This is a genomic window from Rhodoferax sp. WC2427 (assembly GCF_040822085.1).
Classification (GTDB): Bacteria; Pseudomonadota; Gammaproteobacteria; order Burkholderiales; family Burkholderiaceae_C; genus Rhodoferax_B.
In genome coordinates, this window is record NZ_CP162006.1 from 2760261 (window position 1) to 2874157 (window position 113897).

General features: G+C 63.0%; 107 protein-coding genes, 1 tRNA gene and 1 riboswitch (2 of these 109 cut by a window edge). Of the genes, 60 read left to right on the forward strand and 48 right to left on the reverse strand.

What is annotated here, in order from left to right:
* The 4 genes in view from AB3G31_RS13070 to AB3G31_RS13085 are tightly spaced (at most 15 nt apart) and all read left to right on the forward strand, a layout consistent with a single transcriptional unit that may run on beyond the window.
* Window positions 1–352, forward strand: partial view of a DUF3619 family protein gene (locus AB3G31_RS13070; RefSeq protein WP_367846515.1) — the 3' portion only. The gene continues 104 nt to the left of window position 1, outside the view; only the last 352 of its 456 coding nucleotides appear in the window; its start codon lies off the left edge, out of view; the stop codon is at window positions 350–352.
* Window positions 353–367: 15 nt separating this feature from the next.
* Entirely contained in the window at window positions 368–1048 is a 681-nt protein-coding gene (locus AB3G31_RS13075) for a DUF3106 domain-containing protein (RefSeq protein WP_367846516.1), read from the forward strand.
* Window positions 1045–1566, forward strand: a complete 522-nt coding sequence (locus tag AB3G31_RS13080) for an RDD family protein (protein WP_367846517.1) — start codon at window positions 1045–1047, stop codon at window positions 1564–1566. Before AB3G31_RS13075 ends, AB3G31_RS13080 begins: the two co-directional genes overlap by 4 nt.
* A gap of 7 nt (window positions 1567–1573) precedes the next feature.
* On the forward strand, window positions 1574–1957 hold the full coding sequence (locus AB3G31_RS13085; RefSeq protein ID WP_367846518.1) for a diacylglycerol kinase: 384 nt from the start codon (window positions 1574–1576) through the stop codon (window positions 1955–1957).
* 5 nt (window positions 1958–1962) lie between these two features.
* Here the strand turns inward: AB3G31_RS13085 and AB3G31_RS13090 are convergent, their stop codons facing one another.
* Entirely contained in the window at window positions 1963–2301 is a 339-nt protein-coding gene (locus AB3G31_RS13090; protein ID WP_295960317.1) for a P-II family nitrogen regulator, read from the reverse strand.
* A gap of 20 nt (window positions 2302–2321) precedes the next feature.
* Complete coding sequence (locus tag AB3G31_RS13095) at window positions 2322–3986, reverse strand: NAD+ synthase (protein WP_367846519.1); 1665 nt, start codon at window positions 3984–3986, stop codon at window positions 2322–2324.
* Between the two features lie 142 nt (window positions 3987–4128).
* Between AB3G31_RS13095 and AB3G31_RS13100 the strand changes: the two genes are divergently transcribed.
* On the forward strand, window positions 4129–5319 hold the full coding sequence (locus AB3G31_RS13100; protein ID WP_367846520.1) for a GNAT family N-acetyltransferase: 1191 nt from the start codon (window positions 4129–4131) through the stop codon (window positions 5317–5319).
* Here the strand turns inward: AB3G31_RS13100 and AB3G31_RS13105 are convergent.
* The gene (locus AB3G31_RS13105) at window positions 5297–5683 is read right to left on the reverse strand and encodes a hypothetical protein (protein ID WP_367846521.1); all 387 of its coding nucleotides are present in this window, start codon (window positions 5681–5683) and stop codon (window positions 5297–5299) included. The two genes, AB3G31_RS13100 and AB3G31_RS13105, sit on opposite strands and share 23 nt — an antisense overlap.
* A 60-nt stretch (window positions 5684–5743) precedes the next feature.
* On the opposite strand from AB3G31_RS13105, the gene dapC reads away from it, so the two are divergent.
* From dapC to AB3G31_RS13175, 14 genes are all read left to right on the forward strand, one after another.
* On the forward strand, window positions 5744–6958 hold the full coding sequence (dapC, locus tag AB3G31_RS13110) for a succinyldiaminopimelate transaminase (RefSeq protein WP_367846522.1): 1215 nt from the start codon (window positions 5744–5746) through the stop codon (window positions 6956–6958).
* 9 nt (window positions 6959–6967) lie between these two features.
* Window positions 6968–7792 carry a 2,3,4,5-tetrahydropyridine-2,6-dicarboxylate N-succinyltransferase gene (gene dapD, locus AB3G31_RS13115; protein WP_367846523.1) on the forward strand — a complete coding sequence of 275 codons (825 nt, stop codon included), beginning with the start codon at window positions 6968–6970 and terminating at the stop codon, window positions 7790–7792.
* 26 nt (window positions 7793–7818) lie between these two features.
* Window positions 7819–8973, forward strand: a complete 1155-nt coding sequence (locus AB3G31_RS13120; RefSeq protein ID WP_367846524.1) for a PilT/PilU family type 4a pilus ATPase — start codon at window positions 7819–7821, stop codon at window positions 8971–8973.
* Between the two features lie 68 nt (window positions 8974–9041).
* Entirely contained in the window at window positions 9042–10235 is a 1194-nt protein-coding gene (dapE, locus tag AB3G31_RS13125) for a succinyl-diaminopimelate desuccinylase (protein WP_367846525.1), read from the forward strand.
* Window positions 10232–11098, forward strand: coding sequence for a 50S ribosomal protein L3 N(5)-glutamine methyltransferase (gene prmB / locus AB3G31_RS13130; RefSeq protein ID WP_367846526.1), 867 nt, complete (start codon window positions 10232–10234; stop codon window positions 11096–11098). Before dapE ends, prmB begins: the two co-directional genes overlap by 4 nt.
* A gap of 38 nt (window positions 11099–11136) precedes the next feature.
* Window positions 11137–13083: an ABC-F family ATP-binding cassette domain-containing protein gene (locus AB3G31_RS13135; RefSeq protein WP_367846527.1), complete on the forward strand. Its 1947-nt coding sequence runs from the start codon at window positions 11137–11139 to the stop codon at window positions 13081–13083.
* A 53-nt stretch (window positions 13084–13136) separates the two neighbouring features.
* Window positions 13137–13385: a GlsB/YeaQ/YmgE family stress response membrane protein gene (locus AB3G31_RS13140; RefSeq protein WP_367846528.1), complete on the forward strand. Its 249-nt coding sequence runs from the start codon at window positions 13137–13139 to the stop codon at window positions 13383–13385.
* A gap of 209 nt (window positions 13386–13594) precedes the next feature.
* A complete protein-coding gene (locus AB3G31_RS13145) occupies window positions 13595–14383 on the forward strand; it encodes a transporter substrate-binding domain-containing protein (RefSeq protein ID WP_367846529.1) in 789 nt (262 codons plus the stop codon).
* A 32-nt stretch (window positions 14384–14415) separates the two neighbouring features.
* Window positions 14416–15087, forward strand: a complete 672-nt coding sequence (locus AB3G31_RS13150) for an amino acid ABC transporter permease (RefSeq protein ID WP_367846530.1) — start codon at window positions 14416–14418, stop codon at window positions 15085–15087.
* A gap of 7 nt (window positions 15088–15094) precedes the next feature.
* Entirely contained in the window at window positions 15095–15829 is a 735-nt protein-coding gene (locus tag AB3G31_RS13155; protein ID WP_367846531.1) for an amino acid ABC transporter ATP-binding protein, read from the forward strand.
* A 6-nt stretch (window positions 15830–15835) separates the two neighbouring features.
* Window positions 15836–17068: a cysteine desulfurase-like protein gene (locus AB3G31_RS13160; protein WP_367846532.1), complete on the forward strand. Its 1233-nt coding sequence runs from the start codon at window positions 15836–15838 to the stop codon at window positions 17066–17068.
* Entirely contained in the window at window positions 17065–18477 is a 1413-nt protein-coding gene (gene hydA, locus AB3G31_RS13165) for a dihydropyrimidinase (protein ID WP_367846533.1), read from the forward strand. The genes AB3G31_RS13160 and hydA overlap by 4 nt, the downstream gene beginning before the upstream one ends.
* A 150-nt stretch (window positions 18478–18627) precedes the next feature.
* Window positions 18628–19524 (forward strand): MurR/RpiR family transcriptional regulator, encoded by an 897-nt coding sequence (locus AB3G31_RS13170; protein WP_367846534.1) that lies wholly within the window; start codon window positions 18628–18630, stop codon window positions 19522–19524.
* A 1-nt stretch (window position 19525) separates the two neighbouring features.
* The gene (locus AB3G31_RS13175; protein ID WP_367846535.1) at window positions 19526–20029 is read left to right on the forward strand and encodes an ureidoglycolate lyase; all 504 of its coding nucleotides are present in this window, start codon (window positions 19526–19528) and stop codon (window positions 20027–20029) included.
* On the opposite strand, the gene AB3G31_RS13180 is transcribed toward AB3G31_RS13175, so the two are convergent.
* Both AB3G31_RS13180 and AB3G31_RS13185 read right to left on the reverse strand, forming a co-directional pair.
* The gene (locus AB3G31_RS13180; RefSeq protein WP_367846536.1) at window positions 20019–20912 is read right to left on the reverse strand and encodes a polysaccharide deacetylase family protein; all 894 of its coding nucleotides are present in this window, start codon (window positions 20910–20912) and stop codon (window positions 20019–20021) included. The genes AB3G31_RS13175 and AB3G31_RS13180 overlap by 11 nt on opposite strands.
* A gap of 14 nt (window positions 20913–20926) precedes the next feature.
* Entirely contained in the window at window positions 20927–22264 is a 1338-nt protein-coding gene (locus AB3G31_RS13185) for an MFS transporter (protein WP_367846537.1), read from the reverse strand.
* 157 nt (window positions 22265–22421) lie between these two features.
* Here AB3G31_RS13185 and cyoA point away from each other — a divergent pair, with 157 nt between their 5' ends.
* From cyoA to radC, 15 genes are all read left to right on the forward strand, one after another.
* Window positions 22422–23492: a ubiquinol oxidase subunit II gene (cyoA, locus tag AB3G31_RS13190; RefSeq protein WP_367846538.1), complete on the forward strand. Its 1071-nt coding sequence runs from the start codon at window positions 22422–22424 to the stop codon at window positions 23490–23492.
* A gap of 87 nt (window positions 23493–23579) precedes the next feature.
* A complete protein-coding gene (gene cyoB, locus AB3G31_RS13195) occupies window positions 23580–25583 on the forward strand; it encodes a cytochrome o ubiquinol oxidase subunit I (protein ID WP_367846539.1) in 2004 nt (667 codons plus the stop codon).
* Window positions 25576–26214, forward strand: coding sequence for a cytochrome o ubiquinol oxidase subunit III (gene cyoC / locus AB3G31_RS13200; RefSeq protein ID WP_367846540.1), 639 nt, complete (start codon window positions 25576–25578; stop codon window positions 26212–26214). The genes cyoB and cyoC overlap by 8 nt, the downstream gene beginning before the upstream one ends.
* Complete coding sequence (gene cyoD, locus AB3G31_RS13205; RefSeq protein WP_367846541.1) at window positions 26214–26618, forward strand: cytochrome o ubiquinol oxidase subunit IV; 405 nt, start codon at window positions 26214–26216, stop codon at window positions 26616–26618. Before cyoC ends, cyoD begins: the two co-directional genes overlap by 1 nt.
* Window positions 26615–27433 (forward strand): SURF1 family protein, encoded by an 819-nt coding sequence (locus AB3G31_RS13210; RefSeq protein WP_367846542.1) that lies wholly within the window; start codon window positions 26615–26617, stop codon window positions 27431–27433. Before cyoD ends, AB3G31_RS13210 begins: the two co-directional genes overlap by 4 nt.
* Window positions 27417–28748, forward strand: coding sequence for an ATP-binding protein (locus AB3G31_RS13215; RefSeq protein ID WP_367846543.1), 1332 nt, complete (start codon window positions 27417–27419; stop codon window positions 28746–28748). Before AB3G31_RS13210 ends, AB3G31_RS13215 begins: the two co-directional genes overlap by 17 nt.
* The gene (locus tag AB3G31_RS13220) at window positions 28738–29283 is read left to right on the forward strand and encodes a response regulator transcription factor (protein ID WP_367846544.1); all 546 of its coding nucleotides are present in this window, start codon (window positions 28738–28740) and stop codon (window positions 29281–29283) included. Before AB3G31_RS13215 ends, AB3G31_RS13220 begins: the two co-directional genes overlap by 11 nt.
* A 485-nt stretch (window positions 29284–29768) precedes the next feature.
* Window positions 29769–31043, forward strand: coding sequence for an integrase (locus AB3G31_RS13225; protein ID WP_367846545.1), 1275 nt, complete (start codon window positions 29769–29771; stop codon window positions 31041–31043).
* A gap of 818 nt (window positions 31044–31861) precedes the next feature.
* Window positions 31862–32809, forward strand: a complete 948-nt coding sequence (locus AB3G31_RS13230) for a hypothetical protein (protein ID WP_367846546.1) — start codon at window positions 31862–31864, stop codon at window positions 32807–32809.
* Between the two features lie 55 nt (window positions 32810–32864).
* Entirely contained in the window at window positions 32865–33566 is a 702-nt protein-coding gene (locus tag AB3G31_RS13235) for an Abi-alpha family protein (RefSeq protein WP_367846547.1), read from the forward strand.
* 633 nt (window positions 33567–34199) lie between these two features.
* On the forward strand, window positions 34200–34955 hold the full coding sequence (locus AB3G31_RS13240; protein WP_367846548.1) for a hypothetical protein: 756 nt from the start codon (window positions 34200–34202) through the stop codon (window positions 34953–34955).
* Window positions 34956–35286: 331 nt separating this feature from the next.
* Complete coding sequence (locus tag AB3G31_RS13245; protein ID WP_367846549.1) at window positions 35287–35469, forward strand: hypothetical protein; 183 nt, start codon at window positions 35287–35289, stop codon at window positions 35467–35469.
* A gap of 2 nt (window positions 35470–35471) precedes the next feature.
* Window positions 35472–36077 carry a DUF4124 domain-containing protein gene (locus AB3G31_RS13250; protein ID WP_367846550.1) on the forward strand — a complete coding sequence of 202 codons (606 nt, stop codon included), beginning with the start codon at window positions 35472–35474 and terminating at the stop codon, window positions 36075–36077.
* Between the two features lie 493 nt (window positions 36078–36570).
* On the forward strand, window positions 36571–37563 hold the full coding sequence (locus AB3G31_RS13255) for a site-specific integrase (protein ID WP_367846551.1): 993 nt from the start codon (window positions 36571–36573) through the stop codon (window positions 37561–37563).
* 108 nt (window positions 37564–37671) lie between these two features.
* Complete coding sequence (gene radC / locus AB3G31_RS13260) at window positions 37672–38295, forward strand: DNA repair protein RadC (protein ID WP_367846552.1); 624 nt, start codon at window positions 37672–37674, stop codon at window positions 38293–38295.
* 687 nt (window positions 38296–38982) lie between these two features.
* Here the strand turns inward: radC and AB3G31_RS13265 are convergent.
* On the reverse strand, window positions 38983–39360 hold the full coding sequence (locus tag AB3G31_RS13265) for a helix-turn-helix domain-containing protein (protein WP_367846553.1): 378 nt from the start codon (window positions 39358–39360) through the stop codon (window positions 38983–38985).
* Between the two features lie 43 nt (window positions 39361–39403).
* Here AB3G31_RS13265 and AB3G31_RS13270 point away from each other — a divergent pair, with 43 nt between their 5' ends.
* Entirely contained in the window at window positions 39404–40102 is a 699-nt protein-coding gene (locus AB3G31_RS13270) for a hypothetical protein (RefSeq protein WP_367846554.1), read from the forward strand.
* Between the two features lie 26 nt (window positions 40103–40128).
* Window positions 40129–40587 (forward strand): hypothetical protein, encoded by a 459-nt coding sequence (locus AB3G31_RS13275; protein ID WP_367846555.1) that lies wholly within the window; start codon window positions 40129–40131, stop codon window positions 40585–40587.
* A 144-nt stretch (window positions 40588–40731) separates the two neighbouring features.
* Here the strand turns inward: AB3G31_RS13275 and AB3G31_RS13280 are convergent.
* The 6 genes from AB3G31_RS13280 to AB3G31_RS13305 all read right to left on the reverse strand — a co-directional run bounded on the left by AB3G31_RS13280 (window position 40732) and on the right by AB3G31_RS13305 (window position 45280).
* Window positions 40732–40807, reverse strand: a tRNA-Lys gene (locus AB3G31_RS13280).
* Window positions 40808–40843: 36 nt separating this feature from the next.
* Window positions 40844–41668 (reverse strand): ThiF family adenylyltransferase, encoded by an 825-nt coding sequence (locus AB3G31_RS13285; RefSeq protein ID WP_367846556.1) that lies wholly within the window; start codon window positions 41666–41668, stop codon window positions 40844–40846.
* Window positions 41669–41748: 80 nt separating this feature from the next.
* Window positions 41749–42495: a tol-pal system protein YbgF gene (gene ybgF, locus AB3G31_RS13290; protein WP_367850347.1), complete on the reverse strand. Its 747-nt coding sequence runs from the start codon at window positions 42493–42495 to the stop codon at window positions 41749–41751.
* Between the two features lie 53 nt (window positions 42496–42548).
* On the reverse strand, window positions 42549–43094 hold the full coding sequence (pal, locus tag AB3G31_RS13295) for a peptidoglycan-associated lipoprotein Pal (protein WP_367846557.1): 546 nt from the start codon (window positions 43092–43094) through the stop codon (window positions 42549–42551).
* Window positions 43095–43143: 49 nt separating this feature from the next.
* Window positions 43144–44376: a Tol-Pal system beta propeller repeat protein TolB gene (tolB, locus tag AB3G31_RS13300; protein ID WP_367846558.1), complete on the reverse strand. Its 1233-nt coding sequence runs from the start codon at window positions 44374–44376 to the stop codon at window positions 43144–43146.
* 118 nt (window positions 44377–44494) lie between these two features.
* Window positions 44495–45280, reverse strand: coding sequence for a glycosyltransferase family 2 protein (locus tag AB3G31_RS13305; RefSeq protein ID WP_367846559.1), 786 nt, complete (start codon window positions 45278–45280; stop codon window positions 44495–44497).
* A gap of 217 nt (window positions 45281–45497) precedes the next feature.
* On the opposite strand from AB3G31_RS13305, the gene msbA reads away from it, so the two are divergent.
* Together msbA and AB3G31_RS13315 are read left to right on the forward strand one after the other, a co-directional pair.
* Window positions 45498–47270 carry a lipid A export permease/ATP-binding protein MsbA gene (gene msbA / locus AB3G31_RS13310; protein WP_367846560.1) on the forward strand — a complete coding sequence of 591 codons (1773 nt, stop codon included), beginning with the start codon at window positions 45498–45500 and terminating at the stop codon, window positions 47268–47270.
* A 28-nt stretch (window positions 47271–47298) separates the two neighbouring features.
* Entirely contained in the window at window positions 47299–48384 is a 1086-nt protein-coding gene (locus AB3G31_RS13315) for a glycosyltransferase family 9 protein (RefSeq protein WP_367846561.1), read from the forward strand.
* Here AB3G31_RS13315 and AB3G31_RS13320 read toward each other — a convergent pair.
* Window positions 48362–49375 carry a hypothetical protein gene (locus tag AB3G31_RS13320; RefSeq protein ID WP_367846562.1) on the reverse strand — a complete coding sequence of 338 codons (1014 nt, stop codon included), beginning with the start codon at window positions 49373–49375 and terminating at the stop codon, window positions 48362–48364. The genes AB3G31_RS13315 and AB3G31_RS13320 overlap by 23 nt on opposite strands.
* 46 nt (window positions 49376–49421) lie before the next feature.
* Between AB3G31_RS13320 and AB3G31_RS13325 the strand changes: the two genes are divergently transcribed.
* Window positions 49422–50714, forward strand: coding sequence for an O-antigen ligase family protein (locus AB3G31_RS13325; RefSeq protein WP_367846563.1), 1293 nt, complete (start codon window positions 49422–49424; stop codon window positions 50712–50714).
* A gap of 1 nt (window position 50715) precedes the next feature.
* Window positions 50716–51540, forward strand: a complete 825-nt coding sequence (locus tag AB3G31_RS13330) for a glycosyltransferase family 2 protein (RefSeq protein ID WP_367846564.1) — start codon at window positions 50716–50718, stop codon at window positions 51538–51540.
* A gap of 252 nt (window positions 51541–51792) precedes the next feature.
* Here AB3G31_RS13330 and AB3G31_RS13335 read toward each other — a convergent pair whose 3' ends face one another.
* The 3 genes from AB3G31_RS13335 to AB3G31_RS13345 all read right to left on the reverse strand — a co-directional run bounded on the left by AB3G31_RS13335 (window position 51793) and on the right by AB3G31_RS13345 (window position 54976).
* Entirely contained in the window at window positions 51793–52722 is a 930-nt protein-coding gene (locus AB3G31_RS13335) for an AraC family transcriptional regulator (protein WP_367846565.1), read from the reverse strand.
* Window positions 52723–52733: 11 nt separating this feature from the next.
* Window positions 52734–53774 (reverse strand): aldo/keto reductase, encoded by a 1041-nt coding sequence (locus AB3G31_RS13340; RefSeq protein WP_367846566.1) that lies wholly within the window; start codon window positions 53772–53774, stop codon window positions 52734–52736.
* A 233-nt stretch (window positions 53775–54007) separates the two neighbouring features.
* Window positions 54008–54976 carry a LysR family transcriptional regulator gene (locus tag AB3G31_RS13345; RefSeq protein WP_367846567.1) on the reverse strand — a complete coding sequence of 323 codons (969 nt, stop codon included), beginning with the start codon at window positions 54974–54976 and terminating at the stop codon, window positions 54008–54010.
* 151 nt (window positions 54977–55127) lie between these two features.
* On the opposite strand from AB3G31_RS13345, the gene AB3G31_RS13350 reads away from it, so the two are divergent.
* The 4 genes from AB3G31_RS13350 to AB3G31_RS13365 all read left to right on the forward strand — a co-directional run bounded on the left by AB3G31_RS13350 (window position 55128) and on the right by AB3G31_RS13365 (window position 61514).
* Complete coding sequence (locus tag AB3G31_RS13350) at window positions 55128–56129, forward strand: TRAP transporter substrate-binding protein (protein ID WP_367846568.1); 1002 nt, start codon at window positions 55128–55130, stop codon at window positions 56127–56129.
* 116 nt (window positions 56130–56245) lie between these two features.
* Window positions 56246–58027, forward strand: a complete 1782-nt coding sequence (locus AB3G31_RS13355; RefSeq protein ID WP_367846569.1) for an IlvD/Edd family dehydratase — start codon at window positions 56246–56248, stop codon at window positions 58025–58027.
* Between the two features lie 35 nt (window positions 58028–58062).
* The gene (locus AB3G31_RS13360) at window positions 58063–59244 is read left to right on the forward strand and encodes a fumarylacetoacetate hydrolase family protein (protein WP_367846570.1); all 1182 of its coding nucleotides are present in this window, start codon (window positions 58063–58065) and stop codon (window positions 59242–59244) included.
* A gap of 317 nt (window positions 59245–59561) precedes the next feature.
* Window positions 59562–61514, forward strand: coding sequence for a TonB family protein (locus tag AB3G31_RS13365; protein ID WP_367846571.1), 1953 nt, complete (start codon window positions 59562–59564; stop codon window positions 61512–61514).
* A gap of 12 nt (window positions 61515–61526) precedes the next feature.
* Here the strand turns inward: AB3G31_RS13365 and AB3G31_RS13370 are convergent, their stop codons facing one another.
* The 11 genes from AB3G31_RS13370 to AB3G31_RS13420 all read right to left on the reverse strand — a co-directional run bounded on the left by AB3G31_RS13370 (window position 61527) and on the right by AB3G31_RS13420 (window position 73529).
* Window positions 61527–62999 (reverse strand): aldehyde dehydrogenase, encoded by a 1473-nt coding sequence (locus AB3G31_RS13370; protein ID WP_367846572.1) that lies wholly within the window; start codon window positions 62997–62999, stop codon window positions 61527–61529.
* 24 nt (window positions 63000–63023) lie between these two features.
* Window positions 63024–63860, reverse strand: coding sequence for an ABC transporter permease subunit (locus AB3G31_RS13375; protein ID WP_367846573.1), 837 nt, complete (start codon window positions 63858–63860; stop codon window positions 63024–63026).
* A 1-nt stretch (window position 63861) separates the two neighbouring features.
* On the reverse strand, window positions 63862–64803 hold the full coding sequence (locus AB3G31_RS13380; protein WP_367846574.1) for an ABC transporter permease: 942 nt from the start codon (window positions 64801–64803) through the stop codon (window positions 63862–63864).
* 12 nt (window positions 64804–64815) lie between these two features.
* Entirely contained in the window at window positions 64816–65922 is a 1107-nt protein-coding gene (locus tag AB3G31_RS13385) for an ABC transporter ATP-binding protein (RefSeq protein ID WP_367846575.1), read from the reverse strand.
* 153 nt (window positions 65923–66075) lie between these two features.
* Complete coding sequence (locus AB3G31_RS13390) at window positions 66076–67245, reverse strand: extracellular solute-binding protein (RefSeq protein WP_367846576.1); 1170 nt, start codon at window positions 67243–67245, stop codon at window positions 66076–66078.
* A 58-nt stretch (window positions 67246–67303) separates the two neighbouring features.
* Window positions 67304–68701, reverse strand: a complete 1398-nt coding sequence (locus AB3G31_RS13395; RefSeq protein WP_367846577.1) for an aspartate aminotransferase family protein — start codon at window positions 68699–68701, stop codon at window positions 67304–67306.
* 22 nt (window positions 68702–68723) lie between these two features.
* The gene (locus tag AB3G31_RS13400) at window positions 68724–70097 is read right to left on the reverse strand and encodes a glutamine synthetase family protein (RefSeq protein ID WP_367846578.1); all 1374 of its coding nucleotides are present in this window, start codon (window positions 70095–70097) and stop codon (window positions 68724–68726) included.
* Between the two features lie 82 nt (window positions 70098–70179).
* Window positions 70180–71037: a gamma-glutamyl-gamma-aminobutyrate hydrolase family protein gene (locus tag AB3G31_RS13405; protein ID WP_367846579.1), complete on the reverse strand. Its 858-nt coding sequence runs from the start codon at window positions 71035–71037 to the stop codon at window positions 70180–70182.
* A gap of 158 nt (window positions 71038–71195) precedes the next feature.
* Window positions 71196–72200: a S1/P1 nuclease gene (locus AB3G31_RS13410; RefSeq protein ID WP_367846580.1), complete on the reverse strand. Its 1005-nt coding sequence runs from the start codon at window positions 72198–72200 to the stop codon at window positions 71196–71198.
* Between the two features lie 36 nt (window positions 72201–72236).
* The gene (locus AB3G31_RS13415) at window positions 72237–73001 is read right to left on the reverse strand and encodes a class I SAM-dependent methyltransferase (protein WP_367846581.1); all 765 of its coding nucleotides are present in this window, start codon (window positions 72999–73001) and stop codon (window positions 72237–72239) included.
* A gap of 183 nt (window positions 73002–73184) precedes the next feature.
* Window positions 73185–73529, reverse strand: a complete 345-nt coding sequence (locus tag AB3G31_RS13420) for a hypothetical protein (RefSeq protein ID WP_367846582.1) — start codon at window positions 73527–73529, stop codon at window positions 73185–73187.
* Window positions 73530–73668: 139 nt separating this feature from the next.
* On the opposite strand from AB3G31_RS13420, the gene AB3G31_RS13425 reads away from it, so the two are divergent.
* Both AB3G31_RS13425 and AB3G31_RS13430 read left to right on the forward strand, forming a co-directional pair.
* Window positions 73669–74553: a DUF6502 family protein gene (locus tag AB3G31_RS13425; protein WP_367846583.1), complete on the forward strand. Its 885-nt coding sequence runs from the start codon at window positions 73669–73671 to the stop codon at window positions 74551–74553.
* Entirely contained in the window at window positions 74550–75980 is a 1431-nt protein-coding gene (locus AB3G31_RS13430) for a DUF5666 domain-containing protein (protein WP_367846584.1), read from the forward strand. Before AB3G31_RS13425 ends, AB3G31_RS13430 begins: the two co-directional genes overlap by 4 nt.
* A gap of 32 nt (window positions 75981–76012) precedes the next feature.
* Here AB3G31_RS13430 and AB3G31_RS13435 read toward each other — a convergent pair whose 3' ends face one another.
* Window positions 76013–77296 carry a DUF445 domain-containing protein gene (locus AB3G31_RS13435; protein WP_367846585.1) on the reverse strand — a complete coding sequence of 428 codons (1284 nt, stop codon included), beginning with the start codon at window positions 77294–77296 and terminating at the stop codon, window positions 76013–76015.
* 180 nt (window positions 77297–77476) lie between these two features.
* Between AB3G31_RS13435 and AB3G31_RS13440 the strand changes: the two genes are divergently transcribed.
* The 4 genes from AB3G31_RS13440 to AB3G31_RS13455 all read left to right on the forward strand — a co-directional run bounded on the left by AB3G31_RS13440 (window position 77477) and on the right by AB3G31_RS13455 (window position 82094).
* A complete protein-coding gene (locus AB3G31_RS13440) occupies window positions 77477–78403 on the forward strand; it encodes a LysR substrate-binding domain-containing protein (RefSeq protein ID WP_367846586.1) in 927 nt (308 codons plus the stop codon).
* Between the two features lie 142 nt (window positions 78404–78545).
* Window positions 78546–79904, forward strand: coding sequence for an FAD-dependent tricarballylate dehydrogenase TcuA (gene tcuA, locus AB3G31_RS13445; RefSeq protein WP_367850348.1), 1359 nt, complete (start codon window positions 78546–78548; stop codon window positions 79902–79904).
* On the forward strand, window positions 79891–81087 hold the full coding sequence (tcuB, locus tag AB3G31_RS13450; protein ID WP_367846587.1) for a tricarballylate utilization 4Fe-4S protein TcuB: 1197 nt from the start codon (window positions 79891–79893) through the stop codon (window positions 81085–81087). Before tcuA ends, tcuB begins: the two co-directional genes overlap by 14 nt.
* A gap of 29 nt (window positions 81088–81116) precedes the next feature.
* A complete protein-coding gene (locus AB3G31_RS13455) occupies window positions 81117–82094 on the forward strand; it encodes a Bug family tripartite tricarboxylate transporter substrate binding protein (RefSeq protein WP_367846588.1) in 978 nt (325 codons plus the stop codon).
* A gap of 30 nt (window positions 82095–82124) precedes the next feature.
* Here the strand turns inward: AB3G31_RS13455 and atzF are convergent, their stop codons facing one another.
* The 7 genes from atzF to AB3G31_RS13490 all read right to left on the reverse strand — a co-directional run bounded on the left by atzF (window position 82125) and on the right by AB3G31_RS13490 (window position 91968).
* Window positions 82125–83948 carry an allophanate hydrolase gene (atzF, locus tag AB3G31_RS13460; RefSeq protein WP_367846589.1) on the reverse strand — a complete coding sequence of 608 codons (1824 nt, stop codon included), beginning with the start codon at window positions 83946–83948 and terminating at the stop codon, window positions 82125–82127.
* A complete protein-coding gene (gene uca / locus AB3G31_RS13465; protein WP_367846590.1) occupies window positions 83945–87556 on the reverse strand; it encodes an urea carboxylase in 3612 nt (1203 codons plus the stop codon). The genes atzF and uca overlap by 4 nt, the downstream gene beginning before the upstream one ends.
* Window positions 87557–87698: 142 nt before the next feature.
* The gene (locus tag AB3G31_RS13470) at window positions 87699–88352 is read right to left on the reverse strand and encodes an urea amidolyase associated protein UAAP2 (RefSeq protein WP_367846591.1); all 654 of its coding nucleotides are present in this window, start codon (window positions 88350–88352) and stop codon (window positions 87699–87701) included.
* Window positions 88353–88565: 213 nt separating this feature from the next.
* On the reverse strand, window positions 88566–89321 hold the full coding sequence (locus tag AB3G31_RS13475) for an urea amidolyase associated protein UAAP1 (RefSeq protein WP_367846592.1): 756 nt from the start codon (window positions 89319–89321) through the stop codon (window positions 88566–88568).
* On the reverse strand, window positions 89318–90148 hold the full coding sequence (locus AB3G31_RS13480) for an ABC transporter ATP-binding protein (protein ID WP_367846593.1): 831 nt from the start codon (window positions 90146–90148) through the stop codon (window positions 89318–89320). The genes AB3G31_RS13475 and AB3G31_RS13480 overlap by 4 nt, the downstream gene beginning before the upstream one ends.
* A gap of 4 nt (window positions 90149–90152) precedes the next feature.
* Window positions 90153–90944, reverse strand: coding sequence for an ABC transporter permease (locus tag AB3G31_RS13485; protein WP_367846594.1), 792 nt, complete (start codon window positions 90942–90944; stop codon window positions 90153–90155).
* 10 nt (window positions 90945–90954) lie between these two features.
* On the reverse strand, window positions 90955–91968 hold the full coding sequence (locus AB3G31_RS13490) for an ABC transporter substrate-binding protein (RefSeq protein ID WP_367846595.1): 1014 nt from the start codon (window positions 91966–91968) through the stop codon (window positions 90955–90957).
* A gap of 55 nt (window positions 91969–92023) precedes the next feature.
* A riboswitch (guanidine-I (ykkC/yxkD leader) is annotated at window positions 92024–92142 on the reverse strand.
* A gap of 121 nt (window positions 92143–92263) precedes the next feature.
* Here AB3G31_RS13490 and AB3G31_RS13495 point away from each other — a divergent pair.
* On the forward strand, window positions 92264–92452 hold the full coding sequence (locus tag AB3G31_RS13495; protein WP_367846596.1) for a hypothetical protein: 189 nt from the start codon (window positions 92264–92266) through the stop codon (window positions 92450–92452).
* Here AB3G31_RS13495 and AB3G31_RS13500 read toward each other — a convergent pair.
* Window positions 92440–95151 carry a response regulator gene (locus AB3G31_RS13500; protein ID WP_367846597.1) on the reverse strand — a complete coding sequence of 904 codons (2712 nt, stop codon included), beginning with the start codon at window positions 95149–95151 and terminating at the stop codon, window positions 92440–92442. The genes AB3G31_RS13495 and AB3G31_RS13500 overlap by 13 nt on opposite strands.
* Before the next feature lie 163 nt (window positions 95152–95314).
* Here AB3G31_RS13500 and AB3G31_RS13505 point away from each other — a divergent pair, with 163 nt between their 5' ends.
* Entirely contained in the window at window positions 95315–95569 is a 255-nt protein-coding gene (locus tag AB3G31_RS13505; RefSeq protein WP_367846598.1) for a hypothetical protein, read from the forward strand.
* Window positions 95570–95579: 10 nt separating this feature from the next.
* Here the strand turns inward: AB3G31_RS13505 and AB3G31_RS13510 are convergent, their stop codons facing one another.
* From AB3G31_RS13510 to AB3G31_RS13525, 4 genes are all read right to left on the reverse strand, one after another.
* Window positions 95580–95729, reverse strand: coding sequence for a hypothetical protein (locus AB3G31_RS13510; RefSeq protein WP_367846599.1), 150 nt, complete (start codon window positions 95727–95729; stop codon window positions 95580–95582).
* Between the two features lie 67 nt (window positions 95730–95796).
* Complete coding sequence (locus AB3G31_RS13515; protein WP_367846600.1) at window positions 95797–96699, reverse strand: RimK family alpha-L-glutamate ligase; 903 nt, start codon at window positions 96697–96699, stop codon at window positions 95797–95799.
* Window positions 96696–97478, reverse strand: coding sequence for a hypothetical protein (locus AB3G31_RS13520; RefSeq protein WP_367846601.1), 783 nt, complete (start codon window positions 97476–97478; stop codon window positions 96696–96698). Before AB3G31_RS13520 ends, AB3G31_RS13515 begins: the two co-directional genes overlap by 4 nt.
* On the reverse strand, window positions 97475–99382 hold the full coding sequence (locus tag AB3G31_RS13525; protein ID WP_367846602.1) for a M6 family metalloprotease domain-containing protein: 1908 nt from the start codon (window positions 99380–99382) through the stop codon (window positions 97475–97477). The genes AB3G31_RS13520 and AB3G31_RS13525 overlap by 4 nt, the downstream gene beginning before the upstream one ends.
* Window positions 99383–99542: 160 nt before the next feature.
* Here AB3G31_RS13525 and AB3G31_RS13530 point away from each other — a divergent pair, with 160 nt between their 5' ends.
* The 3 genes from AB3G31_RS13530 to AB3G31_RS13540 all read left to right on the forward strand — a co-directional run bounded on the left by AB3G31_RS13530 (window position 99543) and on the right by AB3G31_RS13540 (window position 102804).
* The gene (locus AB3G31_RS13530) at window positions 99543–100904 is read left to right on the forward strand and encodes a transaminase (protein WP_367846603.1); all 1362 of its coding nucleotides are present in this window, start codon (window positions 99543–99545) and stop codon (window positions 100902–100904) included.
* A gap of 66 nt (window positions 100905–100970) precedes the next feature.
* Complete coding sequence (locus AB3G31_RS13535) at window positions 100971–101885, forward strand: DMT family transporter (protein WP_367846604.1); 915 nt, start codon at window positions 100971–100973, stop codon at window positions 101883–101885.
* Window positions 101886–101901: 16 nt separating this feature from the next.
* Complete coding sequence (locus AB3G31_RS13540; protein WP_367846605.1) at window positions 101902–102804, forward strand: LysR family transcriptional regulator; 903 nt, start codon at window positions 101902–101904, stop codon at window positions 102802–102804.
* Here the strand turns inward: AB3G31_RS13540 and AB3G31_RS13545 are convergent.
* Window positions 102710–104023: a D-amino acid dehydrogenase gene (locus AB3G31_RS13545; protein ID WP_367850349.1), complete on the reverse strand. Its 1314-nt coding sequence runs from the start codon at window positions 104021–104023 to the stop codon at window positions 102710–102712. The two genes, AB3G31_RS13540 and AB3G31_RS13545, sit on opposite strands and share 95 nt — an antisense overlap.
* Before the next feature lie 213 nt (window positions 104024–104236).
* On the opposite strand from AB3G31_RS13545, the gene AB3G31_RS13550 reads away from it, so the two are divergent.
* Both AB3G31_RS13550 and AB3G31_RS13555 read left to right on the forward strand, forming a co-directional pair.
* Entirely contained in the window at window positions 104237–105127 is an 891-nt protein-coding gene (locus AB3G31_RS13550; protein WP_367846606.1) for an amino acid ABC transporter substrate-binding protein, read from the forward strand.
* Window positions 105128–105129: 2 nt separating this feature from the next.
* A complete protein-coding gene (locus AB3G31_RS13555) occupies window positions 105130–105861 on the forward strand; it encodes an aspartate/glutamate racemase family protein (protein ID WP_367846607.1) in 732 nt (243 codons plus the stop codon).
* On the opposite strand, the gene AB3G31_RS13560 is transcribed toward AB3G31_RS13555, so the two are convergent.
* Together AB3G31_RS13560 and AB3G31_RS13565 are read right to left on the reverse strand one after the other, a co-directional pair.
* Window positions 105846–106814: a pyridoxamine 5'-phosphate oxidase family protein gene (locus tag AB3G31_RS13560; RefSeq protein ID WP_367846608.1), complete on the reverse strand. Its 969-nt coding sequence runs from the start codon at window positions 106812–106814 to the stop codon at window positions 105846–105848. The genes AB3G31_RS13555 and AB3G31_RS13560 overlap by 16 nt on opposite strands.
* On the reverse strand, window positions 106811–107431 hold the full coding sequence (locus tag AB3G31_RS13565; RefSeq protein ID WP_367846609.1) for a glutathione S-transferase family protein: 621 nt from the start codon (window positions 107429–107431) through the stop codon (window positions 106811–106813). Before AB3G31_RS13565 ends, AB3G31_RS13560 begins: the two co-directional genes overlap by 4 nt.
* 112 nt (window positions 107432–107543) lie before the next feature.
* Here AB3G31_RS13565 and AB3G31_RS13570 point away from each other — a divergent pair, with 112 nt between their 5' ends.
* Complete coding sequence (locus AB3G31_RS13570) at window positions 107544–108437, forward strand: LysR family transcriptional regulator (RefSeq protein ID WP_367846610.1); 894 nt, start codon at window positions 107544–107546, stop codon at window positions 108435–108437.
* Between the two features lie 71 nt (window positions 108438–108508).
* On the opposite strand, the gene rraA is transcribed toward AB3G31_RS13570, so the two are convergent.
* Together rraA and AB3G31_RS13580 are read right to left on the reverse strand one after the other, a co-directional pair.
* Complete coding sequence (gene rraA, locus AB3G31_RS13575; protein ID WP_367846611.1) at window positions 108509–109006, reverse strand: ribonuclease E activity regulator RraA; 498 nt, start codon at window positions 109004–109006, stop codon at window positions 108509–108511.
* The gene (locus tag AB3G31_RS13580) at window positions 109003–109506 is read right to left on the reverse strand and encodes an Lrp/AsnC family transcriptional regulator (protein WP_367846612.1); all 504 of its coding nucleotides are present in this window, start codon (window positions 109504–109506) and stop codon (window positions 109003–109005) included. Before AB3G31_RS13580 ends, rraA begins: the two co-directional genes overlap by 4 nt.
* A gap of 90 nt (window positions 109507–109596) precedes the next feature.
* On the opposite strand from AB3G31_RS13580, the gene yedA reads away from it, so the two are divergent.
* Both yedA and AB3G31_RS13590 read left to right on the forward strand, forming a co-directional pair.
* Window positions 109597–110496, forward strand: a complete 900-nt coding sequence (yedA, locus tag AB3G31_RS13585) for a drug/metabolite exporter YedA (RefSeq protein ID WP_367846613.1) — start codon at window positions 109597–109599, stop codon at window positions 110494–110496.
* 166 nt (window positions 110497–110662) lie between these two features.
* Entirely contained in the window at window positions 110663–111058 is a 396-nt protein-coding gene (locus AB3G31_RS13590; RefSeq protein WP_367846614.1) for an SWIB/MDM2 domain-containing protein, read from the forward strand.
* 125 nt (window positions 111059–111183) lie between these two features.
* Here AB3G31_RS13590 and AB3G31_RS13595 read toward each other — a convergent pair whose 3' ends face one another.
* The 3 genes in view from AB3G31_RS13595 to AB3G31_RS13605 are tightly spaced (at most 14 nt apart) and all read right to left on the reverse strand, a layout consistent with a single transcriptional unit that may run on beyond the window.
* Window positions 111184–112680 carry a tripartite tricarboxylate transporter permease gene (locus tag AB3G31_RS13595; protein ID WP_367846615.1) on the reverse strand — a complete coding sequence of 499 codons (1497 nt, stop codon included), beginning with the start codon at window positions 112678–112680 and terminating at the stop codon, window positions 111184–111186.
* On the reverse strand, window positions 112680–113186 hold the full coding sequence (locus tag AB3G31_RS13600) for a tripartite tricarboxylate transporter TctB family protein (protein WP_367846616.1): 507 nt from the start codon (window positions 113184–113186) through the stop codon (window positions 112680–112682). The genes AB3G31_RS13595 and AB3G31_RS13600 overlap by 1 nt, the downstream gene beginning before the upstream one ends.
* Before the next feature lie 14 nt (window positions 113187–113200).
* Window positions 113201–113897: the 3' portion of a Bug family tripartite tricarboxylate transporter substrate binding protein gene (locus AB3G31_RS13605; protein ID WP_367846617.1), read on the reverse strand. It continues 263 nt past the right edge of the window; 697 of the gene's 960 nt are visible here — the last part of the coding sequence; its start codon lies off the right edge, out of view; the stop codon is at window positions 113201–113203.

A 113897-nucleotide genomic window follows, 5' to 3' on the forward strand; every position in this document is an offset into this window, starting at 1 on the left:
TTCCGAGCGCCTGCGCATTGCCCGCATGCAGGCCCTGGCCCACCGCAAGCAAGTCGTCATGCGCAGCGCCACCGTGGTGGCCAGCCAGGGCGGCGGCACGGCAGCGCTTACATTTGGTGGCCAAGGTGGCAACGACAGCCCCAATTGGTGGACCCGCTTTGCCGCCGCCTTGCCACTGGTGGCGCTGGTGGCCGGGCTGCTGACAATTTACGTGGTGCAAAACGACCTGCGTGCCGACGAACTGGCCGAAGTCGATACCGCCCTGCTGACCGACGACCTGCCCACCGCGGCCTACACCGATCCTGGTTTTGTGGAATTCCTCAAGGCCAACCGGGACACTAGCAACCCTTAATTGGAACGGATACGGATGCTGATATCGCCTTGGAACCTGTGTTCTGCCTCCTGTGTGGGGGTGGTGTTGTCCCTGGGCGTGCTAACCAGCGTGTGGGCGGAGATCGCCCCGGATTTCGGCCCGGCCTCCATCCCCTTGGCGTCTGCCAGCAAGCCCGAGCAAAAGCCGCTGTGGAACGAGCTCACCCCAGCGCAGCAACAGGCCCTCAAGCCCCTGGCATCGCACTGGAACAACATCAGCGAGCAGCAAAAGCGCAAATGGCTGGCCTTGTCGGTCAACTTTGAAAAAATGTCGCCCACCACCCAGGCCGTGCTGCAGGAGCGCATGCTGGACTGGGGCGCCCTCAGCGGCGTACAGCGCAGCCAGGCGCGGCTGAACTTTGCCGAGGCCAAGCGCCTGTCCCCCGCTGAAAAACAGGCCAAATGGGAGGCCTACCAAACCCTGGACCCGGAAGAAAAAGCCAAACTGGCCAAGCAGGTGCAAAAGAAGCTGCCCGGCGCTGCCACCGGTGTGAAGCTGATCCCGGCCCAAAAGCTGGCCACCGTGCCGCCCGAGCGCAAAAACGAGCCCAAAGGCCCGTCAATTGCCACGGGTGCGCACCAGATTGACCCCCATACCCTGCTGCCGCTGCCCGCCTACCGGTTCAGCACCGGCAATTCGGTCGTGGCACACCCGGCCCAGCCCGCCGGACAATGACGGTCTCGGCGGCACCAGCCCTCTCCGCTGCGCCCTTGACTGCGCCCAGCCTGCGCCGCCGGTTGGCCTGCTGGCTGTACGAGGGCATGTTGATGTTCGGCGTGGTGTTCATCTCGGGCTACCTGTTCGGCACCTTGAGCCAAACGCGCAACGCCATGGACAACCGGCCCGGTTTGCAGGCCTTTTTGTTCGTCATTTTCGGCATCTACTTCACCTGGTTCTGGTCCAAGGGCCAGACCCTGGCCATGAAGACCTGGAACATCCGCGTGGTGGGCCGCGATGGCCAGGCCATCAGCCAGCCGCGGGCCCTGCTGCGCTACGTGTGGAGCTGGATCTGGTTTCTGCCGCCTCTGGCCGCCATGGCCCCGTTTGGCCTGCCCGTGGGTGAAACCCTGGTGATCCTGCTGGGTTGGGTGGCTTTTTGGGCGCTGCTGAGCCGCTTCCATCCAGAGCGCCAGTTCTGGCACGACGCGCTGGCGGGCACCCGGCTGGTGGGCTCGCTACCGTTGAGTCGCTAGGCTCTGGATGGAATCGCCTACTGCCCAAAAATCGCGCAAAGGACTCAGCCGCCTGTGGCACGCCGCAGGCTATTCGCTGGCAGGCCTGCGGGCGGGTTGGCAGGAGACCGCCTTTCGCCAGGAAGCCATCGCCGCCATGGTGTTGGTGCCGCTGGCCGCCTGGATGGCCCGAAACTGGGTGGAATTCGCCCTGCTGGCGGGCTCGGTGGTGCTGTTGATGGTGGTGGAGCTGCTCAATACCGGGATCGAGGCGGCCATCGACCGCATCGGCCCCGAATGGCACCCCTTGTCCAAGCAGGCCAAGGACATGGGCAGCGCTGCGGTACTGCTGACCGTGCTGGTCACGGCCACCATCTGGATACTGGCGCTGATGCAGCGTTTCAGCGTTTAAGAGGCCTAGACCGCGGCTTCGTCCTGCTCGCCGGTGCGGATGCGTACCACGCGCTCGACGCTGGTCACGAAGATCTTGCCGTCACCGATCTTGCCGGTACGGGCGGCGCGGACGATAGCCTCTACGCAGCGGTCCACCTCCTCGGTTTTCACCACCACTTCGATCTTCACCTTGGGCAGGAAGTCCACCACGTACTCGGCACCGCGGTACAGCTCGGTGTGGCCCTTCTGGCGGCCGAAACCCTTGACTTCGGTGACGGTCAGACCCGTCACGCCGCATTCGGCCAGGGCCTCGCGCACTTCTTCGACTTTGAACGGTTTGAGAATGGCGGTGATTTGTTTCATAGAACTCGTGTCTCGTTGAATTAAGCGCGGAATTTGCTCGTAATAGGATAGCGCCAATCCTTGCCAAAACTGCGGTGGGTTACCCGGATTCCGACGGGCGACTGGCGGCGTTTGTATTCGTTGATTTTAATCAGCCGGGTCACGCGCTCCACGTCGGCGGGCGCAAACCCGGCAGCGATGATGGTCTCCAGGCTTTGGTCGTTTTCCATGTAGCGCTCCAGGATCGCGTCCAGCACCTCGTAGGGCGGCAGACTGTCCTGGTCGGTCTGGTCGGCGCGCAGCTCCGCGCTGGGCGGGCGGGTGATGATGCGCTCGGGGATGGGGTTGCTGCCGGTGCCGTAGGGGTCGTTGGCATTGCGCCAGCGGGCCAGGGCAAACACCAGGGTTTTGGCCACATCCTTGATGACCGCAAAACCACCTGCCATGTCGCCATACAACGTGCAATAGCCGGTGGCCATCTCGCTTTTGTTACCTGTAGTTACCACAATGCTGCCGAATTTATTGCTCATGGCCATCAACAGTGTGCCGCGGATGCGGGCCTGGATGTTTTCTTCGGTGGTGTCTTCTTCGCGGCCAATGAAATGCACGGCCAGCGAGGTTTTGAAGGCCTCGAACTCGGGCAGGATGGAGATTTCGTCGTACTGCACGCCCATCCGGGCGGCCATGTCGCGGGCATCGATCCAGGAAATGTCGGCCGTGTAGGGCGAGGGCATCATCACGGTGCGCACGCAGTCCTTGCCCAGCGCGTCCACCGCAATCGCCAGCACCAGCGCCGAATCGATGCCGCCCGACAGGCCCAGCAGCACGCCAGGAAAGTGGTTTTTGCCCACGTAGTCGCGCAGACCCAGCACCAACGCATCCCACAGCTCGGCGTGCAGGCTGCGCTCGGGCTCGATACTCGCTACCAATTCAATAGCTGCTTGCGCCCGTGCTGCCTGCACAAAGAACAGATTTTCTTTGAAACTCGGCGCGCGGCCGCTCAGGGCGCCGTCGGCATTCACGCAGAACGAGCCGCCGTCAAACACCACCTCGTCCTGCCCGCCCACAATGTGCGCGTACACCAGCGGCAGGGCCACGCTGCGGGCGCGGTCGGCCATGCGCAGCACCCGCTCGCCGCCCTTGCCCATGTGGAAGGGCGAGGCGTTGATGACGGCCAGCAACTCGGCTCCGGCCGCCTTGGCGGCTTGTGCGGGCGCGTCGAACCAGGCATCCTCACAGATCAGCAGCCCCACCTGAACGCCCTCGACTGCAAACACACACTCGCCCTGCCCTGGCGTGAAGTAGCGGCGCTCGTCAAACACCTGGTAGTTGGGCAGCTCGCGCTTGGTGTGGATGGCTACCAACTGGCCCTCGCAGAACACGCTGGCGACGTTGAAACGGTACTGCACCGCCACCGATTTGGTGCGGTCGTCGCCACCCTGGGGGTGGCCCACCACCACGTGCAGGCCCTTTAACCCGGCGAGTTCGCGGGCCACTGTTTTCACGGCATCATCGCAAGCAGCAATAAAGGCCGGGCGCAGGAACAGATCTTCGGCCGCGTAGCCGCAAATCGACAGCTCGGGGGTCAATACCAGCCGGGCACCGTCAGCGTATGCCGTGCGGGCGGCATCGATGATTTTTTGCGCGTTACCGGCCAGGTCGCCGACGACAAAGTTAAGCTGGGCAACACAGAGTTTGAGAGTCATGGAAACAAAAAATGCGGTGGTGGCGGCAGGCCAAAACAGGATAGGACTTACGCAGCGCCCCTTGTCTCACCCTCTGGGTGAACAGGGGGACTCGCCTAAGTCCAGTGTGGAAGAAGGCAGTCCGAGTGATTATGTCATTCGGGTGCTGGACTCACCCTCGCAGCTTTCAGCCGGTGTGTGGAACTGCCTGCTGGCCCTGCAGCCGGACGCCAGCCCCTTCATGTGCCATGAATACCTGGCCGCTTTGCACTACAGCGGCAGCGCCACCCCCGCGACCGGCTGGAAGCTGCGACTGGTCACGGTGTGGCAGGGCGACGTGCTGCAAGCCGCGTGCGCGCTGTACCTCAAAGACCATTCTTATGGCGAATACGTGTTCGACTGGGCCTGGGCCAATGCCTACCAGCAGCATGGCGTGCCCTACTACCCCAAGGCCGTGGTGGCAGCCCCCTTCACCCCCGTGCCCGGTGCACGGCTGCTGGCACGGGATGCGGAGTCCAGGGCCGTGCTGGTGCAGGCGCTGGTGGCCTGGTGCGAGGCGCAGGGCTTGTCGTCGCTGCACGTGCTGTTTGCCAACCCGGTGGATGTGGCCGCCTGCGCCGACGCGGGCCTGATGCTGCGCCACACGGTGCAATTCCACTGGACGAACACATTGGAAGGCTACCGCGACTTCGATGACTTCCTGGCCTCCATGGCCCAAGACAAACGCAAAAAGATCCGCCAGGAGCGCCGCAAGGTGGCCGATGCGGGTGTGACGTTCCGCTCGGCCCAGGGCACGGCCATCACGCCGCAAGACTGGGATTTTTTCTACCGCTGCTACGAACGCACCTACCTTGAACACGGCAACGCCCCCTACCTGAGCCGCGACTTCTTCCAGCGCATGGCCGATACGATGCCCGAGCACTGGCTGCTGTTTGTGGCCGAGCGCGAGGACGATGGAGTCAAAACCCCGATTGCTAGCAGTTTGATAGCTGTTACCGCCTATGGAATGGGCGCTGGAGGCATAAATGATGCCCAACCCCAGGTCGCCTATGGCCGCTACTGGGGCGCGCTGGAGCGCGTGGACTGCCTGCACTTCGAAGCCTGCTACTACCAACCGCTGGCATGGTGCATTGCCCACGGTGTAGCCCGCTTCGAAGGCGGCGCGCAAGGCGAACACAAAATGGCCCGCGCCCTGCTCCCCGTCAAAACCACCAGCGCCCACTGGCTGGCGCACCCGGCGTTTGCCGATGCGGTAGAGCGGTTTTTGGAGCGCGAGGGGGCAGGCATTGCGGGCTACATGGACGACCTGGCCCAGCGCAGCCCGCTGAAGATCACCCGCCCCGCACAAACATAGTCACCAGCGGCACATCCCCCACCAGGCGGCTGCGGTGCCCGTGCAGCTTGTCATCAAAGGTGGCCCCGGCGGGCAGCACATCGGCCGAATAGAAATGGTCGCCGGGCTGGAACACCCGTGCCGTGCCGTCCTGCAGGCCAATTTCCATCTGCCCGGCCAGGATCACCACCCATTGCGGGTCGGTGGTGCAGTGGAAAGTGCTGGCAAAGCCTACCGGGCTGTGGCGCAGCTGAAAGCCGCCGCTGGCTTGCAGGGCGCTGAGCTGGGAGGTCGGTTTGCCCTCGGTCAGGGGAATCCGCTCGTCGCGGAATTTGGCAACGCCGTCGGTGTCGGTAAAAAGGACTACTTTGGTGAAATCGGTCATGGCAGGTTTTCTTGATAGTGTGCTGGGGATGATAAGTGGCTGCAACGATAATCCCACCCCATGAATCCCTTGCTCTCCACCCTCCAGCCCTACCCTTTCGAGCGGCTCAAGCAACTTTTCGCCAGCGTCACCCCGAACCCGGCCTACCGCGCCATCAGCCTGGGCATCGGCGAGCCCAAGCACGCCACACCGGCATTCATCGAGCAGGCGATGCTGGCAGGCATCAAAGGCCTGTCGGGCTACCCGGCTACGGGTGGCGAACCGGCCCTGCGCACGGCGATGGCGCAATGGATCCAGCGCCGCTATGGCTTGGAACTAAACCCTGCCACCCAGGTGCTGCCGGTGAATGGCTCACGCGAAGCGCTGTTTGCGTTTGCCCAGACCATCATCGACCCCACCCAGCCGGGTGCCACCGTGGTCTGCCCGAACCCGTTCTACCAAATCTACGAAGGCGCGGCCCTGCTGGCCGGGGCCACGCCCTACTACGCACCCAGCGACCCGGCGCGCAACTTCGCGGTGGACTGGGACAGCGTGCCCTTGGACGTGTGGGCCCGCACCCAGCTGCTGTTTGTCTGCTCGCCCGGCAACCCCACCGGCGCGGTCATGCCTCTGAGCGAATGGCAAAAGCTGTTCGAGTTGAGCGACACATACGGCTTTGTGATCGCCTCCGACGAGTGCTACAGCGAGATTTACTTCCGCGACGAGCCGCCGTTGGGCGGGCTGGAAGCCGCCGCCCAACTGGGCCGTACAGATTTCAAGAACCTGATCGCCTTCACCAGCCTGTCCAAGCGCAGCAATGTGCCCGGCCTGCGCAGCGGCTTTGTGGCAGGCGACGCGGCCCTCATCAAGCCGTTTTTGCTCTACCGCACCTACCACGGCAGCGCCATGGGGCCGGTGGTGCAGTCGGCCAGCCTGGCCGCCTGGAACGACGAAGCCCACGTGGTCGAGAACCGCGCCCTGTACCGCAGCAAATTCGCCCAGGTCACGCCCATCCTGGCCGAGGTGATGGATGTGGCCCTGCCCGACGCGGGTTTTTACCTGTGGGCGCAGGTGCCCGGCCCGGCGGTGGTGGACGGCCTGGACAGCGATGTGGCCTTCGCCCGCGACCTGCTGGCTGCCTACAATGTCACGGTGCTGCCCGGCAGCTACCTGGCGCGCGAGGCCCATGGCCACAACCCCGGCCGCCAGCGCATCCGCATGGCCCTGGTGGCCGAGACCGCCGAATGTGCCGAAGCCGCAGACCGAATCCGCCAATTTGTCCAATCCCGTAACTGAAGAACCACCATGACACAACAACTCCAAGCCACCATCGAAGCCGCCTGGGAAGACCGCGCCAACCTGTCGCCCACCGCGTCCACCGCCGAAGTGCGCGATGCCGTCGATCATGTGCTCAATGAACTCAACAACGGCCACCTGCGCGTGGCCACCCGCGAAGCCGTGGGCCAGTGGACGGTGCACCAGTGGATCAAGAAGGCCGTGCTGCTGTCGTTCCGCCTGAAAGACAACGAAGTCATGCAAGCCGGTTCGCTGGGCTTCTACGACAAGGTGCCCACCAAGTTCGCCCACCTGAGCGCCGAAGAAATGAAGGCCACCGGCGTGCGCGTGGTGCCGCCCGCCGTGGCCCGCCGCGGCAGCTTCATCGCCAAGGGCGCGGTGCTGATGCCGTCCTACGTGAACATCGGTGCCTATGTGGGTGAAAACACCATGGTCGACACCTGGGCCACCGTGGGTTCGTGCGCACAGATCGGCAAGAACGTGCATTTGAGCGGCGGCGTGGGCATCGGCGGCGTGCTGGAACCCCTGCAGGCAGGCCCCACCATCATCGAAGACAACTGCTTTGTGGGCGCGCGCTCGGAAGTGGTCGAAGGCGTGATCGTCGAAGAAAACTCGGTCATCTCCATGGGCGTGTACATCGGCCAGAGCACCCCGATCTACGACCGTGCCACCGACACCGTGACCTACGGCCGCATCCCCTCCGGCTCGGTGGTCATCAGCGGCACCCTGCCCAAGGATGGCGGCAAGTACAGCCTGTACGCGGCCATCATCGTCAAACGCGTGGATGCCCAGACCCGTTCCAAGACCAGCCTGAACGACCTCCTGCGCGACTGATTCCAGCACCCCATCGGAGGTAAGCCATGAGCACAATGGAACGCATCCTGCGCCTGATGCAGGAGAAAAAGGCCTCCGATGTCTACCTGTCGGCCAACGCGCCCGCGCTGATCCGCATCAACGGCCAGTGCGTGCCGGTGAACAGCCAGCTGCTGCAACATGACGCGCCGCGCAGCCTGCTGGCCGAAATTGTGCCGCCCGAGAAGATCACCGAACTGCAGGCCTCGGGCGAGCTGAACATGGCCGTGTCCGTGCCCGGCGTGGGGCGCTTTCGCGTCAGCGCCATGCGCCAGCGCGGCAGCTATTCGGTGGTGGTGCGCTACATCAACGTGGAAGTGCCCCTGCTCAGCAGCCTCAAGGTGCCCGCCATCCTGGGCGACCTGGTGATGCAAAAGCGCGGCCTGCTGCTGATGGTGGGCTCTACCGGAGCCGGTAAAACCACCACCCAGGCGGCCATGATCGACCACCGCAACCAGCGCGCGGGCGGCCACATCCTGACCATCGAAGACCCGATCGAATACCTGTACAAAAACAAGCGCTCCATCGTCAACCAGCGCGAGATCGGCACCGACACCGCCTCGCTCGAAGTGGCCCTGAAGAACGCCCTGCGCCAGGCACCGGACGTGATCCTGATCGGCGAAATCCGCGACCGCGAAACCATGTCGGCGGCCATCGCCTACGCCCAGACCGGCCATTTGTGCATGGCCACGCTGCACGCCAACAACTCCTACCAGGCGCTGAACCGCATCGTCAACTTCTACCCCGTGGAAGTGCGCGCCACCATGCAGGCCGACCTGGCCGTGGCGCTGAACGCCATCGTCTCGCAGCGGCTGGTGCGCACGCCCTCGGGCGAACGCGTGCCTGCGGTAGAGATCATGCTCAACACCTTGCTGGTGGCCGACATGATCGAAAAAGGCGACATCGGCGGCGTGAAAGAGGCCATGGAGAAGTCGCTGGCCGAGGGCTCGCAGACCTTCGAGAGCGACCTGGCCCGCCTGATCACCGAAGGCACCATCGACCGCAAGGAAGGCCTGGCCAACGCCGATTCGGCCACCAACCTGATGTGGCGGCTGCAAAACGACTTTGCCCGCGCCAGCCAGAAGACCGAGGTGGCCGTGCAGCAGGCCGAGGCCGACGACGAACCCAGCTTTACCGACTTCACCTTGGACGTGCGGCCCTGACGTGTGCGGACCCAGGTGCAGAGCACCCTGGGCCGTGCAAGTTGTTGCAGTTAACTTTTCCCATACCTATGTCCCAGACCCTGTATTTGGCCGAGCAGCTCATCGCCCAGCCCTCCGTCACCCCCGACGACGCGCACTGCCAGCCCCTGATTGCCGAGCGCCTGGCCCCGTTGGGCTTTGTCTGTGAAACCATCACCAGCGGACCCGAGAACTTCCGCGTCACCAACCTGTGGGCAGTCCGGCGTAGCACTTTCAAGGGTTTTAGGCCTCCAGCGCTTGATGGATCAGCGCAAGCAGCTCCTAAACTCATAGCATTTGCCGGCCACACGGACGTGGTGCCCACCGGCCCGCTGGCGCAGTGGGGCAGCGACCCGTTCACCCCCACGCACCGCGACGGCAAATTGTTTGGCCGCGGCGCGAGCGACATGAAAACCTCCATCGCCGCCTTCGTGGTGGCGGTGGAAGAATATGTGGCCGCCCAGCCCGACACCCCGCTGTCGATTGCCCTGCTGCTCACCAGCGACGAGGAAGGCCCCTCGGTGGACGGCACGGTGGTGGTCTGCAAGCTGCTCAAAGAGCGCGGCGAACAGATCGACTACTGCATCGTCGGCGAGCCCACTGCGGTGGAGCGCACCGGTGACATGGTCAAAAATGGCCGCCGCGGCAGCATGAGCGGCAAGCTCACCATCCGCGGCGTGCAGGGCCACATCGCCTACCCGCAGCTGGCCAAAAACCCCATCCACCTGGCCATGCCCGCCCTGGCCGAGCTGGTGGCCACCGCGTGGGACAAGGGCAACGCCTTCTTCCAGCCCACCAGCTGGCAAATGAGCAACATCCATGCAGGCACCGGCGCCAACAACGTCATTCCTGGCACGGTGGTGGTGGACTTCAACTTCCGCTTCTGCACCGAATCCACGCCCGACGGCCTGCAGCGCCGCGTGCACGAGGTGCTGGACCGCCATGGCCTGAGCTACGACATCGCCTGGACGGTGGGCGGCCTGCCCTTCTTGACCACCCCCGGCACCCTGGTCGACGCCGTGCGCGCCGCCATCCTGGCTGAGACCGGCATCGCCACCGAGCTGTCTACCACCGGCGGCACCAGCGACGCGCGCTTCATCGCCCAGATCTGCCCCCAGGTCGTCGAATGCGGCCCGCCCAACGCCACCATCCACAAGATTGACGAGCACATCGTGGTGGCCGACATCGAGCCGCTGAAAAACATCTACCGCCGCACCCTGGAAAACCTGTCCCGCCAGCCATGAACGTCCTCCAACTCATCGAACAATCCGCCACCCAGCTGGAGTCCGCAGGCGTGTCCTTCGGCCACGGCACCACCAACGCATTCGACGAAGCCGCCTGGCTGGTGATGTGGAAACTGGGCCTGCCGCTGGACGACCTGGATTCTGTAGAAAATCAGCCTGTCACGCCCGAACAACAAGCACAGGTAGCTATACTTTTGGATTCCCGCATCACCAGCCGCAAGCCTGCTGCCTACCTCACCCAAGAGGCCTGGCTGCAAGGCGTGCCGTTTTATGTGGACGAGCGCGCCATCGTGCCGCGCAGCTTCATCGCCGAGCTGCTGATGGACGGCGGCATCGACTATTGGCTGCGCGAGGAATCCCACCGCGTGCTGGACCTGTGCACCGGCAACGGCAGCCTGGCCGTGCTGGCAGCCATGGTCTACCCCGACGTGCAGGTCACCGCCGCCGACATCAGCCCCGACGCCCTGGCCGTGGCCCGCATCAATGTGGACAAGCACAGCCTGCAAAGCCGCATCACCCTGGTGGAATCCGACGGCCTGGCCCAGGTCGACGGCCCGTTTGACCTGGTTTTGTGCAACCCACCCTACGTCAACAGCCAAAGCATGGCCGCCCTGCCCGCCGAGTACCAGGCCGAGCCCGCCCTGGCGTTGGAGGGCGGGAAAGACGGTATGGACTTTGTCCGCAAACTGCTGCAAGAGGTTTCTGCGAAAATGGCCCCTCTCGCGGTGCTGGTTCTGGAAATCGGCAACGAGCGCGAACACTTCGAAGCCGCCTTCCCCGCGCTCGAAGTGGTGTGGTTAGACACCAGCGCAGGCGAAGACCAAGTGTTGTTAGTGACACGCGAAGCTCTTGCCATCCTTTAGTTTTTCTTGACGATCGTTTTGTGGTCGTCGTACTCCCGATGATCACCCTTAAAAACGTAGTTCTGCGCCGCAGCGCCAAAGTCTTGCTAGACAGCGCCAATGTCACCATCAACCCCGGCGAAAAAGTCGGCCTGGTGGGCCGCAACGGTGCGGGCAAATCCACCCTGTTTGCGCTGCTCAACGGCACGCTGCACGAAGACGGCGGCGACTTCTACGTGCCGTCGCAGTGGCGGCTGGCCCAGGTGGCCCAGGACATGCCCGAAACCGAGCAAAGCGCCACCGAATTCGTGATCGAGGGCGACACCAACCTGTTGGCCGCCCAGCAGGAAGTCACCGCCTCCGAGCTGACCGACGACGGTGAACGCATGGCCAACGCCTACATGGCCCTGTACGACGCAGGCTCGGGCGATGCCCAGGCCCGGGCACAGGCGCTGATCTTGGGCCTGGGCTTCAAAACCACCGAACTCGACAACCCGGTCAACAGCTTTTCGGGTGGCTGGCGCATGCGCCTGCAGCTGGCGCGCGCGCTGATGTGCCCTTCGGACCTGATGCTGCTGGATGAGCCCACCAACCACTTGGACCTGGACGCCCTGGTGTGGCTGGAAGCCTGGCTCAAGCGCTACACCGGCACCATGCTGGTCATCAGCCATGACCGCGAATTCCTGGATGCCATCACCGACGTGACGGTGCACATCGAAGCAGCCAAGCTCAACCGCTACGGCGGCAACTACAGCAAGTTCGAAGACATGCGTGCCGAGAAGATGGAGCAGCAGTCGGCATCGTTTTCCAAGCAGCAAGACAAGATTGCCCACCTGCAAAAGTTCATCTCGCGCTTCAAGGCCCAGGCCAGCAAGGCCAAGCAGGCGCAAAGCCGGGTCAAGGCCCTGGACCGCATGGAAAAGATTGCGCCGCTGCTGGCCGAGGCCGAGTTCACTTTCGAGTTCAAGGAACCCGCCAACCTGCCCAACCCGATGCTGTCGATGTCGGACGCCACCTTCGGCTACCCCGCACCGGAAGACGCGCCCGAGGGCACCGGCCCCACGGTCATCGTGCAAAAGGTCAACAAATCGGTGCTGGCAGGCCAGCGCATCGGCATTCTGGGTGCCAACGGCCAGGGTAAATCCACCCTGGTGAAAACCGTGGCCCGGGCACTCACGCCCATCCACGGCGAGATTCTGGAAGGCAAGGGCCTGAACATCGGCTACTTCGCCCAGCAGGAGCTGGACGTGCTGCGCCCCGCCGACACCCCGCTGGAGCACATGATCCGCCTGGTGAAAGAAACCACCGCCGCGGGCAAGCTGGCCGGCCAAGGCACGCGCGAGCAGGATTTGCGCAGCTTCCTGGGCACCTTCAATTTCAGCGGCGACATGGTCAAGCAGGCCGTGGGCAGCATGAGCGGCGGCGAGAAAGCCCGCCTGGTGTTGTGCATGATCGTCTGGCAGCGCCCGAATCTGCTGCTGCTGGATGAGCCCACCAACCACTTGGACCTGGCCACCCGCGAAGCCCTGGCGATGGCGCTGAACGAATTCGAAGGCACGGTGATGCTGGTCAGCCACGACCGCGCCCTGCTGCGCTCGGTGTGCGACGAGTTCTGGATGGTGTCACGCGGCGGTGTGGAGCCGTTCGACGGCGACCTGGACGACTACCAGCGCTACCTGCTGGACGAGTCCAAACGCCTGCGCGAAGCCGCCAAGGATGCGGGCAAAGCCGCCGCGCCCGCACCTACGCCGGTGGTGGTGGTGGCCGCCCCGGTCTTCAACACCAAGACCCTGCAGCGCGATCTGGACAAGATCGACACCGAGATGGCTGCCTTGCAGCTGGAAAAAGACGGGCTGGACGAAAAGCTGGCCGCCGCCAAGAATCCATTTGAGATCGGCCAGGCCGGCAAGCGGCTCAAAAAGGTCACTGCCGACATGGCGGCGCTCGAAGTGCGCTGGATGGCACTGTCGGAGCAGCTGGAATCCGCCGGTGCCATGGCGGGTTAACAAAGACAAGTTACAGTCCGTTCTCCTGCAAACTTTGTATACGGAGATTTTCTATGTTTTCTTTGATCGGTACCATCATTGTTGGTTTGATCGTGGGCTTGATCGCCCGGGCCGTGAAGCCCGGTGACGACAAGCTGGGCTTCATCATGACGGCCATTCTGGGTATTGCAGGCTCGTTCGGTGCCAGCTTCATCGGCCAAAAGATGGGCTGGTACGCGCCCGGCGCCGCGGCCGGCTGGATTGCCTCGGTCGTCGGTGCCGTCGTCTTGCTGGTGATTTACGGCCTGGTGTCGAAAAAGTAAAAAGCAGTTACGCACTTGGTGCAATAAAAGAGGGGCTTGCGCCAAACGGGTGCAAGCCCCTTTTTTTGCACCGTTTTGGCTCAAATAATTCATTTTAATTTTTATTGATTTATTTGATTCAATTTGCTATCTTTGCGGCTCCAGACATTTGCAATGCACACCGCTGTCGGAAATTCATTTTTCAACCCGGTTTTTCAGGAGTAGCCCGCATGAAATTCACATCTCTTGCTGCCACCGTCGCTCTGACGGTAGCGACCTTTACCGCCGCCACCTCGGCCCTGGCCGCCGACTGGACGGTCGGTGCCAACATCGGCAACGTGCCCTGGGAGTTCCAGGACGCCACCGGCAAGTTTGTCGGCTTCGAGATCGACCTGGTCAACGAGGTTGCCAAACGCGCGGGCAAATCGGTGCAGATCGAGAACATCCCGTTCAACGGCCTGTTCCCCGCCGTGCAGTCGGGCCGCATCCAGATGGCCATCTCCAGCATCACCATCACACCCAAGCGCCTCGAATCGCTGGCCTTTGCCCAGCCCTACTACGACAGCGACCAGTCCCTGTCGGTGCTCAAAGCCACCAAGATCGACAAGCTGGAAGACCTGGCGGGCAAAACCGTGGGCGTGGATACCGCCTCCACCGGCGACATCTACGCCACGCAGAACACCGCCAAGCTGAAGATCGCCACCATCTCCCGCTATGAAGGCCTGGCGCCCGCCATGCTGGACCTGGCCTCGGGCCGCATCGACGGCTACATCAGCGACATCCCGGCGGTGGAGTACTACATCAAGGACAAGCCGCAGTACCGCATTGCCGCGCGCATTCCCACCAACGAGCGCTACTCCTTCATGTTTGCCAAGAACTTTGCCGATGCCGCCAAGGTGAACGAGATCCTGGGCACGCTGAAGAAAGAGGGCTTTGTGTCTGCCACCCACAAGAAATGGTTTGGCACCACGCCACCTGACACGTCCTCCAGCGTCATGGTGATGGACGTTCCCAAGTAATCCCCAAGTTGTAAGCACCTGACGGACCCCGCATGAATCTGCTCGACACCTTCTTCAACTGGCCGGTTTTCCGGGATGCCCTGCCTTTGCTGCTGCAGGGGCTGTGGACCACGATTCTGCTGGGGGCCGTCAGCATTGCGCTGGGCTTTGTGGGCGGCTTGCTGCTGGCGCTGGTGCGGCTGTACGGCCCAGCTTGGCTGCGCACCGTGGCCCGCATCTACATCGACGTGTTCCGCTCGATCCCGCTGCTGGTCTTGCTGGTGCTGGTGTACTACGCGCTGCCCTTTGTAGGCATCCGGCTGACCTCGTTTGCCGCTGCCACCACCGCGCTGTCGCTGGTGTCGTGCGCGTACACGGCAGAAATCATGCGGGCGGGCATCGAGGCCATTCCCAAGGGCCAGTTCGAGGCGGCCGATGCCATCGGCCTGGGCTTTTTCAGCAGCATGCGCGATGTGGTGCTGCCCCAGGCGCTGCGCATCGTGGTGCCGCCGCTGACCAGCAACTGCATCAATGTGCTCAAAGACACGGCCCTGGCCTCGGTGGTGGCCATGCCCGATCTGCTGAAGCAGGCCACCCAGGCCCAGGCCCTGGCCGCCAACCCCACGCCCTTGATCGGCGCAGCGCTGCTGTACTTGCTGCTGTTGCTGCCCCTGGTGCGGCTGGTGGGCTTTTTTGAAGCACGGCACCGTGCTGCCACACGCTAAGAACCATATGACAGCACTTATCCAAATCCGTGGGCTGTGCAAGTCCTACGGCGCATTCCAAGCCCTGCACAGCATCGACCTCGACGTGAACGCTGGGGAGGTGGTGGTGGTCATCGGCCCGTCCGGTTCGGGCAAATCCACGCTGATCCGCTGCATCAACCTGCTGGAGGACTACCAGGGCGGCGAGATTCTGGTGGACGGCGAAAAAGTGGTGCGCGGCAAGGCCCTGGCCAAGGTGCGCGCCGAAGTGGGCATGGTGTTCCAGAGCTTCAACCTGTTTCCGCATCTCACGGCCCTGGCCAATGTGGCGCTGGGCCCGCTGCGGGTGCGCCATATGCCCCAGCGCGAGGCCGAAGCCCGCGCCCTGGCGCTGCTGGACAAGGTGGGCCTGGCCGCGCACGCGCACAAGCTGCCGGGCAAGTTGTCGGGCGGCCAGCAGCAGCGGGTGGCGATTGCCCGGGCGCTGGCCATGGAGCCCAAGGTGCTGTTGTTTGACGAGCCCACCTCGGCCCTGGACCCGGAAATGGTCGGCGAGGTGCTGGACGTGATGCAAGCCCTGGCGCGCACCGGCGTGACCATGGTGATCGTGACCCACGAGATGGGTTTTGCCCGCCGCGTGGCCGACCGGGTGATTTTCATGGAGGCCGGGCGGGTCATCGAACAGGCGCCGCCCGCCGAATTCTTCAGCGCGCCCCGTGAGGAGCGCACCCAGGCCTTTCTGCAGGCCATTCTTCAACACTGATTTTTTATGCCGCCAACCCTGAACCTAGACCACATCCGCGCCGAGTTTCCGGCCCTGCACAACGACTGCGCCTACCTGGACAACGCCGGTGGCTCCCAGGTTCTGCGCCGCGTGGCCGACCGGGTGCGCGACTACCTGCTGACCAGCAGCGTGCAGCTCGGTGCCAGCTACGCCCAGTCGCAAGATGCCGGGGCCAAGGTGCTGGCCGCGCGCCGTGCGGTGGCCGAGCTGATCAACGCTCCGTTTGACGACGAAGTGGTGATGGGCGGCTCCACCACCTCGCTGATGTTCCAGGTGACACATGCCATCCAGCTGGGCGTCCAGCCCGGCGACGAGGTTATCGTCAGCAACACCGACCACGAAGCCAATATCGGCGGCTGGATGCGGCTGCAGGCGGCGGGCGCGGTGGTCAAGGTGTGGGAGGTGAACCGCGAGACCCTGGCGCTGGACCTGGCCGACCTGGACCGTTTGCTGTCGCCCCGGGTTAAATGGGTGGCGGTGACCCACGCCTCCAACATCCTGGGCACCATCAATCCGGTGGCAGAGATCGCCCGCCGGGTCCACGCCGTGGGCGCGCGCCTATGCGTGGATGCGGTGGCCTATGCGCCGCACCGGCTGGTGGACGTGCAGGCCAGCGGGGCAGACATGGTTGTCTTCAGCTTCTACAAGGTGTTTGGCCCGCACTACGCGGTGCTGTGGGTGCAGCGTGAGCTGCTGCTGTCGCTGCCCAGCTTGAACCACTATTTCATCGGCGCCGACGTGCTGCCCTACAAGCTGCAGCCGGGCAATGTGAACTATGAGCTGTCGTACGGCTGCATGGGCATCAACGACTACCTGGTGGCGGTGGGCAGCCAGCTGGGCTGCACCGGCACGGCACGGCAAAAGATGCAGTGCGCCTTCGATGCGTTTGAGCAGCACGAGGACGCGTTAGCCGAGCGGCTGCTGGCGTACCTGCGCGGCAAGAAGTCGGTGCGCATTGTCGGCATGGACAGCGCTGCCAAGGGGGGCCGGGTGCCCACCATCAGCTTCATGGTAGCCGGGCAGATGTCGGAGTCCATCGTGCGCCATACCGACCGGTTTGGCATCGGCATCCGCTTTGGCGACTTCTATGCCAAGCGCCTGGTCGAGTCGCTGGGCCTGCACCCCCAGGGCGGCGTGGTGCGGGTGTCCATCGCCCACTACAACACCTTTGCCGAGATCGACAAGTTGGTAAAACACCTGGACGAGGTGATCGCATGAGCACAACCTTAATTCGCAATGGCCGCATCATCACCGCCACCGACGACTACGTGGCCGACGTGCTGATGCAGGACGGCGTGATCCACACCATTGGCCGCAACATCCAGGTCGGCGAAGACGTGGCCATCGTCGATGCCACCGGCCTGTACGTGCTGCCCGGCGGCGTGGACACCCATGTGCACCTGGAAAATGTGATCGGCCCCACGATCACCTGCGACACCTTTGCCAGCGGCACCAAGGCCGCGGCTTTTGGCGGCACCACCACCATCGTGGACTTTGCGCTGCAAACGGCCACCGACTCGCCCCTGGGGGCCATCGCCCGTGCCCAGCGCAGCGCCGAATCGCAGGTGGCGGTGGACTTCAGCTTCCACGTCATCATCACCCGGGTGGACGATCAGGTGCTGCAGGACGTGCGCTACGCCATGCGCCACGAGGGCGTGACCAGCTTCAAGATGTTCATGGCCTACCCCGGTGTGATGATGGCCGACGACGCCGCCATCTTCCGCATGCTGCGCCAGGTGGGCGCAGACGGCGGCATGGTGGCCCTGCATGCCGAAAACGGCACGGTCATCGACCTGCTGATCAAGGAAGCGCTGGAAGCCGGCCACACCTCGCCGCGCTACCACGCCCTGACCCGCCCGGCCATCATGGAAGGCGAAGCCACGCACCGCGGCATCCGCCTGGCCGAGCTGGCCAACGCGCCCATCTACTTCGTGCACGTTTCCAGCAACCAGGCCTTGAAGCACATCGTGGCCGCCCGGGCCGAGGGCATTCCGGTGTTTGCCGAGACCTGCCCGCACTACCTGTTGTTTGACGACTCGGTCTACAACACCGATAACGTGGAAATCGCCAAATACGTGATGACCCCGCCCCTGCGTACCCCCGACGACCAAAAGCACCTGTGGCGCGCCCTGCGCTATGACGACCTGCAGGTCATCGCCACCGACCACTGCCCTTTTTGCATGAAAGAAGGCCACCTGGGCTACCGCATGCAGAAAATGCGCGGCAAGGACGACTTCTCGCTGATCCCCAACGGCGCGCCGGGCATCGAAACCCGCCTGGTCAGCCTGTTCGACATCGGCGTGATGCAGGGCAAGCTGTCGCTGAACCGCTTTGTGGAGTTGACCTCCACCACCCCGGCCAAACTGTTCGGCCTGTTCCCCAAAAAAGGCACCATCGCCGTGGGCAGCGATGCCGACGTGGTGCTGTTTGACCCCGCCGCCAGCCAGACCATCTATGCCAAGGATTTGCACGGCAACTGCGACTACACCCTGCTCGAAGGCCGCACGCTGCGCGGCCAGGTGAAAAAAGTGTTCTTGCGCGGCACGCTCATCGTGGACGGGCCCCAGTGGCTGGGCCGCGAAGGCATGGGCCGGTTTGTGCCGCGTGGCGAAGTGCGGGCGTTTTAGGCTTTGCTACACTTTTTAAGTACTTTTTTGATAGCTGCTCACGCTCAATCTATAAGCGCTGGATGCCAATAATGCATATGAAAATTGGCCTGTATTTACAAAATAACGGGTTAACTATGCTGCGGCATGTCCAGCCCGTATGATTGCTATATGGATAAGAGCAAACCAAGCAATCTGGATGCGCTGCGGGAGCTGATTGCCCGCGAAGGCGAGCGCCTCACGCCGCGCATGCGCGACGCGGCCCGCTACGCGCTGGACCACCCCAACGACATCGCGCTGAACCCGGTGGCCACGGTGGCGGTGGCGGCCCAGATTGCACCGGCGGCCTTCATCCGCATGGCCAAGGCGCTGGGGTTTGACGGCTATTCGGACCTGCAGCGGCTGTTCCGTGCGCCGCTGCAGTTGGCGGTGAAACCCACCTTCCGCGAGCGCATCCGCCACTTTGGCGGCGAGCAGACGCTGGATAACCCCGACGACCCCGCCGAGGTGCTGCGCGCCTTCAGCCAGGCCAACGTGGTGTCGCTGGAGCATTTGCAGGACGATGCCGCCAGCCTGCCGCTCCAGGAAGCCATTGCCCTGATCCAGAACGCCCGCATCGTGCACGTGCTGGGCCTGCGCCGCTCGTACGCGGTGGCGGCCTACCTGGCCTACGCGCTGAACCGGGTGGGCCAGCCCGCGGTGCAGATCACCGGCCTGGGCGGTGCCATCGCCGAGCAAGCCAGCACCGCCAGCCCGCAAGACCTGCTGATCGCCATCAGCTTCCCGCCCTACGCGGCCGACACCCTGCAGGTGTGCGAACAAGTGCGCCTGCGCGGTGCCAAGCGGCTGGCCATCACCGATGCCTTCATGAGCCCGGTGGCCAAGGGGGCCGACCTGGTGCTGGAGGTCAATGATGCCAAGCTGCTGGGCTTTCGCTCGCTGACCTCGGCCATGTGCCTGGCCCAGACCCTGGCCATGGGCCTGGCCTTCGCCAAACGCAACAAACGCGCCAAAAAGTCGGGGCAACCGCCTCCGCTGGCAGCCGACCTGGACGATATCGACTGCTGACATGACCACCCTGGCCATAGAACCCCTGACGGCCGAAGCCTTCCGCCCTTTCGGTGATGTGATCGAGGCCAGCGCCAGCGTGCGGCACTTCTCCATCAACGACGGATTTGCCCAACGTTTTCACGACCTGGCGCAGATCGACGTGGGCAGCGGCGGCGGACGCGCGATTCTGAGCATCTTCCAGGCGCTGCCGCGCCAGCTGCCAATGCAGTTGGTGCTGCTGGAGCGGCACCCGCTGGGCAGCCAGGCGTTCATGCCGCTGTCTGGCCTGCCGTATCTGGTGGTAGTGGCCGAAGCCGGGCCGGTGCCGGTGCTGGCGCAGATCCGCTGTTTTCGCGCCGCGCCCGGCCAGGGGGTGAACTACGCCCGGGGCACCTGGCACCACCCGCTGATCGCACTGCAGGCGCCCAGCGACTTTTTAGTGGTGGACCGTGGGGGCGCGCCAGGGGACGCAAACTGTGACGAGCACCCCTTGGGCGACACGCCCATCTGGATCAAGGCGTAGGCAAAGAATCCATCGCGTCGGCAATCGCACCCGGCGTGGTGAACCAGATGTCGCCGCGGAGCCTGGCAATGTGCTGCAAAGCCCGGCGCAAATGCCGCAGCCGGTAGGGCTGGCCCACGATGTAAGGGTGCAGCGCAATGCCCATCACCAGCGGCTGGGTCTGGGACTGCGACAGCATTTCGTCGAACTGGTCGATGACCATTTGGGCAAAGTCTTTGCCATCCATCTGGCGGCCCATGACCATCGGAATGTCGTTGAGCTCCTGCGGATACGGAATCGACCAGATAGTGCCGCTGCGGGTCTGCATGGCCACCGGCTGGTCGTCGTGGCACCAGTTCAGGGTGTAGCGGTAGCCGGTCTCGCGCAGCAGGTCGGGGGTCAGCGCGGTTTCGGCAATCCAGGGTGATAGCCAGCCTGCAGGTGCGGTGCCGCTGCGCTGTTGCATCAGGTCGCGGCAGGACTGGAGCAGATCGCGCTCGGTCGCCTCGTCCATGCCGTTTTGCCGCTCGGCATTGGTGTGGCCGTGGCCAATGAGTTCGTCGCCGCGGGCCACGCAGGCCGCTACGACTTCGGGGCAATGGTCGTACAAGGCGGTGTTAACCAGCACCCCAGCGGGCAGGTCGAGTGCGTCAAACAGTTCCAGGCAGCGCCACACCCCCACCCGGTTGCCGTACTCGCGCCAGCTGTAGTTCAGTACATCCGGCTGCGGTGACACTGGCCCCAGATTGGCCCCCAGGCCTTCGCCGAAAGCGAAGTGCTCGATGTTGAAGCCCAGGTAGACCGCCAACCGGGCACCATTGGGCCAGCGATAGTCTGGTCGCTGGTGGATGGCCGAGTAGGCGAAACGGCCATGTCGGGGAACCGTGCGGTAGCGGTCAGGCATGACGCCCCGACCCACTAGTCACGCAGCTCCAAGGACCGGTTGACCCGCAGCGCCACCAAGGTGCAAATCGCTCCCGACAGCAGATAGATACTGACGTAAGCCAGCCCGAAATGGGCCGACAAGCCCAAGGCGACCAAGGGCGCAAATGCGGCACCAAATAGCCAGGCCAGATCAGATGTCAAAGCCGCGCCGGTGTAGCGGTACTGGGGCTCAAAGTTGGAGCTGACCGCACCCGCTGCCTGGCCGTACGACAGACCCAGCAACGCGAACCCCACCAGAATGAACACGTCTTGCCGGAACGGCTCGCCATCGAGCAGCATGGGCGCAAACAGGCTGAAGATCGCGATCAGTACCGCCAGACCGCCCAGCGTGCTACGCCGCCCCACACGGTCTGCAATCACCCCGGACGCAATGATGCCCAACATGGCAATGGCTGCACCGATCATCTGGATGACCAGCACATCGGCCACCGGCTGGGTCGCGTACAAGGTGATCCACGACAGCGGAAAAACCGTGACCAGGTGGAAAAGTGCGTAGCTGGCCAGAGCGGCAAAAGCGCCAATCAGCAGGTTGCTGCCCTGGGCCTGTACCAGCTCAACCACCGGGCTGGGCTCTAGCTTGTGCTCGTTAAGCAAATGGTCGTACTCGTCGGTGACCACCAGGCGCAGGCGGGCAAAGAGTGCCACCACGTTGATCGCAAAAGCCACGTAGAACGGATAGCGCCAGCCCCAGTCCATGAAGTCCACGGGCCACAGACTGGAATGCAAGTACAGGAACAGGCCACTGGCCACAATGAAACCAATAGGCGCGCCCAACTGGGGAATCATGGCGTACCAGCCACGGCGGTTCTTGGGGGCGTTCAGTGCCAGCAGAGAGGGCAGGCCATCCCAGGAGCCACCCAGCGCAATCCCTTGCAGGAAACGCAGTACCGACAGAAACACGATGGACGTGAACCCCAGGCTGGCGTACCCCGGCAAGAAGGCAATTCCGACCGTGGCAATCCCCAGCAGAAACAGCGACCCGGTCAGCTTGGCCCCGCGCCCCCAACGCCGCTGAATCGCCATGAACGCCACGGTCCCGATGGGCCGGGCGATGAAGGCAAACGAGAAGATCACGAACGACAGCAGCGTCCCGTCCAGTCGGCTCTCGAACGGGAAAAATATCTCGGGAAACACCAGTACCGATGCAATTCCGTAAACGAAATAATCAAAGTACTCGGAGGCCCGGCCAATGATTACGCCGATGGCGATTTCACCCGGCGCAATCTTGGAGTGGTCTGCAACTGAGGCCCTCGCATCACGCTCAAAGGAGGGCGGTGCGACAGCGTTTTGTTCATGATTAATACTGGACATCATGCTTACTCGTGATTCGGAGGTTGTAATATACAGACGCTGCGGGGCTACACAGCCAGGAGAATGATGCCATAGGACAAAACGTCCTATCCGCGTCGCCCACGGATAAACGTAAATTTCATACACTATGCGTTCACCAAATCCCATACTGTCTGGCATGCCCTCCTTCAAAAAACTACGCGGATTGCTTCTGTTTCCAGCCATCGTTTTACTGGCAGGTTGCAACACCGTACTGATGAATCCCTCCGGTGATGTGGCACTGCAACAACGCGATCTGATCGTCGTATCCACGGTGCTGATGCTGCTGATCATCGTCCCCGTGATTGCCCTGACTTTGCTGTTCGCCTGGCGTTATCGCAAGTCCAATACAGAGGCCACCTACGATCCTGAATGGCACCACTCCACCCAACTGGAGTTGGTGATCTGGGCAGCCCCGCTACTGATCATTATTGCCCTGGGGGCCATCACCTGGATCAGCACCCACACCCTGGATCCGTACCGCCCCCTGCAGCGCATTGACGCCAGCCGCGATGTCATTCCGGGCACCGCGCCGCTGGTGGTGGAAGTAGTCGCACTCGACTGGAAATGGCTGTTCATCTACCCCGAGCTGGGCATCGCCACGGTGAATGAGTTGGTGGCCCCGGTGGACCGCCCCATCGCCTTCAAGATTACCGCGTCGTCGATCATGAATTCATTTTTTGTTCCTGCGCTGGCCGGCCAAATCTACGCTATGCCGGGCATGGAAACCAAGCTGCATGCTGTGATAAACAAAGCCGGCGAATATGAGGGCTTCTCGGCCAACTACAGCGGCGCAGGCTTCTCGGGCATGCGCTTCAAGTTCCTCGGTATGAGCAATGAAAAATTCGATGCATGGGCCAAGGCCACCAAGGCGGGCGGTGGCGAACTGAGCCGCGACAGCTACATCCAGCTGGCCCAACCCAGCGAGCGCGACCCGGTACGCCGCTACGCCACGGTGGCACCCGACTTGTACGACGCTATCTTGAACCGCTGTGTGGAGGCCAACCGAATGTGCATGAAAGACATGATGGCCATTGACGCCAGCGGCGGACAGGGTAAGCCCGGTGCTTACAACATCGCCTCGCTGGACCCCGCCACGCGCAAGCGCTTGGGGCTGGAGAACGCACCAGCCCGCACTTACGTGGGAGCCATGTGTACCGCGGCCAACCCCACCGGTGCCGCATTGGTGTCGGCTGTCCAGCCCAGTTAGTTTTTCGTTCCTGCAAGCAATTTACTCCGCGCCGCTCACTACGGCATTTCGGCCTGCGCCGCATTATTTTTGGCATCCGGAATAAAGATGTTCGACAACCTCGATCTTACGAAGCTCATTTTTGGCCGTCTCACCTGGGACGCGATTCCATTCCACGAACCCATCCTGTTGGCGACTTTTATCGCCGTCGCGATCGGTGGCGCTGCCGTGCTGGGGGCTCTCACCTATTTCAAACTCTGGGGTTACCTTTGGAACGAGTGGTTCACCAGTATTGACCATAAAAAAATCGGCATCATGTACATGATCCTGGGTCTGGTGATGCTGCTGCGTGGCTTTGCCGACGCGGTGATGATGCGCTTGCAGCAGGCCTTGTCGTTTGGTGACTCCACCGGCTTTTTGCCGCCACACCATTACGACCAGGTCTTCACCGCGCATGGCGTGATCATGATCTTCTTCGTGGCCATGCCGTTCGTGACCGGGTTGATGAACTTCGTGCTGCCGTTGCAGATCGGTGCGCGCGACGTCGCCTTTCCTTTCCTGAACAACTTCAGCTTCTGGATGACGGCCGGTGGTGCGGGTCTGACGATGGCATCGTTGTTCGTGGGCGAGTTTGCCCGCACCGGCTGGCTGGCTTACCCGCCGTTGTCCGGCATTTTGTACAGCCCTGACCCAGGGGTGGATTACTATATTTGGTCGCTGCAGATCGCGGGTGTGGGTACCTTGTTGTCCGGTATCAATCTGCTGGCCACCATCGTCAAAATGCGCGCGCCAGGCATGGGCCTGATGAAGATGCCTATCTTTGTCTGGACGGCGCTGTGCACCAACGTGCTGATCGTCATGGCCTTCCCGGTGCTGACCGCGGTGCTGGGCCTGCTGTCGATGGACCGCTATGTCGGCACGAACTTCTTTACCAATGATTTCGGCGGCAACGCCATGATGTATGTGAACCTGATCTGGATCTGGGGCCACCCCGAGGTCTATATCTTGGTGCTGCCCATTTTCGGTGTGTTCTCCGAAGTGGTAGCCACGTTCTGCAGCAAGCGCCTGTTTGGCTACGCGTCCATGGTGTATGCCACCATCGTGATCACCATCCTGTCGTACCTGGTGTGGCTGCACCACTTCTTCACCATGGGATCAGGGGCGAGCGTCAACTCGTTCTTCGGCATCACCACCATGATCATCTCCATCCCCACCGGGGCCAAGATTTTCAACTGGCTGTTCACCATGTACCGGGGCCGTATCCGCTTTGAAGTGCCGATGCTGTGGACCATGGGCTTCATGGTCACCTTCACCATCGGTGGCATGACCGGCGTGCTACTGGCCGTGCCCCCGGCCGACTTCGTGCTGCACAACAGCCTGTTCCTGATTGCCCACTTTCACAACGTGATCATCGGTGGCGTCGTGTTCGGCACCTTTGCAGGTATCACCTACTGGTTTCCCAAAGCCTTCGGCTACAAGCTGGATGCGTTCTGGGGCAAGTGTGCATTTTGGTTCTGGTGCATTGGTTTCTACTTCGCCTTCATGCCGCTGTATGTGCTGGGCCTGATGGGCGTGACCCGTCGCATGAGCCATTTTGAAGACCCATCGCTGCAGATCTGGTTTGTAGTTGCAGCGTTCGGTGCCTTCCTGATTGCCATCGGTATCGCCTGTTTCCTGATCACACTGGTGGTGAGCTTCATCCGCCGCGAATCCCTGCGCGACACCACGGGCGATCCTTGGGGTGGCCGTACCCTGGAATGGTCCACCTCGTCGCCACCACCGCCTTACAACTTTGCGTTTACGCCCCGTGTCCATGACCTGGATGCCTGGTGGGATATGAAGAAGCATGGCTATGTACGTCCGCTTACCGGCTTCATTCCGATCCACATGCCCAAGAACACGGCTGCAGGTATGGTGATCGCAGGCATCAGCACGGTCATAGGCTTTGCGCTGATATGGCACATGTGGTTACTGGCAGGTGTAGCATTTATTGCCCTGCTGGTTGCCTGCATTGCCCACACGTTTAACTACAAACGCGATTACCACATTCCTGCCAACGAAGTCGTGCGCATCGAAGCTGCGCGTACCCAACTGCTCGCCAGCCATGTCTGATATGACCGCCACCTCCTCCGTCGGCACTGCCAACGTGCCCAGCAATATGCAGTTCTTCGAGCCCACCGAGCAGCATCCCGAAAACGGCACCTTGCTGGGTTTCTGGATCTACCTGATGAGCGACTGCCTCATCTTTGCCTGCCTGTTTGCGGTGTACGCCGTGGTCGGCCGCAGCTATGCGGCCGGGCCATCGGGTGCCGACCTGTTCGATTTGCCACTGGTGGCGTTGAACACCTCAATGTTGCTGCTGTCCTCCATCACTTACGGCTTTGCGATGCTGGAGATGCAAAAAAACAGGCTCAAGCCAACCATCGTGTGGCTGATCATTACCGGGTTATTGGGCGCAGCCTTCATCGGGCTGGAGCTGTATGAGTTCACCCACCTGATCCACGAAGGCGCAGGCCCACAGCGCAGTGCATTTTTGTCTGCCTTCTTCACGCTGGTAGGTACACACGGCCTTCACGTCACCTTCGGCATCATCTGGCTGGTCACTCTGCTGTTCCAGCTCGGCAAGCATGGACTGATCCCCGAAAACCGCCGCCGCCTGATGTGTCTGTCGATGTTCTGGCACTTTCTGGACGTGGTCTGGATTGGCGTATTTACCTTTGTCTACCTGATGGGAGTGCTGTAATGGGCGCACACACTGAACACGAACACCACGGCAGCCATGGTGACCACAGCGAACACGGCCATGGAGACACCGGCAGCCACAGCACCCTCAAAGGATATGTGACGGGCTTTGTGCTGGCGGTGGTCTTGACGGTCATTCCCTTCTGGCTGGTGATGGGCAAGGTCTTTGACAAACCCCACGTCACGGCGATTGTCATTTTGGCCATTGCCGCCGTACAGATCGTGGTCCACATGATTTATTTTCTGCACATGAACAGCAAGCTGGAAGGTGGTTGGTCGCTATTGGCGCTGATCTTCACCCTCATGCTGTTGGTGATCATGTTGACCGGATCGATCTGGGTCATGTTCCATCTGAATGCGAACATGATGCCGGTGTCGGCCCATGAAATGAAGAACATGCCTTGACCTTGTCTTCAGCCAAGCCATCGGCAACACATTCGGGCCCACAACATGTGGGCCTTTTACTTTTTCTGGCCGCAGTGGTTTTTGCCATCTTCGCTGCGCTCGGAACTTGGCAAGTGCAGCGGCTTTTCTGGAAGCTCGACCTGATCGCCCGGGTAGATCAGCGCGTACATGCCCTGGAGGTGGAGGCACCCACTTCCGATCAATGGCCGCACCTCGATGCGTCGAACGCTGAATACCGGCGTGTCCGCGTCACTGGAACATTCTTGGCGAAGCAAGACACCCTGGTGCAAGCCGTCACAGAGCGCGGCAGTGGCTTTTGGGTCATGGCACCGCTGAGGCGCACCGATGGCACGGTGGTAATGATCAACCGCGGCTTTGTACAGCCCGAGACTACCCGGGCCATCGCACCGCCCGTGGCGGATGCAAGCCAGCAATCCACCGTCACAGGGCTGCTGCGCATGGACCAATCCGGCGGTGCCTTTTTGCGGCAGAACGACCCCAGCCACCAGCGCTGGTATTCGCGCGATGTCCAGGCCATCGGCAAAGCACTGGGCCTGACCCAAGTAGCACCCTACTTTGTCGACGCGGATGCAGTCGCCGCACCGACACCGCAACCGTCCGCTGACGGTGCCCCCGTGTACCCCGTGGGGGGATTGACCGTCATAGCCTTCCACAATAGCCATCTGGTATACGCTCTGACTTGGTACACGCTCGCGGCCATGGTGGCAGGGGCTGCATGGTATTTTTCGCGCTCGGCGCGGCGACTGCGCGACCACCCATTCGCCAAGGAACCCGAACGTGCTGCAGACGACTAAAACACCAAGCGCACTATCCACGCTAGCCCCGGGCCTGGAAGATGCCACGGGGCGCAAGAACATGCACCAACTGGTGCAACTGCGCTGGATCGCTGTCATCGGCCAAATTGTGACGATTCTGGTCGTGCACTTTGGCTTTGGCATTGCCCTCCCCCTGGGCACGATGTTCACGCTGCTGGGCTGCCTGATTGTCTTCAACATTGCCAGCTTGCTCCGCGCCAAAATGTTCCAGGACGTCAGCAACGGCGAGCTGTTCTTCGCACTGCTGGTGGACGTGGGCATGCTCACCACCCAACTTTATCTGAGTGGGGGGGCCACCAATCCATTCGCATTTTTATACCTGCTGCAGGTTACGCTGGGTGCCATGCTGCTCCAAGCCTGGTCCACCTGGACCATGGTGGCTATTACCGCGGCGTGCTTCGCGGGCTTGGCACGCTTCGGCGCACCACTGTCGTTACCGATTGACCACGACCAAGGCCTGAACAGCCCCTACATCCAGGGGATGTTGATCTGCTTTATGCTCAATGCCGCCTTGCTGGTGGTTTTCATCACGCGCATCGGCCGCAATCTGCGTGAACGCGACAGCCGTCTGGCCGACCTGCGCCAACGTGCGGCGGAAGAGGAACACATTGTGCGCATCGGTTTACTGGCATCAGGTGCGGCGCACGAACTCGGCACCCCGCTGGCCACCCTGGCGGTGATTCTGGGTGACTGGCGGCACATGCCACACTTCACCAACGATCCCGAGCTTCTGCAAGAAATCGATGAAATGCAAACCCAGTTGCTGCGCTGCAAAGCCATTGTCAGCAACACCCTGCTATCGGCGGGCGAGGCACGCGGCGAGTTCTCGGTCAAAACCACCATTTGCAGCTTTTTGGACGACCTGGTTGAAGAGTGGCGCGCCACCCGCCCGGTTTACGCCTTCGCCTACTCCAATGCATTTGGCCATGACCTACCGATGGCGTCCGACTTGGCACTCAAGCAAATGGTCTACAACGTGCTGGACAACGCGTTGGACGCCTCCCCTCGCTGGATACAGTTGCAGGCAAACCGCGAGGCCGATGCGCTGACACTTACCGTCACCGACGAAGGCCCGGGGTTCGCCCCCGCCATGCTGGCCCATTTCGGCAAACCCTTCCAATCCAGCAAGGGTCGTACCGGCGGCGGCCTGGGGCTGTTTTTGGTTCTCAACGTTGCCCGTACGCTGGGCGGCAATGTCACCGCATTCAACCGCGTGGAAGGCGGTGCCGTTGTAAAAATCACCCTGCCCCTTGCCACATTCGCCATGGGGAAGACTGCATCCAATGCCGGTTGAATCCACCGAACGCCTGTTGCTCATCGTGGAAGACGATGATGCCTTTGCCCGCACGCTGGGCCGCTCTTTTGAGCGGCGCGGCTACACCGTCATGCTCGCCACCACCCTGGAAGCCGTGGCCACCCTGCTGCAAAAGCGCACACCCGGTTACGCTGTGGTGGACCTCAAGCTCAATGGCGACGCCTCCGGCCTGGCTTGCGTGCAGACACTGCACATGCACAACACCAGCATGCTGATCGTAGTGCTCACCGGCTTCGCCAGCATCGCCACGGCCGTGGAGTCCATCAAGCTCGGCGCCTGCCACTACCTGGCCAAACCCTCCAACACGGACGACATCGAAGCCGCCTTTGGCCGCGCCGCGGGCAACGTCGAGGTACAGCTCACCAACCGGGCCACCTCCATCAAAACGCTGGAATGGGAACGCATCCACGAAATGTTGGCTGAAACCGGCTTCAACATCTCCGAAACCGCCCGCCGCCTGGGCATGCACCGCCGCACCCTGGCACGTAAACTGGAAAAGCAGCAGGTGAAATAGTGGGTAAGCACCAGGGCACCAGGCCATTGCTGCGACTGCAGTCGATGAGATGCCAGGCACGAAATCAGCCCAGGCACCGTTGGGACACACCACCGGCGCCATGCCCGCCAAATACATCCGCCACATACATCCTGCGCAAGGTAGGCAAGAAGGTGGGGCCCGTTCGTTGAATTGCGGAACAACTCCAATTTTTGCGGAAGAAACGAGGGGAATGTGGGGAGGCATTTGCTACAAGCAACGTAGCAAAGAAAAAAGGCCCTGTATTGCTACAGAGCCTTTTCAAATTGGTGGGACGTGCGGGGGTCGAACCCACGACAAACGGATTAAAAGTCCGAAACATAGAGAAACCACTGGACAAGCCTGGACAACAAAATTATCATAAGTCCATGATAAATAACAAGTTATTGTCCTAAGCTGTCCAATCCAATGTTTAACGATTCAACAATATTCTGGCAATATTCTGGCAACAAACGGAGCGCTACGCAATGACTCCAACAGCCGGTCAAATCATAAAAGATGCAGAAATGGGTGTCTTTGTTACCCTTGAGAAGATTCATCCACGCGGCTCGCTTCAGTTTCGCAAGCAGAACAATGGGGCTGTAACGCTCCATTGGCGGTTCAGCCAAGGCGCGACAAGCGGACGCGTGCAACTTGGCGTTTACGACTCTAAGGCCCCACCTAAAAGCCAAAAAGCAACGGTGAACGGCCTCTCCATTGCAGCCGCGAGGCACTTGGCGGAAGAGAAAGCAAATGAGCACTATGGCAAACGCGACGCAGGAGGATGGCCAGCTATAGAGAAAGCCAAACAAGCTGCGCAGTTCGAGTCTGAAGCTGCAATTGCTTCTGCAGCCAAGCACACTCTTAGCAATCTGCTGGGCCTGTACTGCGACCACCTTCAAGCCCTAGGTCGTAAGTCCTACAAAGATGCGTCCTCAATTTTCAAACTTCACGTGATAGAGCCCTGGCCGAATCTTGCGAAAATACCTGCAAACCAGCTAACTGCCGATCAGGTCGCGGAAATGATGCGCCGGGTGCAAGAGTTGGGCAAATTCCGCACAGCCAACAAATTACGTAGCTACCTTCAAGCTTGCTATGGAGTCGCAAAAAGTGCGAAATCAAAGCCCAGCATTCCCAAGGCATTCAAAGAATTCAATATTACTAGTAATCCTCCAGCGGAAACGTCCCCTGACGAGACCCACAATCGAGCTGACAAAAATCCGTTGACTCGTTTGGAGATGCAGAAATACTGGAAGGAAATAGAAAACTTGGAAGGGATACGCGGAGCGCTGCTGCGATTTCATCTGTTGACGGGAGCACAGCGTATTGAGCAGTTAGTTAACCTCTTCAACAAGGACATTGCCGACAACAAAGTGACACTGTGGGATGGCAAGGGGCGACCCGGTAAAGGAGCAAGACCACATCAACTGCCTCTAATTCCATTGGCGGCCAAGGCACTAAGGCTGTGTGCGCCGCAGGGAATCTTCGCACTCTCAACCGATGGGGGGGAAACACACATCGCAGCGACAACGCTGAGCCGTTGGGCAGTTGAGGCAGGTGCAGCCATTCCCAACTTTAAAGCTAAGCGCTTGAGGTCCGGGGTGGAGACACTTTTGGCGTTTGGCAAAATTTCACAAGAAACCCGTGGGCGGTTGCAGTCACATGGAATTTCAGGTGTTCAGGCAAGGCATTATGACGGGCACGAGTACATGGAAGAAAAGGAGAAGGCCTTGAAGCTTCTGCTCAAATTACTGAATGAATGACGTTTGCCACAGAAATAAATCAGTTATATTATTTATCGCACACTTTCTTCGTACGTCAATCTTCTGGCGCGAGGCACGATCCATTATCCAACACTTCGGATTATTTCACTCAAGCACTTGCAAGGCTGTTTAAAGTTGTACATAATTGATCCCGGCCTTAACCTTAAGTAATTCGGATCTTTTGACAAACTGTCATTTGTTGGCCATTCAATAAAAGTATCGAGCCCATAAATTCCTGGGCACATGGCCATCGGTCATGTTGTATACATTCTCAAGTACGGACCGATAGTACCTTTCGGTGCATGACTACCTGTCATGTATGTACTTTATTAAAAAATATCTGAGTTCTAGGCTTACCTACAAGCTCAATCGTGTTTAGCACGTGCTCATGGGCGTGTTCATTTAATAAGTTGAAGGCTATGTATGAAAAACAGTTCACCCCGTGCGGCCCCGAATTTAAACCAGCCAGGCCGTGTTTACGTCAGAGAAGTTATTGAATTTTTGCGGATAAGCCGCAGCACTTTTTACAAAGGCTTGGACACCAATCGCTACCCAGCGCCAGATGGGCATGATGAAACTCGCCCTTTCTGGTATCACAGCACTATTCGTCCATTGGTCCTGAAAGAATAGAGATCCTGTTTTACAGGTATGTGGGGCGGTAGTCACGATCACCCTACGCAATCAATTGCGGAAGTCGCAGCCAAGCCTTGGACTCTTGCAGACCAAGGCCTGATTAGACGCAAGTAGTGTCAGCGGCTTTTCCGTTGTAAGCCCCCCTGTTACTAGTAAGCCAATTCTAGAAAAGCCTGTGGATAACTATGAGTACGAACATTACACTTGCTTCGGGAGTTGATCGAATCCACCTTGTAAGACATATAAGCTGGGCAATCTACAAGTTGATTGGTTCCCAGCTTTGGGGGTTATATAATTTAGTTAAAAACAAGAATATTCTGGTTAAATCTTCTAACGTCAAGTTCAAGATCACCATCAAGTCAGGCGCTCATGGATTGCGGTTGGGCTATTACCCAGAGAAAAAAGGGGCCAAATTGGCAGACCTGATCATCTGTAAGACTAAAATAAATATGGGCTATTTCAAGCTTTGCCTATATCCAGGCCATTTTCCGCCCCAGGAGTATGAGGTTCACTTTGCAGAACTGGAGAACTTGATGGCCGTTTTTTTGCCGGTCTCCTATGCTGAGATGTATGAGCATGCCAAGGTAAGCTATATCGAATTGGCATCAGACAATGGTTCCCAAAAGATGGGGACGTTTCTTGTGTCCCGACCCAAGGTAGTGCAGTCGTCAAGGTTTCTAGAAAAGGACGGAAGCCTTGGTACCCACTACTTGGGGGCCAAGAACGGTGTCAGACGAGACCGAATTTATGACAAGAATCGACAGATGGCAAAGATCGGGAAGTCTCGTCTAGGTACGTGGACGCGTTTCGAAGTGTCCATACGTAATACGGGCTTGCATGTCTGGGAACTGGGGGAAAAGCTTGGCAACCCTTTTCTATCTATGCATGTAGCAGACTTGGCAAAAGCGTATTCCTTCACGAATGATGTCGTGTTACTGAACTTCCTGAAGTACAGTGAAAGCGTGGGGACTGCGACAGCGCTCAAGCACCAGATGCCCAAGTATAAAGTTGCAGCCCGAAAACTATTGAAGCTGGCAAGGGCAACCTGGTGGAAACCGGTTTCTGTGGGTAAATTCTTGCAAACTGCGTTTGAGCAATTTACGCCACAGCCTAGTAGCTATGTTTTGGTTTGAAGCGAATAAAGGAATTTTCCAGCTTTCTGCCAGCCAAGTATTGAGGAAGCCATAAATGAGTTTTGGTGAAGTAGTTGCTGTCGGAGAGGCAGTGGTCCCGTTAGCAGGGAAGACAGCGGAGGTTGTGAGTAAGGTGCACGCGCTCTGGGCGACATTTTTTCCTGCGGCTGCTGGCAAAAACAGAGACAACGCCGAGTTCGAAATTTGGACAAATCGCCTTAGCCTGCTACAGCAGGCGAATGAAAAATCTAGGCTTCTTGGCTCAGAGTTTGTCAGTCACGTTGTGCCGCTCAGCTTTGCAAAGCCTTTTGTAGATGCAGCGTCCCTTCAGGACGAACCATCATTGCAAGACAAATGGGCAAACTTGCTTGTCAACTCGGCTAACGCGAGTAGTGCTGTGCAGCCGCGCGTAGCGTTTGTAACTGTGTTGAACGAACTCAACGACTTCGATGCCATGATCTTAGACAAGCTCTATGCGGTGATGACACATGATCGGGATGCTAGGTACGGTGCGGTCACAACTGAGCTTCCAGAAAAGGCTACAGCCTGGCATAACCATGCTGGTCCCGATCATCCACCATCGGAGGTTGCTGTTTCGCTTAGCAACCTTGCTCGGTTGGGCCTGATTTTGGTTGACAAGGACGGAGGAAGGGAACTGCTTGCCAGTGTCGGCCCGACAAAGTTCGGTCGGGCATTCGTGGCGGCAGTAAATGCTCCTGAGAGAACAGTAGACCTTGGATCCAACTCTTCGAGTTGATAGTCCGGGAGCAGGCCTGGTGTACTTACCCAGCGCATAATTGATTGCGCCGCCTTTGGAGGCGATGCGACGTATCGGTGGTGAGATAAATGCAAACATACCCGCAGCCCCCAAAGTCTGCGCAATTGATTGCGGTGGGAGCCTGTTCACGGTATGGTTTCGGAAAGGGAATAAAGGTAAGGCCATCCGGGATTGGAAGGCTGCCCTGACCCGATTTACCATTCAGTTTGGAGACCGCATCTCCGCTTACTAAGCTCCGACCCGTTTACACAAAAACTCGGACACCCTCACCTACAGTAGTTTTTTTGATGAAATAGTTTAAATGGTTGCATCTATTTCATCCTCAATTTTTAGGATAAATAAAAAATCATGAACCACCAAGATCGTTAGGATGGTCTTTGAGAGGTGCTCATTTCTTAGCTTCCAGTACTTAGATGAGTGAATTTCGGATGTTCCCCTCGGTCAATTTTTCCTAAGATTCGGAGTCTTCTCAAAAAACGGGGGTAGATTTGCACCTAGAGTACAAACGGTTAGCGAAAATATACCTTTCGGCACGGATAACCTAGCAGCTGGTTTTTCCTGTCCTAGCCACTAGCCATTTCCTTGTTAGAGTTCGTGAATCAAAGGACGCTCATGGCCGCACCATTTGAAGACGAAGTAATTCAGTTCATTGGCAGCAGACGACCTCTCAAGCTCGCTTTTCTCGCTGTAACGGTAGTCGGAATTTTGGGGTCTGCGTACTCGACGCTTCACCCTTTGTTTGAAAAGTTGCAGCCATTTACCTATAGGGCGCTCGGAGTAGAACTACCGAAAGATATCAAGCAACGATACAGCTGCGCTTACTTCTCTGGGTCCGCACAGTGGGACCTTCCAAATTCAACCAAGGTTGCCGAATCTCAAGGGATCGTTCGAGTTACAACAACCCTCGCCAACTTTCAAGAAAAATTGTTAGCTTGTCAGAATGCTCTTGGATACAGCCCTCCCCCAATTCCCCCTGCATTAGATGTCGCCCCAAACGAGGTTCCACATATTCAAACGGCACTAATTTCAAACTTGAGCGCATTCTCGGGAGCGTTGCAAAGCAAGGATCGCCTAACTTACCTGCTGTATCAGATAGGCAGCGATACAGCGATGGCAATCACACAGCTTGCTCCTTCGGATCCGGAGGAACTGCGTGATTCCGTAACGACGAGTCTCATACCCTTGGAAGCGGAGGTCGCTAACCGAATTTCGGACTCTCTTGAGGAAGCCAGTGGTATCTGCCCATGCAAGCTTCCAAGGATTGCCGTCCGATCGAACTCAAGACAAGAATTCCTAAGGTCAGCCAGGGAACTTGATGCCGCTATGTCCAATTATCTTGCACCTTTGCCACCTGCAAGGACCCACTGAATTGCCACAAAGCAGCTAGGATTTACGCAATTGATTGCAAACGAAATCTATATCTTGGCAATTGGCACCTAACCAAATCGGCACTATCATTGCAATCAATTGCAAAGTGCCAATTCGGGAACTTTTATAGCGGTAATCCCTTGTTATCGCTACCCTGATGCGCAAGAATGAAGGGGAGCGCATGTTCCAGAACTGCGAAGGCCCCCTTCATTCGAAGGCCGACCATGCCACGTTCTATTGTGCGGTGGCTTATACGCTCCACGCATTGCACCGTGACGGCCACAAGGTTTCCTGCGCTGACACTCAAACCAACTGATCGGAAAACAGGGAGATGGAAATGTTAGTTGATGGGTATTGGTTCGACTACGCGAGTGCCCTTTGCGCCGCAGTATCTGCCTTCTTCTGGGCGTGGTCGGCCAAGATCAAGATTCCGACCGGCTACGACGTAGGGCTTGAACAGAAGGAGCCAGATGCGCTGATGACTGTGATCATCAAACAATCTGCCGCAGCTTAATCATGAAAGCTCAGCTTGGTGGCAGAACCTTGCGGCGGTCAGTTTTGATGATGTTGCTTGCTCTTGTCCCGCCTTTCTTTAGCGGCCTGGCATGGGCCGATATCTTCAAGTGCACAGATGCTTCTGGAAAACTGTCGTTCTCAGATAGGCCCTGCGAGGGCTCTAAGCGCGAGAGTGTGGACCTCCGATACCGAGGAACGGCAGCGCCGCTTTCCGCAACATCGGCAGCTTCTACGCTGACGCAGGCATCGACGCCATCAACTCCAAGCCCGATTTCATCGGGACCGCCAACGTCTCAACTCACTCCCGTTAAGCCGCCCGAAACTCCACTGGCAGAACGCCTTGCTGCATTGTGCGTTGATGTGTACCGAGCTCACCTAGCTTATCCGCAGGGCGTCCGAATTGTCAGCCAAATTTTAGAGAAAAGCTTGTCGGAGTATCTGATAACGGTGCAGGTTAAAACCATCAGCAATCCAGCTACGCCAGCCCGCATTGATCCAATCGTTATTGATGAAAAATTTATCTGCGTTACCGATGGGGGTTCTGGGCTCAATGCCCGGAGTACGGACATGTACGTCAAGCGCCACAAGGACGGACAACGCTTGTAGCGCGGACTGGGTGCCAGCAGTAGCCTCCGCAATTAATTGCGGAGTTATTCGAGGGTGATCATCGTGCTGCCACAGCCCCAAAACTTCAAAATCAAAAACTTGGATGTGATAACAAAGTATGGCTACCGATACCGGGGATGTATGGTGGGTTCCAATACTGGTTTGGAATCGAACGCGGATGAAGGGCTTATCCTAATGGTTGAAAGCTGGAGCCGCATCGTGGAAGGGTGTGGGCAGCGGCACCGGATTACTGCAGGTGCATGCTCCCTTGAGGCAGAGGGATTTGTTTGACGTTCCCGAGCTGCAGGCCTCGGCGTAGCATGCAATCAATTGCGTAAGCAAATTACAGCCCCTCGAATGTGTGATCCTGCACCGCAATCAATTGCGCAATCAGCATGGACAAAAGATGGTCTGAGGCCGGTATCAATATTCATAACTATATGATTTGTATAGATATTTTTGACAAACGGTGGTCGATTGGTTAAAATCGACTATGCAAAAATCACTTAAGTTGTCCCTCCGAAATTCGGGAGCAACCCTGAGTGAAATAGACCCCTGGTGCCTTTCTCCGCAATCAATTGCGGAACCCCTTTCTGCAGATGTGAACTGCATCCAACGGTTCATCACAGCCGCCATCAGCCCGAACACCCGACGCGCTTACCAGCAAGACCTACAGGACTTTCTGAACTGGGGCGGCACCATCCCCTGCACCGCAGAAATCCTCGCTGCCTACGTCGCAGGTCGGGCCAGTAGCCTTGCCACCGCGACCATCACACGCCGGGTCGTTGGTATCGGTCGGGCTCACACCACACAGGGCTTCAGTGACCCCAGCAAGGCGGACCTAGTGCGTACTGTCCTGCGGGGTGTACGGCGTGTCAACGGCACAGCTCAGCGACAGGTGGCACCGTTAATCAAGCAGGACGTAATGGACATCTTGCCGAGTCTGAAAAACCTACGTGGCTCCAGAGACCGAGCCTTAATCCTGCTGGGCTATGCCTCTGCCCTACGACGTTCGGAATTGGTCGCACTCCAAGTGATCGACTTAGAAAACGTCCGGGAAGGCCTTGTGATCCATCTACGCCGCAGCAAGACAGACCAAGAGGGCCAGGGCAGAAAAATTGCCATCCCATGGGGCCGAACCAGTGCCTGCCCTGTAAAGGCCGTGCATACCTGGCTGGCATCTGCTGCCATCGAAATCGGCCCCATATTCCGCGCTGTCGGTAAGTCCAACAAGGTCAGTGATGCTGCACTGTCTCCGCAATCAATTGCGCTGATTCTCAAGGGTCATGCCCAGAAGATCGGCCTGGATTCGACCCAGATTTCCGGACACAGTCTTCGTTCAGGCTTGGTAACCAGCGCCGTACAGGCGGGGGTCAGCGTGCACAAGATCCAGCAGCAAACGGGGCACCGTTCGCTAGACATGCTCGCCCGCTACGTTCGCGATGCAAACCTATTTGAAGGCAACGCTTCGGGAGCACTGCTATGACTTGATGTTTTGAGAGTGATGGCGCTCGGCCATCGAAGATAGCGGCATCCGAAGGTGGTGGAACACCCAGGATGCCTGACCACAAGCAAACTGATTGAGAGTTTAAATATGGCTGAAAGTGATTTTAGCGTTGCTGGGTTAGTGCGGGAGGCCCCCGCGCATTACCTTTGCCACCCCTGGCAGTCCAGCGATACCGAGCTGCTGCAGGTACTGATCGGCGATGCCGAGGTGACCCGTCTGTACAGAGGCTCGCTGGGGCGGTTCTTTGATGATCCTGGTGATGCTGACGCGCCGCAACTATGTGGCATTGCACGGGAACTGGTTCGGCGTTGGCTGGCTGAGAAATTGAAGACCGGTGCGGTGTTCCAAGACCCTGGGGCTGTGAGCGAGTTTCTGAAGCTCCACTTTGCAGGTCGCACCTATGAAAGCTTTGTTGTGCTGTTCCTTGATGCGCACCTCCGCCTTATCTCCGCAGAGGAGATGTTCCGAGGTACGTTGACCCAGACATCGGTCTATCCCCGCGAGGTGGTGGTCGCCGCACTCTCGAAAAATGCAGCAACGGTAATTTTGTCGCACAACCACCCGAGCGGTAGTGTCGAGCCATCAGTAGCCGATGAGGCATTGACCCATACCCTTCAACAGGCATTGGCCCTGGTAGATATCCGTGTGCTGGACCACATCATCGTCGCAGGTGCCGATACCCTCAGTTTTGCCCAGCGGGGGTTGCTATGAGCCGAACCATGCCCAAACAATCTCTCTCCGAAGCGCAGGCAGTTGCAGCGCGCCGAGAAAACAAACCGCTCCCAATGGTGCCCTTCGCCACAGGCAACTCAAAAGGAACGCTGGGCTGGTACAACGGCTTTAGCCCTTCGCAGCGGATGCGGGTCCTAAGAGCGATGAACCTATCAATGGCCAGCGGGGTGCTGTCTCCAGCACAAGGACCTTGTGACCTCTGTAGCGATCCCGCTGCGCCCGTTTTTTACCATAGTGAGGATTACAGCGAGCCTCTCAGATGGGAGCCACCTGCCGCGTACTGTTTGTGCCAGTTGTGCCATCTTCGCAGGGTGCACATGCGGTTTGCTTGGCCGTTGGTATGGCGCGTCCACCTAGGACACGTCCGCCGAGGTGGCTATGGCAGCGACCTAAAGAGTCCAGAGATCAGACACCAACTAGTTCGCTACCGGCGCGGCTTGGAAACCGGTGTGGTGTCAGAGCTTCCATCGCTGCGGCCCTATGCCCTAACCATAGGACGTGAATGGTTCGCGGCTTTGAGTATGGATCCGCGCAGCCGGGTGCTTGGTATTGCCATTGATCAGGGCGTAGTGGATGGTGGGCCGGTCGTTACCGGTGATGCAAGCTCGTGCAATCAATTGCGGAGAAATGCCGGTGCCTTGATCGTCGGTATGGCCGCCTATAGGCTCATGAAGCCGGAGGTTTGATATCACGAGCCATGCAGGCTTCTACCAGTTGAAACAGCTCAGATGGGTTGGTGTCTAAAGCAATTCCCAGGCGGAAGATGATCTTGATGCTTGGCGAGTTGCGGCCTAGCTCGATCAGGGAAAGGTAATTTCGGTCCACACCCGCCTCAAAAGCCAACTGTTCCTGGGACCAAAGTTTGCGTTTGCGCAAGCTGCGTACTGTCTTTCCAAAGGCCTCATCTGCGTCCAAATCAATGCCCAACAAAAATGGGCAAGAGTCGCGGGGATGGGTGAAAATGTCTTCCGCATATATACGGAATTCTTGAAAAGCAACCCATGAAGTCCATGAAATGCCGGGTGGGGACACAACAGGCCCCATCTTTTATCACCTAACAAATCACCGACAAATAAAAGGAAAAAATATGGCCATCGGAACCAAACGGTATGCAAGAGGCGCATTGGTCGCCGTGATCGCATTCTTCGGTGTATTTACGTTGAGCCTGATGATGCTCACAGCGCCGAACCCCATATTTGTGTTGGTGCTAAGTCTCGTGTCCGCCCTGATTGGCTACCGCCTTACATCCAGAGTGACGGATGGACTAGCTGTGCAACGAGCCCTGGTAGTCGCCCGGAAAAGGGTTCCGAATTTTGTGGTGGGGCAGCACGTTATCGGTGTTGATAGCGAGTCAGGAATTCTGCTCGACCATCAGGGCGGAACCATCCTGGTCTTTGACACCTTTGGAAAACGCCTGAGCGTACTTCCCGAAAGTGCATTGCTTGCGTGCGATGTTATGGAAGATGGCAATACGGTGTCCACATTGACCACCAGCCGGTCTAGCCAGCTAGTTGGGGCTGCAGTGGGCGGTCTGGTGTTTGGTGGCGTTGGCGCCGTTGTAGGTGCCCTTAGTGGCAAGAAGAAATCGATATCCCGCAACGATCTATCGGAAATCTCGCTGCGTCTTACTGTTGCCGACCGGATCAGTCCGAGTTATCGCATCACGCTTTTCAAGGTGGCGAAGCCCGTGCTCAAAAGCTCAACGCAGGGCCGCAGAGCGATCCGTAGTGCTGAAGAGGCAGAGGGGTTACTGCAGATCATCATGCAACAGTCGCAAGCGGCGTGACGCTCAGAGTTAACGTTGGATCGATCATGCTTGCTGCAACCAAAATACAGCACGTCCTGCAGTGCCTACTTGCAGCGGTTTGCTGCGTACCCCTAGAGGCACTTGCCGACGTATACCGCTGTACCCAGCCCGATGGAAAAGTTATCTACCAGGAAATGAGCTGCGCTACGGCCAGCGGTTCCAAGGAGGAAAAAACTGCCTGGACGGCTGCACGTGAACGCGAGGCTGCAGAGGAGCTAAAACGTAAGCGGGAACGAGAACGTGATGAGGAGGAAGCGGTCAAACGCAGTCGAGCTAGGGAACTAGCCAAGAAGTCCGAGCGTGCAGCTACAGCAAAAGATGCGCTAAATGATGGGCCGCCTGACTGCACCAATCTTTATGCTTACGCCCGAGCAAGGGGCCAAGGCTGGATCATGTCGTCGGCGATTGCTGAAGAGGCTAAACGCACGGGAACGTGCATCGATAAGAAGTATGAGGAGCGCTGAAGCACTAAGCTAATGCTCTGGACTACAGATTTCAGAAGGCAGCAATCGTCAAAATTCTGGCAACCATCTGGCAATATCACTAAAACAAAAAAAGGCCTGCTACGTATTATGTAGCAAGCCTTCTATGCCCATCAAGGGGAATCCTGGTGGGACGTGCGGGGGTCGAACCCACGACAAACGGATTAAAAGTCCGCTGCTCTACCAACTGAGCTAACGTCCCGGCTTGGGTGTTTTCACACTGCAGCGCAGCCTCAAATTATAGCGTGGTTTTGACACTCTTTTCAATACTGCTTGCCAATTGGTCCAAAATCCAGCCGGCAGCGCATTGCCCGAAGGTGGCCGTCACGCTGACGACCGAGCCATAGCCGTGGCAGTTCAGGCTACCGTCGCCCTCGATGGCGCAGGAGGCGTCCGGAGGCATCACCGCTTCGCGGCTGAAGACGCAGGCGACGCCGATTTTTTTACCCTCGCGGGGGGCCGCGTGTTCCTTGCGCAGGCGGTAGCGCAACTGGGCCAGCAGTGGGTCGTGGGTGGTGAGCGACAGGTCTTCGATATCGACCTTGTGCGCATGGCGTTTGCCCCCGGCGGCCCCCACGGCAATGAAGCAGGTGCGCGTCTGCCGGGCCCAGGCGGCCATGGCGGTCTTGGCTTTCACCTGGTCGCAGGCATCGACCACGGCATCCACACCTGGCGGCAGCAGCTGCGGCCAGTTGTCGGGCTCGACAAAATCGTCGACGCAATGCACCACACATGCAGGGTTGATGTGGGCAATGCGGTCGCGCATGGCGAGCACCTTGGCTTGGCCTACGGTGGAGTCCAACGCGTGGATCTGCCGATTGATATTGGATTCGGACACATGGTCAAGGTCGATCAGCGTCAGCCGCCCCACCCCGCTGCGGGCCAGGGCCTCCACTGTCCAGGAACCCACCCCGCCGATGCCGACCACGGCCACATGGGCGGCGCGGATGCGTGCGGCGCCCGCCACGCCGTACAGGCGCTCCAGACCGCCGAAGCGGCGTGCGACATCGACAGCTTCTGCGGCCTCTTGCCCAGCATCCGCCGCTTCCGATAAATTATGCAAAAAATACCCCTCTAGCGCTTATTGAATCAGCATGAGCAGCTACAAAAACCGTAGCAAACCCAGGCCCTGGACACCAGCGCCTATTTGAGCTTGGCCAAGCGCTCTTTGGCGGCCGATGCAGCCTCCGACTGGGGATAGGCCTTGACCAGGTCTTCCAGCGTCTTGCGGGCGGCCCGGCTGTCTTTGAGCTCCAGCTGGCAATTGGCGATGGACAGCGCAGCCTCGGGGGCGCGGGCATGGTCGGGGGTAGCCGCCAGCATGGCGCGGAAATTGGCTACTGCGCCTTTGTAGTCCTTGTTGGCGTATTGGGCATTGCCCAACCAGAACAGGGCCGACGGGCCGTAGCCGCTCTTGGGGTAGTGCTTGACGAAACCCGTGAAGCTGGTTTGCGCAGCCGCAAAATCCCCGGTGCGAAAGATGGCCAGCGCGGCGTCGAAGTCGCGCACCTCGGTCGGGTCGGCGGTGAACTCGCGCCCGTCTACCGTGACCTTGGAGGGTTCAAATTTGCGCAAGCGCTCGTCCACCCCTTGGGCCTGGTCTTTCAGGCGGCGCTGCACCTCGGCCAGGTCGCGCGCCAACTGCTCGTCTTGGCCACGTTGTTTGGCCAGGTCGGCGCGCAGGTTGTCGATCTGGCTTTGCAGATCGAGCAGGCTGCGGCGGAGTTGGCCGTTATCGTCGGTCGATCGGCGCAGTTCCTCGGCCAGTTTCTGGTTGGCAGTTTCAGCTGCCAGGCGGCTGCTGTCGACCCGCTGGCGCAGGTCCAAAATGGCTTTGCGGGCTTCGTCGTCGTCGAACACCCCGGCCTGGGCGCCGGATGCCAGCAGCATCCAGCAGCCCAACGCCAGAGCGACGGGGCGCAGGCTGGGCAGGGTGTATCGGCTCATCGGTAGCTGATCTCGGCGCGGCGGTTCTTGGCCATGGCGGCTTCATCATTGCCTTGTACCGCCGGCTTTTCTTTGCCGAAGCTCACCGCTTCCAGCTGGCTATCTGCTACTCCGAGCAAGCCCAGGGCGCGGCGCACAGATTCGGCGCGCTTTTGGCCCAAGGCCAGGTTGTATTCGCGGCCACCGCGGTCGTCGGTATGGCCTTCGACCACGGCGTGGCGGGCTTTGTCGGCCTTGAGAAAGCGGGCATTGTTGTCAATGACGGTTTGGTCATCGGGTTTGACGGCGTAGCTGTCGTAATCAAAATACACGATGCGACCGCTGCTGGGGCCGGTGGCCACCGAGTTGGATGCCGACAGATCCACGGGAGTGACACCGCTCTTGGTCGCGCCCGCGGTGCTGCCGCCGTCCGCGCCCATGGTGCCCGACTGGGTGACACCGGCACCGCTTTTGTCGACCACGGGAACGTCGTCCAGCTTCACGCCAGAGGCACAGCCCGCCAGTGCGGCGGTCAGTGAAAGTGCCCACATTAAATTTTTCATTTGAATTTCCTTGTTGATTGGTACGTGCGTTGTTGGCAATGGCTAAAAATCAGGGTTTCAAAAACGGACCCCAGTCCGGTTCGCGGATGTCGCCTGCCTGGCCCGCCAGACGGGCCTTGATCTTGCCGTCGAGGGTGGTGGTCATCAGGGCTTCGCGGCCCTGCTGCTGGGTGGCGTAGACCAGTAATCGGCTATTCGGGGCAAAGCTGGGGCTTTCGTCGGCGCTGGTGTCGGTGATGCTGGTCACACTGGCGCTGCTGAGCTCCATTACCTGCAGCTTGAAGGCACCGCCAATGCGTGAAATATAGGCCAGCCAGCGGCCATCGGGGCTGATGCAGGGCGAGATGTTGTAGCTGCCGGTAAAGGTCACGCGCTCCGGGTTGCCGCCGCTGCTGGGCATGCGGTAGATCTGCGGCGCACCACCCCGGTCGCTAACGAAGTAAATGCTCTTGCCGTCTGCGGAATACTTCGGCTCGGTGTCGATACCGCTGGATTGCGTGAGCCGCCGTGGCTCGCCACCATTGGCATCTATGCTATAGATTTGAGAGCCACCATCGCGACTCAGGGTGACGGCCAGGGTGCGGCCGTCGGGGGCCCAGGCGGGCGCGCTGTTGGAACCCTTGAAGTTGGCGACCAGGCGGCGCTTGCCGGTGGCCACGTCGTGCACATAAATGACCGGTTTGCGGGCTTCAAACGAAACGTAGGCCAGTTGCATGCCGTTGGGCGACCAGGCCGGGGAAATGATGGATTCCGGGCTGGCCAGCGCGGTTTGGCTGTTTTCGCCATCGGCATCCGCCACCCACAGGGTGTGGCGGGTGCCTGCCTTGGTCACGTAGGCGATACGCGTCGAAAAGATACCCCGGTCGCCGGTCAGCTTCTCGTAGATGAAGTCGGCGATGCGGTGGGCCGACAGGCGCAAATCGCCCTGCGGCACGGTGTAGCTCTGGCCACCCAGATCTTGTCCGCGCACCACATCCCACAGGCGAAAGCGCACGTCGAAGCGGCCATCGGCCAGGCGGGTGACGCTGCCGGTCACCAACGAATCGGCAGCCTTTTGCCGCCACAGGGCCACATCGGGCCGGGAGGTTTCGTCCAGCGCCACGCCGCTGGCATCCACGGCCCGAAACTGCCCGCTGCGCTCCAGATCGGCCTGCACGATGGCGCCTATCTTTTGCGGCGACTGCTCGTCGCCCCGAAAGCTGGCCACGGCGATGGGCAACTGGGTCAAACCAATGCCGGAGACTTCCACACGAAACTGGGCAAAGGCCGAAGCGGAGCCCATCAGAGCCAGTCCGGCAAGGCACGTTCGGCGGTTCAGTGGGAAAGCTGGGGTCATAGGTTATTTGGATCCGTGGTGTTACAGCAGGGGTGGGTTCGTTTTGGGCGCAATAAGTTCCGGTCTATCGTTTCAAAACATTCTTCCAGTCCTGTTGCCATTGGGCCTGGTGGGCCAATTCAACCGCCTTGGCGTAGCGGTAAAAGGTGACTTCAAAATATGACAGGGCGATCACCAGGCCAGGCCAGCCGTCCAGGAAACCGCGCTTGAACAGGTAATGCTTCCAGAAAGCCCAGATGGCATGCGTCAAGGCCTTGCCGTAACTGGAGCCAGACTGCCGCCGCTTGGTGGCACCCAGCGTGGAGTAGCGGTTCATCTTGGCCACCACCTCGGCCAGGTCCTTGAACGGATACTGCCAGATGGCCGCTTGCATATAGCCCACGGTGGCACCGGGCCTGAGCTCGAAGTTTTCATGCACCGGGCTGGTGTCGTAGCCCATCTGCGACTTGCGAAACAATTGGGGCTGGCGGTAGTTGGGGTACCAGCCGGAATGGCGAATCTCGCGCCCCAGAAAGAAATTGCGCCGCGGCACAAAGTAGACGCTGTGCCCGGCCTTGTCTACCAGGGCCCGGATTTCAGCTGCCGCCTCTGGCGTACAACGCTCGTCCGAATCCAGGCTGAAGATCCATTCGTGCGTGCAGGCCGCCACCGCGTCGTTGCGCAAGCGGCCAAAGCCCTGGAACGGAATCTGCACCACGCGCGCACCCAGGGACTCGGCGATGCGGACGGTGTCGTCGGTGCTGTGCGAATCGGCCACCACGACCTCATCGGCCCACGCCACGCTGCGGATGGCATCAGCCACCTTCTCTGCCTCGTTATAGGCAATGATGTAGACAGAAATGGGGCTCACTTGTGGCACGGCACTCAGACGGTTGAAATCCGATCGAGCATAGCAGACGGCCCACCGCGCCTGCTCGCCGCCCCGCAGGCAGAAAGCCCTGCGAAAAGCGGGATAATCCGCTGCCTTCTACGCGCGCACGAAAATCGTCTCGTTTTGTTACCGTATACCGTTGTCCCCGACACACGCTGCCCTTCTTGCCACCTCCATTTGCCCAGGCAGTCACCCCATGAAAATTGAGCGATCCCAAGGTCTGGTCAAGCTGTTGATGCAAAGCATCCCCCGGTTGTCGCCGTTCTTCTTCAAAGGCCGCCGTCCCGCCTGGATGCTGGTCATCATGGCCACCATCATCGGTGCAGCCACCGAGCCGTTGGTACCTGCCATGCTCAAGCCGCTGCTCGACAATGGCTTCCAGAAGGGTGCCCTGAACCCGTGGATGGTGCCACTGGCCCTGATCGCGGTTTTTGGTTTGCGGGGCCTGAGCAGTTTTCTGGGCGATGTCGCCATGGCCAAGATCACCCAGGACGGTCTGGATGCCCTGCGCACATCCATGTTCAGCCGCCTGCTGGATGCGCAGAGCACGCTGTTTACCCAAAGGACAGCCAGCTCACTGTCCAATACCATCGTCTATGAAGTCCAGACCGGCGCGGTGATCCTGGTCACCTCGGTCATGGGCCTGGCCAAGGACAGCATGGTGCTGGTGGCCCTGGTGGCCTACTTGCTGTACCTGAACTGGCAGCTGACGCTGATTCTGGTGGTGCTGTTTCCAGCGGTGGCCTTTGTCACCCGCACGCTGTCGCGTCGGCTCTACCAGATTGCCAAAAGCAGCCAGGGTGCGACCGACGGCCTGGCCTACGTGGTGGAAGAAAACGTGCTGGCGCAGCGGGTGGTGCGTCTGCATGCGGCCCAGGGCGCGCAGGGTAAACGGTTCCAGCTGCTGAGCGAAGGCTTGCGCCGACTGAACATGAAATCGGCTACCGCGTCGGCGGCGGTCACGCCCATGACCCACATGATGTCGGCGATTGCGCTGTCCAGCGTGATTTGCGTGGCCTTGCTGCAAGGCTCCAGCGAAGTCAGCGCGGGTGAATTTGCGTCCTACATCACCGCCATGCTGATGCTGATCGCGCCGGTCAAGCGGCTGTCGGACGTAGCCAGCCCCGTGACCCGCGGACTGGCGGCCATGGAGCGGGCCCTGGACCTGATCGAGAAAACCCCGGTGGAGCCCAGCGGCAACTTCGTGGAAGAGCGGGCGCAGGGCCATATTGAGTTCCAGTCGGTCAGCGTGCGCTACCGCGACGACGAAACCCGTTCCGCTTTGAACCAGGTATCGCTGACCGTGGTACCGGGCGAAGTGGTGGCCTTGGTAGGCCCGTCCGGCTCGGGAAAAACCTCGTTGGTCAATCTGCTGCCGCGATTCGTCACGGCCAGCGCCGGGCATGTTTTGCTGGATGGACACGACATTGCCGACTGGCAGCTCAAAGCCTTGCGCAACCAGTTTGCCATCGTCAACCAGGACGTGATCATGTTCAACGACACCCTGGCCGCCAATGTGGCGCTGGGGGAAACACCCGACCGGGGCCGGGTCGAAGCCTGCCTGCGGGCGGCCAACTTGGGTGGCTTTTTGGACGAAGCCCCACAGGGTATCGACACGATGACGGGGCACAACGCCACGGAACTCTCCGGTGGCCAGCGGCAACGCCTGGCCATCGCCCGGGCGCTATATAAAGACGCCCCGATTCTGATCCTGGACGAAGCCACATCGGCACTGGACACCGAATCGGAACGCCTGGTACAAGAGGCCCTACAACGCCTGATGACGGGCCGTACCACCCTGATCATTGCGCACCGCCTGTCCACCATCGAGCACGCCGACCGGGTCGCGGTGCTGGACCAGGGCGAGATCATCGAGCTCGGCACCCATGCCGAACTGATTGCCCGGGCGGGTCTGTATGCCCGCCTGCATGCGTTGCAGTTCGGCACCCAGGCCGCCATGGCGGTGTAGTACCCGAACAGATGGCACGCAGATTTCCATGAAAAAGATACTGGTGGTAGCGACCCGGCAGATTGGCGACGTGCTGTTGACCACGCCCTTGATCCACGCCGCCCGCCAGCAGTGGCCGGATGCAGAAATCGACGTGATCGGACTGGCGGGCACTCTGGGCATGCTCCAGGGCAACCCGGACATCCATGCGCTCATCACCACCCAGCCGTCCAAAGGCTGGCGCGATACCCTGGCCGTGCTAAAAACCATCTGGAAGCGCTACGACCTGGCCCTGGTAACCCAGCCCAGCGACCGCGCCCACCTGATCGGCTGGGCCGCCAGCCGCCAGCACCGCAGTGGCATCATCCCCGCCCACAATTCCAGCAACTGGTGGAAAAAACGAATCCTGGGCCACGTGGTGGTCAGCGAAGGTGATGCCGGCACCGTCCATGTGGTGGCCGAAAAACTGGCCTTGCTGGCCCCGTGGTGCCGGCCCGATCTGCAGGCGGCACAGGTGCTGCCACCGCCCGCCCAGGCGTTGCCGCCCGCACTGGATGCCGTGATCCTCCCCAGCGCCATCGTGGTGCACGCGCCTTCGATGTGGCCTTACAAGCAATGGCCGGTCGCGCACTTTCGGGAGTTGCTGGAGCGTCTGGTCGCCGAAGGCCATCAGATTGTGCTGACCGGCAGTGCAGGTCCCGCCGACCAGGCCTGCATCGAGCAGTTGCGCGGAATCGCACCGTCACCCCAACTGGTGGACACCAGCGGCCAGCTCAATTTCAACCAGTTGGTCAGCCTGTTTCGGCGTGCCAGCTTGTATATCGGCCCCGACACGTCGGTGACCCACCTGGCCGCCGCCTCGGGTATCCGCGTACTGGCGCTGTTCGGCCCCACCAACCCGGTGCGCTGGGGCCCCTGGCCCAGTGCGCCGCGCATCACGCAGTCGTATGTGGGCCGCGCAGAAAGGCAAACCGTGCATAGCATCACCTTGCTGCAAAGCACCCTGCCCTGCGTGCCCTGCAGCAAAGCCGGATGCGAAGACCACACCCTGAGCCGCAGCGATTGCTTGCTGGGGATGCCTGCCGAACGTGTGCTCCGAGCAGTCCGGACTGCTAGCTTAGAAACGCGGTCGTAATTTGGGCATCGAAGTTGGCCGGTTCGTTCGCGATGGTGCGACGATACGCCACCAAGTCATTCTGGCATTCACCCGTCTGCCGGAAGATGCGCTGCACTTCGCGCTCAAAATCTGCCAAGAAGTCCGGCGAACGCGGATCCAGTTTGTAGCGGGGATCAATTGGAACATCCACACCATTGGCCGTGGAACCATAACGGCCCGTGATGACGCAACAGCCATGCAGTGCAGCCTCGCGTGGCAGGCGGTCTTTGCCAGGGTGGTGGCCAAAGTCGATGTAGAGCTTGCCGCTTAAAAAGTGCTCAGCAAGCTGCTGGCGGTCATACCCCGACAAGGGCATGAAATCCCACGAAGGAAAGGCGGCCCTCAGTTGTGCAGTCACCGCAGCACCCTTGTGCGGATTGTAAAAAATCCGGTTGGTCCGTTGGGCCGTGGCCAGACGTTCGGGCAGCGCCTCCAAATATGCAGCCTCTGTATAGAAAGGAATGGGATCGGACAGGGGTAAGGCATCCACGCCATGATTTTGCAGAAACAGCGTTGCGTAATGGCTTTGGGCGAAATGGGACAGACCCCGCAACGCATCGATACCTCGCCAGGGGATGCGGCCCTTGATCTTGTTTTTCAAAAATCGCAATTTGTCCCGCAAAGGATTTTGGTAGCGCACGCCGGTGAAATTGTTGACCGACATCCACCAAATGGCGGCCTGTGCCTGCCGGGGCTTCAGCGCCAATTGGGTAAAAATCTCAGGGAATAAAATCAGGTTACCCGAACGATCTTCATACTGCTCTACAGGTACCTTGTACTTTTGGTAGGCCAGTGGGGTGGTAAAGGTTTGGTGGAAGGGGTGGTATACCATCGCAGCAGCTTGGCCCAGGGCATTCATTCTCTCGACCAACTGGTGCAGCGCCTCTGGACCCGCGGTCATAGCGTTACCGGGACACACCACAAGCACTTTCTGGTAACGACTTTTTTGCATATTTTTTTGTTTGTTCATGTCCACCCGCTCCCCTAGTGCCCCTCGAATGGTCCAGTTGTCCCGCATGCTGGCCCACAAGGGGGTTTACCTGGCAAAAGACGGCCATGTCCGGGCAAGTATCTCCGATTTGCTGGTGGTGGCTTCGCTGGCTTTGGCTCCGCTGTGCTTTCTGAGCATACGTAGCTGGACCATTTTTTTCGTATTTTTTCTTATTTTGGTTGCTGCGGCTGAAGTTGCCCGCAAGGGCTATGGTTTTGCAGTCCTGCGCGGGCACCGGGCCGCATTGTGGACGGTGGCCGCACTGGCATCGTCCTTTTTCGCGGTGGCCATGGGTGAACTGCTGCGAGGGCAGATGCAAGCCAACCTGCTGGATGGGCCCAGCCGCCCCCTATTGGCCACACTCCTTTTTGTGTATCTCCTGCACAAGCCGGTTGATTTTGTGCGGCTACTCGAGTGGTCTGTGCCGATTTCCCTGGTGATCCTGTCCGGCCTGCTGTGGTGGCATCCTTACGCGTACGTGAACATCCCCAGTGGGCGTCTCGGTACAGTGGCAGTAGACCCGTTGACGCTGGGGCAATATGCCACTCTGCTGGGGTTCATTTGCCTGTACACGTTCAACCTGTATGGTGTCGACAGCCTGGCTCTCAAGACCCTCAAGATCCTGGGCATGGTGATGGCGCTGGGGATCAGCTTGGGGACGGAATCACGCAGCGGGTGGGCCGCAATTCCCTGGTTGCTGCTGATCTGGGTGGTGTACGTGCAGAAGATTCGGAAGGTCCAAACGCTTTTCTGGGTGCTGTTGGGCCTCAGTGCACTGGGCTTCGCCATCTGGAAATTGATGCCGGCTGTGGGTGACCGAATTGCATTGGTCGCCACAGAATATGCATCATATTTACGTGGTGGCAGCCATGACACGGCGACCGGGCTGAGAATCTCGCTGTTGCGGGCGGCCAGTTTGCTGTTTTTGGAACAACCGCTACATGGATACGGCGACACCGCATACCCGGCGCTGACCAGTATCCCGGCGATCGCCTCCTTCTACACCGAAGCCTTGCAATTCGCCGTGGTCCACAACGGCGTGCACAATGAAATCATGCAGAGTGCATTGCGTTCCGGCATCTTTGGTCTGGCCTCCAGTATCCTGATGATCGTGGTGCCTGCGGTCGTGTTTTACCGGGGCAGCACATCGCCGGTACCCAGCGTCCGTGCGGCAGGCCTGGTCGGCCTTTGCTATACCGTGGCGGTCTTCTGCTTTGGCCTGAGCACCGAAACCTTCAACCTGAAATACACCATCTCCTTCTACGCCCTGATGATTTCCGCCCTTGCAGCCCAGGTGCTGCGCCCACAACCGGTCTGATATGAATCCTGCACGCTACGCCCTCACCTTCGCCTGCTACAACCAGGTGGAATACACCCGCCAATGCATTGACAGCATGGTGCGCCACGGCATGGATTTGTCGCGGCTGATTGTGGTCGACAACGGCTCCAAGGACGCCACCCGCGACTACCTTCTCTCTGTACCGGTGGGAGGGCGCATTTACAACGATGCCAATCTGGGTTGCGGTGTCGCCTGGAACCAGGGCGCGCTGGCCTTGCAGGCCGAGTGGACCATCGTGATGAACAACGATGTGTTGGTCAGCGCCCAGTGGATCGAATCGCTGATCGGTGTGGCCGAACAGCGTGGCCTGAAGGTGATTTCACCGGCTCTGATCGAAGGCCTGCTGGACTACGACTTTGAAGCATTCAGCGCCATGGCTTCGCAAAAGATGGCCGGTACGGCGCGCGTCGGTGGCCGCCATGCCGTCTGCCTGGCGGTGCACAAATCGGTCTGGATGGACGTAGGCTACTTCCAGCCCGTACCCAAGCTGCTGGGCTATGAAGACACGCTGTTCTTCCACGAGTTGGAAAAAGCCAAGATTCCGATGGGCATCACAGGCGCTTCTTGGTTGCACCACTACGGATCGGTCACCCAGACCGCCATGAAGCAGGAGCGCGGTCTGTCGGCCAAAGACGGCTTGGGTTACCGCTACAACTACAAGCTGCTCAACCAAAGCTGGCTGGCGCGCAAACTGGCCAAGTCGGAGCGCGTTGCCCAACAAAAAAAATGGCGGCAAGAGGAGTTGGCAGCCTACGCCATGACCATGCATGGACTGCGCGAAGACGGCCAATTCCGCTGGATCTAGCCGTCGGCGCGGCAAAAGGCCTGCGCAATCGCCTTCAACGAGGCCCAGGCGCCAGGGCGGGCTATCCATCCTGGGCCACCCCGCACACGGCGGGCATGGTGTTTGGCCGAGCCCCAGACTGCCTGGCGGGTGGTTTCGCCACAGTCCAACATTTTTGGCCTGCCCCACCACTGAAATCGTCCCGGATATTGATAAAGAAAAATGCCTCTATCGCTCATTCTATAAGCGATAGCAGCTATCAATTTTGCAACCCTAGCCCTCAGCAAACCGCCCCGCCGCTTGCCGCCTGAACTGCGTCGGCGTCATGCCCTTCACCTCCAGAAACCGCCGGTTGAAGTTCGCCACGTTGTTGAACCCCACGGCATAGCACACGCTGGACACATAGCTGTCGCGCTCCATCAGGAGCTGGCAGGCCCGGTTGATGCGCAGGCGGTTGACGTAGTTCGTGAATGTCAAGCCGGTACTCTTGCTGAAGAAGCGTGAGAACGCGCTCTCGCCCATGCCGACCAGGTCGCCCATTTCGCCCAGCGGCAGGGCTTCGGCGTAGTGGCTGTTCACAAAGGCCACCACCGTGTTGATGGCCGACACGGTGGGGGCCGGGCCGTTCACCGGCAAGTAGTCGCTGGAGAGCAGGCGGTAGTCGGTGCAGCGGCCCAGCAGGCACAGCAACCGGGCGAACTCGGCGAAGCGCTCCAGGCCATGGCTTTGGCGGATCAGGTAGAAGCGTTCGCGCACGGCCTCGCTCAGGCCGAAGAACTCGATGCCGTGGCGGGCGCGCTCCAACAGCGGCAGCACCTCGGTGAGCTCATGGATCACGCGCATGCCGTCGCGCAGGGGCGCTTCACGGAACTGGACCACCAGGCTGCGCACGGCCAGGCCGTCGGGCGGCAGGTCGGTACTGACCCAGTTGTGCGGCAGGCGCGGGCCGGTCAGCACCAGGTGGCCGGGCTCGAAGAAGCCCACGTAGTCGCCCACAAAGGCCTGACCACGGGCCCCCACAATAAGCTGCAGCTCGTACTCGTCGTGGCAGTGCCAGCGCTCCAGGGGCGTGGGGCTGCCGTGCTCGACGCAGCGCACGAATTCCTGGTCGACCGGGGCCTCGTAGCCCAGGCGCGGGTCGCGCACCAGGTCGTGTTCAACCTCGGGGGCGAGGTTGCGGCGCTTGGCGGGGGCGTGTGGCATGGAATGCGCCGTTATACGCCGCCAGTGGGGGCATCGCTGCGGACCAGGCCCGCCGCTTTCAGCTCCGCCCAGAACGCGGCCGGGATGCGCAGCGTCATCCAGCGCGCGTTCTGCTCCGCCTCGGCCCGCGACTTGGCACCGGGGATGACGGTGGCCACCGACGCGTGGCCCAGCACGAACTGCAGCGCGGCGGCAGCCAGCGGCACCTGGTGGGCGGCGCAGATCTGCTCGATCCGGGCCACCTTGGCCTTGACCTCGGCGGTCGCGGGCAGGTAGTTGTAGCGGGCATCGGCCGTGGCACCGGTGACCAGAATGCCCGAGTTGAACGGCGCGCCCAGGATGACGGACACGCCTTCTTTGACGCAGCGCGGCAAAAAGGTGTCGAGCGCGCCCTGCTCCAGCAGGGTGTAGCGCCCGGCCAGCAGAAAGCAGTCAAACGGGCCCAGGTCCATCAGGTCCTCGCAGGCCTCGAACTGGTTGACACCGGCACCATAGCCGCCGATCAGGCCCGCACTTTTGAGCTCTTGCAAGGCCTTCAGTGCGCCGGTTTCGACCGTTTTCAAGGCGGTGCGGTAGTTGGCGCCCTGCGACCATTCATCGCAGTCATGGATCAGCAGCAGGTCGATACGGTTCAGGCCCAGGCGCTGCAGCGAATCTTCAAACGAGCGCATGGTGGCACCATAGGAAAAGTCAAAGTGCGGCGAAAAAGGCAGCTCGTCTACAAAAATGCCGCCTTCGGACGGTTTGAGTTTGGGCGGCGCGACCCGGCCATGGGGCTTGAGCAGGCGGCCCACCTTGGTGGACAGCACGAACGAATCCCGGGGCAGCGCGCGCAGCGCATCGCCCAGGCGGCGCTCCGACAGCCCGTGGCCATAGAGCGGCGCGGTGTCGAAGTAGTTCACGCCCGATTGCTGGGCGGCCAGCACGGTGTCTTTGGCGGCCTCGTCGGGCACGGCGGCATACAGATTGCCGAGCACGTTGCCACCGAAACCGAGGGTGGTGATGTGCACATCGGTGGTGCCGACCTGGCGTTGGGGAATGGCGTTTGTCATGGGTTGGGTCCTGGGGGGTGGGTGTTTGGTAGTGCAACGATAGACCCAACCGCGCCCGGATTTGGTACGCAAATATGCGATGCAGGTACGCATTTGCAGCCGGAAATGCTGGATTACCCCGGAACCAGGCTCCGCACACCGTGCGGGCCGCGGGCAACACCGCCCCAGTGATTTATAGAAAAAGTGCCTCCAGCGCTGATGGATAAAGCGTGGGCAGCTCTCATTTTTGAAATTTACACTGCAGCTTCGCCCAAGCCCGCCATGCCCAGCAGCACCGCCATGAACGCCTGCGCCGCCGGGGTGGGTAGCTCGCCCAGGCGGGTGATCAGGCCGTAGTCGGGCATGCGGTCGGGCAGGTCGACCGGGATGCGCGACAGCAGGCCTTTTTGCACGTATTTGCCCACCAGGGCGGCGGGTTGCAGCGACAACATCGGGGTGGTTTGCAGCAGCTCCAGGGCGAACAGGAACGACGGGGTTTCGACCACGCCCGAGGTCGGCAGCAGCCCGGTGCTGGCAAAGATGTCGTCCGACACCTTGCGCACGGCGGTCGACGGCGGGTACAGAATCCAGGGCCAGTGGACCAGCTCGGTCAGGCCCAGCGGATGGGCACCGCGCAGGGGGTGGTCGGGCCCGGCCACCACGTGCAGCGGCTCGCTGGACAGGCGGGTGTACTGGAACTGCGCCCGCTGCGCTGCGTCGGTGAAGCGGCCAATCATCAGGTCGATCTTGCGCTCGGCCAGCCAGTGGATGAGCTGGTCGCTGCTCTGTTCCAGTATTTTCAGCACCAGCAGCGGGCGCAGGCGCTGGATTTCGGCCACCGAGGCAATCAGCAGGTGCGCAGCCGAGCCGGTGATGGCCCCGATCGCCAGGTGTCCATGGCCACCCTGCTGCAGGGCGTTGAACTCGTCCACAAACTTGCGCTGCCCGGCCAGCGCACTCTGGGCATAGCGCAAGATGAACAGCCCCAGCTCGTTAGGCCGCATGCCGCGCGGCAGGCGCTCGAACAGGCGGGCCTGGAAGATGTCTTCGATGTCCACCAGGATCTTGGTGGCCGCCGGTTGGGTGATGTGCATCTGCTCGCCGGTGAGGCGCAGGTTGCGGGTCTGGCCCAGGATGTCCAAAAACTGCAAATGCCGAAACCGCAGCCGCCCGCAGGCCTGCGCCATGGACAAGGGTTTACCAGAAAGAGACTCGTGAGCCATAAGCGTTTGGAATGGGTTGCCGCAAATATTTCAGTGGACTCTAACCGCTGCCGGGCCTAACCTCCGCGCTGTGCCACGACTTTCCGGCAAAGGAAAGCGCGGTGCCGATGGGTACATCCCTCACGCCCTAGCCATTCCATTGGAGACATACATGAAGCTGAAATCCCTCGCCCTGGCCGCTGCGGTCCTGGCTGCCCTGGCCGCACCCGTCACCGCCCAAATCAAGGACCGCGTGTTCAAAGTCGGCATTGGCCTGAGCGACGACCACCCCCAGGCCCTGGCCGTCAAGTATTTCGCCGAACAACTGGCCGCCAAGAGCAGCGGCAAGCTGGTGGCCAAGCTGTATGCCGGTGGCGCACTGGGCAACGACGTGAGCATGACCTCTGCCCTGCGCGGCGGCACGCTGGAGATGACGGTGCCCGACAGCTCCACCCTGATGGCACTGATCAAGCCCTTTGGCGTGCTCAACCTGCCGCTGACCTTCAACACCGAGCAAGAAGCCGATGCCGTGCTGGACGGACCCTTCGGCCAGAAGCTGCTGGCCAAACTGCCCGAAAAAGGCCTGATCGGACTGGGCTACTGGGAAAACGGCTTTCGCCACATCACCAATTCGCGCCGCCCCATCACCAAGGCCGACGACATCGCCGGGCTGAAGCTGCGTGTGATCCAGAACCAGCTGTTCCTGGACAGCTTCAACGCCCTGGGCGCCAACGCCACACCCATGCCGTTCACCGAGCTGTTCTCGGCCATGGAACAGGCCGCCGTGGACGGGCAAGAGAACCCCACCGCCACCATTTTGGCCAGCCGCTTCTACGAGGTGCAAAAGCACCTGGTGCTGTCGCGCCACATGTACAGCACCTGGGTGCTGCTGATATCCAAGAAGACCTGGGACGATCTGTCGCCGCAGGAGCAAAAAATTGTCCAGGAAGCCGCCCGCGAAGCCACGCTGTACGAGCGCAAAACCATCCGCGCCTTTGGCGACAAGGCCCTGGGCGAGCTGAAGAAGCAAGGCATGCAGGTTACCGAGCTGCCACCGGCCGAACAGGCCAAGATGCGCGCCAAACTGCAGCCGGTGCTGGCCAAGTTCAGCAAGGAGTTTGGTGAGGACACCACCGCCGAAATGATGGGCGACCTGGCCAAGCTGCGGAAATAAACCCACCGCCAGCGACGGCCCTCCCCTTTGGGGAACCGAGAACTGCAGGCCCCCTCCCCCACCGGGGGAGGGTTGGGGTGGGGGCATCTCCTCGCCCTTTTAAAAAATAGACCACCATGGAAAAAACACCCGTCCGCCCCTTCCGCTCCCGCGACTGGTTCGCCGACCCGCAGCGCTCGGACATGACCGCGCTGTACCTGGAGCGCTTCATGAACTACGGGCTCACGCCCGAAGAACTGCGCTCGGGCCGCCCCATCATCGGCATCGCCCAGACCGGCAGCGACCTGTCGCCCTGCAACCGCATCCACGTGGACCTGGCGCGGCGCGTGCGCGAGGGCATCCGCGACGCAGGCGGCATCCCGATGGAATTTCCGGTGCACCCCATCTTCGAGAACTGCCGCCGCCCTACCGCCGCACTGGACCGCAACCTGGCCTACCTGGGCCTGGTGGAAATTTTGTACGGCTACCCGATCGATGCCGTGGTGCTCACCACCGGCTGCGACAAGACCACACCTGCGGGCATCATGGCCGCCAGCACGGTGGACATTCCGGCCATCGTACTGTCGGGCGGGCCGATGCTGGACGGCTGGCACAACGGCGAGCTGGTAGGTTCGGGCACGGTGATCTGGCGCAGCCGCCGCCAGTTGGCTGCGGGCGAGATCGACGAGGAAGAATTCTTGCAGCGCGCCTGCAGCAGCGCCCCGTCGGCTGGCCACTGCAACACCATGGGCACGGCCTCCACCATGAACGCGGTGGCCGAAGCCCTGGGCTTGTCATTACCCGGCTGCGCCGCCATTCCGGCCCCTTACCGCGAGCGCGGGCAAATGGCCTACGCCACCGGGCGGCGCATCGTGGAGATGGCCTATGAAGACCTGCGCCCTTCGCGCATCCTGACGCGCCAGAGCTTTTTGAACGCCTTGTCGGTGGTGAGCTGCGCGGGCGGCTCCAGCAACGCCCAGGTGCACATCATGGCCATGGCGCGCCACGCCGGGGTGGATTTACAGCCGCAAGACTGGACCACCCACGGCTACGACCTGCCCCTGCTGCTGAACATGCAGCCTGCGGGCAAGTTCCTGGGCGAGCGCTTCTTCCGGGCCGGTGGCGTGCCCGCGCTGATGTGGGAGCTGCAGCAGGCGGGCCGCCTGCACGGCGATGCCTTGAGCGTCACCGGCCAGCCCATCGCCGCCAACCTGCAAGGCCGCGAAACCAACGACCGCGAGGTGATTTACCCGTTTGCCGCGCCGCTGATGGAGAAAGCAGGCTTTCTGGTGCTGAGCGGCAACCTGTTCGACTTCGGCATCATGAAAACCTCGGTGATCTCGCCCGCCTTCCGCGCCCGCTACCTGAGCAGCCCGGGTGCAGAAGGCATCTTCGAGGCTCGGGCCGTGGTGTTCGAGGGGGCCGACGACTACCACGCCCGCATCAACGACCCCACGCTGAACATCGACGAAGGCTGCATCCTGGTGATGCGCGGTGCGGGGCCGATCGGCTGGCCGGGCTCGGCCGAGGTGGTCAACATGCAGCCGCCCGATGCCCTGATCCAGCGCGGCACCATGACCCTGCCGACGCTGGGTGATGGCCGCCAGTCGGGCACGGCAGACAGCCCGTCCATCCTCAACGCCTCCCCCGAAAGCGCAGTGGGCGGGGGCCTGAGTTGGCTGCTGAGTGGCGACACCATCCGCATCGACCTCAACGCGGGCCGCTGCGATGCCCTGGTGCCTGCAGAGGAAATCGCCCGCCGTTTGCGCGAACTGCCCACCCCGCCCATCCCGCCCAGCCACTCCCCCTGGGAAGCGCTGTACCGCGAGAAAACCGGCCAACTGGCCGATGGGGCCACGATGGACTTTGCGCTGGACTACCAGCGTATTTCCGAAAAAACACCGCGCCACAACCACTAAATATCACCACTAAATACCGCCACTGAAAGAACAACATGAGCGAGACAAACAACATCCTTCCCCAAGACGGTCTGGCCGGTACCCTGGTGGGTCGCGTCTGGCTGGGCGGCAGCCTGCCCGGCCCGGCGGTCGTAGCCCTGCGGCCCGACGGCGTCTACGACCTGAGCGCGCACTACCCCACTATGAGCACCCTGCTCGACGCCGCCCAACCAGCGGAAGCCGTGCGCAAGGCTCCCGGCCAGCGCCTGTGCAGTGTGGACGAGTTGCTGGCCAACAGCCTGCCCGGCAGCCGCAATGCCGCCCTGCCCCACCTGCTGGCCCCCTGCGACCTCCAGGTGGTGAAGGCCGCGGGCGTGACCTTTGCCGCCAGCCTGATCGAGCGCGTCATCGAAGAGCAGGCCCGCGGCGATGCCAGCCGTGCCCAGGGCCTGCGCAGCCAGGTCACCGGCCTGATCGGCGCCAGCCTGGCCGACATGCGCCCCGGCTCGCCCCAGGCCATGGCACTCAAGACGCTGCTGCAGGAAAAAGGCCTGTGGTCGCAGTACCTGGAGGTGGGCATTGGCCCGGATGCCGAGGTGTTCACCAAGGCCCCGGTGCTGGCCTCGGTGGGCTGCGGCGAAGACATCGGCATCCGCTCCGATTCGGCCTGGAACAACCCCGAGCCCGAAGTGGTGCTGGCCGTCAATAGCCGCGGCGACATCGTGGGTGCCGCCCTGGGCAACGACGTGAACCTGCGCGACATCGAAGGCCGCAGCGCCCTGCTGCTGGGCAAGGCCAAGGACAACAACGCATCCTGCGCCATCGGCCCGTTCATCCGCCTGTTTGACGCGGGCTTCGGGCTGGACGCGGTGCGCAACGAGACGGTGCACCTGCACGTGGCCGGGGCCGACGGCTACCAGCTGCGCGGCATCAACACCATGGCCAGCATCAGCCGCGACCCGGTGGACCTGGTGGCCCAAACCCTGTCGGCCCACCAGTACCCCGACGGCTTCATGCTCTTCCTCGGCACGCTGTTCGCCCCCATCGAAGACCGCGACCAGCCCGGCGGCGGCTTCACCCACAAGCTGGGCGACGTGGTCACCATCCACAGCGCCTGGCTGGGCGCCCTGCACAACCGCGTGACCCACTGCGAAACCGCCCCGCCCTGGCGCTTTGGCCTGCGTGCGTTCATGGGGAACCTGGCGGCCCGTGGGCTGCTGGGCGGCACGGCGCTGTAAGCGGATAAGTCGGAAGGGGTGATTTTTAAGCATGTTTTAAGCATGTAGCGCTTATGGAATGGGCGTAACCAGCTACCATTACAATAGCAAACCATTTGCGTGCCGGACATGACCGACGTACACCGCGTCGGGCCTAGCCACCGGCAGGCGCTACATTCGTCGCTGCACCACTTTCCCTGATTGCCCCGACGGCGGCCAGGCCCCCCTTGCACGTGTCGCCCGCAACCACCGCCGCCCTTCCAGCCGATTCCCCCGACAGCCCCTGGCAGCCACCCCCCACGCGCCCTGCACGCGCGCGGCTGCCCACACGGTTGCACATGGGGCTGCTGCTCTCGCTGCTGGCCCACGCACTGCTGTTGGGTCTGACCTTCGGCGACCAGGGCACCGGGCTGCCGGGCTTTGGCTTTCCCTGGGAAGAACGCCGGGGCGAAGCACCCGACCGCACGCCAGCACCACCCCTGCAGGCCGTACTGGCCCCCACCCCGGCCACCACACTACCCAGCGAGACCCCGCCCACCCCTATCGCCCCCATCGCCCCTGCAGCGGCGGCTGCGGTGGCACAACTGGTGTGGATCGCGCCCCGGCCCGCCGTCCAGGCACCGGCACTGGCCCGTGCCCCCGCAGCAGCCCGCACCCAAACCGCCGAACAGCAGGAAGCCACGCGCCAGGCCGCGCAACGCCGGGCAGCTGCCCGGGCCGAAGCCGCCCGCCAAAAGGCTGAGCGGGCAGCCGAGCGCCAGGAAGCCCAGCGTGTGGCCGCCGCGCTGCGCCAGGCGGAAAAGGAGCAAAGGGTCGCGCAGCAAGAAGCGCAGCGGCAGGAGAAGGCCCAGCGGGCAGCGGAGCAAGCAGCGCAAGCGGAGCTGTCCAAGGCTGCGCGGGCCGAAGCCCAGGCGCTGGAACACCAAGAGCGCCAGGAACGGCTGGAACGCCAAGCCATCCAGCGGCAAGCCACCCTGCAGGAAACCGCCCGGCAAGATGCCCTGCGGCTCCAGGCCACGCGGCTGGAGGCCGAACGCCTGCAAGCCGAGGCCGCCAACGTAGAGGCCGAGCAGGCCTTGCGCCAGTTGACCGCCCGCCAAGCCGCCGCCACCGCCGTGGCCTTGGCACGCCAAATCGAAGCCGACAACCAGGCCAGCGCGCAACAAGCCGCCGCCCGCCAAGACGAAGAGCGTCAAGAAAAAGAGCGCCTGGCGGCAGAACGAAAGCAAGAAGAACGCAAGGAAGCAGAACGCCAGCAAGCAGAACGCACCGACGCAGCCCGCAAAGAGACTGCGCGCCAGGAAGCCGAGCGCCTGGAGGCCACCCGGCTGGCTAACGCACGACAAGAGGCGGCGCAACGCGATGCCAGCCGCAAGGAAGAAGCCGCGCGGACCGAGGCGGCACGGACCGAGGCCGAGCGCAAGGAAGCCGAGCGGGTGCAGGCCGCACAACAAGCCGCCGCCCGGCAAGCCGCCGCCCAGCAAGAGGCAGCCCGCAAGGAGCAGGAACGGGCGCAGGCCACGCAGCAGGAGGCCGATCGCCAAGAAGCCCATCGGCAAGAGGCTGCCCGCCAGGCCACCGAACGGGCAGAGGCTGCGCGGCTCGACGCGCAGCGCAAAGAGGCAGCCCGGCAGGACGGTGAGCGCAAGGAAGCAGCGCGCCAAGCCGCTGCAGCCACGGCGGCATCCGCGGCAACGGCAGTGGCAGCGCCACCTGCAGCATCCCCTGCGGCAGCCCAATCCGCAGCGCCCAGCACACAGCCTTCCGCCGCGCCAGCGGCCCCCGCCCGCAGTGCCGCCGAAGAGCAGCGCGAAGAACGGCTGCGGGCCATCGGGCGGCAGTTGAACCTGGAGGCCGACCAGCGCGCAGCCGCCGCCAAAGCCACAGAAGCCGCCGCCGCTGCACGCCCGGCCTCCAACCTGCCTTCGTCGTGGAGCACTGCCCGCCGGGGCCGCATCTTTGGCCGCAGCGACAGCAACCAGGAGCTGGTGCTATACGCCGAAGCCTGGGCCCGCAAGATCGAGCTCAACATGACTTTTGGCTCCGTGCGCGATGCCGCAAAGCTGGCCCACACCGACCCCATCGTGTTGGTCGCGGTGCGCAGCGATGGCTCGGTGGAGTCGGTCAGTTTTGTGCGCAGCAGCGGCGTGCCCGCCCTGGACGAAGCCGTGCGTAACATCGTCCAGTCCCAAGCGAATTACCCCGCCTTCCCCCCGGCCCTGGCCCGCGAATTCGACGTAGTCGAAATCCGCCGCACCTGGCACTTTGATATGGCGGTGCGGTTGTACTGACCTGGAGCCCGCCTACACCGGGCTGTCGATCCGGATCCAGGTGGTTTTGAGTTCGCTGTATTTGTCAAACGCGTGCAGCGACTTGTCGCGCCCCACGCCGCTTTGTTTCACACCGCCGAAGGGCACGGTGATGTCGTCTTCGTCGTACGAGTTGACGTGCACGGTGCCGGCTTTGAGGGCGCGGGCCACGCCGTGGGCTTTGTTGATGTCGCGGGTCCAGACGGCGGCCTGCAGGCCGTAGATGCTGTCGTTAGCGATACGCACGGCCTCGGCGGCATCGGTGAAAGACAGGACGGACAGCACCGGGCCGAAGATTTCTTCCTGGGCGATGCGCATGCGGTTGGTCACGCCGTCGAAGATCGTGGGTTCTACATAAAAACCGCCGCTATCGCCCAATACTTGGGCACCACCAGCTATCAATTTTGCACCGTCTTGCTGGCCTGCCTCAATATAGCCCAGCACCGTGTCCATCTGGGTCTTGTCCACCAGCGCGCCCATGATGGTGTCCGGCAGCAGCGGGTTGGCGGGGGCGTAGCGTGGCACCAGGGCCAGGGCTTTTTCCAGGAACGCGTCTTTGATGGAGGCCTCGACCAGCAGGCGCGAGGGGGCATTGCAGCTCTCGCCCTGGTTGAAGAACACGCTGCCCACCGCCGCCTCCACGGCCCGGTCCAGGTCGGGGCAGTCGGCAAACACGATGTTGGGCGACTTGCCGCCCAGCTCGGTCCAGGCACGCTTGAGGTTGCTCAGGCCCGCCATCACATGGATGCGCTTGCCCACCTTGGTGGAGCCGGTGAAGGCGATGCAGTCCACGTCCATGTGCAGGGCCAGCGGTTCACCGGCTTCCAGGCCGAAGCCGGGCACCACGTTGAGCACGCCGGGGGGAATGCCCGCCTCCAGCGCCAGTTCGGCCAGGCGCAGCGCGGTGAGCGGCGACTTTTCGCTAGGCTTCAAGACGATGGAATTGCCTGCGGCCAGGGCCGGCGCGATCTTCCAGGCGGCCATGATCATGGGGTAGTTCCAGGGCACGATGACGCCCACCACCCCTACCGGTTCACGGGTGATCAGCGCCAGCGACTGGTTGCCCGTGGGCGCGATTTCGTCGTAGATCTTGTCCACCGCCTCGCCGTACCAGCGGATGCAGTTGGCGGCGCTGTTGACGTCCACCGCGCGGGCGTAGCGCACGGGCTTGCCCATGTCCAGGGTTTCGATGAGGGCCAGCTCGTCGGCGTGGGCCAGCAGCTGGTCGGCAAACTTCACCATCACCCGTTTGCGCTGCGCGGGGGGCAGGCCCCGCCAGCGGGCATCGTCAAACGCGGCACGGGCGGCCTGCACGGCCTGGTCGATCTCGGCCGCGCCACCGCGGGTGACTTCGGCGAGCACACGGCCATCGACCGGCGAGCTTTTGGTGAACACGGCGCTGCCCTGCACGCGCTGGCCGTTGATGAGGGCACGGCCATCCAGCTTCAAATCGGCGATGTTGAACATAGGGGGGAGTCCTGGTGATACGGGTTATGCGGCTGCGGCCGCTTGCATCTCACGCGCCCGGCGGGTTTGCTGGCGGGCCATGAGGACGCTGTAGACAATGATGCCGATGCTGACCACGGTGATCAGGATGGCGGCTGCAGCATAGATCGAAGGGTTCACGCCGCGCCGGGCGTAGCCAAAAATCACCTGCGGCAACGTGGTCACCCCGGGGCCGGACAAGAATTCCGAGATGACCACATCGTCGAACGACAGGGTGAAGGTCAGCATCCAGGCCGCCACCAGCGAGGGCGCAATATTAGGCAGCGTGACCAGAAAGAACACCTGGAACGGACGGCAGCCCAGGTCCATGGCGGCCTCTTCGATGGAGCGGTCCATCTCGCGCAGGCGGCCGGTAATGACCACAGTGGCGTAGGCCATGCCCAGCAGGGTGTGGCCCAGCACGATGGTGATGGCGCCCCGGTCTGGCCAGCCCAGTGCGCGCTGCACGGCCACCATCAGCAGCAGCAGCGACAGGCCGATGATCACCTCGGGCATCACCAGCGGTGCGCTGACCAGCCCGGCAAACAGGGTGCGCCCCTTGAACTTGAGGAAGCGCACCAGCACAAAGGCGGCAAACGCACCCAGGATGGTGGACAGCGTGCCGGTGATCACCGCCACCTTGAGCGACAGAAAGAAGCCCTCCACCAGCCGCGAGTCGCCCATCAGCGCGCTGTACCAACGCAACGAAAAGCCGGTGAATACGCCGTCTTGCCGGGTACTGTTGAAGGAAAACAGAATCAGGAAGAACAGCGGTACGTACAGGAACAGGTACACCGCTGCCAGCCAGAAACGGCCAAAGTAGGTTTGGATGAAGCGGGTCATGTCAGGCGTCTTTCGGCGCGTTGGTCGCGTCGCTGTAGCGGTTGTAGATGGCCATGGGGATCAGGATGAACAGAATCATCACGATGGCCAGCGCCGAGGCCCGCGGCCAGTTGTTGCTGCTGAACATTTCGTCCCACACCACGCGGCCGATCATCAGGTTCTCGGCCCCGCCCAGCAGGGACGGGATCACGAACTCTCCCACGCTGGGAATGAACACCAGCATCGACCCGGCGATGATGCCGGCCTTGCTCAGCGGCACGGTGATCAGCCAGAAGGCGTGCCAGGGGGAAGCGCCCAGGTCGTGCGCGGCCTCCAGCAGGCGAAAGTCCATCTTGGTCAGGTTGGCATACAGCGGCAGGATCATGAACGGGCAATACACGTAGGTCATGCCCACCAGCATGGAGATGTCGGTGTAGAGCATCTGGATCGGCTCGTGGGTGATGCCCGCCCACATCAGCAGGTTATTCAGCACGCCTTGGTCGGCCAGGATGCCCTTCCAGGCGTAAACCCGCAGCAAAAAAGAGGTCCAAAACGGCAGCATCACCAGCATCAAGAGCGCGGGCTGCAGGCTGGCCTTGGCGCGGGCGATGAAATACGCAAACGGGTAGCCAATGAACAGGCACAGCACCGTGGTCCAGAAGGCATATTTGACCGAGGTGATATAGGCCTCGATGTAGATGGTCTGGCCCCAGACCATCACACCGTCATCGCCCGGTTCGCCGACGATGGACAGGTAGTTGTGGTATTTCAGCAAGATGCGCCACACGCCGTCTGCCGCAGTGAGCAGCGGGGCAAACGGGTCCACGCCGTTGCCCATGTCGGTCACGCTGATGCGCACCAAAATCAGGAACGGTGCCACAAAGAACAGCACCAGCCACAGGTAAGGCACGCCGATGACAAAGCGCGCACCCGGGATCAGCCGGGCCCATTTCAAGAAATGCATAGCAGACTCTCCTTACTGGGTGAGCGTGACCGGGGCTGCATCGTCCCACCAGAAGAACACCTTGTCGTCCCAGGTGATGTCGCTGTTGGCATGGCGGGTCTGGTTGGCCTCGGTGATCTTGACGCGGCGGCCACCGGCCATTTCGACGATGTAGGAGCTGTAGCTGCCAAAGTAGGCGATCTCACGCACCGTGCCATGGAACAGGTTGTAGGCCACGTCGGCAGGCCGGTCCTTGGCAATGGCGATCTTCTCGGGCCGCACGGCCACCGCCAGCGGCATGCCCTGGGTGCCGCTGATGCCGTGGCCGATATGCACCACGCCCTGGTCGGTGGTGACTTCGCAACGGTCGGGCTCGTCCAGGCTGAGGTGGCCGTCAAACAGGTTGATGTTGCCGATGAAGTCGGCCACGAAGCGGTTGGTGGGGTGCTCGTAAATTTCTTTGGGCGTGCCGACCTGCAGCACCTTGCCCTTGCTCATCACCGCGATGCGCGAAGCCATGGTCATGGCCTCTTCCTGGTCGTGGGTGACCATCACCACCGTCACGCCCACCGACTCGATGATGTTGACCAGCTCGAACTGGGTGCGCTCGCGCAGCTTCTTGTCCAGCGCCCCCAGCGGCTCGTCCAGCAGCAAGAGCTGGGGCTTCTTGGCCAGGCTGCGGGCCAGTGCCACCCGCTGCTGCTGCCCACCGGAGAGCTGGTGCGGCTTGCGCTTGGCAAAGTCGGTGAGCTGCACCAGGTTCAGCATCTCGTCAACGCGGGTTTTGATCTGCGCGCTGGGCATGCCTTCGCGCTTGAGGCCAAAGGCGATGTTCTCCCAGATGTTGAGATGCGGGAACAGCGCGTACGACTGGAACATCATGTTGATGGGCCGCTCGTAGGGCGGCATCTTGGCGATGTCCACACCCCCCAGCATCACCGCGCCCGAGGTCGGGGTCTCAAACCCGGCCAGCATGCGCAGCAAGGTGGATTTGCCGCAACCCGAGCTGCCCAGCAGCGCAAAGATCTCGCCCTTCTGGATCGACAGCGTCACGTTGTCCACGGCGGCCACGCCGTCGAAACGTTTGACCAGGTTTTCGGTGCGCAGAAAGCCTTCAGGCCGGGGTTTGGGCAGGTTCATACGGGGGCATCCCAGAAATCAAAACAATATAGAACTTACGCAGCGCCCCTGTGTCGCCCTTCGGGCTTACAGGGGGAACTTGCGTAAGTCCTGCAATCAAAAAAGCCGTGCACCCCCGATGACGACGGTGCACGGCTTGTCAGTCACAAGCGCTTATTTGCTTTTCTTGAACAGCGTGTAGACGTTGCTCATGGACTCGCGGGTTTCGTTGCTCAGGCTGGTGGGCGAGACCATCTTGGCCATGTTGTCGGCATCGACGAAGGTGGTCTTGTCGCTGGCGATTTCAGGCTTGACCTTGTCGATGCTGGCCTTGTTGGCCGTGGGGTAGCTCAGCTCGTTGGTCAGCGAGGCCGACACTTCGGGGCGCAGGAAGTAGTCCATGAACATCATGGCGTTGTTCGGGTGCTTGGCATCGGCGGGAATGGCCAGGTTGTCAAAGAAGATCAGGCCGCCATTTTTGGGCAGCAGCACTTCGATGTCGTTGCCATTCTTGTTTTCGATGGCACGCGCCTTGGCGATGTTGAGGTCACCCGCCCAGCCCAGGCCCACGCAGGCCTTGCCACCGGCCATGTCGTCGATCATGGTGCTGGAGAACAAACGGATGTCCTTGCGCACCTTGGCCAGCATCGCGCCCGCGGCCTTGTGGTCGGCGGTATCGGCCGAGTAGGGGTTCTTTTCCAGGTAGTGCAGCGCGGGTGGAATCACCTCGGTGGGCGAATCCAGGTAGGCGATGCCGCAGGACTTGAGCTTGGAGGTGTAGGTGGGGTTGAACACCAGGTCCCACACATTCTCAGGCAGCGGCATGGAGCCCAAGGCCTTGGCCACCTTGCCCTTGTTGATGGCCACGGTGGTGTAGCTCCAGGCCCACGGCACCAGGTGGTCATTGCCCGCATCCACACCGGCCACCTTGCCCATGATGACGGGGTCGAGGTTGGCCAGGTTGGGGATCTTGCTCTTGTCGAGCTTCATCAGCAGGCCACCGTCGATCTGCGACTTGGCAAACACCGCGCCGGGCACCACGATGTCGAAACCACTGTTGCCTGCCACCAGCTTGGCTTGCAGGGCTTCGTTGTTCTCGAAGGTCTGGTAGTTGACCTTGATGCCGGTTTCTTTCTCGAAGTTGGCCACCATGTCGGCCGCGATGTAGTCGGGCCAGTTGTACACGTTCAACACTTTTTCTTCGGTATTGGCCGGTGGGGCTGCCGGGGCCGAAGCCACCGGGGCAGCCGGAGCGGGGGCGGCGGCTGCCGGGGCCTCTTCCTTCTTACCGCAGGCACCCAACATCAGGGCGGACAGTGCAATCACCAGGGCTTGCTGTTTCATGTGTCAAAACTCCAAAAAAATGGGGAAACCAAAAAAGATTGTATGGACTAATTACAGATTACTGAACGTGCCCGGCGGCCTTGAGCTCTTGCCACGTCAGGTCCAGACATAGCAAGATCAGCGCCACCATCTCGTCAATTTGCGCGTGCGTCATCACCAGCGGCGGGGCAATGATCATGCGGTCGCCCACGGCACGCATCACCAGGCCGTTGGCAAAGCAGTGCTTGCGGCACAGCATGCCCACCGACAGGCTCTCGTCAAAGCGCTCGCCGGTCTGCTTGTTTTTCACCAGCACCAGCCCGGCCACAAAACCGCAGGTTTCGGCGTGGGCTACCAGCGGATGGTCGTTGAGCGCGCCGTACTTTTGCGCCAGGTAGGGGCCGATATCGGTGCGTACCCGCTCGACCAGGTTTTCGCGCTCCATGATGGCGATGTTGGCCAGCGCGACGGCGCAGGCTACCGGATGGCCGCTGTAGGTGTAGCCATGGTTGAACTCGCCGCCCTTTTCGATCAGCACCTTGGCCACGCGGTCGCCCACCAGCACGCCGCCCAGCGGTATGTAGCCACTGGTTACACCTTTTGCAAAAGTGACCAAATCAGGCTTGTAGCCAAACTTCTCATAGGCAAACCAGTGGCCCAGCCGGCCAAAGGCGCAGATCACCTCGTCGCTGATCAGCAAGATGCCGTATTTATCGACGATGCGCTGGATCTCCGGCCAGTAGGTCGCGGGCGGAATGATCACCCCGCCCGCGCCCTGCACCGGCTCGCCAATGAAGGCCGCCACCTTGTCGGGGCCAACCTCCAGAATCTTGGCTTCCAGCCAGCCCGCTGCGCGCAAGCCGAACGCGTCTGCAGTTTCCCCCGGCAGTGCGTTCTCTACGCCGTAAGGCTGTTCGATGTGGGTGATGTTGGGAATCGGCAGGTCGCCCTGGGCGTGCATGCCCGACATGCCGCTGAGCGAGGCCGCCGCCATGGTGCTGCCGTGGTAGCCGTTGTGGCGACTGATGATGACCTTGCGCTGCGGCTGGCCCAGCAGGTCCCAGTAGCGGCGCACCATGCGCACATTGGAGTCGTTGCTTTCGCTGCCGCTGCAGGAATAAAACACGTGCTCGAAGCCGCGCCCGTCCACTTTGGGGGCCAGGCTGGCCAGCTTGGCGGCCAGGGTGGCGGCGGGCACGTTGGTGGTCTGGAAGAAGCTGTTGTAGTAGGGCAGCGTCAGCATTTGCTGGTAGGCGGCATCGGCCAGCTCCTTGCGGCCGTAGCCCACGCTGACGCACCACAGGCCGCTCATCGCGTCGAGCAGGCGGTTGCCCTCGGAATCCCAGATGTAGATGCCATCGGCGCGGGTGATGACCTTGGCGCCGCGTGCGTTCAGGTCCTGGAAGTCGGTGAAGGGGTGGAGAAAGTGGGCGCTGTCCAGCGCCTGGATTTCTGCGGTATTGACGGTATTTGGCATAGGCATTTTCTGGAGTTGATGTTCAAACGTGCAGCAGGAGGTGCTCGCGTTCCCAGGGCGAAATCACCTTCATGAACTCTTCAAACTCCAGCTCCTTGATCTCGGTGTAGACGGTGATGAACTCCTTGCCCAGGATGTCGTGCAGATCGGTCTCGTTGCGCAGCAGGTCCAGCGCCTCGCCCAGGCTGCGCGGCAGCGAGAACGGGGCCAGGTAGGCGTCGCCCTTCATCTCGGCCTTGGGCTTGATCTTCTTTTGCATGCCCAGGTAGCCGCAGGCCAGCGTCATGGCCATGGCCACGTAGGGGTTCGCATCCACGCCAATCACACGGTTTTCCACCCGCCGCGCCTGCGGGCTGGAGATGGGCGAACGGATGCCGACCGTGCGGTTGTCGTAGCCCCATTCGGTGTTGATGGGCGCCGCGGTGTTGCGCGACAGGCGGCGGTAGCTGTTGACGTACGGGGCCACCAGGGCCATGGCGGCGGGCTGGTAGCGCTGCAGGCCGCCGATGTAGTGGAAGAAGGCCTCGGACGGCGTGCCGTCGTCGTTGCTGAAGATATTCTTGCCCGTGGCCTTGCTGACCAGGCTCTGGTGCACATGCATGGCGCTGCCGGGCTCGCCCTCAATGGGCTTGGCCATGAAGGTGGCGTACATGTCGTGGCGCAGCGCCACCTCGCGCACCGTGCGCTTGAAGAAGAACACCTCGTCGGCCAGGCCCAGCGGGTGCGCGTGGAAGAAGTTGATCTCCATCTGCCCGGCACCGGCCTCGTGGATCAGGGTGTCCACGTTGAGCTCCATCTTGTCGCAATAGTCGTACAGCTCTTCAAACAGCGGATCAAATTCATTCACCGCGTCGATGCTGTAGGACTGGCGCGAGGTTTCGGCCCGGCCGCTGCGGCCGATCGGCGGGCGCAGCACGGTGTTGGGGTCGGTGTTGCGGGCCACCAGGTAGAACTCCAGCTCGGGCGCCACCACCGGCTCCAGGCCCATCTCGGCATACAGGTCGCACACGCGGCGCAGCACGCTGCGGGGCGCAAACGGCACCAGCTTGCCCTCGCGGTCGTAGCAGTCGTGGATGACCTGGGCGGTAGGGTCAGTGGCCCAGGGAACGATGCGTACGGTGGATGCATCGGGGCGCAGCTGCATGTCGCGGTCGGTGGGATTCACCACGTCGTAGTACGGGCCCTGGGACGGCAGCTCGCCGGTCACACCCATGGCCACCACGGCCTCGGGGATGCGCATGCCGCGGTCTTCGGTGAACTTGGCACGGGGCAGAATCTTGCCGCGCGCCACCCCGGTCAGGTCGGGCACCAGGCATTCCACCTCGGTAACCCGGCGCTCGTTGAGCCAATTTTCCAGGTCGTTGAAGGTCATGTTTTCTTTTTTGACATCAGCCATAGGCAATTTCTCCAGTTGGGTTAGGTTGCTATGACTTACGGAGCGCCCACACTAGGTGCTGAGCGCTGCGTAAGCCGTTTTTTCACTTCACTGAGGTAGCGCCCGCCAGGCGCTGTCTCAGTGCTTTTTCACGCTTGCGTGATCTGCACGCGGCCCCGAAGGCCGCAAATATTGCTGTGTAAAAGGGGTTCTCCGACCAGCGCCACTCGGGGTGCCACTGCACCGCATAGGCAAACGCCGCAGCGCCGGTGATCTCGAAAGCTTCGATCAGCCCGTCGGGTGCATGGGCAATGGCCCGCAGGCCCGGGGCCAGCCGCCCGATGCCCTGGCCGTGCAGCGAGTTCACCCGGGTTTGCACGCCCCCAGCCCACTGGGCCATGGCCGAATCGGGGGCGATGCGCAGCTCGTGGCTCAGACCGTATTGCGTGGCCAGGGGGGCGGTTTCGTCCTCCCGGTGGTCCTGCAGGCCGGGTACGGCGTGCACCGCCTGGTGCAGGCTGCCGCCCAGGGCCACGTTGATTTCCTGGAACCCCCGGCAGGCCCCCAGCAGCGGCACGCCCTGGGCGATGCAATGCTGCACGAGCGCAAAGGTGAGCGCGTCGCGGGCCGGGTCCAGCGGCAAGCTGGGGTCGGCCACGGGCTCATTGAAATGGGAAGGATGCACATTCGACGGCGAGCCGGTGAGCATGACCCCGTCCACCAGGGCCAACAGCGCAGGAATATCGGCCACGTCGGCCAGCGGAAAGCTGACTGGCTGGGCCAGCGCACCGTCGCGCACGGCGCGGGCGTATTTGTCGCCCAGGTACAGGTAAGGCAGCGACACATCGTCCCCACCACGCTGGCGGTGGTCCATCGGCAGCCAGACGAGGGGGCGCGGCGTTACCAGAGGGCTGCGCAATTCAAAGGGGTTAACGGTGTTTGCATCTGAGGTGGAGGTCATGCCAGCCAGGGTCCAGAGGAAGTTGTTACCAATCCGTAATCCACTTCACTGTAACCCACGCGCCGCACTTTCGCCGATCACAACACTCTATTTTTTGTAGCTGCTTGTGCCGATGGAATAAGCACAAGAGGCAGATTTGATGCTGGTAATCATGGATTTCACCGGGGTGTCGCGTACAAGACGTTGACCAATTGCGCCAACCGCGCTCCGGCCTTGGTCAGCTGCCGGGTCTGCAGGGCATCCTGCCGGGCGCGGTAGTCGGCCGGTTCGGCCAGCGTGGCGGGCCACACCCTCCCCCTGTCCAGCCTGGACGGGCCTACCGTGACGCCCGCGAACGCCGCCCCCGACACCGCCACAGTGTCGCTGGCCCAGGTCTGCGCCAGGCGACCCGCAGCCGCCCGGCTCTTGCGCAGCGCCCGCGCGGCTTGGACCATGCTGGCGGGCACGGCATCGGCGCGCAGGCCGTCGGGCAGATCGTCCCACAGCGCGTGCAGGTTGTCGCCATGGCCCATGTCGAGGCTGTTGCCACCACGGGTTTCCAGCGGTTCAGGCCCTCCCGGCGCGTCGGGATCTACCGTATTGCCAGCCTCATCCAGGTACAGCGCGCCCACATGCAGTGGCTGGTGCAGGTCGCCGATGAAATGCGCCAGCAGCCGCAGGGCCTCGCCCCGGCTGGTGATGCTGAACGGCGGCGGCACCGGCTGGCCCTGCAATTGGGCAATGGCGGCGTTGATGGCATGCACCAGGTCGTGGTCATTGGTGCCTACGTAGCCCATTCTGTAGCGGCCGTGCTGGTAGGCCACATCGGCGTAGTGGTAGGTTTTGTGGCAGTCGCGCAACTGGCCGCAGGTGTTCCAGTTGCGCGACGCGTAGCTTTGCATGGCCTGCACGCCCTCGGCGGTCTCAAAACGGGTGCAAGCGGGCGACGGCCAGCGCTCGTCCGCCGCATATTCAAAACCCCGCGTGCCCAGGCCCACCCCCTTGGCGCAATCGGCCCAGGGCGCCGCCTGGGCCAAGGTCAGCCCCATGTCGCGCTGTAGCCCGGCCCGGGCCTGCGGGGTCAGCAACTGGTCGGCAATGGCACCCACCAGCATGTGCCCCTGGTGGCCCCAGGCAGCCGCGCGCAATGGTGCCAGACAGGCCAGCACCAGCAGCCATCCCAACCAGCAAGTTTGTCTTTTGTTCAGCATATGCGGACGCTAAATTTTGACAGGCTTTTTAGCCAGCAGCGCATGCATCCAATTGGCATGCCGGGGTGTGCAGGCGGCCTGGGCTTTTTGCAACTGCACCGCCAGCCGGGTGTAGACCTTTTGCGGCAGGGTGCGGGCCGGTGGCGGCTGCAAGGCGGCCCCGCAGTGGATGCACGGCTCGTCCTGGATGTAGGTGCCATACGGGTTGCCCGCCAAGTCCATGAGCCAGGCCGACACCGCATTGGTGCCTGGCTCGGCAACCCCCACCAGGGTTTGCCGCTGTACCCCGTATGCAGGAAACAGCGACCGCAGCCGCGCTTCGTCAAACCGGTTCACATGGCCCCAAGGCGGGTTGCGGCCACCGCAGCGCTGGCAGGTGCTGCGGCCATGGCGGATATCTTGCCGGTAGGGCACGCCCACCACGATGTAGCGCGCCGCCACCCGCGCCAGCTCGGCGCACACCCGGGGAAGTTGCGGCGGGGGAATGTGTTCCAGCACTTCGGCGCACAACAGCAGGTCGAACGCACCATTGTGGAATTGCAGCGCCGCCGCGTCGCCCTGCACGCACCGCACACGGGGGTCGTCCAGTTCGGGCTGGGCCAGGTCCAGGGCGGTCACCTGGGCATAGCGGTCGGCCAGGTGCCGGGCCAGGAAACCATCGCGGGCACCGATGTCCAGCGCGGTCTGCACATCGGTCGGCAGCAAAGCCATCAAATCCGCCACACGCTGCCGGTCGGTCAGGCTGTTGCGGTTGTCTTCCAGACTGAGGAACATTTTGCGACCTCCTTACCTTGGAACGCGGGCACGTTCTTGCCAGCAGCAAAACATATACCACCATGCCGCGCCAGGCCCCCTGTAAGCGTGCCGCCGATACGCATGAATTGCAAGCCCCGCCAGATAGCCAACCACAAAAAGCCGGCACATCGCTGTGCCGGCCTGGTGGGTGCGGTGTGGCGGTTAGGGCGTGCCGGTGGGCGCCGTGTCGTCTGTTCCACGTCCTTGGCGCACATGGCCTGGCGCATCGTCGGCACCGCGCGCCTGGCGCACATGGCCTGCCGCGTCATCGGCTCCACGGCCTGCGCGGCCCGCGCTGGCATCGTCGCCGGATGCCGAATGCGATGGCGATGCAGCAGAGGCAGACGACGAACCGGCGGAGGACGCACTGGACGACGATTTGCCGGAAGAGCCCGAAGAGCCCGAGCTGCCAGAGCTGCCTCCCTTGCCTGCCATGGCCGGAGCGCAGGCCAGTGCGAGGAGCAGGCTGGCAACGGTGGCCACCAAGGCCGTGCGAAGTGTGTACATGGTGTGGTTCCTTAAAAAGAGGGTTTAGAGGCGGCTTGTGTGTGAATTTTTCCCACACACGACGCCACTATATGCGGGAAATTTTCCCACTGCAATGTTTTTGTGTAATTTTTTCCCACGAACGCGTTATATTGAGGCCATGGATAGCTCTAGCACCTCGCCCGCGGGACCCCCGCCTTCTCTCGTCCGCGCCCTGCGCAAAGTTCTGCGCCCGGTGGTGCGGGTCATGTTGTCGCAAGGCATTACCTATCCCTACCTCGCAGAACTGTTGAAAAATCTGTTCGTCGACGTGGCCGAAAGTGAATTCCGCCTGGACAACAAGCCGCCTACCGACAGCCGCGTCAGCCTCATGACGGGGGTGCACCGAAAAGACGTGAGCCGCCTGCGGTCCGAGCTCCAACGGACGACGGACGCGGTGCCAGACGTCGTGTCCCTCGGCGCCGCGCTGGTGGCTGTCTGGCTGGGCACGGCGCGCTACCTGCAGGAAGACGGCAGCCCCCTCCCCTTGGCGCGCTTTGCCAGCGACGGCGGCGAGCAGTCGTTTGAAAGCCTGGTGGCGGGCGTGAACAGCGACATCCGCCCCCGTGTGGTGTTGGACGAGTGGCTGCGCCTGGGCGTGGTGCACATCGACGCGGCCAACCGGGTGTGCTTGAATGCCGAAGCCTTTGTGCCCAGCGAAGGTTTTGACGAAAAAGCCTATTACTTCGGCCACAACCTGCATGACCATGCGGCCGCAGCCGCCAGCAACCTGCTGGGAGGCAAGCCGCCGTTTCTGGAGCGCAGCGTGCAGTACGACGCACTCAGCGAAGCCTCCATTGCCCTGCTGGCCCGGCAAAGCACGGACGCCGCCATGAAAGCCCTGCTGGCCGTCAATAAAAACGCCCTGTCCCTGGAACAGGCGGACGCCGCACACAGCACGCCCCGCCACCGCATGACCTTCGGCGTGTACTTTTACGCCGAACCGGTGGCGGCGGATGCCGACGCCGATGCCTCCCTCACCCGGCCCCCGGGAGCGACGCCATGAGCCCCCGCTGGCTGGGTCTTCCCGCCGCGGCGCTGCTGGCCGCCCTGCTCAGCGCGCCACACGCCTTTGCCGCCAACGTCTGCGGCACAAGCGACTCGCCGATCAACCCCCAGGCCGTTGCGCCGGGCATCGGCGGCACGGGCGACACTGCGCTGCGCCCGGGCCTCGGTGGTACCGGTGATGTAGCCGCCAAACCGGGCCTTGGCGGCACCGGTATCGACGCTGCCAGGCACAATGACAACGGCGGCATTGGGGGTACCGGCATCGTGGGCGTGATCACCGGTTTCGCCAGCATCTGCGTCAACGGCATGGAAGTGCACTACGACAAGACCACCCCGATCCACGACAACGGCCTGCCCGCCCAGGCCAGCACGCTGTCGGTGGGTCAGGTGGTCGTGGTGACGGCCCTGGGCGAAGCAGACGAACTGCAAGCGCGGCAGATTGCGCTGCAGCACCTGGCCATCGGACCGGTGGCTTCTGTGAACCTTGCCCGCGGCGAGCTGGAAGTACTGGGGCAAACCGTGCACTGGAGCGGAGACGCCGCACAGCTGGCAGGCCTGCAAACGGGACAATGGCTGCGCATCAGCGGCATGCGGCTCAGCGACGGCAGCATCGACATGTCGAACCTGCAGGCTGTGCCGCCCCAGGCGCAGGCGCTGCTCACGGGCCCTGCAGAACAAGGCACCCCTGGCAGCATCCGGGTCGGTGGCACCACGGTGCACACCGACCAACTCGGCTTCATCGACGGCCTGCGGGCCTGGCGCGCCGCAAGAAGCGGACAGGAAATCCAGATCCGTGGCACCTGGGACGGGCATATGCTGGTAGCCACCGCCCTGCAGGCAGAGCCCACACGCAGTGCATTGGGGCAGGTGGCGCGCGTCGTCATGGAAGGCTATGTCCGATCGGCCTCGCGGGACAGCCTGGACATTGGCCAGGGCCGCATGGCACTGGCCAGCACCTTGCCCGGGGCCGAGCGGGCTGCGCTGAGTGGCGACAGGGAACAACGGGTCCGGATTACCGGTCTGCGCGACAGCCAAGACCGCGTGACGGTGCAACACATCGAGGTGCGCCACAGCGAAGCCAAGCGCAGCAGCGCCCAAAGCGGCAAAAAAGCGGGCAGCACCAGCAGTGGCAGCTCTGACGACTCCAGCGGCAGCTCGGGCTCGCAAACCTCGGGCAAAACCGAAACGGGGGATGACAGCAAAAGCGGTACCAGTACGAGTGGCAGTACCAGTGGCAGCACCAGCACCAGCACCAGCACCAGCACCAGCGGCAGTGGCAGTGGCAGTGGCAGTGGCAGTTCAGGTTCTTCCGGAAGTTCGGGTAGCTCCGGCAGTTCTGGCAGCTCCGGAAGTTCGGGTAGCTCCGGCAGCTCGGGTGGCTCAGGGAGCTCTGGCGGTTCGGGAGGTAAGGGCAAAGGAAAATAGTCGGCGCACAGCGCAGCAGCCAGGACTTTTTTTCACGCCAGCCACACCACCAGCGCGTGCAGGCCCAGACCGGCCAGCCCGCCCACCAGCGTCCCGTTGATGCGGATGAACTGCAGGTCGCGTCCCACGCTCAGCTCCAGCTCCTGCACCAATTGGCGGTCGTCCCAGGCCTTGATGGTCTGCGCAATATGGGTGGTCACGCCGGTACGCAGGCTCAGCGCCAACTGTCCCGCTGCGGCCATCACATGTTCGTTGATGGCCTCGCGCAGGCTGGTGTCGCTAGCCAGGCGCTCGCCCACCGCGCCCAGCGCCGCCTGCAGGTTGCGGGCAATGGCCGACTGCGGGTCGGACAGGTCGGCTTGCAGCAGCTGCCGGATGTCGGTCCACAGCGAGGCCACAAACTGGCGCACCGCCGGGTCGGTCAGCGCCCGCTCTTTCAAGTCGTCGCAGGCCTGGCGCAGGGCCGGGTCGTCGCGCAGGCGGGTGATGTAGTCGGCCAGCCAGGCCTCGTAGCGCAGGCGCGCCGGGTGCGCAGGCTGGGCCAGCACCTCGCGCAGCTCGTCCAGGGCCGAGGCGCTGAGCTTCTCGGCCATGCTGTCGGCCAGCTTGGCGGTGGAAGCCACCGCGTCCACCAGGCCCACCACCTTGGGCCATTCCTTGCGCACATGCTTCTGCAGCAACTGCGACACCGCCGCCTTGACCTCGTCCTGCGCCAGGTATTCGCCCAGCTTGACCAGCCCGGCATCCAGCAGTTCGTTGTGCCGCCCGTCCTGCGTCAGCAGGCCCAGCACCTCGCCCGCCGTGGCGGCTGCGTCCCAGCGCCACGCCTGGGCCACCACCAGTTCGAGCGTGGCGCGCTGCATACGCGCGTCGTCAAACACATTCAGCAAGCCCAACGCCACACCCTGGGCCTGCTGTGCCCACAAGGCCATGCGCGCCGGATCCCGCAGCCACACGCCCAGGCGCTGCGCGGGGTCCAGCACCGCCAGCTTGGCCAGCAGCGTGGCCGGGTCCAGAAAATGGTCGCGCACAAAGTCGGCCAGGCTGTCGGCAATGCGCTCCTTGCTTTGCGGGATGATGGCCGTATGCGGCAGCGGAATGCCCAGCGGATGCCGAAACAGCGCCACCACCGCAAACCAGTCCGCCAGCGCGCCCACGGCAGACGCCTCGCAAAACGCCCGCAGCCAGCCCCAACCGCCCTGCCCGCCCATCCCGTGGCTGAGCAGCAGGCCACCCAGCGAAGCCAGCAGCAGCGCGATGGCAAACCACTGCATGCGGCGCAAAGACTGGCGGCGGGGATCGGTGGGGTTGGGCATGGGGGGAGCATAGCCCGGATGGCCCACCCACCCCTTTTCATCAAATTTCATAGCTGGTTGCGCTTATGGAATAAGCGCTAGCAGCCTTTTTTTTCATTATTTACAAATACACTGCGGTTCGTTCTGCGGCCTGCCCTGGCCTTACGATAGGCATTTACCCCCACCCACACCACCGCCGCCATGGAACTCCGCCAGCTCCGTTATTTCGTCAAGGTCTGCGAGTTGCGCAGCATGGGCCGCGCTGCGGTAGAGCTGGGCGTGGTGACCTCGGCGCTGAGCCAGCAGATCAGCCGGTTGGAGGGCGAACTCAGCACCCGGCTGCTGCAGCGCGCCAGCACCGGTGTCACCCCCACCGACGCGGGCGTGGCCTTTTTGCAGCAGGCCCAGCTCACGCTGCGCCATGCGGACGAGGCGGTGCGCGCGGCGCAGCAGGCACGCCTGTCCGGCCACGTGAGCGTGGGCCTGGCGCCCACCACCGCCTCGGTGCTCGGCCTGCCGCTGATGCTGGCCATGCGGGCGCGGTACCCGGACGTGCGGCTGCACCTGGTGGAGTCGCTGTCGGGCAACCTGGCCAGCATGCTGCAGGCGCGCCAGCTCGACCTGGCCGTGCTGTTCGAAACCACCACGCCGCGCCGCTGGAGCATCGAACCCCTGCTGGACGAAAAGCTGTTTGTGCTGGCCGCCACCGATCTGGCCCAGCGGCCCACGGGCGTGAAAGTGCGGCTGGCCCAGCTCGCGGGCCTGCCGCTGATCATGCCCAGCGCCGACCACGGCCTGCGCGCCACCCTGACCACCGCGTTTGCCCGTGCGCACATCGTGCCCCACGTGGTGGCCGAAATCGACGGCCTGGCGCTGCTGATGGACGCGGTGCGCGCCGGGCTGGGTGCCACCATCCAGCCCGGTGCCGCCATCGCCCGGCAACCCGCCGAAGGGGTGCACAGCAGCCAGATCACCGATGCCCATGTGGGGCGGCGCAACCTGCTGGTCAGCCTGTCGGACGACGAACTGTCGCCTGCTGCGCTGGCCACCCGGGTGGTGATGGCCGACACCGCGCGCACCCTGGTGCGCGAGGGGCGCTGGCTCGGCGCAAGTCTTCTCGATAACTGAACACCTGTTGCCCGATCCGGCCTTTCGCCGCAGGGGCCGTCTGCCTACAGTCTCCTGACCCCCAAGGAGATCCAAAGTGCGTGATGAACAGGTAGATGTATTGGTCGTAGGCGGCGGCAATGCCGCCCTCTGCGCCGCGCTGATGGCGCGCGAGGCCGGGGCCAGCGTGCTGCTGCTCGAAGCCGCTCCCAAAGCCTGGCGCGGCGGCAATTCGCAGCACACCCGCAACCTGCGCTGCATGCACGACGCACCGCAAGACGTGTTGGTCGAGGCCTACCCCGAAGAAGAATACTGGCAGGACCTGCTCAAGGTGACCGGCGGCCTGACCGACGAGCACCTGGCCCGGCTGGTGATACGCGCCTCGTCGAACTGCCGCGACTGGATGCGCCGCCACGGCGTGCACTTCCAGCCGCCGCTGTCGGGCGCGCTGCACGTGGCGCGTACCAATGCCTTCTTCATGGGCGGCGGCAAGGCGCTGGTCAACGCCTACTACCGCAGCGCCGAACGCCTGGGCGTGCAGATCCGCTACGAAACACCTGTGGCCTCGGTCGAGCGCGACGGCGAGCGCTTCACCGCCGTCCGCACCGAAGCGGGCGAACGCATCGCCGCCCGCAGCTGCGTGCTGGCCGCCGGTGGCTTCGAGTCCAACCGCGCCTGGCTGCGCGAGGCCTGGGGCCAGAACGAACGCGGCGAATGGCCGGCCGACAACTTCCTGGTGCGCGGCACCCGCTTCAACCAGGGCGTGCTGCTCAAGCAGCTGATCGATGCCGGAGCCGACACCATTGGCGACCCGTCGCAGGGCCACATGGTGGCCATCGATGCCCGGGCCCCGCTGTTTGATGGCGGTATCTGCACCCGCATCGACTGCGTGTCGCTGGGCGTGGTGGTCAACCGCGAGGCCCGGCGCTTCTACGACGAGGGCGAGGACTTCTGGCCCAAGCGCTACGCCATCTGGGGGCGGCTGGTGGCGCAACAGCCGGGCCAGGTGGCCTACTCCATCATCGACCAGAAGGCCGTGGGCCGCTTCATGCCGCCGGTGTTCCCCGGCACCATCGCCGACACGCTGCAAGGGCTGGCGCAGCAGCTCGGGCTGGACGAGGCGGTTTTCCTGCGCACGATTGCCGACTACAACGCCGCCTGCCGGGTGGGCCAGTTCGACCACACCGCGCTGGACGACTGCCGCACCGAAGGCCTGGCACCCGCCAAGACCCACTGGGCCCGGCCCATCGACACCGCGCCCTTCTACGCCTACCCACTGCGCCCCGGCATCACCTTCACCTACCTGGGCCTGAAGGTGGACGACACCACCGCCGTGCGCTTTGGCAACCGGCCCAGTCCCAACCTGTTCGTGGCCGGGGAAATGATGGCCGGCAACGTGCTCGGCAAGGGCTACACCGCCGGTGTGGGCATGAGCATAGGCACCGCCTTCGGCCGCATCGCAGGCACCCAGGCGGCAGCCGCCGCCCAGCAACAGAAAGAGACCCTCCATGCAAACGCTTGAAGCCCTGGCACGCGAGGCCGTATCGCTCGCACAAGGCCCACGGGAAGGCCCACACCGCGTCATTCCCATCCTCTCCGGCGCCGAGGCCGAGGTCGGTCGGCAGATGCAAATCTGCAACGCCTGCCGCTACTGCGAGGGCTTTTGCGCCGTGTTCCCGGCCATGACCCGGCGGCTCGAATTTGGCAAGGCCGACATCCACTTTCTGGCCAACCTGTGCCACAACTGCGGTGCCTGCCTGCATGCCTGCCAGTACGCGCCGCCGCACGAGTTTGCCGTGAACGTGCCGCAGGCCATGGCCGAGGTGCGTGGCCAAACCTATGTGGACTACGCCTGGCCGCCCGCGCTGGGCGTGCTCTACCAGCGAAACGGCCTCACGCTGTCGTTGGCCCTGGCGGCGGCGCTGGCGCTGTTCCTGGTGTTGGCGGCGGCGATGAAGGGCAGCCTGTGGGGCGCAGCGCCCGGCGACAACTTCTACAGCGTGTTTCCGCACAATCTGCTGGTGGGCCTGTTCGCACCCGTGTTCCTGTTCTCCACCTTGGCGCTGGCCATGGGCGTGCGGCGCTTCTGGCGCGAGATCACGCCCGCCACCAGCGGCGCGCCACTGAACGCGCCGGCCGCCGCCGAAGCCGCCGACGCGGTGCTGCGCCTCAAGTACCTCGACGGCGGCCATGGCGATGGCTGCCACAACGCAGACGATGCGTACACGCTGGCCCGTCGGCGCTTCCACCACCTTACCTTCTACGGTTTCCTGCTGTGCTTTGCCGCCACCAGCGTGGCCACGGTCTACCACTACGCTTTCGGCTGGGCCGCGCCCTACGCCCTGCCCAGCCTGCCCAAGCTGCTGGGTGTGGCCGGTGGCATCAGCCTGGTGCTGGGCACCGCCGGGCTGTGGCGGCTGAACCGCCAGCGCCATCCGCTGCACGGCGACGCAAAGCAAAAGCCGATGGACCTGGGCTTCATCGCCCTGCTGTTCCTCACCAGCGCCAGCGGCCTGGCCCTGTGGCTGGGCAGCGGCACCCCCGCCCTGGCCCTGCTGCTGTGCCTGCACCTGGGCGCTGTGATGGCCTTGTTTGCCACCCTGCCCTACGGCAAGTTCGGCCATGGCATTTTTCGCAGCGCCGCGCTGCTGCGCCATGCCGTGGAAAAGCGCCTGCCCAACCCCATCGGCCTGGGTGCCGACTGAACCCCAATAATCCCACGGAGACCCCCAAAATGAACCAACGACACCTTCTGCGCGCCACGGCCACGTGCGCCGCCGCCCTCTGCCTGGCGACCCCGGCACGGGCCCAGGACTTCCCGCCCAAGAAGCCCGTCACCCTGGTGGTCGGCTTCGCCGCCGGGGGCGCGGCCGATGCGGCTGCGCGCCTGATCGCCCGCAAACTCGGCGAGGACATCGGCCAGACCGTCATCATCGACAACAAGGCCGGTGCCGGGGGCAACATCGCGCACCAGCAGGTGGCCAACGGGCCAGCCGACGGCTCGATGCTGCTGTTTGGCTCCATCGGCCCGCTGACCATCGCACCGCACGTGATGAAAGTCAGCTACGACCCGTTCAAGGACCTGGCCGCCATCTCGGGCGGGGTGAACTTTCCGAATGTGCTGGTGGTGCACAAGGGCCTGGGTGTGAAGACCCTGGCCGAGTTTGTGGCCTTGGCCAAGAAGAAGCCCGGCAGCATCGACTTCGCCTCGACCGGGGCTGGATCGGCCTCGCACCTGGCCGGGGAGCTGTTTAGCCAGCGCGCGGGCATCGACATGGTGCACGTGCCCTACAAAGGCGGCGCACCGGCCCTGCAGGACCTGCTGGGCGAACGCATCGCCTCGTATTTTTCGGCACCGCCCACCGCGCTGCCGCACGTTGAAGCGGGCAAGCTCATCCCCCTGGCTACCACCGGCCTGGCCCGCCCGGCCTACATGCCCACCATCCCCACGGTGGCCGAGTCGGGTTATCCCGGCTTCGAGGCCTTGAACTGGTACGCCTTTGTGGCACCCGGCAAAACGCCCGTAGCGATTCTGGAGCGCTGGAACCAGGCCATCGTCAAGGTACTGGCCGACCCCGGCGTGAAGCAGGCCCTGGACAAACACGGCCTGACCCCGCAGCCCACCACCCGCGCCGAGCTCACCGACTTCATGCGGAAAGAAGATGCCAAGTGGGGTGCCATCGTGCGCGACCGCAAGATCACAGCCAACTGAGGGTGGCCTGCAGCGGTTCTAGCGGACCGCTCAGACCGCCGCTTTGTACGCCCGCCAGCCCCCAAACAACGTAACGTCCTGCGCGCCTTCCAATCCTGAAGGCTCGCAGATAAAGCCCGCCACCGTGCTGCCATCGGCCAGCAGCGTGCGGCCGATCCCTAGGGGCGCGGGGATGCCGTCCACAAAGCTGCCGAACTGCGCGCCGGGCAGCTCCCACACCTCCACCTCGATCGCCCTACCACTATCTTCGCCCTCGGCCACGCGGACCAGGCCGGGGCGTTTGCCGTCGGGCAAAGCGTAGAGGCGGTAGACGGGCGCGGTGGTGGTGCACTGCACGCGGCGGGCACCCCGGCTGGTGAGCTGGTGGTTCAGCGGCTGGCCTTGCAGGTGCGCTCCGCAGACGGCCACGCGGATCTGGCCGGACGGCACGGCACCCAAAGCTTCGAACGGCACTGCCGTGTGGCCGGTGGCCCCCAGCGTGGCCGCCCTGCCCTGCAGGCTGTGCTGCCAGCGCTGGGCCAGGTGCAGCAGCGGCTGGTCCTGGTGGGCAGGGGCGACGAAGGTGATGCCAAAAGGTAGACCGTCAAGCAGGCCGTAGGCCCGAAAGCCAGCGGGCACGGCGATGGCGGCGTAGTCCAGCAGATTCACGAAGTTGGTGTACAGGCCGAAGTCGCTGTTGCGGGCAATCGGCTCGGCCAACATGGTGTCTATGCGGTGGATCGTGGGCGAGGTAGGCAGCAGCATGCAGTCGATGCTGGCCCACACGGCGGCGCAACGTTGCGCCAGGGCGCGCAGGCGGTACTGGGCGGCGAAGGCATCGGCGGCCAGCGGCTTGGCCCCGCCCAGGGTGATCTCGCGGGTCACCGGGAACAGAGCCTCGGGCCGTGCGTCTATGAAGGCGCGGATGGCCTGGTAACGCTCTGCCACCCAGGGTCCCTCGTACAGCAAACGGGCAGTCTCGAAAAAGGGTTCAAAGTCGATCTCCACCAACTCCGCGCCCAGGGCCAAAGCATGGGCGCGGGCGGCCTCAAAACATTGCGCATAGCCGCTGTCGCCCAGAAACTGCAGCTGGTCGGCGCGCGGAACGCCCAGGCGTGGATGTTTGGCGCGGCCAAAGTCGAAGCCGTGCGGCTGGGCCGGGCGGGCATAGGCGTCCTGCGCGTCATAGCCCTGGGCCACGGCGAACACCTGCTGCGCGTCATCGGCCGTCAAGGCGAAGATGGACACCGCATCCAGCGAGCGGCAGGCGGGCACCACGCCGCTGGTGGACAGCAGGCCCAGGCTGGGTTTCAGGCCCACCAGGTGGTTGAAGCCAGCGGGCACACGGCCCGAACCGGCGGTGTCGGTGCCCAGCGAAAAACTCACATGGCCCAACGCCACCGACACCGCCGAGCCCGCGCTGGAGCCGCCCGACACGTAGTCCGCATCGAAGGCGTTGTGGCAGGCCCCATAGGGTGAACGCGTGCCGTTCAGGCCGGTGGCGAACTGGTCCAGGTTGGTCTTGCCGATGGCGATGGCCCCCGCGTCCAGCAGGCGCTGCACCACGAAGGCGCTATTCGCAGGCGTGTAGGCATAGGCCGGGCAACCGGCGGTGGTGGGCACCCCGGCCAGGTCGATGTTGTCCTTGATGGCAAAGGGCACGCCCCACAGCGGTAGGCCCTCGGGGCCGTGGTCCATCAATGCCTGGGCACGTGCGCGCAAGGTGGCTGTGTCGATGCGGTGGATCCAGGCGGTGTGCGGGTCGTCACCTATGGCGTTTGCCACGTGGTCCACCACCTGCAACGGGGTCAGGCCGCCATCGCGGTAAGCCTGTTGCAACGCGCCCAGGCTGAGGGAAATAGTTGTCTTGTTCATGCTTGTGCTTCCTGGATGACCACCACGTTTTGCCCCGCCGCCACGGCCCCACCCTCGCGGCAGGCCATGCGCCACACCAACCCGGCGCAGGGTGCGGCTACCGTGAACTCCATCTTCATCGACTCGATGACCAGCAGGGCATCGCCCTCGGCCACGGTATCGCCCTCGGCCACCAGCAGCTTCCACACGCTGCCGGGAACCGCGGTGGCCACGCTGCGCGCGCCGGTGGGCAAGTCGTCTGGCGACACGGTGCGCTCTAGCACCTCGGGTTCGCCCACGTATTCGGCCTGGCCTGCCACGCGCCAGCGCTCGCGCTCTTCCTCGAAGGCCTGGCCCTGCAGGGCGCGGAAAGCAGCGATGTCATTGGCGTTGTCGGCCAAAAAACCTCTGTAGTCGTGCAGGCTGAACGTGCCCTCCTCCACCCGCAGCGGGTAGCGCCCGGCGGGAAAGTCGCGGCGGATCTGCAGCAGCTCTTCTTCGCCCACCGGGTAGAAACGGATCTGGTCGAAGAAGCGCAGCAGCCAGGGCTTGCCGGGTTCGAAGGACGGCGCTCCACTCGATGCATCGCGCCAGCGGTTCCACATCTGCAGCGTGCGGCCCACAAACTGGTAGCCGCCCGGGCCTTCCATGCCGTAAACGCACATGTAGGCGCCGCCAATGCCCACCGCGTTCTCGGGTGTCCAGGTGCGCGCCGGGTTGTACTTGGTGGTGACCAGGCGGTGGCGTGGGTCCAGCGGCGTGGCCACGGGTGCGCCCAGGTACACGTCACCCAGGCCCAGTACCAGGTAGCGGGCGTCGAACACGGTGCGCTGCACCTCGGCGATGCTGTCCAGCCCGTTGATGCGGCGGATGAACTCGATGTTGCTGGGGCACCAGGGCGCGTCGGGCCGCACCGACTGCATGTATTTTTCGATCGCCAGCCGGGTGGCGCTGTCGTCCCAGCTCAGCGGCAGGTAGACGGTGCGCGAGGGCACCACCAGATCATCGGTATCGCCCAAGGCATCATCTGCTACAAAAATCGCAGCTATCAGTGCCGATGTGGTGAGCGCTAACGGTTCAAAATGTATCTGAAGCGAGCGGATGCCCGGCGTCAGATCGACGATGCCCGGCAGGCCCTGCGCCTGCAGCGCCTGCATCAGGCCGTGCACGCGCAGGCGCAGCGCGATGTCCAGCACCGCATCGCCCAGCTCCACCAGCACGTAACGGTCCCCCGCCTGGCGCAGCACCAGGGCCGGGCGTTCGCCTTGCGCGTCGCGGCGGGCCAGAATGGGCGAACCTACCGCTTCGCTGCGCAACGGAATCGCAGGCGGGCTCCATGCCAGGTCGGCAATGCGGCGCTCTTGCGCGGCGTGCAGGGCCAGGGCTTCGGGGGCGGTGACGCAGCGAAAGCGCACCGTATCACCCGGGCGCAACTGGCCCATCTTCCAGCGCTCGCTGGCCAGCACCACGGCCGGGCAGACGAAGCCGCCCAGGCTGGGGCCGTCGGGGCCCAGGATGACGGGCATGTCGCCGGTGAAGTCGATGGCCCCGATGGCGTAGGCGTTGTCGTGGATGTTGGACGGGTGCAACCCCGCCTCGCCGCCGTCGCGCCGCGCCCATTGGGGCTTGGGGCCGATGAGGCGCACACCGGTACGGCTGGAGTTGTAGTGCACCTGCCAGTCGGTGCCGAAGAACATTTGCACATCAAAGTCGGTGAAAAAGTCGGGCGCGCCGTGCGGGCCGTAGAGCACGGCGATGTCCCAGTGGTGCTGGTACACCGGCACCACCTCGGCGGGCAAGGCGGCCAGCGGTGCATCGACCGCATCGGCCCCGATGTGCAACATGTCGCCCACCCGCAGCGTGCGGCCCGCGTGGCCGCCGAACTGGCCCAGGGTGAAGGTGGCGCGGCTGCCCAGGTACAGCGGCACGTCCAGCCCGCCGCGCAGCGCCAGGTAGCTGCGCGCGCCTGCGCCCTGTACCGCACCAAGCCGCAGCACGCTGCCCGCCTTGACTAGGTGCGACTGCCACAGGCCTAGCGCCACGCCGTCCACGCTAACGGCCATGACTGCGCCGCAGACCGCTATCACCGTATCGGCATGGAAACGCAGGCTGGGACCGCTGAGGGTGCATTCGAGCGCCGCCGCCTCCGGGGCGTTGCCGACCAGGCGATTGGCCAGGCGCATGGCCAGGTCGTCCATGGGCCCGCTCGGTGGCACGCCCACGGCCCAGTAGCCCACGCGACCCGGGTGGTCTTGCACGGTGGTCTGCACACCGGCATCCAGCACCTCCAGCGCCTGCGGCTGGTAGTGCAGATCGGCCAGGCTGCGGGTAACCATCAAGCCATCGACAAACACGGGGTCGGCCACCACGGTGCGCAGGTAGCGTAGATTCGTCTCGATCCCCGCCAGGCGGGTGGCGGCCAGGGCGGCCTGCAGCTTGGCGACTGCATCAGCTCGGTCGATACCGGTGACGATGAGCTTGGCGATCATCGGGTCGTAGTTGGGTGGTACTTCGCTGCCGGTGGCCACCCAGGTTTCGATGCGTGCATCCGTGGGGAACACGACTTCCGTTAAACCGCCCGCGCAAGGCTGGAAGTTGCGCGCCGGGTCTTCGGCGTAGAGGCGAACCTGGATGGACGCGCCGGTGGGCGCGGGCACGGTCAGCGCAAAGTCGTCGCCCCGCGACAAGCGCAGCATCCAGGCCACCAGGTCGATGCCGGTGACCTGCTCGGTCACGCCGTGCTCTACCTGCAGGCGGGTATTGACCTCCAGGAAGTAGAAGGCCCCGGTGTCGGCATCCAGCACGTATTCCACGGTACCGGCGCTGCGGTAATTCACGGCTTCGGCCAGGCGCACGGCGGTTTGCTGCAGGGCGGTGCGGGTGGCTTCGGACAAACCGGGCGCAGGGGTTTCTTCGATCACCTTCTGGTTGCGGCGCTGGGCCGAGCAGTCGCGCTCGCCCAGGGCCACCACCTGGCCTTTGCCGTCGCCGAAGAGCTGCACCTCGATGTGGCGGGCGCGCTCGACAAACTTTTCCAGAAACAGGCCCGCGTCCTTGAAGTTGGCCTGGGCCAGGCGCTGCACGGCCTCGAAGGCCGGGGCCATCTCGGCGTCGCTGCGGATCAGCCGCATGCCGATGCCGCCGCCACCCGCCGTGCTTTTGAGCATGACCGGGTAGCCAATGCGTGCCGCCTCGCTCTGCGCCTGCGCCAGGTCGACCAGCAGGCCGCTGCCGGGCAGCAGGGGCACGCCCTGGGCCTCGGCCAGCGCGCGGGCGGTGTGCTTCAGGCCAAAGGCGCGCATCTGCGCCGGTGTGGGGCCGATGAAGGCGATGCCTGCGTCCTCACAGGCCTGGGCGAAGTCGGGGTTTTCCGACAAAAAGCCGTAGCCGGGGTGGATGGCCCCCGCCCCCGTGGCCCGGGCGGCATCGAGGATGCGCTGCGGGTCCAGGTAGCTTTGCGCAGCCGGTGCCGGGCCGATGCAGACGCTGGCATCGGCCAGGGCCACATGCAGCGAATCGGCATCGGCCTCGGAGTACACGGCCACCGAGCGCAGGCCCAGGGCCTTGAGGCTGCGGATCACGCGGCAGGCGATGGCCCCGCGGTTGGCGATCAAAACGGTATCGAACATAAGGATGTCCTGAGGGGGCGGGTCGTCCCGCCGGGTCAAAAGCGCACCACGAGCCGTCCCGTGGGCAAATGCCAGGATTTAAAAGAAATCGGTCTCCCGTGCCCATTGAATAAGCACGAGAAGCTACGAATTCAATAGCAGGTCAGTTCCACACCAATAGGCGGATGGGCGTGGGGTTGTAGCCATTGCAGGGGTTGTTCAACTGCGGGCAGTTGGAGATCAGCACCACCACGTCCATCTCGGCCCGCAGCTCCACGTACTTGCCTGCACCGGAGATGCCGTCTTCAAAACTCAGGTGGCCTTCGGGCGTGACGGGCACGTTCATGAAGAAGTTGATGTTGGGCGCAATGTCGCGCTTGCTTAAGGACAAGGCACCCGCCTGGTGGCAGTGGCACAGGGCGTGCATGAAGCTGTCGCGGCAACTGTGCATGGGGCGCTTGTCCAACGCATAACGCACGGTGTTGCTCTCGCTGGAGCAGGCCCCGCCCAGTGTGTCGTGGCGGCCACAGGTGTCTGCGGTGATGGTTAGCATGACCCGGCCTGCGCTGGAATACAGCTTGGAGCCCAGGCCCAGGTAGAGCTGGCCGTTGCGGGCGATGGTGTCGGCGGCGCTGTAGCGCTCCTCGGCATGGGCGGCGCTGTAAAACAGTGTGTCCACCGCCTGGTTGCCTTCCAGATCGAGGATGCGCAGGGTCTGCCCGGCGTAGACGGTGGCCATCCAGGGATCGCCTGCCAGACAGGTTTGGTCGAGCACGGCGGTGGCGGGATTGAGGGTGCTTTCCAGTAGTTTGGTCATGCGAACCCCAGCTTCTGTAGTTGGACGCGCCCGAGTGGGCCGCTGGGGGTGTGGCCGAGTAGGCGCGACAACGCAGCGGGCTCATGCCCGCAAGGCGGAGCAACGACCTCGGACGCGGCTCCAGTGGTGCAATCGGGTGTGTAGCGCTGATGCTGCGAGAAGGACGGGTGTTGGCGATGGCGAATGTTGGTGTTCATACGATTTTCCTGACGATCACAAGCGGTCAACTGCAGAAGCTGGGGTTACTCCCACATAGCGTTCGGTGTTAGTAAAGGCGCGGCCGTTTTGCGGGCACTGCGTACGGCAGGCATCGTCTGCGGCGACCGGGTCGGCACGGTAAGCACCCAACTGCACGTCAGCGGGGGCGTAAACCGGGTTCGCATCCAGCGGGTGCGGCGCGCTGCTGAGCACCACCAGGGTGTCCATTTCAAAGCGCAAATCGACAGAGCTGCCCGCCAGGCTGTGGCCGCACACGTGGCTGAGTGCGCCGTCGGCATCGGGCACCACCTTGCTGAAGAAGTTGACGCAGGGCACCATGTCACGCGCGCCCAGGCCCCACTTGGCCAGCTCAATCAGCAGGTTGTCGCGGCCATTGCGGTGCATGGCGTTGCGGTGCTGCTGGTAGCGCTTGTCGCCGTACTTCGCCAACACCATGGCCGCGTCGCTCACGCCGCACCAGGTGTCGTGCCAGCCCAGGCTGTCGGCGGTGATGGAGCAGAGCACCCGGCCCATGTCCGACTGGCAGACAAAGCCTGCGGTGAGGAAGGCGGTGTGCTGCGACTTCAAGGTGTCGGGCATGTTGTAGCGCTCCAGCGGCTGCTCGGCGTTGAAGAACAGCGCGGAGACGTTCGCGCCGCCTGTTAAGTCGGTGAGGCGCAGGGCCGTGCCACGGCGCAGGCGGCCAGACCAGTGGTTGCCGCCGGGGAGGTGTTCCTCCCAGAGCAATGTGTTGGCAAGGATGGGGGTCATACAGGGGTCCTTTCTTCGGCCATTTGCGTGAGTTTTTGCAGTTGGTCCAGGTCGGTTTTCATGCCGGAGGTTTCGCGGATGCGGTCCAGTAACTGGCGTTTGAGGCGCACAAACTCGGGGGCGAGCTTCATGTCCTGTTCGCGCTTGGCAGGCAGAGGCACCTCGTAGATCGAGTCGATGCGGCCCGGGCGCGGGGCCATCAGCACCACGCGGTGGCCGAGGTAGATGGCCTCTTCCACGTCGTGGGTCACGAAGACGATGGTGGTGCGCTCCAGGCGGTGCACGTGCAGGATCAGGTCGTGCATCACCTCGCGGGTTTGCGCGTCCAGCGCGCCAAAGGGCTCGTCCATCAGCAGAATCTGCGGCTTGCCCATGAGGGCACGGGCAATCGCCACGCGCTGCTGCATGCCACCCGAGAGCTGGTTCGGGTAGGCGCTGGCCGAGGCCGTCAGCCCCATGAGCTGCAACAGCGCGTCGGCCCGGCCCGAGGCGGCCTCTACGTCGGCGCTGCTGCGGTTCTGGGTGTGGGAGCCGAGCTGGCGGCAAAAGCGGATGTTTTCCGACACCCGCAGCCAGGGGTACAGGCTGTAGTGCTGGAACACCATGGCCCGGTCTTGCCCCGGCCCGGTGATGGCGCTGCCGTTGACCAACACGTCGCCCTTGCTATGCGTTTCCAGCCCCGCCAGGGTGCGCAGCAGCGTGGACTTACCGCAACCGGACGCGCCGACCAGGGTGACAAACTCGTTGTCGGCAATGCCCAAGTTCACGTCGTTCAGCGCCGTGGTCTGGCCGAAGTATTTCCAGACGTTTTTGCATTCGATTTTCATGGCATCACCTTCCGTGCATCCAGGGAAACGCCTTGCGGTGCAGCAGGCGAAACAGCTGGTCGATGGCCAGGCCGATGCAGCCAATCAACAAAATCCCGGCAAAGATCTTGTCGGTCTGCAAAAAGCGCTGGGCCTTCAAAATGGCAAAGCCCAGGCCCGAGTTGGCGGCCACCAGCTCGGCTACGACCAGGTAGGTCCAGGCCCAGCCCATGGTGATGCGCAAGGTGTCGAGCAGCGCGGGTTTGGCCGACGGCAAGATCACCTTCTCCAGCACCTCGCGCCGGGTGGCGCCCATGGTCTGCGCGGCCTCGATCTGTGCCATGGGCACGCGGCGCACGTCCTCGGCCACCATCAGCACCATCTGGAAAAACGTACCGATGAAGATGATGGCCACCTTGGCCCCCTCGTCGATACCCACCCACAGCATCACCAACGGGATGAAGGCCACCGCGGGCATGTAGCGGATGAAGTCGGTCAGCGGCTCCAGCAGCGCCTGCACTGCACGCCAGCTGCCGATGAACAAGCCCAGCGGCAGCGCCAGCAGAGCCGACAGCGCCCAGCCGGTGACCACCCGCAGGGTGCTGATGGCGGCGTCTCCCAGCAGGTCGTCTTCCACCGCCCAGGTGAGCACCCGCTCCACCACCTTTTGCGGGCCGGGCAGAAATACCGGGTTCACCCCGGCAAACGCACTCAGCAGCGCCCAGCCCAGCAGCGGAACCACCAGGCCAATGAGCGCCAGTACCCCGTAGCTGCGACGCGGGATCGCCAGCCGGATAAACCACAGCTTGGTCCACATGGCCAGCGCCTTACTTCAGCGCGTCCTGCACCAGCGTGCCGTCCAGCCCCTTGGCGGCATCGGGCTTGCCTTCGATCAGCTTGTACTTGGTCAAAAAGGCCGCGATGGTGGGTGCGGTGCTGGCCAGCGACAGGGCACTTTTGGCATCAAACGCCTGGGTGTTGGCGGCCGCGTCAAAGAACTTGGTGCCGGGCAGGAACACGGTGTATTCCTCGGGCGACATGCTGACCACCTTGGACATGATCTTGGCCGCCTCGGCGGGCTGCTCGCGGATGAACTTCTCGGTCTCGAACCAGGCCTTGAGCATGCCGACCAGCTCCTTGCGCTTGGTCTGGATAGCCTTGTCTTGCGCCACCAGCAGGTCGGGCACCAGGCCGGGCATGTCCTTGGAGGTGAACAAAGCTTTGCCCATGCCGCTCTTCTCGATCTGGTTCACCCAGGGGTTCCACAGCACCGCCGCGTCCACCTTGCCGCTGATGAAGGCGGCGGCGGCATCGCCTGCGGACAGGTTGACGATCTTCACGTCGGCCAGTTGCATGCCGTTCTTGGCCAGCGCCGTGGCCAGCACAAAGTGCGAAATGCTGAACTGCTCCAAAGCCACCTTCTTGCCCTTGAGCTGGGCGAAAGAAGTGATCTTGGGGCCGACCATCAGCGCGTCGTTGCCGGCGGAGTTGTCATTGACCAGAATGGCCTTCAGCGGCAGGCCCTTGGCCAGCGGGCCCAGGGTGTCGGACCAGGTTTGCGAGTTGGCATCCAGCTGGCCCGAAGACAGCGCGCCGATGGAGTCGGTGTAGTTGGCAAACCAGACCAGCTTCACATCGGCCCCGTTCTTCTTGAAGAAGCCCTTTTGCTCGGCCACATACCAGGCCACCCAGCCCGGCCAGTCGGACACACCCACTTTGATTTCGGCGGCAGCGGGCGTGGTGATGCCAGCCGCCGCCACACCCACCAGCAAAGCGCCGACGACGTTGCGTTTGAAAGCACGGGAAATCGAAAAGAAACGGGAAGAGGTAGAACAAGACATGGCAAGACTCCAGGTTGAGGGACAAATGCGGGAGACCACCTCGATCACGAAGTGAACCTCCCGGGCTTTTGTCCCGCCGTGGAGCCTGCAGTGGTATGGGCCGCTGCTGGCCGACTGCTCTCGGACCAGACACCACCTGAAGATCAAGCAGCCGGAACCCTAGCGGTCATTTGTAGAAGCAATCCAGTGTGGCTGCCCCCGCGCTGAGGGTGCATGCAAATTCAATGCCAGGCGTTGGGAAATGGGTGTCTTCAGAGGGAAATGGGGCTTGGCGGCTCGGACAGTGGGCCTGCCCATGCACCGCATCCGCGCGGCGGCAGGCACGCCGGTGGTGCCTGGACGCCACCGCGGTGCAAATTTGCAATATTTGCTATTTATTTGGGAGCTACTTGCGCTTGTTTTATCAGCACGAAAGGCTCATTTTATGCAGGGAATTTCGGCCGTTTTTGATAGCGCGCCGCGGCGCCTGCTTCAGGACAAATAGTGCAACGCCACGTTGAAGTCGAAATCATTCAGCGCCTGTTCAATCTGCGGCGCTGCGGGGAACTGCTGCTGCAGCAGACTGCGGTGCGTGTTCCACAGGTCGACGGCGGCACTGTCGTCTTGCCCGAGCAGGCTTTTGAGTTCCTCCACGACCTCCTTCACCCTCTCGGGGTCTGCGCCGTGGCCCTCTGGCAGCGGTGGGTGGGCGTCGTCCGTTTGCGCGAAACCCGGGCTGGCCTGCAGCGCCTGGATGAGTGATGCCAGACAGGCATCGGCCTGCGCCAGTGCGGACGCCAGGTCGCCATCTTGCGGCGCCTGCGGTTGGCGCACCCGGTTCTCTACCTGCTCGGCCAGTGCGGCCAGACGCAATGCGCCCACATTGGCGGCCACACTGCGCAGGGTGTGGGCAATGCGTTCGGCCGTGCCAGGGTCGCCAGCGTTGAGTGCCTCTTGGGCCCGTTGCACGGCGTCGGCCTGGCTGGCTACAAACTTGCGCAGCATGGTGGCATAGAACGTGGGTTTGCCGGAGGTGCGGCGCAGCCCCACATCGACATCCAGCCCGTCAACGGTGCGCAGCGCCTGCATCAGCGCATCGGTGCTGGCGTCGGGCGGTGCGGTACCGGCTGGCGGGAAGCCAGGCGCCAGGGCGATGGCGGGTTTTGCAACCGGCCCCAGCCCGGGCCGGGATTGGACCCACACCAGAAGCGCTTTCCAGAGCTCGCTTTGGTTGATGGGCTTGGTCACCACATCGTTCATACCTGCGGCCATGCACAGGTCGCGGTCGGCCTTCATGGCGTTGGCGGTCATTGCCACAATCGGCAGCGCCTGGGCAGAGTGGCTCTGGCGAATGCTGCGCGTGGCGCTGGGGCCGTCCATCACGGGCATCTGCATATCCATCAGCACGATGTCGTACGGCAGGCCCTCGGCAGTGCGGGCATGGACCTTAGCCACGGCCACCTGGCCGTTTTCGGCCACTTCGACCTCGAACCCAGCCCCCTGCAAAATTTCGCAGGCCACTTGCTGGTTGATTTCGTTGTCTTCCACCAGCAGAATGCGCGCGCCCTGGATGCGAACCATCTCGAGCAGCAAGGCATCGTTGTCGCGCAACTGCGGGCTTGTGTCAGACGGCTGCGCCGTGTAGCCCATGACCTGCATCATGGTGTTGACCAGCAAAGAGCAATTGATGGGCTTGCTCAGCACGTAGTCCACCCCCAAGGACTGCGCGCGCTGCACCAGCTCCTGGCGGCGGTGCGCGGTCACCATGATCAGGTGGGGCGGCCTGGGCAGCGCCATGGCCTGTATGGCCGACACAGCTTCCAATCCGTTCATGATGGGCATCAGCCAGTCCATCAGCACAAAGTCGAAGGGTTCTGCCGTGGCGTGGCGCAACGCGTGCAGCGCGGCCTCCCCGGAATGCACACAGCGCACCGAGAAACCAATGGCCTGCATCATCTCTGCCAGCACCATGGCGGCCGATTCGTTATCGTCCACCACCAAAACCTTGCGGCCATACAGTTCGCTGGGCGGTTGGGCCACCACTTTTTCTGCATCGGCAATGCCCAGGCGCGCACTGAACCAAAAGGTGGAACCCTGCCCGTACACGCTGCGCACCCCCACGTCGCCGCCCATGGCCTGCGCCAGACTTTTGCTGATGGCCAAACCCAGCCCGGTGCCGCCGTATTGCCGGGTGATCGAGGAATCGGCCTGCTCAAAGCTCTTGAACAAGCGGCCTATTTGCTCCTCGGTCAAACCAATGCCGGTGTCGGACACCGAAAAAACCACCACGGCCTCGGTGGCCGTGCATTCCTGCAGGGTGATCGACAGTTTGATTTCACCTTTGACGGTGAACTTCAGCGCATTGTTGGCGTAGTTGATCAAAATCTGGCCAATGCGCAGCGGGTCGCCCAGCAGCATTTTGGGCAGATGGGGATCGAAGTCGCACAGCAGTTCCAGCTCTTTTTCTTCCACCCTTTGGCTCAACAGATTGACCAGATTTTCAATCACCGGCTCCAGGCTGAATGGCACGGCCTCTATTTCCAGCTTGCCAGATTCTATTTTAGAAAAATCCAGAATATCATTGATAATACCCAGAAGATGCTCGCCCGATTTATTGATCTTGGTTAAATAATCGCGCGTGCGCAGGTCCAGCTCATTTTTCAATGCCAAACCAGACAGCCCAATGATGGCATTCATGGGCGTTCTGATTTCATGGCTCATATTGGCCAGAAACTGGCTTTTGATCTCGCTCAGCTTGAGGGCCTCGGCACGGGACTCTTCCAGAGCCAGGTCGCTGATCGATTTTGCGAATTGAAACAGAATGGCCAATATGCCGCAGACCAGGGTAATCCCCAGGTTGGCGGCCAGCGCCAGCCAATAGCTGTCGCGCGGGGCAAAGGGCGGAAATGCAACCCAGTGGTAGGTGCCGGCCAGATAAAACAAAACCGTGGTACCCAATGCCAGCGCGATCGAAATAACCCCACCATTCACCCCGAACACAAAAATGGATACCAGAGGGAAGATCGCCATCCACACGGCATTGGCGTGGTCTACCCTTCCGCCAAAGGTCCAGATGGTGAGGGTAAAGCAGAAATACACATTACCGGCGGCGGCCCATCGGGCCAGTTTCAGGGCACCAAAGCGCCGGATCAGCGTCGATGCCACCAACGCAACGGCCACGTTGCCGCACACAATCTGGGCCAAGAATATATTATTCTGAAGGTAATATTCCAAAATAAAGAGTGGCGCAACCAAAATATAGGCAACCAGCGCAGCCACCACATTTCTGGCCTGGTTTCTTTGCTCATTTTCAGGCCAATCCGTCGGGATAAACAGGTCGAGAAAATTACGTAACAACAAAAAAATCTTGACTGTATTACGCATACCTATATTTCATTCAATATATTCAAAAATTGAAATAGCCCAATTGAAATCAACCCACCGCCTGCAAGACCCCACCAAAAACAAAATCGAGGCAACGCACCAAACTCCAAACCCATTTGAATATATTGCGACTTTCAACGCGATCGGCTGGCCTGGCTTCTGGTCGGTAGCGCGGCGACCGCCGCTGCATTTGCCGTTGGGCGCGCCTCATGTTACTGAGTTGAAAGCAATTGTTTAATTTTGTTACTTTACGCCAACTTGCGCGGAAGTCCATGCAACTGCCTAAAAACCCGGCAGCCGGATTCGATCACCGCCCGCCGCGTGGGCAAGCCCAGGCTGGGGTGTGTGGTGCCATGGATGGGGTGGCCCCCGGCGCGGTCCAGGGCCAGGACCTGCAACACCGCATTTGCTATGGTTTATAGAGCTGCCTACGCTTGTTTGATCGGCGCCAACAGCCCATTTCGCTCAAGCCCCCATCAACAACTCCGCCAGCGCGGCCGCGATCGGCAGCCCGCTCTCCACCTCAAAGTAGCTGAAGGCCGGCATGGGGTTGACCTCGAAGCACACGTACTCGCCGTCGGGGCGCAGGCGCAGGTCAATACCACTCAGGGGCAGGCCCATGGCGTGGGACATGGCAATGCAACGGGCGGCAACCGTGGGGGGGAGCGTGGTGGCAACCACCTGGGCGGCCGCGCCGCTGCGGTGGGCGTACCGGTAGTCGGTGGCGGTGCTGGTGATCTCGGCGGCCAGGGCCTGCTGGCCCACCACATGCACCCGCACATCCACCCCCGGCACATGGGCCTGGAACTGGGTGGGCAGCTGGGCCAGGCGGTGCATGCGCGAGAGCCAGGTGTCGTCCAGCTCGGTCACGATGGAGCGGATGCCGCTGACCGACTTGAACACCACCCGGCCATGGATTTTGTGGAATGCACGCACCTCGGCCGCGTCAGAGGTTACCAGCGTGGGCGGCACCAGAAATCCGGCTTCTCCGATCCACTGGGCCTGCAGCGGCTTGGACGCATTGGCCTGCATGGCGGCCGGGCGGCTGACGACGCAGGCCGGGGCCACGTCCAGCCACTCCACCAGGTGCCGGTGCAGTTGCAGGGCCTGCTTTTGCGCGGGCTCGGGCAGGCTGTCCACGGCGGGCTCCAGCGGGCGGGCATAGACAGCGCGGATGTCGGCCAGCGCGGTGCACACGCCGTCCAGTACCAGCTCGCCCGCCAGGCCCTGCGGCCCCACCTGGATGTCCAAATGGGACTGGTGCAGCCGGGCAATGTCCAGCAGTTGAAAGCTTGCGCCCGCGCGGTGCAGCGCGGCCACCAGGTGCTCGATGGGCGGGTCATCGCCCTGGCCGTAGACGAGGATCATGCGGCTTCTTCGACCAGGGTGCGTTCGGCCAGGTCCGCAAGGCAGCGAGCCACCGCGTCAATGTCTTCCAGGTCGCTGAGTGCGGGGTGCGGGCTGACATCGACCAGCACGGCCCCCGCCGCACCGCGCTGGAAGCGGAACTCCAGCAGCTTGAAGCCCAGGTTTTGCGCAGTGGCCACGCAGGCCACGCCCAGCCGCCTGGCCAGGACGCCGGTGGTCAGCGTGCCGGCCACCAGCACGGTGGCGTCCCAGGACGGGGGGACCGCCAAGGCACTTTGCTCCGCCAATGGCAGGCCGCAGCGGGCGGCTGCACTGGCCCAGTGCAGCAGGGGCAGCTGCGGGGTCAGCCAGGGCTGGCCGCGCAACGGCTGCACCACGCAGCCGCCACAGGCGGCCAGCCAGCTCAGTACCAGGGCTTGCAGCTCCATGGCGGCGTAGTCGCGGTCTTTGGGGGGGGCCTGGCTGAACTGCGGCAGGGGCAGGTGCTGGATGCGGTTGAACACGGCGCGGATCTGCGTGCTGTGCAGCGCCGGGCGGCCCGGCAGCACCAGGCGGGTGCGGGCCACGCCGTGCGCATCCACGGTGTGAGACCACGCGGCCAGCCCCAGGCTTTCAGGGCGCACCGTCCATACCTCCACCGGGGCCCCGGCGAGCAGGCTGCGCACCGAGGCGGCCACCGAGGCTGCACCGGCATCGCTGGCATGGGCCAGTACCAGGATGACGCCAGGGGCCTCCCCGGTGCCGGGGAGCTCACGCGGTGGGTTCATCAAGGTATTCATCGGGGCACGGGCGCGTCAAAGGCCCGTTTCGCGTCGCGGTCCCCGGCGGCCATGCGTTGTTGCAGGTCGCTGCCGTCGTCGTAGGCCGGGCCACCCACCAGGTCCGGGCGCAGGCTGGCGTCGATGAAGGGCTGGGCCATGCCCCGGGCTTCGCCACCATCGGCAACACCACCGGACGGGCTCGCGGCAAACGCCCGCGCACCCACCATGGCCTCCAGCATCTGCAGCCGGGCTTCCAAGTCAGACAGCACCACGTCCAGGTGGCTGGGGTCGGCCACCGGGGCGGCGCGCACAACGCGGTGCTCCAGCATGTCCTTGCGGTCTTTGACGATTTCCTTGGCCACCTCTTTGGCGGTTTCCTTGGCGGTTTCTTTGGCTATGTCCTTCTGGATTTCCTTGCCCTCCTTGGCGGTTTCCTTGGCCAGCTCCTTGCCCTCCTTGCGCAGGTCTTTGCGGTCTTTGACCAGCGACTTGGCGCTGCAGCGCACGCCCAGCGTGGCCGCCATGGTGGGGCCGGAGGCGGAAATAGCGGTGACCGACACGCAGGTATTCACCCCCGCATACGACCTGGAATTGGGCGTGGTGGTGGCGCTGAAGGCGGTTTTGGCCGCAGCCCCGGGGAACGGGTCGCCGCTATCGCCCTGGTCGCCAAAGCTGCCGGCCGGGTGGCTGGCATCCAGCTCGCGCAGGCCGTCGGCCTGGACCAGGGCCACCTTGTAGTGGCTCTCGTCGCTGTTGCCAGACTGGGTTTCATCGATGTGCCAGACCAGCAGGCCGGCGCCGGGCAGTTGCGCATCAAAGCCGCTGCGCTGGCGGTTCTCCAGCAAAAAATACTCGCTGCCGCCCGCGCCGTTCTTCCACAGGCGGTGCACGGTGTGGCTGGTTTTGACATCGGGCAGCGACACCGTGCCGCTGGTGGTGACGTTGGTGGTGCCCACCCAGCCCTGGTTGACCTTGCACCAGGCCGAGGGGTGGGCCGGAATGTCGCCGCCGCCATTCCACGAGCCGCCCGACATCAGGCACCAGTCGCCAATGCCCTCGGAGGTGCCGTCGGTGTCGTACAGGTCGGGAAAGCCAAACAGCAAATGCCCCAGCTCATGCGCACACACGCCCAGCCGGGCATCTTCGGGCACGGTGAGGTAGGCGTAGATCTGCTTGCCGTCGGCGGGCATGGCCGCAGGCAGCACGTGCTTGTGCGACCAGATGTCGCCGGCATTACCGGTTTGCTCGCCGCCGCGCCCGGCGTGCACCACGATGAAGGCATCCACAAAGCCATTGCCGTCGTTGTCATACAGGCCAAAGTTGACCGCCGGGTTGGCCGCCACGGCCGCATCCTTGGCCATGATGTTGGCCCGGAACGCGCCGCCACCCCGGCTGATGCCGAAGTTGTGGTTGGCGTACCAGGCCAGGGTCTGCGGCAGGGTGTAGGGGCCCACCACCTCGCCCACGATGTCTACCAGGCCGCCGGTGACCTCCTGGTAATACTCTTTCACGCTACCGTGGGGCAGCACGCCGCTGGAGAAGAACAGGTCACGGTAGTGCTGCGCCGTCTGCACCATGGCCTTGTCGCTGAACTGGGCCAGCACCACGATGACCCGCAGCGGGCCGCGCAGGGGGGCCCGGTCGGCGGCGGCATTGCGGATGGCCGACTTGGGCGTGCCCTCGGGAAACTGGTCGGGCGGGAAAATCACACCATCGTTGAAACCCAGCCGCGTGGGGCTGCGCGCCAGCGTCAGCGCGCTGGCCAGCTCGGCGCTGACGCTGCCGCGCGCCTTGGCCAGTTCGGCCTTGAGACGGGCCTTGAGCTCGGGGCTGGGGGCGACGGCGCAAAAGTCACTCCACCGGGCGCGCACGCGGCCTGCGGCGGGGGCATCGCAGCTGCAATGGCTTTGGTATGTCGTCATGGCATCTCCTTGCGTTGCTGTGGAATGAGTATCAACGCACGGTAGACGCGGCCCGGAGCACGCTGGCCGTGGTCATCCCCCATTTGGGGGAAAAAGACTTTGGCCGTTCTTGCACTGCTGTGGAGCACCCTGCCCGCCTGGCGCTGTAACAATAAGCCCCATGACGACCCATCCCGCCCTGACCCCGTCCGCGCTGGCCTCACGCTTCGCCACCGAAACCCAGCGCTTCACCGCCATCCACCCGCGCTCCATCGCCCTGGCCACCCAGGCCGCGCAGCATTTCCTGTTTGGGGTGCCGCTGCACTGGATGCGCGACTGGCCCAGCCCGGCCAGCCTGTGCGTGCAGCACGCCCAGGGCGCGCAACTCACCTGCGCCGACGGCCATGTCTACAGCGACTTCTGCCTGGGCGACACCGGCGCCATGTTTGGCCACAGCCCGGCGCCGGTGGCCCAGGCCATCGCCCAGCAGGCGGCGCGCGGGCTGACCAGCATGCTGCCCTCGGTACAAACCGCCGAGGTGGGTGCGCTGCTGGCCGCCACCTTTGGCCTGCCGCAGTGGCAAATGGCCCTGACCGCCAGCGACGCCAACCGCTTTGTGCTGCGCTGGGCGCGGGCCGTGACGCAGCGCCCCCAGTTGCTGGTGTTTGACGGCTGCTACCACGGCGCGGTGGACGACACACTGGTAGACCTGCAAGGCCAAGACGGCAAAACCACCGTGCCCCGCCCCTCGGTGCTGGGCAATGTGCACAACCACGCCGCCTTCACCCGCATCGTGCCCTTCAACGACCTGGCCGCGCTGGAAGCCGCCCTGGCCGACCGCCAGGTGGCCTGCCTGCTGGCCGAGCCCGCGCTGACCAACTGCGGTCTGGTGCTGCCAGACCCGGGGTTTTGGCAAGCTGCCCAGGCCCTGTGCCAGCGCTATGGCACCCTGCTGGCGCTGGACGAAACCCACACCTTGTCCACCGGCTGCGGCGGCTACGCCAAAGTGCACGGCCTGGCCCCCGACCTGCTGGTCATCGGCAAGGCCGTGGCGGGCGGTCTGCCCTGCGCGGTGTATGGCTTCACCGACGCCCTGGCCCAGCGCATGCGAGACGCCAAACAGGCCGCGCCCGAGGGCCACAGCGGCATTGGCACCACGCTGGCGGGCAATGCGCTCACGCTGGCCGCCCTGCACGCCGCCCTGACCCACCTGCACACGCCCGCCACCTACGCCCCCATGCTGGCGCTGGCCGACACGCTGGCGGCGGGCTTGCGGGCCCAGATTGCCGCCCATGGCCTGGGCTGGACCGTCACCCAGCTCGGTGCCCGCATGGAGCTGCAATTCACCGCCCAGCCGCCGCGCAACGCCGCCGAAGTGCACGCCACCAGCCAGCCCGCGCTGGATGCCTTGTTGCACCTGTTTTTGCTGAACCGGGGCGTGCTGCTCACCCCTTTCCACACCATGCTGCTGGTGTCGCCCGCCACCACGCAGGCCAACGTGCAGCAGATGTTGGACGGGTTGGCGGCTTTTTTGACCCTTTGATTTATACGCTTTTTAGCCTTCCAGCGCTTATGGATAGAGCGTGAGCAGCTATCAAAACTATAGTTTATGTACCACCCCTCCCCCTTCACCGCCCGGCTCTGCCTGGCCGCTGGCATGGCCCTGGTCGGCGTGTATGTGGGCTTAAGCAAGCCGCTGGTGGCCGCGCTGCCGGTGTTTTTGCTGGCCTGGCTGCGCTTTGGCATTGCAGCCATCGCCATGCTGCCCTGGCTGAAGAAGCCCGCCTCAGAAGGCCCCCTGTCGGCGCACACCCGCTGGCTGGTGTTTCTGGAGTCGTTTTTGGGCAACTTCCTGTTTTCAATCTGCATGCTGTACGGCATGGGGCTGACCAGCGCGGTGTCGGCCGGGGTGATTCTGGCGGCCATTCCGGCCTCGGTGGCGCTGCTGAGCTGGCCGCTGCTGGGTGAACGCATCACGCTGCGCACCGGGGCCGCCATCGCCTGCGGGGTGCTGGGCATTGCCTTGCTGGCGCTCACAAAATCAGAGCACCTTACGCCTATGCTGTCTGCGCAAGAGGCCGATTTGGCATCTAAAAACCAGGTGTGGGGCAATCTGCTGATCGTCGGCGCGGTGCTGTGCGAGGCGGCCTATGCGGTGATCGGCAAAAAGCTCACCGGCAGCCTGGGGCCCAAACGCATCAGCGCGCTGATCAACCTGTGGGGCCTGGCGCTGATGACGCCCATGGGCCTGTACCTGGCACTGTCGTTCCCGTTTGCCAGTGTGCACCCCGGCACCTGGCTGCTGCTGGTGTACTACGCCATGGCCGCCAGCATTGGCACCGTCTGGCTGTGGATGACCGGCCTGCGCGTAGTGCCCGCCGCCCAGGCCGGCGTGTACAGCGTGCTGCTACCGATCTTCACCGCACTCACCGGCGTGCTGGTGCTGGGCGAAACCCTGGGGCCGGTGCAGTGGCTGGCATTTGCCATCGCGCTGCTGGGTGTGGTGCTGGCAACCTTGCCCTGAAAAACTAGGACCCCCCATGCGCCTGCGCCACATCGAAGTCTTCAACGCCATCATGCTGACCGGCAGCGTCAGCGCTGCCGCGCGGCTGATCAACGTGACCCAACCCGCCGTCAGCCGGGTGCTGGCGCATGCCGAGCTGCAGCTGGGTTTTCCGCTGTTCCAGCGCAGCAAGGGAAGGCTTACGCCGACCAACGAGGCGCAAACCCTGTATCCGCACATCGAGCGCCTGTTTGCCCAACTGGACGACGTCCAACGCCTGGCCAACAGCCTCAAGCGCGGCCACCAGGACGGCGAACTGCACATCCTCACCGTACTGGCACTGAGCTACGAGGTGCTGCCCCGGGCGCTGCGGCTGTTCCGCCAGCAGCACCCGAACGTGGTGGTCACCATGGACGCGCTGCACTCGCCGCAGATCATCTCGTCGCTGGTGCTGCAGGAGGCCGATGTGGGCTTTGTCTTCAGTGCCATCGCCCACCCCTCGCTGGAGCAGCGGCATCTGGCCGACGGCCGCATGGTCTGCGTAGCCCCCAAGGGCGTGTTCAGCGCCCAGCAGGTCGAGCAAGGCATGGTGCACCTTACCGACCTGGCCCGCACGCCGGTGGTGAATATCGATGTGCGCGACCCCGTAGGCTCAACCCTCAGCCACGCCTGCCGCGAGGCCGGTGTGGGCCTGGTATCGGCCGTCACGGTGCAAACCTACCATGCAGCCCTGGCGCTGGCCCACCACGGCCTGGCCGTGGCCCTGGTGGACAGTTGCACCGCCCTGTCGGCCGACAGCACCAAGGTCGACGTGCTGGCGCTGGAGCCGCAGATCGTGGTGCCCATCAAGGCCTTGCGCGCGGTGAACCGCCCAAGCTCGCTGCTGGCCAGCGCGATGACGCAGTGTGTGCAGAAGGTGGTCGAAACGGCCTTGCACTGACGGCATCCTGGCCCAGCAATTCCTCGGCCAGCACCTGGGCCGTGCCAAACGCCAGTGTCAAGCCCAACGCCCCGTGCCCGGTGTTGAGCAGCAGGTTCTCCGGCCCCCGCGCCTGCCACCCCACCAGCGGCAGACCGGTGGGCGTGGCCGGGCGCATGCCGGTCCAGGGCTGCACATCGGCACCCGCCACGCAGTGCGGGAACAGCGCCCGGGTGCTGTCCAGCAGGCTCCGTATCCGCTCGGGCGGGATGCGGCCGTCCTGCCCCACCAGCTCGGCCATGCCCGCCACGCGCAGGCGGTGGCCGATGCGGGCGAACACCACCTTGCGCGCCGCGTCTGTCACGCTGACGCGCGGAGCGCTGTGGGGCGCATCGCCAATATCCAGGGTGATGCTGTAGCCCTTGAGCGGATACACCGGCACCTGCAGGCCCACCTGGCGGGCCAGTACCGGGCTGGCGCTGCCCAGGGCCAGCACAAACTGGTCGGCCTGCACCGTGCCTGCGGTTGTCTGCACGCTGCGGATGCGGGCCCCCTGGCGCACCACGCCCTGCACTTCGGCACCCAGCACAAATTTCACCCCGCGCTGCTGCAGCGCGGCATGCAGGCCCACGCAGACCTTTAGGCAGTCGGTGGCGCATTCGTCCGGGGTGTAGACCGCGCCGACCATGCGGGCCTGGTCGTGCTGCAGCGCGGGCTCCAGTTCCACACAGCGCTGCGGCGACACGACTTCCTGCACGCTGCCCAGGCCCTGCTGTAGTGCCACTTGCTGACCCGCTGCCGCCAGGGCCGCTGCGCTGCGGTACACCACCAGCTTGCCGGTGCGGCTGAAATCGCAGTCCAGCGCCAGGTCTTGCAGCATGGCCTCAAAACCCACCCGGCTGCGTGCCGCCAGTTGCAGCAGTTGGGCCGTGCTGCGGGCCGAGGTGCGGGCATTGCAGGCCCGCAAAAACGCCAGACCCCAGCGCCACTGCTGCACATCCCACTGGGGCTGCAGCTTCAGCGGCGAGTCGGCCGACAGCAAAAGCTTGGGCAGTTGCCGCCAGATGCCGGGGTCGGCCAGCGGCTGCACATAGCTGTAGCTGAGCTGGGCGCCGTTGCCGCCGCTGGCACCGGCACCGGGCGTGGCGCGGTCTACCACGGTCACCTCCAGCCCCTGCTGGCGCAGCACATAGGCCGTGGCCAACCCGACGATACCGGCCCCTAAAACACATACATGCATCTGCATTCACCCTGGTTGATCTTGCATCGACTGTAGGCAAACGCACTGGATCCGGCCAATGCCAAACGCCCCTGCATCCATCAGCAAAAGTTATGCCCGGCCACCCATAACTTTCGGTCATACCCTGCCCCGAAAACGGCACTGTCCCTGGTGGGCAGCTGCTCCTAAACTGCCCCCAGCCTACTCCCCACCACCTCCGCACCAAGGATCCCCATGCACGCAACTTCCCCTTTGTCCACCCTGGTTTTGGCCGTCGGCCTGGCCGCCACCCTGCCGGTGGGTGCCGACACCCTGCAAAAAATTACCGAGTCGGGCCAGATCACCCTGGCCTACCGCGAGTCGTCGGTGCCGTTCAGCTACCTGGCGGGCGGTAACACCCCCGAAGGCTTTGCGGTGGACATTGCCAACGCAGTGGCCGACGCGGTGAAGAAACAGCTGAAGAAACCCGACCTGAAAGTGACGCTGCAGGCCGTGACCTCGCAAAACCGCATCCCACTGCTGCAAAACGGCACCATCGACCTGGAGTGCGGCTCCACCACCAACAACACAGTGCGCGGCAAGGATGTGCAGTTCGCCATCAACCACTTCTATACCGGCACGCGGCTGCTGGTGAAGAAGACATCGGCCATCAAGAACTACGCCGACCTGGCCAAGAAAACCGTGGCCAGCACCTCCGGCACCACCAATGCGCAGGTGATCCGCAAGTACAACATCGAGAAAAACCTGGGCATGGAGATCCAGCTCGGCAAGGACCACGACGATGCGATGCTGCTGGTGGACAGTGGCCGGGCGGTGGCGTTCGCCATGGACGACATTTTGCTGTTCGGCCTGATCGGCAACGCCAAGAACCCCGCCGAATGGGAGGTGGTGGGCGACTCGCTGCAGGTCGAGCCTTATGCCTGCATGCTGCGCAAGGACGACCCGCAGTTCCAGCAGCTGGTCAACGGGGTCATTGGCGGCATGATGAAGTCCGGCCAGTTTGAAAAGCTCTACAACAAGTGGTTCATGTCGCCCATTCCCCCCAAGGGCCAGAACCTGAACCTGCCCATGGGCAAGGAGCTGCGCGACAACATCAAGGCCCTCAGCGACAAACCGGCTATCTGAGCATGCAGGTCGTCGGCATTCTGGGTGGCATGGGGCCCGCCGCCGGGGCAGACTTTGTGCGCCTGTTCGTGCAGTCCTGCGTGGAACATATGCAGGCCATCGGTATCACGGTCAGCGACCAGCGCTTCCCCGAGCACTGGCTGGCCCAGGTGCCGGTACCCGACCGCACCCAGGCACTGGCTAGCGACGCGCTCGGAGCGCAGCAGCCGCTGGAGCCCATGCTGCAGGCCCTGGGCCGCCTGGCGGCACTGGGCGCGCGTAGCGTGGCCATGCCCTGCAACACGGCCCATGCCTGGCACGGCCGTTTGCAAGACCGGTTTCCGCAGCTGGATGTGCTGCACATCGCCGACGAAATGGCCCGCACGCTGGCCGCCCGCCAGGTATCCGCCGCGGCCCTGATGGCCACCGAGGGCACCTACCGCAGCGGGGTCTACACGCAGGCCCTGGCCCGCGTCGGCGTGCCCTGCCACCTGCCCACGCCCGCCGAGCGCGCGCGCATCATGCAAGGCATTTACGACGGCGTGAAAGCGGGCAATATGGCGCTGGCGCAACGTTGCTTCAGCGAAGTGGCCCTGGCCCTGGCGCAACGCCACGGCGGTGCGGCCCTGGTGCTGGGCTGCACCGAGATTCCGCTGGCGCTGGACGGCCTGGCCCAGACTGCCGAGCTGCCGCTGTTCAACCCGGCCCGGGTGTTGGCCCAGGCCCTGGCGCAGCGGGCCTACGCCCCGGCCTGAACCCACCCGCCCGTGCCGTCCAGGGCGGGCGAGAGCGTTGCCGCACTCCAGCGCAGCGCCAGCGCTGCCGCCCGCCGCAGCACCTGCTGGACCTGCAAGCGCAGCAGCCGCTGGGCGCCGGGGTAGCGGGCCAGTTCGGGGCCGTCCCAGACGATCTCGGCGCGCACGGCCAGGTGCAGCAGGTCGCCGTTGTCAAAGTCAATGAACAGCAGGCCCGCCTGCGGCTGCAGCAGCAGGTTGCCCAGGGTGTTGAAAAAGTAGTTGCCCACCAGGTCGGGAACGGTCAGCCACTGTTGGCCTGCGGCGTCCAAGTCCACCCGCACAAAGCCGGGTTTGCCGCCGCGGTGGGACACATCCACACCATGGTCTCCCGCTAGCCCCGCGCCAGGATGGGCGCTGGCGATGAAGAAGGTATCGGCCCCCTGCACCAGGCGCAGGGCGGCGGCATCCAGCTGTGTGCCCCGGGTGGCCGGGGCCTCCACCCGCTCGGCAAGCACCGGCTCGCGGGCCTGGATGTACTTGGGGCAGTTGCCAAAGCTTTGCTCTACCGCCAGGCCAAAGCCGCCGCCGTACAGCGCGGTGACGCGGCCATTCACCCGGTTGCGCCGCCGGGTGTGGGGCTCGATGCCCAGCATGCCGATGGGCGCGCCCTCGGCCAAATTACGCGCCAGCGGGTCAACCGCGGCGGGCATGGCCTGCACCCGCAGCCGGGCGGCATCGGGTGAGCGGATGAAGCCCGGCGGCCCCGCCAGCACCGAGGCCCAGGGTTGGCCCTGCGCGTCCACGCTGCCCAGCACCACAAAGGGCAACTGGCCGAAAAAGTCGCGGTGCTGTTCGGGCATGTAGCTGCGGATCACGCGCGGCCCCACCTCGGCCATGCGCTGGGCCACGCCTGCGCGCTGCTGCAGGGCGACCTCCCCCGCGTGGAAGGCAGCGGGAACAGGGGTGTTCATGCCAGTAACCCAATGCGGCTGCGCACCATGGGCACAAAGCCCGGCAGGGCCTCGATGCGGGCCAGCCAAGCGCGTATCCGGGGGTACGGCGCCAGCGAGACGTTGCCCTCGGGCGCATGGGCGGTGTAGCTGTAGTGGGCGATGTCGGCAATGGTCGGCGTGGGGCCCACCAGGTAGTCGGACTGCTGCAGATGCGCCTCCACCACGTTGAATAGCTGGGCAGACCGCTGGATGGCCTCGTGGGGGTCGGTGGGCCGCTGGAACAGCTGGATCACCCGTGCCAGGGCCGGGCCAAAGGCCAAGGGGCCCGCCGCCACCGACAGCCAGCGCTGCACCTGCGCGGCCGCCACGGGCTCGGTGGGCAGCCAGGTGCCGGGCGGGGCGTAGCGGCTGGCCAGGTAGACCAGGATGGCGTTGGAATCGGCCAGCACGGTATCGCCGTCCTGTAGCACCGGCACCTGGCCAAAGGCGTTCAGGGCCAGAAACGCCGGGGCTTTGTGGGCCCCGGCCAGCAGGTCGATGTCTACCAGTTCGCAGGGCAGGTCCAGCAGCGACAGCATGAGCTGCACGCGGTGGGAATGGCCCGAGACGGCATGGCGGTAGAGCGTGATAGGCATGGTGTTCTTTCTATGGGGTGTGCAGAGAGGTCCATTGTGTTTATTCCACCCGCAACGATAAATGGCCTGCAACGCATTTGACTACTCCACATCTCGAACTAATATCAACAGCATGGACAAGCTCAAAGCCATGCAGACTTTTGTGCAGATTGCCGACCAGGGCAGTCTGACCGCCGCCGCGCTGGCGCAGGGCACATCCCTGCCCGCAGTGGTGCGCGCGCTGGCGGCGTTGGAGGCGGATCTGGGTGTGCGCCTGTTCCAGCGCACCACCCGGCGCATCGCCCTCACCGAAGAGGGCCGCCGCCACCTGGAGAGTTGCCGCCAGGTGCTGGCCAGCCTGCAAGATGCCGAGGCCGCGCTGAAGGCCGATGCCCGCGAACCCGCAGGCCAGCTCACCATCACCGCGCCGGTGCAGTTCGGCCAGATGCACGTGGCCCCGGCCGTGACGCGCTTTGTGCAGCGCTACCCGCAGATGCGCTGCAGCGTGTTGCTATACGACAGGGTGGTGAACCTGCTGGAAGAAGGCATTGACGTGGGCATACGCATTGGCCCGCTGGAAGACTCGTCGCTGGTGGCGCACACCCTGGGCCACATCCGCCGCGTGGTGGTGGCCAGCCCCGCCTACCTGGCGCGCGCCGGGGTGCCGCGCCACCCCAAAGACCTGCTGCGGGCCAACTGCGTGCGCCGCACCGGCAACAACCCCAGTTGGGGGCCGTTCATTGACAAGGGCCGCCCGTTCAGCATCAACGTCAGCGGCAACCTGGACTTCAACCAGATCGCACCCGCCGTGGAGGCCTGCGTGGCGGGCATGGGTATGGGCATGTTTTTGCAGTACCAGGTGGCCCCCTACCTGGCCGACCAGCGGCTGCAGATTTTGCTGGAGGCTTTCGAGTCGCCGCCCCGCCCCTTGAGCCTGGTGCTGCCCCACGCCCGGCTGCTGCCCACCCGCACCCGGGTCTTCATCGACTGGATGCGCGAGGCGCTACAGGGCTTTCGTCGGCCCTGAGAATTTCCCCAAGAAATAGGCCGCTTGTGCTTTATCCACAAGCGTAAGCAGCTACTTTTTATGTAGCGTTTCTAGACGATTGCGGTGGCGCTGACCACCATGCCGTCTTCGTCGGCGTACAGCCATTCGCCCGGCATGACCCAGGTGCCCTGGATGTGCACCGCCACGTTGCTCTGGCCCTGGTTGCGTTTTTCCGTGGGCATGGGCATGGTGGCCAGGGCGCGGATGCCGACCTGCAGGGCGGCCAGCTCGGCCACGTCGCGCACGCAGCCATCGATCACCACACCGGCCCAGCCGTTGGCCACGGCAGCGGCGCCCAGGTTGCCGCCCAGCAGGGCCCGGCGCAGCGAGCCGCCCCCGCCGACCACCAGCACCCGGCCCTTGCCGGGGGTATCCAGCGCGGCCTTGACGAGGGAGTTGTCTTCAAAACACTGCACGTTGAACACCTGGCCGCTGAATTTGGAAATGCCGCCAAAGTCGCGGAACGCCGGCGCCAGCACGCGGAACGCACCGGTGAGGTCGTTTTTGTGTACGTCGCACAGGTCGCAGGTGGAGAAGGTAGCGGTCATTTGGAGTTCGCCTTGGTAGTGGATGGGGATGAGGTTGATGGGGTTTCCCGCCGCGCGGGCAGCACCAGCGCATTCTCGCGCGGGGCGTTCAGCACGATGGACGTAGAGGTGGGGCTGAGGATACAAAATTTGCTGACCACCACGTCCAGGTGGCGCACGTCGATGACGGCAATTTCCAGCACCCAGCTGTCTTCGCCGGTGACGTTGTAGGCGTTGAGCACCTCGGGGGTTTGCTCGATCAGCTTGACCACGCGGGCATAGTCGGCCCGGGCCACGCGGATGATGGCGCGGATGCCGTAGCCCAGCCGCGTCAGGTCCACCTCGGCGCGGTAGCCTTTGATGACGCCACTGGTTTCCAGCTTGCGCACCCGCTCGGTCACCGCCGGTTGGCTCAGGTGCACCCGCCGCCCCAGCTCGGCCATGGTGATGCGGGCATCGCGCTGCAATTCCCCCAGGATGCGGTCGTCACAGGCGTCGAATTCGGTAACTTCGGTCAACATGCAGATTTGATTTAAAAGTAAAGGCCAGGCCGCTATTTTTACAGCAATCTTGCATGGTGTGGCCGCCAATGTCTACCTAAGATAACGGCCATGTCTACTGCCACATCCCTCGCTCTCCGCCCCAACGCCCTGCTGCTGCCCGCTCTGTTGGCCTGCTACCTGGTGTGGGGCTCCACCTACCTGGCCATCCACCTGGCGCTGCCGAGTTTTCCGCCGTTCTTCCAGATGGGCACGCGCTTTCTGGCGGCGGGTGGGTTGCTGATGGCCTGGCTGCTGGCGCGCGGGCAGGCCCTGCCCAGCGCTACAGAGTGGCGCAATGCGCTGGTGATCGGCGTGCTGATGCTGGGCGGCGGCATGGGGCTGACGGCGCAGGCCTCGCTGCACATTGGCTCCGGGCTGATCGCCACCTTCATCGCCGTGGTACCCATGCTGACCTGCGGCTGGGGCCTGCTGTTTGGCAAGCGCCCTAGCGCGTTGGAACTGCTGGGCATGGCCATCGGCCTGGTGGGCGTGGCCCTGCTGGTGCAGGGGGCCAGCTTTGCCGCCGCGCCCGGGGGCCTGCTGTGCATCACCGGGGCCACGCTGGCCTGGTCGCTGGGCTCGGTGCTGTCCACCACCCGGCTGCCACTGGCCAAGGGGCCGATGGGCTATGCCAGCGAAATGCTGTGCGGCGGCACGGCGCTGCTGTTGGTATCGCTGGCGCTGGGCGAACAACCCACCTGGCCGCCCACGGCGGCGGCCACGGCGGCCTGGGTGTACCTGGTGGTGGCGGGCTCGCTGGTGGCGTTCAGCGCCTACCTGTACCTGCTGGCCCACGCCACGCCCGCGCTGGCCACCAGCTACGCGTTCGTGAACCCCTTGATTGCGCTGTTTCTCGGCGTGGCGCTGGCCGGGGAGGTGGTGACAACGCGGGAATGGGCCGCCTGCGCAGTGGTGCTGCTGGGGGTGGTTTGCATCCTGGTGGCGGGCCAAAAATCGCGCAAGCACTGAAAACCTCCGTTCCCAGTGCGATTTACCAATGAAAAGACGGCTCCCGGGTGCGAAAAAGTTGCTCTGCCTATGGGAAACCCGTTTTTTCTCCATTAGCATCGTGGTCTGCCGGTGGAGACGATGTTTTTCGCTGGTGTGAACCTAACTCCAACAAGGACTGACCATCATGGCAACTGCAAAAAAAGCCCCAGCAAAATCTGCTGCTCCTGCAAAGAAAGCTGCTCCGGCAGCCAAAGCACCGACCACCAAGGTAGCGGCCACCAAAACCGCTGCCAAAGCCGCTCCCGCCAAGAAGGTTGCCGCTGCTCCAGCGCGCGCCGTCAACGCGGCTTTCATGAAGGCCCTGACCCCCAGCAAGGAACTGGCTGCCGTCGTCGGCACCGCAGCTCTGCCCCGTACCGAAGTGGTCAAGCAGCTGTGGGTCTACATCAAGAAGAACAACCTGCAAAACCCCGCCAACAAGCGCAACATCAAGTCCGATGCCAAGCTCAAGGCCGTGTTCGGCAAAGACGAAGTCACGATGTTCGAAATGGCTGGCCTGATCGGCAAGCACCTGAAGTAATCGGCTCTACCGCCCTTTATGCCCCAAAAAAAAAGCCGCGTAAAGCGGCTTTTTTTATGGGTAAAAAAGGCTGCCAGCGCTTATTCCATCAGCACAGGCAGCTCCTTTTTTATAGTATTCAACCGTCAGGCCAAGGCCTTGCGCGCACCGATCATCTTCAGCACCCGGGGCAGCACCAGCACCGACAGCACCACCACCAGCAGCGTCAGCGACATGGGCCGCTCCAGGAAAATGGTCCACTTGCCTTCGCCGATCGACAGCGCGTTGCGCATCTGCGCCTCGGCCAGCGGGCCCAGGATCATGCCGACCACCACGGGGGCGGTCGGGAAGTCGTAGCGGCGCATCACCACGCCCAGCAGGCCAATGCCGTACAGCAGCACCAGGTCGAACGCGCTCTGGCGCATGCCGTAGACACCCACCGTGGCAAAGATCAAGATGCCCGCGTAGAGCTGGGGCTTGGGGATCTTCAGCAGCTTGACCCACAGGCCCACCAGCGGCAGGTTCAGGATCAGCAGCATCACGTTGCCGATGTACAGCGAGGCAATCAGCGCCCAGACCAGATTGGCGTTGGTGTCAAACAGCTGCGGGCCGGGCTGGATGCCGTAATTTTGGAACGCGCCCAGCAAAATAGCCGCCGTGTTGGAGGTGGGGATGCCCAGCGTCAGCAGCGGAATCAGCGTGGCGGTGATGGCCGCGTTGTTGGCCGCCTCGGGGCCGGCCACGCCTTCGATGGCGCCGGTGGTGCCAAACTCTTCCTTGTGCTTGGAGATCTTTTTCTCGACCGCGTAGCTCAGGAACGTGGGAATCTCGCTGCCCCCGGCCGGAATGGTGCCGAACGGAAAGCCGATGAAGGTGGCGCGCAGCCAGGCGGGCCAGGAGCGCTTCCATTCGCTGGCCGTCATGTGCACCTTGCTCATGGGGTTGGCGGTTTCGACGGTTTTGCCCTCGTACATCACGTTGTACAAGGCCTCGCTCACCGCGAACAGGCCCACGGCGATCAGCACCACCTCCAGCCCGTCCATCAGTTCGGACACGCCGCCGGTGTAGCGCGCGGCGCCAGTGAGCTGGTCCAAGCCCACCAGTCCCATGGCCAGGCCGATGAACAGCGACGTCAACCCACGCAGCGTGCTCTTGCCCAGCACCGCGCTCACGGTGGTGAAGGCCAGCAGCATCAGCATGAAGTATTCGGGCGGGCCCAGGCGGATGGCGTAGGCGGCCACCAGCGGCGCAAACAGCGTGACCAGCACGGTGGCGATGGTGCCCGCCACAAACGAGCCGATGGCCGCCGTAGCCAGCGCCGCACCGGCACGGCCATTTTTGGCCATCTTGTTGCCCTCCATGGCGGTGACCATGGAGCCGGATTCACCCGGTGTGTTGAGCAGGATGGAGGTGGTCGAGCCGCCGTACATCGCACCGTAGTAGATGCCCGCAAAGAAGATCATCGAGGCCGTGGCCTCCACCTTGACGGTGATGGGCAGCAGCATCGCCACGGCGGTGGCCGGGCCGATGCCGGGCAGCACGCCGATGGCCGTGCCCAGGGTGCAGCCCAGCAGGGCCCACAGCAGGTTCACCGGCGTACCCGCCGTGATGAAGCCCTGCAATAAGTTGTTCCATAGATCCATTACAACCATCCCGTCGTGGTGAGGCCGGGCAAATTGATGGCCAGCAGCTTGGTAAACATCCAGTACACCGGGGCCGAGATGGCGAAGCCAACGGCGGCATCCTTGGCCCAGGTGCCCAGCGACTTGTCGTTGCGGCCCTCGGCCGATTTAAAGCCGCGCACGGCCAGCACAAACAGCAGCGTGCAGCTCAAGATGAAGCCGATGGTGGTGATCAGCGCGGCGTTGGCCAAAATGCCCACCGACACCCAGGCGAAGGCGACCCAGTCGGCCCGTTCTCCGCCCGAGGCCTCGTCCATGAAACGGAAGCCGCCGGTGCGCGACTCCCAGGCCAACCATGCGCCAAACAGGATCAGCGCAATCGACACCACCCAGGGCAGAAAGTTGGGGCCGACGCCCGCGTAGCCGGCATCGGACTTGATGTCCAGGGCGCCCAGGGCCATGGCCACACCCAGCACCAGCGTGCCCAGCCCGATCAGGGTCTGGGAGGTTTGCATAGTCAGTTTCATGGACGCTGGCTCGGTTAGACCATGCCCGACTTGACCATGGTGGCGCGCAGGCTGGCGAAGTCGTCATCGACAAACTTTTCGAACTCGGCACCGGTGATGACGGCGGGGGTCCAGTTGTTCTTTTCGATGGCGTCGGCCCAGGTCTTGGACTTGGTGGCCTTGACGATCATGTCGATCAGGGCCTTGCGCTGCTCGGGGGTGATGCCGCCCGCGCCGTACACGCCGCGCCAGTTGCCGATCTCGACATTGATGCCCTGCTCTTTCAGGGTGGGGATGTCCACCCCCTTGAGGCGGGTGCCCGAGGTCATGGCCAGCGCGCGCATCTTGCCGGTCTTGATGTACTCGGAGAACTCGCTCAGGCCGCTGCCGCCCACCGTGACGTTGCCGCCCAGAATGGCCGCCGTGGCCTCACCGCCGCCCCGGAAGGCCACGTAGTTGATCTTGGACGGGTCCACGCCCACGTCGCGGGCAATCATGGCCGCGGCAATGTGCTCAGTGGAGCCGCGCGAACCGCCGCCCCATTTGATGCTGCCGGGGTCTTTCTTGAGCTGCTCGACCACTTCCTTCATGCTCTTGTAAGGCGAATTGGCGGGCAGCACGAACACGTTGTATTCGGTGGTCAAACGGGCCAGCGGCGTGGCCTGGTTCAGCCCGACCGGTGGCTTGCCGGTGATGATGCCGCCCAACATGACCGCGCCCATCACCATCATG

Coding starts and splice junctions, on each gene's coding strand:
- AB3G31_RS13075 (WP_367846516.1), top strand. CDS start 368: ATGCTGATATCGCCTTGGAACCTGTGTTCTGCCTCCTGTGTGGGGGTG.
- AB3G31_RS13080 (WP_367846517.1), top strand. CDS start 1,045: ATGACGGTCTCGGCGGCACCAGCCCTCTCCGCTGCGCCCTTGACTGCG.
- AB3G31_RS13085 (WP_367846518.1), top strand. CDS start 1,574: ATGGAATCGCCTACTGCCCAAAAATCGCGCAAAGGACTCAGCCGCCTG.
- AB3G31_RS13090 (WP_295960317.1), bottom strand. CDS start 2,301: ATGAAACAAATCACCGCCATTCTCAAACCGTTCAAAGTCGAAGAAGTG.
- AB3G31_RS13095 (WP_367846519.1), bottom strand. CDS start 3,986: ATGACTCTCAAACTCTGTGTTGCCCAGCTTAACTTTGTCGTCGGCGAC.
- AB3G31_RS13105 (WP_367846521.1), bottom strand. CDS start 5,683: ATGACCGATTTCACCAAAGTAGTCCTTTTTACCGACACCGACGGCGTT.
- dapC (WP_367846522.1), top strand. CDS start 5,744: ATGAATCCCTTGCTCTCCACCCTCCAGCCCTACCCTTTCGAGCGGCTC.
- dapD (WP_367846523.1), top strand. CDS start 6,968: ATGACACAACAACTCCAAGCCACCATCGAAGCCGCCTGGGAAGACCGC.
- AB3G31_RS13120 (WP_367846524.1), top strand. CDS start 7,819: ATGAGCACAATGGAACGCATCCTGCGCCTGATGCAGGAGAAAAAGGCC.
- dapE (WP_367846525.1), top strand. CDS start 9,042: ATGTCCCAGACCCTGTATTTGGCCGAGCAGCTCATCGCCCAGCCCTCC.
- prmB (WP_367846526.1), top strand. CDS start 10,232: ATGAACGTCCTCCAACTCATCGAACAATCCGCCACCCAGCTGGAGTCC.
- AB3G31_RS13135 (WP_367846527.1), top strand. CDS start 11,137: ATGATCACCCTTAAAAACGTAGTTCTGCGCCGCAGCGCCAAAGTCTTG.
- AB3G31_RS13140 (WP_367846528.1), top strand. CDS start 13,137: ATGTTTTCTTTGATCGGTACCATCATTGTTGGTTTGATCGTGGGCTTG.
- AB3G31_RS13145 (WP_367846529.1), top strand. CDS start 13,595: ATGAAATTCACATCTCTTGCTGCCACCGTCGCTCTGACGGTAGCGACC.
- AB3G31_RS13150 (WP_367846530.1), top strand. CDS start 14,416: ATGAATCTGCTCGACACCTTCTTCAACTGGCCGGTTTTCCGGGATGCC.
- AB3G31_RS13155 (WP_367846531.1), top strand. CDS start 15,095: ATGACAGCACTTATCCAAATCCGTGGGCTGTGCAAGTCCTACGGCGCA.
- AB3G31_RS13160 (WP_367846532.1), top strand. CDS start 15,836: ATGCCGCCAACCCTGAACCTAGACCACATCCGCGCCGAGTTTCCGGCC.
- hydA (WP_367846533.1), top strand. CDS start 17,065: ATGAGCACAACCTTAATTCGCAATGGCCGCATCATCACCGCCACCGAC.
- AB3G31_RS13170 (WP_367846534.1), top strand. CDS start 18,628: ATGGATAAGAGCAAACCAAGCAATCTGGATGCGCTGCGGGAGCTGATT.
- AB3G31_RS13175 (WP_367846535.1), top strand. CDS start 19,526: ATGACCACCCTGGCCATAGAACCCCTGACGGCCGAAGCCTTCCGCCCT.
- AB3G31_RS13180 (WP_367846536.1), bottom strand. CDS start 20,912: ATGCCTGACCGCTACCGCACGGTTCCCCGACATGGCCGTTTCGCCTAC.
- AB3G31_RS13185 (WP_367846537.1), bottom strand. CDS start 22,264: ATGTCCAGTATTAATCATGAACAAAACGCTGTCGCACCGCCCTCCTTT.
- cyoA (WP_367846538.1), top strand. CDS start 22,422: ATGCCCTCCTTCAAAAAACTACGCGGATTGCTTCTGTTTCCAGCCATC.
- cyoB (WP_367846539.1), top strand. CDS start 23,580: ATGTTCGACAACCTCGATCTTACGAAGCTCATTTTTGGCCGTCTCACC.
- cyoC (WP_367846540.1), top strand. CDS start 25,576: ATGTCTGATATGACCGCCACCTCCTCCGTCGGCACTGCCAACGTGCCC.
- cyoD (WP_367846541.1), top strand. CDS start 26,214: ATGGGCGCACACACTGAACACGAACACCACGGCAGCCATGGTGACCAC.
- AB3G31_RS13220 (WP_367846544.1), top strand. CDS start 28,738: ATGCCGGTTGAATCCACCGAACGCCTGTTGCTCATCGTGGAAGACGAT.
- AB3G31_RS13225 (WP_367846545.1), top strand. CDS start 29,769: ATGACTCCAACAGCCGGTCAAATCATAAAAGATGCAGAAATGGGTGTC.
- AB3G31_RS13230 (WP_367846546.1), top strand. CDS start 31,862: ATGAGTACGAACATTACACTTGCTTCGGGAGTTGATCGAATCCACCTT.
- AB3G31_RS13235 (WP_367846547.1), top strand. CDS start 32,865: ATGAGTTTTGGTGAAGTAGTTGCTGTCGGAGAGGCAGTGGTCCCGTTA.
- AB3G31_RS13240 (WP_367846548.1), top strand. CDS start 34,200: ATGGCCGCACCATTTGAAGACGAAGTAATTCAGTTCATTGGCAGCAGA.
- AB3G31_RS13245 (WP_367846549.1), top strand. CDS start 35,287: ATGGAAATGTTAGTTGATGGGTATTGGTTCGACTACGCGAGTGCCCTT.
- AB3G31_RS13250 (WP_367846550.1), top strand. CDS start 35,472: ATGAAAGCTCAGCTTGGTGGCAGAACCTTGCGGCGGTCAGTTTTGATG.
- AB3G31_RS13255 (WP_367846551.1), top strand. CDS start 36,571: ATGCAAAAATCACTTAAGTTGTCCCTCCGAAATTCGGGAGCAACCCTG.
- radC (WP_367846552.1), top strand. CDS start 37,672: ATGGCTGAAAGTGATTTTAGCGTTGCTGGGTTAGTGCGGGAGGCCCCC.
- AB3G31_RS13265 (WP_367846553.1), bottom strand. CDS start 39,360: ATGGGGCCTGTTGTGTCCCCACCCGGCATTTCATGGACTTCATGGGTT.
- AB3G31_RS13270 (WP_367846554.1), top strand. CDS start 39,404: ATGGCCATCGGAACCAAACGGTATGCAAGAGGCGCATTGGTCGCCGTG.
- AB3G31_RS13275 (WP_367846555.1), top strand. CDS start 40,129: ATGCTTGCTGCAACCAAAATACAGCACGTCCTGCAGTGCCTACTTGCA.
- ybgF (WP_367850347.1), bottom strand. CDS start 42,495: ATGCTGCTGGCATCCGGCGCCCAGGCCGGGGTGTTCGACGACGACGAA.
- pal (WP_367846557.1), bottom strand. CDS start 43,094: ATGAAAAATTTAATGTGGGCACTTTCACTGACCGCCGCACTGGCGGGC.
- tolB (WP_367846558.1), bottom strand. CDS start 44,376: ATGGGCTCCGCTTCGGCCTTTGCCCAGTTTCGTGTGGAAGTCTCCGGC.
- msbA (WP_367846560.1), top strand. CDS start 45,498: ATGAAAATTGAGCGATCCCAAGGTCTGGTCAAGCTGTTGATGCAAAGC.
- AB3G31_RS13315 (WP_367846561.1), top strand. CDS start 47,299: ATGAAAAAGATACTGGTGGTAGCGACCCGGCAGATTGGCGACGTGCTG.
- AB3G31_RS13320 (WP_367846562.1), bottom strand. CDS start 49,375: ATGAACAAACAAAAAAATATGCAAAAAAGTCGTTACCAGAAAGTGCTT.
- AB3G31_RS13325 (WP_367846563.1), top strand. CDS start 49,422: ATGCTGGCCCACAAGGGGGTTTACCTGGCAAAAGACGGCCATGTCCGG.
- AB3G31_RS13330 (WP_367846564.1), top strand. CDS start 50,716: ATGAATCCTGCACGCTACGCCCTCACCTTCGCCTGCTACAACCAGGTG.
- AB3G31_RS13335 (WP_367846565.1), bottom strand. CDS start 52,722: ATGCCACACGCCCCCGCCAAGCGCCGCAACCTCGCCCCCGAGGTTGAA.
- AB3G31_RS13340 (WP_367846566.1), bottom strand. CDS start 53,774: ATGACAAACGCCATTCCCCAACGCCAGGTCGGCACCACCGATGTGCAC.
- AB3G31_RS13345 (WP_367846567.1), bottom strand. CDS start 54,976: ATGGCTCACGAGTCTCTTTCTGGTAAACCCTTGTCCATGGCGCAGGCC.
- AB3G31_RS13350 (WP_367846568.1), top strand. CDS start 55,128: ATGAAGCTGAAATCCCTCGCCCTGGCCGCTGCGGTCCTGGCTGCCCTG.
- AB3G31_RS13355 (WP_367846569.1), top strand. CDS start 56,246: ATGGAAAAAACACCCGTCCGCCCCTTCCGCTCCCGCGACTGGTTCGCC.
- AB3G31_RS13360 (WP_367846570.1), top strand. CDS start 58,063: ATGAGCGAGACAAACAACATCCTTCCCCAAGACGGTCTGGCCGGTACC.
- AB3G31_RS13365 (WP_367846571.1), top strand. CDS start 59,562: ATGGGGCTGCTGCTCTCGCTGCTGGCCCACGCACTGCTGTTGGGTCTG.
- AB3G31_RS13370 (WP_367846572.1), bottom strand. CDS start 62,999: ATGTTCAACATCGCCGATTTGAAGCTGGATGGCCGTGCCCTCATCAAC.
- AB3G31_RS13375 (WP_367846573.1), bottom strand. CDS start 63,860: ATGACCCGCTTCATCCAAACCTACTTTGGCCGTTTCTGGCTGGCAGCG.
- AB3G31_RS13380 (WP_367846574.1), bottom strand. CDS start 64,803: ATGCATTTCTTGAAATGGGCCCGGCTGATCCCGGGTGCGCGCTTTGTC.
- AB3G31_RS13385 (WP_367846575.1), bottom strand. CDS start 65,922: ATGAACCTGCCCAAACCCCGGCCTGAAGGCTTTCTGCGCACCGAAAAC.
- AB3G31_RS13390 (WP_367846576.1), bottom strand. CDS start 67,245: ATGAAACAGCAAGCCCTGGTGATTGCACTGTCCGCCCTGATGTTGGGT.
- AB3G31_RS13395 (WP_367846577.1), bottom strand. CDS start 68,701: ATGCCAAATACCGTCAATACCGCAGAAATCCAGGCGCTGGACAGCGCC.
- AB3G31_RS13400 (WP_367846578.1), bottom strand. CDS start 70,097: ATGGCTGATGTCAAAAAAGAAAACATGACCTTCAACGACCTGGAAAAT.
- AB3G31_RS13405 (WP_367846579.1), bottom strand. CDS start 71,037: ATGACCTCCACCTCAGATGCAAACACCGTTAACCCCTTTGAATTGCGC.
- AB3G31_RS13415 (WP_367846581.1), bottom strand. CDS start 73,001: ATGTTCCTCAGTCTGGAAGACAACCGCAACAGCCTGACCGACCGGCAG.
- AB3G31_RS13420 (WP_367846582.1), bottom strand. CDS start 73,529: ATGTACACACTTCGCACGGCCTTGGTGGCCACCGTTGCCAGCCTGCTC.
- AB3G31_RS13425 (WP_367846583.1), top strand. CDS start 73,669: ATGGATAGCTCTAGCACCTCGCCCGCGGGACCCCCGCCTTCTCTCGTC.
- AB3G31_RS13430 (WP_367846584.1), top strand. CDS start 74,550: ATGAGCCCCCGCTGGCTGGGTCTTCCCGCCGCGGCGCTGCTGGCCGCC.
- AB3G31_RS13435 (WP_367846585.1), bottom strand. CDS start 77,296: ATGCCCAACCCCACCGATCCCCGCCGCCAGTCTTTGCGCCGCATGCAG.
- AB3G31_RS13440 (WP_367846586.1), top strand. CDS start 77,477: ATGGAACTCCGCCAGCTCCGTTATTTCGTCAAGGTCTGCGAGTTGCGC.
- tcuA (WP_367850348.1), top strand. CDS start 78,546: ATGGCGCGCGAGGCCGGGGCCAGCGTGCTGCTGCTCGAAGCCGCTCCC.
- tcuB (WP_367846587.1), top strand. CDS start 79,891: ATGCAAACGCTTGAAGCCCTGGCACGCGAGGCCGTATCGCTCGCACAA.
- AB3G31_RS13455 (WP_367846588.1), top strand. CDS start 81,117: ATGAACCAACGACACCTTCTGCGCGCCACGGCCACGTGCGCCGCCGCC.
- atzF (WP_367846589.1), bottom strand. CDS start 83,948: ATGAACAAGACAACTATTTCCCTCAGCCTGGGCGCGTTGCAACAGGCT.
- uca (WP_367846590.1), bottom strand. CDS start 87,556: ATGTTCGATACCGTTTTGATCGCCAACCGCGGGGCCATCGCCTGCCGC.
- AB3G31_RS13470 (WP_367846591.1), bottom strand. CDS start 88,352: ATGACCAAACTACTGGAAAGCACCCTCAATCCCGCCACCGCCGTGCTC.
- AB3G31_RS13475 (WP_367846592.1), bottom strand. CDS start 89,321: ATGACCCCCATCCTTGCCAACACATTGCTCTGGGAGGAACACCTCCCC.
- AB3G31_RS13480 (WP_367846593.1), bottom strand. CDS start 90,148: ATGAAAATCGAATGCAAAAACGTCTGGAAATACTTCGGCCAGACCACG.
- AB3G31_RS13485 (WP_367846594.1), bottom strand. CDS start 90,944: ATGTGGACCAAGCTGTGGTTTATCCGGCTGGCGATCCCGCGTCGCAGC.
- AB3G31_RS13490 (WP_367846595.1), bottom strand. CDS start 91,968: ATGTCTTGTTCTACCTCTTCCCGTTTCTTTTCGATTTCCCGTGCTTTC.
- AB3G31_RS13495 (WP_367846596.1), top strand. CDS start 92,264: ATGCACCGCATCCGCGCGGCGGCAGGCACGCCGGTGGTGCCTGGACGC.
- AB3G31_RS13515 (WP_367846600.1), bottom strand. CDS start 96,699: ATGATCCTCGTCTACGGCCAGGGCGATGACCCGCCCATCGAGCACCTG.
- AB3G31_RS13520 (WP_367846601.1), bottom strand. CDS start 97,478: ATGAATACCTTGATGAACCCACCGCGTGAGCTCCCCGGCACCGGGGAG.
- AB3G31_RS13525 (WP_367846602.1), bottom strand. CDS start 99,382: ATGACGACATACCAAAGCCATTGCAGCTGCGATGCCCCCGCCGCAGGC.
- AB3G31_RS13530 (WP_367846603.1), top strand. CDS start 99,543: ATGACGACCCATCCCGCCCTGACCCCGTCCGCGCTGGCCTCACGCTTC.
- AB3G31_RS13535 (WP_367846604.1), top strand. CDS start 100,971: ATGTACCACCCCTCCCCCTTCACCGCCCGGCTCTGCCTGGCCGCTGGC.
- AB3G31_RS13540 (WP_367846605.1), top strand. CDS start 101,902: ATGCGCCTGCGCCACATCGAAGTCTTCAACGCCATCATGCTGACCGGC.
- AB3G31_RS13545 (WP_367850349.1), bottom strand. CDS start 104,023: ATGCATGTATGTGTTTTAGGGGCCGGTATCGTCGGGTTGGCCACGGCC.
- AB3G31_RS13550 (WP_367846606.1), top strand. CDS start 104,237: ATGCACGCAACTTCCCCTTTGTCCACCCTGGTTTTGGCCGTCGGCCTG.
- AB3G31_RS13555 (WP_367846607.1), top strand. CDS start 105,130: ATGCAGGTCGTCGGCATTCTGGGTGGCATGGGGCCCGCCGCCGGGGCA.
- AB3G31_RS13560 (WP_367846608.1), bottom strand. CDS start 106,814: ATGAACACCCCTGTTCCCGCTGCCTTCCACGCGGGGGAGGTCGCCCTG.
- AB3G31_RS13565 (WP_367846609.1), bottom strand. CDS start 107,431: ATGCCTATCACGCTCTACCGCCATGCCGTCTCGGGCCATTCCCACCGC.
- AB3G31_RS13570 (WP_367846610.1), top strand. CDS start 107,544: ATGGACAAGCTCAAAGCCATGCAGACTTTTGTGCAGATTGCCGACCAG.
- rraA (WP_367846611.1), bottom strand. CDS start 109,006: ATGACCGCTACCTTCTCCACCTGCGACCTGTGCGACGTACACAAAAAC.
- AB3G31_RS13580 (WP_367846612.1), bottom strand. CDS start 109,506: ATGTTGACCGAAGTTACCGAATTCGACGCCTGTGACGACCGCATCCTG.
- yedA (WP_367846613.1), top strand. CDS start 109,597: ATGTCTACTGCCACATCCCTCGCTCTCCGCCCCAACGCCCTGCTGCTG.
- AB3G31_RS13590 (WP_367846614.1), top strand. CDS start 110,663: ATGGCAACTGCAAAAAAAGCCCCAGCAAAATCTGCTGCTCCTGCAAAG.
- AB3G31_RS13595 (WP_367846615.1), bottom strand. CDS start 112,680: ATGGATCTATGGAACAACTTATTGCAGGGCTTCATCACGGCGGGTACG.
- AB3G31_RS13600 (WP_367846616.1), bottom strand. CDS start 113,186: ATGAAACTGACTATGCAAACCTCCCAGACCCTGATCGGGCTGGGCACG.